This is a genomic window from Rhodopseudomonas pentothenatexigens (assembly GCF_900218015.1).
GTDB lineage: Bacteria > Pseudomonadota > Alphaproteobacteria > Rhizobiales > Xanthobacteraceae > Rhodopseudomonas > Rhodopseudomonas pentothenatexigens.
In genome coordinates, this window is sequence record NZ_UFQQ01000003.1 from 170,208 (window position 1) to 275,285 (window position 105,078).

Consider the following 105,078-nt stretch of genomic DNA (forward strand, 5'->3'; position numbering starts at 1 on the left):
GCCTGCACGCGCAGAAGGGCATCCTGGCCTGGTGCCTCGGCGCGGTGGCGTAGCTCGTTCTAGGCCCTGTTTGGCGAAGTGTGTGCGGTCTCCCTCCCCCTTGCGGGGAGGGTCGCAGAGGCGGCCTCTGGCCGCCGTTCTTCCGAGTGACGCCGATGCTCTGCATCGGCTATGGCGAAGCGGAGGCCGGGGTGGCGGTGCCGCGAGCACGGAGCTTGTGGCGCCCCCACCCGACCGGCCTGACGGCCGGCCACCCTCAAGGGGGAGGGAAACTAAAGCCTGCCCCGCGGCATCGCTGCCATTCATCCCCTTCCGCCCGTCAGCCCTTTCGATTTTCGCCCTTGGCCCCCAGATAAGCGCCCATGACCTCACAGAGCCCCGATCCTCGCATCACCGACCATCCCCCTGAGCGCGCGCCGTCGGCGGTGCCGATCGACGACAGCGTGCTGCCGTTCGAGGTCGGGCCGCTCGATCTGCGCGGCCGGCTGACCAAGCTCGGTCCTTCGCTCGACGAACTGCTCGCCAAGCACGACTATCCGGTGCCGGTCGCCAAGCTGCTCGGCGAAGCGATCGTGCTGGCGACGCTGCTCGGTTCGTCGCTGAAATTCGACGGCCGCTTCATCCTGCAGACCCAGACCGACGGCCCGGTGTCGTTCCTGATCGTCGATTTCCAGGCGCCCGACCGGCTGCGCGCCTATGCGCGCTACGACGAGTCCCGGCTGGAGCCCGGGCTGTCGTCCGGCGCCTTGCTGGGGAGCGGCCATCTGGCGATGACCATCGACCAGGGCCCCGACATGCGACGCTACCAAGGCCTGGTGGCGCTCGACGGCGGCGGACTGGAAGAGGCCGCGCACGAATACTTCCTGCGCTCGGAGCAGATCCCGACCCGCGTGCGGCTCGCGGTCGGCGAGGAATGGCGCGGCGGCGAGGGCGGCCGGCACCATTGGCGCGCCGGCGGCATGCTGCTGCAATTCCTGCCCAAGAGCCCAGAGCGCGCGCGGCAGGCCGACCTGCATCCGGGCGACGCGCCGGAGGGCACGGTCACCCATACGGTCGAGGAAGATGACGCCTGGGTCGAAGGCCAGTCGCTGATCGCCACCGTCGAGGACATCGAACTGATCGACCCGGACCTGTCCGGCGAGCGGCTGCTGTACCGGCTGTTCCACGAGCGCGGCGTGCGGGTGTTTTCGTCGCTGCCGATGAAGGCGGAATGCTCGTGCTCGCGCGCGGCCGTCGCCGGCATGCTGTCCCGGTTCGCTCCCGCCGACCGCGCCGACATGGTCAAGGACGGCAAGGTCGTGGTGACCTGCGAGTTCTGCAGCTCGGTCTACGAATTCACGCCGGAAGAGGCGGGGGTGGAGTGATCGCAGGATGGGTTGAGCCGAAGGCGAAGCGCTTCCTCCTCACAGCCATTCGGGTTTCGCTGCGCTCAACCCGGGCTACGGGCTTATGATTAGTTCAACGTCCGTTTCCCCTCCGGACTGTCCAGCGAAAACGGTGGAACGTCAATTTCGAAGGTCTCACCCGCCTCGGTTTCCATCTGGTAGCGACCGGCCATGAAGCCGGAGGCGGTCGGGAGCGGGACGCCGCTGGTGTATTCGAAGCGCTCGCCCGGGGCGAGCACCGGCTGTTCCCCGACCACGCCCTCGCCGCGGACCTCCTGGGTGCGGCCGGACGCGTCGGTGATCACCCAATGCCGGGTACGGAGCTGGACGGTTTCCTCGCCGGAATTGGTGATCACCACGGTGTAAGACCAGAAATACTGGCGGTTCTCCGCCGAGGAGCGCTCGGGTAGATAGTTCGGCTCGACGGTCACTTCGATGCGGCGGGTGACAGCGCGGTACATGGCTCGACTTCCAGCTCTTGGCCCGAATATAGCGAAAAAGCCCGTCAAAACCAGTCGTTCGGAATGATTTTCAGATTGCGGGGAGCAAAGCCTCCGCGGTTTGAACATAGTTCCCCGGTAGCGAGCCGGCGTCCCAGCGTCGCGGAAAATTGCGCGATGCCGTACCCTTCGCTGCCGACCGCGCGGCTGCTATAGCAGTGACACGCGCGCCACGCATCGCAACGGAGCCGCATGACTCCTCCCGCCACCATCGTCGCCGAGCCGGTCACCGGCGCCCCACCCGCGGGCGGACCGCCGCTGGAGCCGGCTGCGCCTCCGCGGTCGGTCACTCCCCCGCCGCGCAAGGCGGGGCCGAAGCGGGAATTGCGGCTCGATCTGTTCCGGGGACTGGCGCTGTGGCTGATCTTCATCGATCACCTGCCGGCGAGCGTGCTGACCTGGTTCACGCTGCGGAATTACGGCTTCTCCGACGCCACCGAGATCTTCATCTTCATTTCCGGCTACACCGCCGCTTTCGTGTACGGCAAGGCGATGACCGAGCTCGGTGTCGTCGTGGCGTCGGCGCGGATCATGAAGCGGGTCTGGCAGATCTACGTCGCGCACGTGTTCCTGTTCACGATCTTTCTGGCGGAGATCTCCTACGTCGCCACCAGCTTCCAGAACCCGCTGTACACCGAGGAAATGGGCATCCTCGACTTTCTGAAGCAGCCCGACGTCACCATCGTGCAGGCGCTGCTGCTGCGGTTCCGCCCCGTCAACATGGACGTGCTGCCGCTGTACATCGTGCTGATGTTCTTCCTGCCGCCGATCCTGTGGCTGATGCGGCGCTGGCCGGACACCACGCTGGCGCTGGCGACCCTGCTCTACGCGGCGACCTGGCAGTTCGACCTGCATTTGACCGCTTATCCGAGCGGGGTATGGGTTTTTAATCCGTATGCGTGGCAGCTGTTGTTCGTGTTCGGGGCGTGGTGCGCGATGGGCGGGGCGGAGCGGCTGTCGCGGGTGCTCTCCTCGAAAGTAACCATGTGGCTGGCAGCGGCCTACCTGCTGGCTGCGTTTTATGTCACGCTGACCTGGTACACCCCGCAATTGTTCCACACCCTGCCGAAATGGCTCGAGCAGTGGATGTATCCGATCGACAAGCCCAACCTCGACGTGCTGCGGTTCGCCCACTTCCTGGCGCTGGCGGCGCTGACGGTGCGGTTCATCCCGCGCGACTGGCCGGCGCTCAACTCGCGCTGGCTGCGGCCGCTGATCCTGTGCGGCCAGCACTCGCTGGAGATCTTCTGCATCGGTATTTTCCTCGCATTCGCGGGCTATTTCGTCCTGGCCGAGGTGTCCGGGGGCGCGTTGATGCATTTCGCCGTCAGCGTGACAGGTATCTTGATCATGTCTGCCGCCGCCTGGCTGTTCTCGTGGTACAAGAATGTGGCGAGCAAAGCCGGGTCGCGGCCACCGCCGGATGCCGATCTCGCGGGGGGCGATGCATGAAGGCCGTGGTGATGGCCGGCTTGGTTTGGACATTGGCGGCGGCGTGGTTCGCCGCCACCGGCTGGTGGTCGCCGGCAGCCGCCGCGGTGGAGGGCCAGGGCTGCGTCCCGCCGGCCTATATGCTGACCTCCGAGGCCAAGCTGAAAGGCGTCGCAGCGGCGCTGAAGACCACCCGTAAGCTCGACATCCTGGTGGTCGGCAGCCGCTCCTCCACCATCCTGTCGGCCGAAAACAGCGCCTATCCCGGCCGTTTGCAGACGCTGCTGCGGGACCGGCTGCCTGGCGTTGCCGTCAACGTGGCGGTCGAGATGCGACCGAAACGCACCGCCGCCGACATTGCCACCGGGCTCGCAGCTCTGGTCACCGAGCGCAAGCCGGTGCTGGTGATCTGGCAGACCGGGACCTTCGACGCGATCCGCTCGATCGACCCGGACGAGTTCCGCACCGCGCTCGGCCAGGGCATCGATGCCGTCAAACAGGCCGGCGCTGACATCGTATTGATGAATTTGCAGTATAGCCCACGCACCGAGACCATGATCAATCCGGCGCCGTATCTCGATGCGATGCGTGTGGTCGCACAGGAACACGACGTTCCGCTGTTCGACCGCTTCGCCTTGATGCGGCACTGGAACGAGACCGGCGAGTTCGATCTGTTCAGTCCCGCGCCAGGAATCGACCTGGCGTTGCGGGTGCACAACTGCTTGGCACGGGCGCTGATGGCGTTCGTGATGGAGGCGGCGCAGGTCGATCCGGCGGAGGTGAGGACCCAGCGTTAATGAGAGTATCCGACCGCATCCAATCGGCCGCCGCCGCGGCGTTCCTGGCGTCGGCATTGGTTCAGTTTTCCTGTTCGGCCGGCATGGCCCAGACCGCCCCCGAGCCGGCCGCTCGTGCTGCCCCGCTGGCGGCGCCCGGCGAGGGCGAACTCGACGTCGCCACCTTCGAGCGCAAGAAGAGCGTCGCCGGCGCCGCGCTCGACAAGATCAAGGGCGTTGCCAGACAGGCCGGCGACATCCTGGCCCGGGTGCCCTGCCTGCCGCCGAAGGGCGGCGCCAAATCGATCGGCGCGCTGCCGCGGGTGGCGCGCAAGCTGGCCGATCGCAGGCCGGTGGTGATCGTGGCGTTCGGCTCGTCGTCGACGCAGGGCTACGGCTCGAGCTCGCCTGCGTTCAACTATCCCAACCGGCTGGCGACGCAGCTGCGTCGCCACTATCCGAACTCGGACATCACGGTGATCAACAGCGGCAAGGGCGGCGAGGACGCGCCCGAGATGATGCTGCGGCTGAAGACCACGGTGCTCGACGCCAAGCCGGATCTGGTGATCTGGCAGGTCGGCACCAATGCGATCCTGCGCGATCTCGATCCCGCCGACACCGGCAAGCTGGTCGACGACGGCATCAAGGCGATCCAGTCCGCCGGCGCCGACATCGTGCTGGTCGATCCGCAATATGCGCCGCGGGTCAACGAACGCGGCGAGCACGCCGGCAAGATGATCAGGGCGCTCGGCCGGCTCGCCGAACTGCGCCGCGTCGGCATCTTCCCGCGGTTCGAAGTGATGAAGGAATGGCACGAGCAGCAGTCGATGCCGTTCGACAAATTCGTCATCGCCGACGGCTTGCACATGAACGATTGGGGCTACGCCTGCTTCGCTCAACTGCTCGGCGACGGCATCATCCGCTCGGTCGATCAGGTCCGGCTCGGCACCGCAGTTCCTGGCGACGTCACGGCGTTCCGGCCGATGTAGCGAATGCGGCAATGACCAAGGTCTTGGCGCGCATAACTTCGTCAAGCTCACGTAGCCGCTGGTTACGACGTAACTGAACAGTCACCGGCGAGGCTGGGCGTCGCCCGATGCTTTCGTGCTAGAGCACTTCTGTTTTTCATCGAATCAGAGCTGATCCGCACCGCCTGCCACACGCACAGCCTCATGGTGAGGAGGCGCGTAGCGCCGTCTCGAACCATGTGACGCAGGCAACGCGTTGCCCCATCCTTCGAGACGCCCGGCTTCGCCTGGCTCCTCAGGATGAGGACTCAGTGCCTTCGGAAGGGTCGGATCGTTTCAATCAAACGATGAACCGCTCTAAGACTGCACAGTTCGATTACTTACAATCGGCACGACCTCATGGTGAGGAGGCGCGAAGCGCCGTCTCGAACCATGCGCCGTAAGCGATGCGGCTCCTCATCCTTCGAGACGCCCGGCTTTGCCGGGCTCCTCAGGATGAGGGTGCAGTGCATGTGGAGCGGCGAAGTCCGCTTCGATCAATCGATAAACCGCTCCAAGGACGGAGGCTCGCTCACACCCTGTCGAGCGCCGCAACCAGATCCTCGATCAGGTCGTCCTTGTGCTCCAGCCCGGCCGACAGCCGGATGAAGCCGTCGGTGATGCCGAGCTCGGCTCGCGCCTCCGGCTTCAGCCGCTGATGCGTCGTCGTCGCCGGGTGGGTGACGAGGCTCTTGGCGTCGCCGAGATTGTTGCTGATCTTCACCAGGTTCAAGGCGTTGAGGAAGCGGAACGCCTCGGCCTTGCCGCCTTTCACCTCGAAGCCGACCAGCGTCGAGCCGGCGCCCATCTGCTTCTTCACCGTCTCGGCCTGCGGGTGGTCGGCGCGGCCCGGATACACCAGCCGCGGCACCTTCGGATGCTCGGCCAGCGCATCGGCGATCGCCGCGGCGTTGCTGGTCTGCTTCTCGACGCGGATCGCGAGCGTCTCCAGGCCCTTCAGCAGCACCCAGGCATTGAACGGCGACAGCGACGGTCCGGTCTGACGCAGATAGGTCTGAATGTGCTCCTCGATGAAGGCCTGAGACGACAGCACCACGCCGCCGAGGCAGCGGCCCTGGCCATCGATGTGCTTGGTGGCGGAATACACCACGACGTCGGCGCCGAGCTGCAGCGGGCTTTGCCAGATCGGGGTCGCGAACACGTTGTCGACCACGAGGCGCGCGCCGCCCGCATGGGCAATTTGCGCGATCGCGCCGATGTCGAGCACGTCGAGCGTCGGATTGGTCGGGCTTTCCAGGAAGCAGGTCCGGGTGTTCGGCCGCATCGCGCGCTGCCACTGGCCGAGATCGAGACCGTCGACCAGCGTCGACTCGATGCCGTAGCGCGGCAGCAGATCCTCGACGATGTAGCGACACGAGCCGAACATCGCTTTCGACGCGACGACATGGTCGCCGGCGCGTAGCGGCGCCAGGATCGCTGCGGTGACGGCGGCCATGCCGGTGGCGGTGGCGCGCGCCGCTTCGGCGCCCTCGAACTCCGCCATCCGCTGTTCGAAGCTGAACACGGTGGGGTTGGAGAACCGCGAATATTGGAAGCCGGCGTCGTCGCCGGTGAAGCGCGCCTCGCACTGTTCGGCGCTGTCGTAGACGAAGCCCTGGGTCAGGAACAACGCTTCGGAGGTCTCGCCGAATTGCGAGCGCAAGCTGCCGGAATGCACCAGGCGGGTCTCGCGGCGGAAATGAGAGGTGGCAGGGACGGGAATGGTCGGTTTGGTCTCGGACATGTGGTCTCCAGCGCGCCCACATCGGGCGATGCGGGCACAAAAAAACCGGCCTGGGGATCAACCCTCGGGCCGGGACCACAACGTCCCCGGCCTGTTTAGCGACTTGTTTAACGTGGCTGCAAGCCGGCCGGCTCAAATCACCACGGGATAAGTCGGGCTCTTAATCCTCCGTACTCTTCCCGTCAAGCCGGGCTTCGGCTAGCGGTGAGCGCTCGTATCTGAGTTTCCCGGAGGGCATGGCTGCGCTCCGAAGGACCGACATCGTGCCGTTCACCCTGCCGCCCGACGCCGACGGAATTCTGCCCGACCGCATGATCGCGGCGATGACGGAATCGGGCCTGATCCTGCCGGAATATCCGTTCGTCGAAAGCCAGATCCAGCCGGCCAGCCTCGATCTGCGGCTCGGGCCGATCGCCTACCGGGTGCGCGCCAGCTTCCTGCCGGGGCCGGACTGCACCGTGGCGGAGCGGATCGACGAGCTCAAGCTGCACGAGATCGACCTGTCGGACGGCGCGGTGCTGGAGACCAACTGCGTCTACATCGTGCCGCTGCTCGAGAGCCTGGCGCTGCCGCGCCACATCGTGGCGGCCGCCAATCCGAAAAGCTCGACCGGCCGGCTCGACGTGTTCACCCGGGTGATCGCCGACGGCACCCGCCGCTTCGACATGATCGGCGCCGGCTATCACGGCCCGCTCTATGCCGAGATCAGCCCGAAGACCTTCCCGGTGCTGCTGCGCGAAGGCTCCCGGCTCTCTCAAGTTCGCTTCCGCGTCGGCCAGGCCACGCTGGAGCAGGACGAGCTCGATGCGCTGCACGACGCCGAGCGGCTGGTCGATGCCGACGATGCCGATCTCACCGGCGGCGTCGCGCTCAGTGTCGATCTGTCGGGCGAGAACTCCGACGGCTTCGTCGGCTATCGCGCCAAGCGCCACACCGGCGTGGTCGATATCGATCGCCGCGGCGGCTATGCGGTCGGCGAGTTCTGGGAGCCGATCGCGGCCCGCCCCGACGGCACGCTGATCCTCGATCCCGGCGAGTTCTACATTCTGGCCTCGAAGGAGGCGGTCCAGGTGCCGCCGGACTACGCCGCCGAGATGGTGCCGTTCGATCCTTTGGTCGGCGAATTCCGCGTGCATTACGCCGGCTTTTTCGATCCCGGCTTCGGCTACGAAGGCGCCGGCGGCTCGGGCGCCCGTGCGGTGCTGGAAGTGCGCTCGCGCGAAGTGCCGTTCATTCTCGAGCACGGCCAGATCGTCGGCCGCCTGATCTACGAAAAGATGCTGTCGCGCCCCGACGCGCTCTACGGCCAGCGCATCGGCTCCAACTACCAGGCCCAGGGCCTGAAGCTGAGCAAGCATTTCAAGGCGTGAGTTCGATCACGACTGCTGACGGCCGAGGTCTCCACGCACGAGGGCGATGGCCGTTTCGGTCTGCTCCAGCTTTGCCGCTATCTCTTCCGCCGTCAGGTGCGCTTCCGTGGCAGGGTCATCGGAAGGATAGCGAAAAGCGGTCGCCCAGGGTGTGATCGACGACAGCTCTTCGAACAGCGGCCTCGCCCTGTCACCGGTCGGTACCAGATTGGTCAATGCAACGAGATCGTGCCCTCGGCCGCCGTGCCGCGGAAAAGCGATGCGAAGAGCAATCAGCCGTGCCTTGATCGCCTTCTCGGCGGCTTGTTGAGCCAGATAGGCCGCTTGCGGCAATGAAGCTGGAGGAGTGAGCAAGCGGCGTGCCGCAATCACGTCACTCGTAGCCAAATCGAGCCAGAGCCCGGATCGCTCGAGCTCATGGCGCCAATGAAAGCGCGGCTTTGTCGAAGACGACGCGGCCGTCTCGCTCGATCTGATGGCTGATGCTGCCGGGATCGGCCCGCGCCGCTTCGAAGCGGCTCCGACGCAGCGGCACGATTTGGATCGGAATGCCCGGATCCGAAACCTGCTGCCACAGAGAGATGGGCGTGAACGCTCCCGGCGCGACGTCGTCGCTCAGGATCACGCACAGGTCGTAATCACTATCGGGCGTGTGGTCTCCGCGAGCTCGGCTTCCGAACAGGATGATCGTCTCGACCGGCCCGATCATGGCCAGCCGGTTGACGGCCTCGCGCAAGCGAAGCGGTTCGTCGATGTCGAAAGCGACGCTCATCCTCGACTTATAGCACGAACGCCCCAAGAATCAGCACCAGCGATCCAGTTGCCGCAATGCTGCGCGCGGGCGAGGAACGTTCAACGGGATGCAGACTGGTCACCCGCCGGTGTCACCCGCCAGATCGTGTTGCCGACGTCGTCGGCGACCAGCAGGGCGCCGCGGTTGTCCAGGGCGACGCCGACCGGGCGACCCTGCGCCTGTTCGTCGGCGTTGAGGAAGCCTGTGAGGATGTCACGCGGTGGGCCGGACGGTTTGCCGCCTTCGAACGGCACGAAGATCACCTTGTAGCCGGAGCGCGGCTTTCTGTTCCACGAGCCGTGCTGGCCGACGAACGCGCCGCCTTTCATCTGGTCCGAAAACAGGTCGCTGGTGTTGAAGGCGAGCCCGAGCGAGGCGGTGTGGTTGCCCAGCGCGTAGTCCGGCACGATCGCTTTTTCCACCAGTTCCGGCCGCTGCGGCTGCACGCGCTCGTCGACGTGCTGGCCGTAATAGCTGTACGGCCAGCCGTAGAATCCGCCGTCCTTCACCGACGTCATGTAGTCGGGCACGAGGTCGCTGCCGATCTCGTCGCGCTCGTTGACGACCACCCACAATTCGCCGGTCTCGGGATGAAACGCCGGGCCGTTGGGGTTGCGCAGGCCGGACGCGAACAGCCGGGTCGCGCCGCTCTGCCGGTCGACTTCGATCACGGCGGCGCGGTTTTCCTCGACCGCCATGCCGTGTTCGGCGGCGTTGCTGTTGGAGCCGGAGGTCGCGTACAGCTTGCTGCCATCGGGGCTGGCGACCAGATCCTTGGTCCAATGATGATTGAGCGGGCCGGCCGGAAGGTCTGCGACCTTTTCGCCCGCAGCGGTAATCCGGGTATCACCGGGATTGTAGGGGAAGCGCATGATCCCGTCGGTATTGGCGACGTAGAACTCGTTGCCGACCAGGGCCATGCCGAACGGCGAATTGAGCCCTTCGAGGAAGGTGTTGCGCACCTCGGCGACGCCGTCGCCGTCGGCATCGCGCAGCAGGGTGATGCGGTTGGCGCTCGGCGTGCGGGCGCCGGCCTGCCCCATCACGTACTCGGCGATCCGGCGTTTCAGGCCCTTGCCCTCTTCGGGGCGCTCCGGCGCGTTGGTCTCGGCCACCAGCACGTCCCCGTTCGGCAGCACATGAATCGTCCGTGGGTGATCGAGTCCTTTTGCGAACGCCGTCACCGCCAATCCTTCCGCGGGCTTGGGTTTGGCGCCTTCCGGCCAACCGACCGCCTTGGCGATGTTGACCGTGGGCAGCAGCGTGTTCGCCGGCTCCGGCAGCTTCGGCGAGGCGCCGTAGTCTTCGCCCTTCGCGAGATTAGACTGATCGCCGCAGGCCGCGAGCGGCAGCACCAGGACGAGGCAGAGGGCGAGCCGGCTGGTCGGAAGCGATCGGCGCATCGACTATTCTCCGTTGGAGGAACTCAACAATGGCAATGTCGGAAGCGGGGTTGTGTTCAATTCCCAGCCGTGAAAATCAGTGAGACCGCTGGTCGCAGCCGCTCGCGGCGAAACCAAAAAGACCACGAAAAAGGGAGAGAGCTGATGGGAGGAACGCTCGAAGCGGCGGAGGCGTCGCCATTGCGCGCTTGGCGCGGCGTCGCCGATTTGTATCATTCGATGTTCACTGGCCTGATCCTCACGCTGGTCAGCCGGCGCGGCACGGCGGATGCTGCCGAGTTCGTGTTCCGGGTGTTTCGCCGTCAGCAGCAGGAGCGCTTCGTCGCCGGCCTCGCCAAGCTCGGACTCGATCATCTGCCGCCGGCGGTGGCGGCGGCGCAGTATCACTATCTGTCGAACTGGATCGGCGGCGTGCACGTCGAATACATCTACGAGACCGATCGCAAGGCGTGGATCCGCTATCCGCCGCCGCGCTGGATCTGGCGAGGCACCGCGATCTGCGGCGTCCCTGGCGAGGTGTCGAAAGCGATGCTGCGCGGCTGGCACGCCAATAACGGCGTCGCACTCGGCAATCTCCGGCTCGGCTTCGTCTGTACCAAGCAGAGCGTCGACGGTCAGGACGGATTGGAAGGCTATTACTACGAGGCCGACGACGTCCTTGAGCCGGATCAGCGGTTGCAATTCGCCCGCCACCTCGAAGCGCCGCTGTTCGATCCGGCGGCAGCGCCGGCGCTGCCGGTCGAGAGCTGGCCGAAGTCGCGACTGGAGAAGGCCCACCGCAACTACGCGATGGAATATGTCCGGACGGCGGCTCCGGTCGCGGTGCAGCTGTTCGGCCCGCTCGACGGCGGCTATCTACTGCATCTCACCGGAAAATTGATCGGGATGCAATGTTACGACGATCTGGCGCCGGCGCTCGGTACGACCGGCCGCGACGCTGCCGGCTTCGCCGCCCTGCTGCAGGCGCTGCTCGCCGCGCAGGGCGACGATGGCGAATTGTACGACATCGGCGGCGGTTACGAAGTCCGACAGTCCGGGTGGAGGCTGATGGGCGATGTGGCCGATGCTCACCCGGCGTGCGTTCGCGTGCTCGCGGGGCTGATCGAGGGGCTCGCGGCCGGCTGTGGCCGGCGTATCTCCGTCAGCCTCGCCAGCGGTCCCCCGGCTGCGCCGCTGCTATGGACGGTGCGCTGACCGCCCGCGTTTCGCGCTCCGACCTGCCTGCGGGCGGCCATGCGCGGCGTGGGCATCGCGCCCACCCGGAACGGTGATAGGAAGGCTGATGCCCGGCTCGAGTTCGGGCGCCGGGGGAAACGCATGTCCGATATCGCCGTGGCGGAACTGCCACCGGTTGCGCAAGGCGCACCGGCTCCGCCCGCGCCGACACCTCCACCTCCGAGGAATCCGCTGCTCGACGATGCCATCCTGCGCACGCTGCTGCGGCTGTCCTGGCCGAACGTGGTGGCGCTGACCGCCGGGACCTGCGTGGCCGTTGCCGAGACCTCCTATATCGGCCTGCTCGGCACCGAGGCGCTCGCCGCGATGGCGCTGGTGTTTCCGTTCGTAATCCTGACCATGACGATGTCCGGCGGCGCGATGGGGGGCGGCGTCGCCTCGGCGATCGCGCGGGCGCTCGGCTCCGGCGACGACGACCGCGCCGCCGCGCTGGCGATGCACGCGCTGCTGATCGGGCTGTGCTTCGGGCTGGTGTTCACGGTCGGAATGCTGGCATTCGGCGAGCGGGCGCTGGCGCTGCTCGGCGGCCGCGGTGCGGTGCTGACTCAGGCGGTCGGCTACACCCACATTTTCTTCGCCGGAGCGGTGGTGCCGTGGCTGATGAACACCTTCGCGGCGATCCTGCGCGGCACCGGCAACATGAAGCTGCCGTCGCTGATGATCCTCAGCGCGGCGCTGCTGCAGATCGTGCTCGGCGGCGTGCTCGGCCTCGGCTTCGGGCCCGTTCCGCGGTTCGGCATGCCCGGCGTCGCCGCCGGCACGCTGACGGCGTTCTCGATCGGCGCTTCGGTGATGGCCTGGGTGATCTTTTCGGGCCGCGCCGGCGTGAAGCCGCGATTTGCGGGGTTGCGGATCGAGCGCGCAATGTTCTTCGACATTCTCAAGGTGGGCGCGGTGTCGTGCTTCTCGCCGCTGCAGTCGGTGCTGACCATCACGATCTTCACCCACATGCTGGCGCATTTCGGCACCGCAGTGCTGGCCGGCTACGGTATCGGCGGCCGGCTCGAGTTCATGCTCACCTCGATCGCGTTCGCAGTCGGGATCGCCTCGGTGCCGATGATCGGCATGGCGATCGGTGCCGGGCGTGTGAAACGGGCCCGGCAGATCGCCTGGATTGCCGGCCTGGTGTCGTTCCTGTTCGTCGGCGTGGTTGGTACCGGGATCGCGGTTTTTCCCCATCTCTGGGTCGATCTGTTCACCGACGATCCCGCGGTGCGGCTCGCCGGCGAGCAATATCTGCGCGCGGCCGGTCCGATGTACGCGTTCATCGGGCTTGCGATCTCGATGTATTTCTCGGCGCAGGGTGCGGCGAGGGTGCTCGGTCCGGTGCTGGCGCAGACCGGACGGCTGCTGTTCGTCGGGATCGGCGGCTGGCTGCTGATCAAGCACCACGGCAGCGTCGGCAGCTTCTATCTGCTTGCCGCCGGATCGATGGTGGTGCTGGGCGTCACCTCGGCACTGAGCGTTCTGCTGACACGATGGGGCCCCAAGCCGCCGGTCGCACCGATCATCGTCTAACGGTCGGCTTGCCGCGGCGCGAACGGCAGCAGCACGTCGAACAGGGTCGGACCGCTGGTCGCCAAGGCGCCTTCGAGCGACAGCAGACGCCGCCGGGTGATCGCGCCGCCATTGGCGCAGATGCCGCTGGTGTCACCGGCGGCAGCCAGGACGCGGTGGCACGGCACGATCAGGGCGAACGGATTGCGCCGGATCGCCTGGCCGACGGCATGTGCCGCGCCCGAGGAACGGAGCTGTTTGGCAATGTCGGCGAAGGTCGCCGTCTCGCCGCGGGGAATTGCCCGGACGGCATCGTAGACCCGGCAGTCGAATGCCGGGATGCCGCCGAGATCGAGCGCGACCTCTGAAAAATCCCAAGGCTCTCCGGACAGGGTCGCGGCGATTCCGTCGATGACCGGCTCGACCCAGGCTGCGGGCCTGTTTTCCCGGGCGTCCGGACACAGCCGCAGCAGCCTGCGGCGGGTGTCGATCTCGCGGCTTTCAGCGAGCTGCACGGCCAGCACGCCGTCGCGGTCCCATGCGATTCCGCATCGGCCCAGCATGGTGTCGAAGATGGTGTAGGCAGCCCCCGCCATAGGCGAACTATAGCAAGCCGCTCGCAACGCGCATCCGGAAAGTTAACCGATCGTTAACGACAGGGCAGTGCGGTTCTTGCTGCAGCGCAACGCGCCCGGCTCTCGATGAGGTCGATCCGGGGTGGCGTTGATCTAAATGGAGTGGAGCGGGCGAAGGGAATCGAACCCTCGTATGCAGCTTGGGAAGCTGCCGTTCTACCATTGAACTACGCCCGCGCCGGGCCGGAGGAATCCGCCGGACAGCTCCTGATCTAGCCGAGACTGCCCGTTCCGCCAAGGGCTATCGGCGTCTTCCCAGGAACCAGTCATTCCTGGACGGATTGGTCTGGCGATGTTCGATGCAGTCCGCATCCATATGGCTGGAATCCGGCGCGCGGCCGGGCGCGGTCGCCTGGCGGTCGCCATGGTTGCGGCGGCGCTGGTGGCAGTGCCGGCCGCGGCCCAAACCCCGAACGATCTCGACCAGCTCCGGCAGCGCGCGCTCGAACTGGTCAATGCCGCCCGCCAGCAGCATGGACTGTCGCCGCTGCGGCTCGGCGACACGTTGAACGAGGCGGCGCAACGTCACGCCGACGACATGTTCAAACGCAACTACTACGCGCACGCCTCGCCCGAGGGGAACGATGTCCAGGACCGCTACATCGCCGCCGGCGGCAGCCGCTGGCGGCTGGTGGCGGAGAACATCGCTCGCTGCGCCGGTTGCCGGCCGCCGGCGACCACCGGCACCGTCGAGCAGCTTCAGCAGGGCTGGATGAACAGTCCGCATCATCGCGAGAACATCTTGCGCGAGGGGCTGGATCGTTTCGGCTACGGCCTGGTGCACGACCGCGAGCAGGGCCTGTACGGCGTCCAGACCTTCGCCGGCCCCGGCACGCCGCGCGGCTCGGCTCCGGACGAAACGCCGGAAGTGCTGGCCGAGGACGAGGTGTTGCCGCGCATGGCCGAACTGATCAACAGCGCGCGCAAGGCGAAAGGCGCGCCGCCGCTGCAGCCGAGCAGCGCACTGAGCGAAGCGGCCGTAGCCATGATGCCGCCGAAGAGCTCCGACGGCATCGACCTGACAGGCGGCGATGCGTTTGAAAACGTGCCGGCGGATCAGCGGCGCAGCTTCCGCTCGATCGGCGTCATCGCAGGAGCCTGCGGCGGGTGCGGCCGCGAACCGACGGTCGCGGACCTGCGGGCGTTCCGGCGGCAGTGGCTGGACAATCCACAGTATCAGCAGCGCCTGCTCGATCCGGATCGCACCGATCTGGGCTTCGCCCTGCAGGTCGACGGCCGCGGCCGCAAGGTCGCCTTGGCAGTGCTCGGCACGCGGCGCTGAATTCTCCGCTGCATCCGGCCACCTTGCGCCCGGCGCAATCCTGGTAGCACGCCGCCGCCGCGGTTGATCGGCGTCAACGCGCGCCTGCCGGATCGGCGCGAAGCTGTCTCGCTGCTTCATGCAGGGGGATACGATCATGACGAGCACCATGATGACCTTCGACATCCTGCTGTTGGCTATGGCCGCGGCGTCGACGGTGCTGATCCTGTTCGGCGTAGTCATCGCGAGCGGTCATCAGGGCGCGCATCAGCACGCCAAGGCCAATCTGATCCCGCGCCATCACGACTGAGCGCGCCGATCGACTTCGAATCAGGGTCTGCCAGCGGCGGCGTTCAGGTCGCGCTTGATCGTCTCGAGCAGTGACGCCAGCACGTCGTACTGATCGGCCTTGCGGGACGGCTCATGAGGTGGCTCGACCGCAGTTGAATCGAGCGGCGCTGGCCGCGACGCTGGTGGCGCGGTGAGGTTCGTCGGCGAGGCGAGCCCCGCGCCGACCAGGGCCGAAGCCGGTGCTGGTGTGGTCGGTGCCATCAGGGATGGCGGGCGACGCGTGCGGGGTAGCGGGGGAACTGGCGCTGGTTGCGACCGGGGCGACGGTTCGATAGCCGTCAACATTGCGGTGCCTTCGGAGCTGATGAAATCGCCGTACAGCACGTCGTCGTGCCGGCCCACCCACCACAGCGCCGTCCAGTAGATCGCTGCCAGTCCGATCACGGCGATCAGGCTGAGTTCGAGCATCATCCGCTCCCGAATTCAGCAAAGCACGCGACCTCAGCAGAGTACGCGACCCGAGAGGGGCTTGCCGGCACGGCGACGCCGTTCACGTGGCGCGCGCTCGTGATCCGCAATCTGCCAAGAATATCCGACCCCGCGGACACCAACCGCATCGCGACCTCCGGAATTCATCGATTGATTCCGGAAGCATCCTGCACCTTCAAGCCATTTCGGCGTACCGCCAGCGATTGTTGCAACGCAAAAGAGCGCCGGCAGAACCGGCGCTCTCGACGCGATCAACGTGGTGCAAAAGGAAAGTGACTCAGCGACCGGCCAGCACCGGCAGGCCGAGCATCGACGAGAACGGCGCCGGATTGTTGATCAACTGGGCCGAGGCCTTCTGATTGGCGGCCAGCGAGGACCAGGCATCCTGGTTCTTGGTCAGCGCCGACCACGGCTTCTGGCTGGCGGCCAGCGACGACCAAGGCTTCTGCGAGGCCGACAGCAGCGGGCCGAACATCGAGGACAGGAAGAAGTTCGGGCTGGTCAGCTCGGGGAAGATCCCGCCCAGGGTGGTGCGGGAGTCGGTCAGCCGCGGCGCGCCGGTCAGGCGGGTGGACGAATCCGTCAGCGAGGCGCTGCCGCCATGGCGGCTGGAAACGTCCCGGATCGCGCCGTGGCGGTTGAGGATGGCGTCGGCCTGACCGCCCTTGCCGAACGGCGGGTCGACCGTCACCACGGTACCGTCCTTGTCACTGGAGACAATCGCGGCGTTGCTAAACGAAGCCGCCTTCAACTCCGCGACAGCCGCCTGCGCCTTGGCGACGTCCTGATACACTTTGAAGATCTGCGTCATTACTACCTTCCTCTAGAGTGATGCGTTGGTTGGAATTTCAGTCTTTGACCGACAATTCGTTGGCAACCCACCCAGTTCCCAACTTGGCATAGTTTCGCGACGCGGCAAGCCTTGCAAACACTCGGCTACCGGCGGCATCGCGCCGCAGCAGAACCTGCTTGCTTGCAGTAAACAATCACTTGCGATCAAGTCGGTTCGACCATCTCCAGACGCGTCGACAATTCACGAATTCGTTGATCGGTAGTCTGGTATAGTTTTCGTCGAGTCGACGCCCTGTCGACGAACCTGTCACCGCCGCGATTCCTGCCGGGCCGGATCTTGCCGGCTGTCTCCGACAGTCGAATGACTCTGAAGCCACAGGCGCCGCCGGAGCCCTGGTTGAAGATTACCCCGGCGGCCATCGGTTCACGGCGCTGACGCACGACTGTGCAACCACGGCGGTTCGGATGCGGTGACGCTCGGAACAAAGCCGCGCCCTACCGCGTCAGAGACCGACATGGGGAGACAGGTGAATGGAAACTGTTGCGAGCGCGTCGTGGTGGGCGGCGGGGGTGCTGTATCAGATCTATCCGCGTTCGTTTCAGGACAGCAACAGCGACGGCATCGGCGATCTGCGCGGCATCATCGATCGGCTCGGCTATCTGTCCGATCTCGGCGTCGATGCGATCTGGCTGTCGCCGATCTTTCCGTCGCCGATGGCCGACTTCGGCTACGACGTCGCCGATTATGTCGGCATCGATCCGATCTTCGGCACCATGGACGATTTCGACGCGCTGGTGCTCACCGCGCACGCCCGCGGGCTCAAGGTCATCCTCGATCTGGTGCCGAACCATTCGTCCGACCAGCATCCTTGGTTCATCGAGAGCCGGTCGTCTCGCGACAATCCGAAGCGTGATTGGTACATCTGGCGCGATCCGGCGCCGGACGGAGGGCCGCCGACCAATTGGCTGTCCGAGTTCGGCGGCAGCGGCTGGGAATACGACGACGCCACCGGCCAATATTATTATCATGCCTTTCTGAAGCAGCAGCCCGACCTCAACTGGCGCAATCCGCAAGTGCGGGATGCGATCTACCAGGCGATGCGGTTCTGGCTGCGCAAGGGCGTCGACGGCTTCCGGGTCGATGTCATCTGGCATCTGATCAAGGACGATCAGTTCCGCGACAACCCGCCTAATCCGGACTTCCGCCCCGGCATGCCGCCGCATGCCGCGCTGATCCCGATCTACTCCGCCGATCGGCCGGAGACGCTGGATGTCGTGGCCGAACTGCGCAGCGTGATCGAGGAGTTCGATCATCGCCTCCTGATCGGCGAGATCTATCTGCCGATCGAACGGCTGGTGGCGTATTACGGCGCCGAGCTGAACGGCGCACAACTGCCGTTCAATTTCGCGCTGTTGTCGGCCCAGTGGCACGCCCGCGACATCGCGGCGCTGATCGATCGCTACGAGCAGGCGCTGCCCTCCGGCGCCTGGCCGAATTGGGTGCTGGGCAATCACGATCGGCCGCGGGTGGCGAGCCGGGTCGGACCGGCGCAGGCGCGTGTCGCCGCGATGCTGCTGCTGACGCTGCGCGGCACTCCGACGATGTATTACGGCGACGAGCTCGGCATGGAGCAGGTCGAGATCGCGCCGGAGGATGTGCAGGATCCGTTCGAAAAGAACGTGCCGGGCATCGGCGTCGGCCGCGACGGCTGCCGCACCCCGATGCAGTGGGACGCCTCGGCCAACGCCGGGTTCTCCGACGCCCGGCCGTGGCTGCCGTTGGCGCCGGACGCCGCGCAGGACAGTGTCGCCAATCTGCGGGCGGATGCGCAGTCCATCCTCAACCTGTATCGCGCGCTGCTGCGGCTGCGACGGCGACTGCCGCAGCTTTCGCTCGGCGACTATCAGCCGCTCGCCGCGGAAGGTGATCTGTTGCTGTATCGCCGGCACTATCAAGGGCAGTCGGTGCTCATCGCCCTCAATCTCGGTCCCGATCCGATCTCGGTCGCCTCAGATGCGATCGGGCTGGATGGCGAGGTGCTGCTTTCCACCATGCTCGACCGCTCCGGCGAACGCATCGGCGCCACGCTCGATCTGCGCGGCGACGAAGGCATCGTCGTCGGCCGCGCACCGGAAGAAGTGGTGTAGCCGGCTGAGCTGCGCCTAGCCTCGTCCAATAGCACTTCGTCATTGCGAGCCAAGCAATCCAGCTCAGTACATTGAGCTGGATTGCTTCGTCGGCTTAGCCTCCTCGCAATGCAGAAAGCCTCCTTTTGGCTCAGGCCTTTGAACGTCCGCCGCCATCGACTTCGGTCCGGCGCAGCAGATAGTCCAGGCCGCCGACCCGGAACCAGCGATAGCCATAGCCTTCGATCAGCAGCTTATGCCGGCCGCGCTCCGCATGGCTGTGATTGTGGCCGAGCAGGTCGATCAAGGTGTCGCCGGCGCCGTCCGGCAATCCGACCGCGAACGACACTTCGCGTGGCTGCTCGTCGAGATTATGCACGAACAACACCGAATTGTTGCGCCAGTCGTAACGCAGGATCAGCACCGCGGGATCGCGCACAGCGATCACCTTGAAGTCGCCCCAGCCGATTTCCGGCACTTCCTTGCGCATCCGGATGATGCGTTCGGTCCAGTTCAGCATCGAGTCCGGATCGCGGCGCTGCTGGGCGACGTTGACGTGCTCGAAGCCATAGGCGCCGTGTCGATCACCGGGACCTCCGGCTTGTCGCTCGTGGTAAAGCCGCCGTGCGGCTCGGTCGACCATTGCATCGGCGTGCGGGCGCAGCGCCGCTCCGGCAGCGACAGGTCGTCGCCCATCGCGATCTCGTCGCCATAGCGGACCACCGGAGTGCCCGGCAGCGTCATCATCAGGCTGTAGGCGAGTTCGAGTCGCCGCTGATCGCCGCCGAGCATCGGTGCCAGCCGCCGCCGGATGCCGCGATCGTACAGCTGCATGGTTTTGTCGGGGCCGAACTTTTCGAACACCGTCTGGCGCTGAGCCTTGGTCAGCCGGCCGAGATCGAGCTCGTCGTGGTTGCGCAGGAACAGGCCCCATTGCGCGGTCGCAGGTCGTGATTTGGTGTCGACCAGCGCCCTGGCCAGCGGACCGGTGTCGGCGGCGGCGAGAGCGTAGAACAGATGCTGGTTCACATGGAAGTTGAACATCATCTGCATGCGTTCGCCGTCGTCGCCGAAATAGTGCAGATCGTCTTCGGGCCGGACGTTGGCCTCCGCCAGGATGATCGAGTCGCCTTTGCGCCATTGCAGGAATTCACGGAAGGTGCGCAGCATGTCGAACTGCTCGACCGGCTTTTTGACCTTCGGGCCCTTGGTGGCGATCACGAACGGCACCGCGTCCATCCGGAAGCCGGAGACGCCGAGCTGGATCCAGAACCCCATGATCTTCAGGATCTCTTCCTGCACATAGGGATTGGCGGTGTTGAGATCGGGCTGGAATTCGTAGAAACGGTGGAAGTACCAAGCCATTGCCTGCTTGTCGTGAGTCCAGGTGCTTTTCTGCACGCCCGGAAACACCATGCCCTGGTCGGCATGGGCGGGCTTCCTGTCCGACCACACGTACCAGTCGCGATACGGCGAGTCCGGATCGGCGCGCGCCTGCTTGAACCAGGGGTGCTGGTCGGAGGTGTGATTGACCACGAGGTCGATGATCACCCGCATGCCGCGCTGCTTGCAGCCATGGGTGAATTCGACGAAGTCGCCGAGCGTGCCGTAGCGCGGATCGACGCCGTAATAGTCGGAGATATCGTAGCCGTCGTCGCGATAGGGCGAGGGTTGAAACGGCATCAGCCAGATCGCCGTGACCCCGAGACCGTTCAGATAATCCAGCCGCCGGGTCAGGCCCCTGAAGTCTCCGATGCCGTCGCCGTTGGCGTCCATATACGACGCGACCGACAGGCAATAGATCACCCCGTTCTTGTACCAAAGGTCGTCGATCATCGGCGCTCGGCAGCTTGAGGGAGAGAGTCGATGGCGTCAATGCGAGCAGCGAAAGCGGCGAAGCAATCCAGGCGGCTCCGTGCATAGAGCTTTTGGATTGCCTGCTCCACTGGCAACGACGCGGGTACCTGACGGTGTTGCGATCAGGTCAGCGCCACGCCGTAGTAATCATCGACCTCGCGGGCACCGCGCCCGTCCCATTCTGCGCCGCGGCCGTACTTCGGCGCGCGTTCGAGCTGGTCGGCGGTGACCATCACCTGATAGCCGCCGAGGTCGACGTTGTATTTCAGGGCGGGCCAGGGCAGCGGATAGTGGTCGTCGCCGATGCCGAGGAAGCCGCCGAACGACAGCACGGCGTAGGATACCCGGCCGCTGACCTTTTCGATCATGACCCGCTCGATCGAACCGATCTTCTCGCCGTCCGGCCCGTACACCGCGGTTCCCTGCACCTTGTCGCTGCCGATCAGTTTGAGGGTTTCGTTGGCTTCTGGGTTCATGTTGGTCTCCCTGTGAAGCGAAACCAACGAGTGGGACCGGCACCTGTTCCGTGCCCGGTCCAGCGTCATGACCTCTTCACAAACCGCAGAATCGTATCTATCCTCACTACATCGGAAACAACGAAAGGAGGTGGTCCAGTGTCTCACTCGAAACGCTGTCACCTCGCTGGGGACGCCCGCTGAGGTTGGCTGACTGAGCATTGTTTGCGGCGGCACGAGACCGCTGGTCGTGGATGATGCACAAGCAGTGAGCCGCTCGGCCGAGGCGTCTCGCAGCGCCTGGGAACCAGCGAGTTACGAGGCGCGCGTCGGCGTTCACACGCCGGCGCGCGTTTGTCGTTTGGACTCCCGGTCGTCCGGAGTGGACGAAGTCACATCCGGAACCGGATGATCACGCATCCCGCCCGCTGCATGCGTGATGACAAGGTCGTGTGATCAGAACGTCCCCGCCAGCGTCAGCCGAACCGCCAGCGGTTCCACCGGATGGACGTGGCGGTCGCTGGTGCCGCCCAGCGGCTCGCCCGGCAACCGGGACAGGTAGTAATATTCGATCTGATTGGTCTTGGCGTTGAACAGGTTCAGCACGTCGAGCTGCAGTCGCACGCCGTTGTCGAAGCGATAGCCGGCGCGGGCGTTGAAGATCAGCGACGACAGCGAGCGCACGCTGTCGTCCTCGATCAGCGGCCGCGGGCCGAAGTAGCGGCCTTTCAGCGCACCGAACCAGCCGCGCTGCTCGCCGAGCGTGATGCCGGCGCTCGCCACCCAGGCCGGTGCGCCCGGGATGAAGTCGCCGGCCGGGTCGAAATCCGTGAACCGCGCTTTGGTGTAGGCGACATCGAGATCGACGCCGAGCCAGGACAGCGGCCGATACTGGCTGGTCCATTCGATACCGACCCGGCGGCTCGGCCGGCTCGCTTCGGTGGTGCCGGCGTCGCCGACGAACAGCAGCTCCGAGTCGAAATCGAGCACGAACACCGCGAGCGACGTCGTCAGCTCCGGGATCGATTTGTTGCGGATGCCGAGTTCGGCGCCCTTGGAGCGCACCAGCAGCGGGACGCGGTTCACCGGATCGCCCGAGTTGGGGTCGACGGTGATGGTGGCGCCGCGGATATCGTTGCTGTGCAGACCGGTGCCGGCATTGCCGTAGAACTCGGTGCTGGCCCAGGGACCGAGCACGATGCCGACCTTCGGGCTGGTCATCGATGCCGAGGCGTTGCCGGAATTCGCCGGATTATCGCTGATCACCCGTCCGGTGAAGAAATCCTGCCGAACGCCGGCGGTGGTGCGCAGCCAGTCGGTCCAGCGCACCGTGGTGTCGGTCCAGAGCCCGAGCGACTGCTCCGAGACCTCGTCGGCCCGTACCGTCGACAGCCAGTCGCGCCGCAGCGTCTTGTCGAGGCCGAGATCGATGTTGTCGGCGCGGGTCTGAAGTCCAATCCGGGTTTCCACCGGCAGCCCGGCGAACCGATAGTCGAAGCGCTGCGTGCCGTTCAGGCCGAGCACCGTGCGGCGGTCGTACTGGTTGAACTGGTCGCCGTTCACCGGATCGTCGAGGAAGTAGGTGAAGTTGTTGTAGAGCTGCAGCGACGAGCGGATCACATAGGCGTTGAGGTCGGTCTGGCCGATGTCGCTCGATTTGGCGAACCTGCCGGACAGGCTGTAGCGGCTGGAGATGCCGCCATCGGTCGGATCGAGCGAGCCGTAGCGGCCGATCAGCCCGGAGTCGATCGCGCGCTGCGCGACCTGGTCGGTCGAGGTCCAGCGGTTGGAATAGGCCATTCCGGTCAGCGAGAAGCCGTCGGTCGCGGTGCCCTGGCTGTAGCGCAGCACGCCGTTGAGCTTGCGGACGTTGTCCGGCACGTCCCACGGGCCGTTGTAGGTGCTGGCTTCGAACGCGGCCAGCCAGGTGCCGTCACCGACGCGGGTCGAGCCGGCGCCGAGCAAGCGGCGATAGCCGAAACTGCCGACCGTGACCTCGGCGAGATTCTTGGGCATCGCCCGCAAGTACTCGATGCCGAGCGCGCCGGCCGAGCCGAAGTCGCCGACATCGGCGAAATACGGCCCCTTGCGCACCGTCATGGTGCCGATCAGCTCGGCGATCAGGAAGTTGACGTCGGCATAGCCCTGGCCGTGGCCGTGGGTCGGCATGTTCACCGGCATGCCGTCGATGGTGATGGCGAGATCGGTGCCGTGGTCGAGGTTGAAGCCGCGGAGAAAATACTGGTTGGCTTTGCCTTCGCCCGAATGCTGGGTGACCACCAGTCCGGGTGCCGCTTCCAGCGCTTCGCCAGGTCGCATGAACGGCAGCGCGTTGATCTCGGCGCCGGTGATGACGCGGCTGCTCGCGGCCTGGTCCTCCGGCGCGATCCGTGCGCCCGGGCCGGCGCTCGCGGTCAAGGCTGTCGACGAAGATGGGGCTGGGGCCGATGGCGCCGGGATCGCGCGACCTTCGCGCGCCGCGGTCGCGGGTGCACGCCGCGGCGGCGGTTTGGGCTTCGCGTCGGCCGGGGCATCGACCGTGACTTGCGGCAGTGCCTGCTCGGCCTGCGCCGTGCAACTCGTGGCAGCAAAACTCAATGCGATGCAGCCGGCCGCACAGCCGCGCATCAACTCTCGCCGGAGACTCGCCACGCACACCCCCTCGTGTCCTGCATCGCTGCAAGACGCGCCCGCCCCAAATCTGATATCGCAGGCGGTCCCGGCAGAGCGCCCACGGTCGCAGCGTGCCCGGCGAGTATGACAAAGTCAATCAAACTTCATACCGACAACGCAGTCACCACGAGAGGGGCCATCGATGCACCGCGTCACCATCACGCTCGACGACGACCTGATGGAGAAGCTCGACACGATCATCGCGGCGCGCGGCTACCAGAACCGCTCCGAGGCGATCCGCGATCTGGCGCGGATCGGCATCCAGCAGACCGCGGCGGAGACCACCAGCGGGCATTGCGTCGGCGCGATGGTCTATACCTACGATCACGCCAAGCGCGGCCTGCCGGGCAAGCTGACGCAGAGCTTCCACCATCACCACGAGCTGTCGCGGGCGACGATGCACGTGCATCTCGACCACGATCAGTGCCTGGAAGTGACGATCCTCGACGGCAATGCCAGCGAGCTGCAGCACTTCGCCGACCACATCTTCGCCGAGCGCGGCGTGCGCTACGGACGGCTGGTGACGATCCCGGCGGAGCCGGGGGAGGAGCCGCACGCCCCCGATCAGCACGAAGCGTCATCCTGACGGGCTGGCTTGGGCGTGTACTGATGCCCTTAGCTTCGTCCAATTGGCTTGGCTTTCGCTACGGCACCAGCCGCAGTCGGAGCTGACGAAATGGTTCCGGGAGCGCGGCGAGCGCGGTCGCAGGGGATCGATCGTCGCCTTGGCGCGCAAACCGAGCCTCCCGTCGCAAGCGGAATCCTGGCACGTCGCATCTACGGCGACCGAATGTGAGGTTGATCTGGCAGGCGAACCCAGATCCCCCGACAGGCTCGGACCCCGGTTTGCGCAAGCAGGGAGATGCCGTGGGGACAAAACCCCCTGTGAGCAATCCAGGGCCGCGTTACGACGCCCTCGATTGCTTCGCCTCGCTGGCAATGACCGGGATATTCGCCATGAAGCGATCGAGCTCGGCACGCAGACGTGCACTCTCGGCCGACAGGCTGCGGGCCGATTGCAGCACCTGCGCCGAGGCGGCGCCGGTCTCGGCCGCACCGCGATTGACCTCGGCGATGTTGCCCGCGACCCGCTGGGTGCCCTGGGCGACGCCCTGCACGCTGCCGGCGATCGCGCGCGTGGCGGCGTCCTGCTGGGTGACGGCACTGGCGATCGAGGCGGAGATCGTCGAGATCTCCGAGATCGTGCTGCCGATCTTCTGGATCGACGCCACCGAGTCGCGGGTCGCCTCCTGTATCTCGGCAACCTGAGACGAAATCTCGTCGGTCGCCTTTGCGGTCTGGGTCGCCAGCGACTTCACCTCGGCGGCGACCACCGCGAAGCCGCGGCCCGCCTCGCCGGCGCGTGCGGCCTCGATGGTGGCGTTGAGCGCCAGCAGGTTGGTCTGTTCGGCGATCGTGGTGATGAGCTGCATCACCTCGCCGATCTGCTGCGCCGCCTGGGTCAGCTTGCCGATCCGGGCGTCGGTCTCGTGGGCCTGCTCGACCGCGGCTTCGGCGATCTCGCTCGACTGCCCGACCCGGCGGCCGATCTCGCCGACCGAGGCGGACAGTTCCTCGGTGGCGGAGGCGACGGCCTGCATCCCGGACGACGCCTGCTGCGAATCCCCTGCGACCTGGCCGGACAGCGCCTGCGTGGTCTCCGCGGTACGGGTCAGCGTCGCGGCGGCGCTTTCGAGCTGTGTCGCGGCTTCGGAGACATGTGCCACGATGGCGCCGACCGCGGTCTCGAATTCGCTGGCGAAGCCGAACAGTTCGGCGCGCCTCGCCGCGCGTCCGGCTTCGGCCTCGCGCTCGCGGGCGATCGCGTCCTGTTCGGCCTTGCGGGTGGCCTGGATCTTGAATTCCTCGACGGCGGCGGCCATCTCGCCGATCTCGTCGCGGCGACCGAGCCCCGGCAGCACCACGTTGAAATCGCCGCCGGCCAGCCGCCGCATTGCAGCGCACATCGTCTGCATCGGGCGCGAGATGCCGCGGCCGAGCAGCACCGCCAGCACCGCGCCGAGCAGGAAGCCGCCGATCCCGAGTACCGCCACCATCTGCTCGGTGGCGGCGACCGTGGCGTCGGATTCGCGCTCCAGCCGCTGCTGATCGGCCAGCAGGTCCGCCTTGATCGCCTCGGAATCCTTGATGATCGCCGCCGCGGCGCCGACCATGGTGGCGACCTTGGCGTCGATCGCCTTGACGTTGTCCGAGAGCTTGATCAACGCCTGCCGGTAAGCCTCCAGCATGGTGAAGATTTCCTTCACCGCGCCCGAGATCTCGGCGTCGCCGGACTTGATGATGTTCAGCGAATTCTCGACGAATTTCAGCCGTGCCAAGGCGTTGTCGGCGACCGGGACGCTGGAATTGATCGCAAAGGTGTTGGCCAGCGTCATTGCGGCCGCGTATTGCTCCGAAGCCCGCTTGGCGCCGAGCTCGGCGCTCGAATCCTCGCGATCGCCCGCGGTGCTCACCAGATCGTCGAACTTGTAGCGCAGGTTGAGCCCGCCGCGCGTCAGCCCGTTCTGCACCACCCGGGCGCTGTCGGTCTTGAGCGCCACGATCTCCGCGAACAGCTTGGCGAAGGTGGAGAATTCGCCGGACAGCCGGGTCAGCGCCTCGCGCTGCGCCGGCTTGCTCGCCGCCTGCAGCGAGTGATCGATCGCGCCCTTGAGCTGATCCTGGGCCGCGAGCGCCGCCTTGGCGTCGTCGTCCTTGCCGGTGAGCACGTAGTGCCGCGCCCGGGCCTCGTAGCCGATCATCTCACGGTCGATATTGCGGGCGAGGTCGGACTGCCGGACGCCGTCGCGATAGGCGAGGACGCCGTCCGACACGCGCTCGAACCCGACAAAGGCCAGCCCCATGCTGATCGCGGTGATGCCAAGCACCACCGCAAAGCCGAGCGTCACCTTGCCACGAAACCTCAGGGCCAGCCCCGCGGATTTACCCTGCGGTCCGGCGACAGTCGTCACGCTCACTTGATCGTACCCCGTCCACGCGCCAACGCCCCGGAAACGAACCGGGTACTCCGAAGCTACGCGGCATTCTCTAAAAGCTGCGTAAACCGCTTAGTTCTGCGAACGACTCCCGGAAACGCTCGCTACGGTCACTGAACCGTCATCGATGCTCGCCGCTTCGCAGCATGCCGGCCAGCGACAAAATCCCAGTTGCAAAGTCCGGCTGCCGCGCTTCTAATTGGAACAATTAAAAATTCATCGGGAGGACTGACGCGTGTCCAAAGTCTCAATGACCGTCAACGGCAAGCTGGTGACGGCGGATGTCGAGGATCGAACGCTCCTCGTGCATCTGCTGCGCGATCATCTCGGCCTGACCGGAACCCATGTCGGCTGCGATACCAGCCAATGCGGCTGCTGCGTGGTGCATATCGACGGCCGTGCGGTGAAGTCGTGCACGACGCTGGTCGGCCAGGCCGACGGCGCCAACATCACCACGATCGAAGGCATCTCCAAGGGCGACGAACTGCATCCGATGCAGGCGGCGTTCCGCGACAATCACGGTTTGCAGTGCGGCTACTGCACGCCCGGCATGATCATGTCGGCGATCGACATCGTCAACCGCTACGGCGGCAATCTCGACGAAGAGACCGTGCGCCACGAGCTCGAAGGCAACATCTGCCGGTGCACCGGCTATCATAACATCGTCAAGTCGGTGCTCGACGCCGCCTCCCGCATGAATGTGGCGCAGGCCGCCGAATAGGCCGCCTGCCCGCCTGCCGTTTCGTCGCCGACCACACGTTCGAATGATGGCTGCGACCCGCGACGTTCCGAATCCGCGCGGCCAAAGCAGTCGAAGGGAGAGAATTGCACATGGGCATTGAGGGTATCGGCGCGCGCGTCGCGCGCAAGGAAGACCGCCGCTTCATCACCGGCCGCGGCCGCTATGTCGACGATATCAAGCTGCAGGGCATGACCTATGCGCATTTCGTGCGCAGCCCGCACGCGCACGCCAAGATCACCGGCATCGAAATCGACGCCGCCAAGGCGATGCCGGGCGTGATCGACGTGCTCACCGGCCAGCAGATCGTCGACGACAAGGTCGGCAACCTGATCTGCGGCTGGGCGATCCACTCCAAGGACGGCTCGGCAATGAAGATGGGCGCATGGCCGGCGATGGCGCCGGAAACGGTGCGCTTCGTCGGCCAGGCGGTCGCGGTGGTGATCGCCGAGAGCAAGAACCTCGCCCGCGACGCCGCCGAGGCCGTGGTGGTGCATTACGAGGAACTGCCCGCGGTCGCCAACATCAAGGCGGCGATTGCCGATGGTGCAGCGCAGCTCCACCCCGAAGCGCCCGGCAATATCGTCTACGACTGGGAGATCGGCGACCAGAAGGCGACCGACGAGGCGTTCAGCAAGGCCGCCAACGTCGTCTCGATCGAGCTCACCAACAACCGGTTGGTGCCGAACGCGATGGAGCCGCGCGCGGCGCTGGCCGAGTACAATCCAGCCGAAGAGCACTTCACGCTCTACACCACCTCGCAGAACCCGCATGTCGCGCGCCTGGTGCTGTCGGCGTTCTACAACATCGCCCCCGAGCACAAGCTGCGGGTGGTGGCGCCCGATGTCGGCGGCGGCTTCGGCTCCAAGATCTTCATCTATCCGGAAGAGATGGTGGCGCTGTGGGCCTCGAAGAAGACCGGCCGCCCGGTGAAGTGGACCGGTGACCGCAACGAAGCATTCGTCACCGACGCGCACGGCCGGGATCATCTGTCGAAAGCCGAGATGGCGTTCGACGCCGACAACAGGATGCTCGGGCTGCGGGTCAAGACCTACGCCAATTTCGGCGCCTATATGTCGCTGTTCTCGTCGTCGGTGCCGACCTATCTGTACGCGACGCTGCTGAGCGGCCAGTACAACATCCCGGCGATCTACACCGAGGTGGTGGGTGTCTATACCAACACCACGCCGGTCGACGCCTATCGCGGCGCCGGCCGCCCCGAGGCCTGCTATCTGCTGGAACGTCTGGTCGAGACCGCGGCGCGGCAGCTCAAGGTCGACCCGGCCGAGCTGCGGCGCAAGAACTTCATCACCCAGTTCCCGCATCAGACTCCGGTGATCATGGCGTACGACACCGGCGACTTCAACGCGTCGCTCGACGCTGCGCTGAAGGCGATCGATTATGCCGGCTTCGCAGGCCGCAAGGCCAAGGCCAAGAGCGAAGGCAAGCTGCGCGGCATCGGCCTGTCCTGCTACATCGAGGCCTGCGGCATCGCGCCGTCGAAGGCGGTCGGCTCGCTCGGCGCCGGCGTCGGGCTGTGGGAATCTGCTGAAGTCCGCGTCAACCCGGTCGGCACCATCGAGATCCTGACCGGCTCGCACAGCCACGGCCAGGGCCACGAGACCACCTTCGCCCAACTGGTCGCCGACCGGCTCGGCATTCCGATCGGCCAAGTGTCGATCGTGCACGGCGACACCGACAAGGTGCAGTTCGGCATGGGCACCTACGGGTCGCGCTCGGCCGCGGTCGGCATGTCGGCGATCTTCAAGGCGATGGAGAAGGTCGAAGCCAAGGCCAAGAAGATCGCGGCGCATCAGCTCGAAGCCTCCGAGAACGATATCGTCATCGAGAACGGCGAATTCAAAGTCACCGGCACCGACAAGGCGATCGCGCTGCCGATGGTCGCGCTCGCCGCCTACACGGCGCACAACCTGCCCGACGGCATGGAGCCCGGCCTGAAGGAAAGCGCGTTCTACGATCCGACCAACTTCACCTTCCCGGCCGGCTCCTACATCTGCGAAGTCGAGGTCGATCCGGGCACCGGCAAGACCTCGTTCGTCAACTTCGTCGCGGTCGACGATTTCGGGCGGCTGATCAACCCGATGATCGTCGAGGGCCAGGTCCATGGTGGCCTGGTCCAGGGCATCGGTCAGGCGATCCTGGAGAACGCGATCTACGACGACAGCGGCCAGCTCGTCACCGCGTCGTTCATGGACTACGCGATGCCGCGCGCCGACGACGTGCCGTCGTTCCATATCTCGCACACCACGACGCTGTGTCCGGGCAATCCGCTCGGCGTCAAGGGCTGCGGCGAGGCCGGCGCGATCGGCGCTTCCGCAGCGGTGATCAACGCCATCACCGACGCGATCGGCAACAACCGGCTGGAAATGCCGGCGACGCCCGACCGGGTCTGGCACGCGATGCAATTGCAACAGGCGGCCGAATAAGACCGTCATTGCGAGCACCCGGGTCCGCGCGTCGCGCGGTCCGGGCACAGGCTCCGCGAAGCGATCCAGAGGCTTCGCTCCTCGCAATGACGCAGAGCTTGTTGGACAGACAACAATCGATCTCTGACAGGAGATATTCATGTATTCCACCAACTATCACCGCGCCTCCTCGGTCGACGAAGCCGTGGCGCTGATCGCCAAGGGCAGCGACGCCAAATTCCTCGCCGGCGGCCACACGCTGCTGCCGGTGATGAAGCAGCGGCTCGCAGCGCCGGGCGATCTCGTCGACATCGCCAAGATCCCGGCGCTGATCGGGATCGAGGCCAGCGGCGACACGCTGACCATCAAGGCGGCGACCACCTATTACGACATCATGCACAATGCCGACGTGAAGCGGCTGATCCCGGCGATCGCGCATCTCACCTCGGTGCTGGGCGATCCGGCGGTGCGTTATCGCGGCACGATCGGCGGTTCGGTCGCGACCAACGATCCGGCCGCGGACTATCCGGCCGCGATCCTGGCGCTCAACGCCACGGTGAAGACCAACAAGCGCGAGATCCCGGCCGATCAGTTCTTCAAGGGGCTGTTCATGACGGCGCTGGAAGACAACGAGATGATTACCGCGATCTCGTTCCCGGTGCCGGAAAAGGCCGGCTACGCCAAGATGCGCAACCCGGCGTCGCGCTTCGCGCTGACCGGCGTGTTTGTCGCCAAGCTGAAGAGCGGCGAGATCCGCGCCGCCGCGACCGGCGCGTCGCAGGACGGCGTGATGCGGGTGCCGGTGATCGAAGACGCGCTGAAGGCGAACTGGTCGGCGTCGGCGCTCGACGGCATCAAGGTCTCCGACGATGGCCTGATCGAGGACATCCACGGCACCTCCGACTACCGCGCCAACCTGATCAAGGTGATGGCGCAGCGCGCGGTGCAGGCCGCCGGCTGACCAATTCCATGACACGGCAGGCGGCGCGCGGTTTCGCGCGCCGCTTTGTTTTTGTGCGGTGCCGCAGCATGGCGGCATGCGGCGCTGGGACGAAAAGTCACTTGCCCGGAGCACACCGGGCATGGTGATTGATCCCGACAACAACCGCTCCGCGCCGCGCGCGGACAACAACAATGGACACCCAAGGTGCAAGACACAGCGACCGCCTCCCCCAAGCCGACCACGAAAGCCAACGCCAGCGGCCCGCTCGCCGGCACCCGCATCGTCGAATTCGCCGGCATCGGGCCGGGCCCGTTCGGCTCGATGCTGCTCGCCGACATGGGCGCCGAGGTGATCACGCTGGTGCGCGCCGGCCAGAAGCCGCAGGGCGCCGCCGCGCGCGGCCGCACCGTCGTCACCGTCGATCTGAAGGACAAGGCCTCGGTGGCCGACGTGCTGAAGCTGCTCGATAGCGCCGACGCGCTGGTCGAAGGCTATCGCCCCGGCGTGATGGAACGTCTCGGCCTCGGACCCGACGTGGTGATGGCGCGCAATCCGAAGCTGGTCTACGCGCGGATGACCGGCTGGGGCCAGACCGGCCCGCTGGCGCAGGCCGCCGGCCACGACATCAACTACATCTCGATCACCGGCGCGCTCGCGGCGATCGGCCCGGCCGACAAGCCGGTGCCGCCGCTCAACCTGGTCGGCGATTTCGGCGGCGGCTCGCTGTATCTCGTCGTCGGCATCCTTGCCGCGTTGCTCGAAGCGTCGAAGTCCGGCAAGGGCCAGGTGGTCGATGCCGCGATGTGCGACGGCGCCGCCTCGCTGATCACGATGTTCTTCGACATGACCGCGGCGGGCCGCTGGAAGGAAGGGCGCGAGAGCAACATGCTCGACGGCGGCGCGCATTTCTACGGCACCTATGCATGCGCCGACGGCCAGTTCGTCTCGATCGGCTCGATCGAACCGCAATTCTACGCGCTGCTGCGCCAGATCGCCGGCCTGACCGACGCCGACTACGACGCCCAGATGGACCAGAAGCAGTGGCCGGCGCTGAAGCAGAAGCTCGCCGCGGTGTTCAAGACCAAGACCCGCGACGAATGGTGCAAGCTGATGGAAGGCACCGACGTCTGCTTCGCACCCGTCCTGACAATGTCGGAAGCCACCAAGCATCCGCACATGGTGGCGCGCGAGGTGTTCATCAATCACGAGGGCCACACCCAGCCGGCCCCGGCGCCGCGATTCTCCCGCACGCCGTCGTCCGCGCGACCGCCGGTGCATTCGCAGATCGGCGATGTGGTGAAGGCCTGGGGCGGGAAGTAACAAGTCGTCACGTCATTCCGGGGCGCTCACGAAAGTGAGCGTACCCGGAATCCAGAAGTTATGATCACCTCGAGATTCCGGGTTCGCGCCTGACGGCGCGCCCCGGAATGACGGTGCAGGGAATTACTCGCTCGCCGCCAGCACCGTGCCCTCGACCTCGCCGAAGCCGACGCGGTAGCCGTCGCCCTGGCACCAGCCGCGCATCACCAGGCTGTCGCCGTCTTCGAGGAAACTGCGGGTCTCGCCGCCCGGCAGCTGCACCGGCTCCGTGTCGTTCCAGCTCAATTCCAGCAGGCTGCCGAGCTGATCCTTCGTCGGGCCCGACACCGTGCCGGAGCCGAGCAGGTCGCCGACGCTCATCGCGCAGCCGCTGGAGGCGTGGTGGACGAGCTGCTGCACCGACGACCAGTACATGTATTTGAAATTGGTGGCGCTGATCCGCGCCGGCGCATTCATTGCCGGCGTCCGTAGGGCGACTTCCAGCGCCATGTCGTAATTGTTGGCGCCCTTCTGCTGCAGATAAGGCAGCGGCGCCGGGTCCTGCGCCGGCCCGGCAATGCGGAACGGCTCCAGCGCCTCGCGGGTGACGATCCACGGGCTGATCGAGGTCGCGAACGCTTTGGCCTGGAACGGCCCGAGCGGCACGTACTCCCATTGCTGGATGTCGCGGGCGCTCCAATCGTTGAGCAGCGTGAAGCCGAAGATCATCTCCTCGGCCTGCTGTTCGGTCAGCATCGTGCCCATCGCCGACGGCTGCCCGACCACGACGCCGATTTCGAGTTCGAAATCGAGCCGCTTGCACGGTCCGAAGCTCGGCAGTTCTGCCGACGGCGGCTTGAGCTGGCCGCGGGGGCGGTGGATCTTGGTGCCGCTGACCACGACGGTCGAGGCGCGACCGTTGTAGCCGATCGGGATGTGCAGCCAGTTCGGCAGCAGCGGGTTGGTCTTGTCGCGGAACATGGTGCCGACATTGGTGGCGTGTTCCTTCGACGAGTAGAAGTCGGTGAAGCCCTCGACGCGGAGCGGCAGATGCAGCTTCGCCTCCGCCATCGGAATCAGCGCTTGCTTGCGAAGCGCGGCGTCGTCGCGCAGCTCGGGATTGTCGTGCCGGAGCAGCGCGCTGATCCGCGCCCGCGTGCTGCGCCAGACGTTCGGCCCGAGCGCCATGAAGGCATTGATCGAGCCTTGCGCGAACACATCCGCCGGCAGGTCGAGCAGCTTCGCAGTCTGCAGTGCGGCGAGATCGAGCACGAACTCGCCGATCGCGACACCAACCCGGGGCGATGGACTGTTCGCGGTCGAGACCACGCCGTAAGGCAGGTTCTGGATCGGAAAGTCGCAGTCGGCCTTCACCTCAATGAAGGAGCGCAGACGAGGATCGTTGGGGTGCATGAAGGGTCCTGGAACGTTGAACGGCTCGACCGGATCGTGAAGCTCTCTTCACCCTCCCCTGGAGGGGGAGGGTCGGCACGCAGCCCGCGCAGCGGGATGCGGGACGGGGTGGGGTGTGCCGCGGGCACGGCGGATGAACTCTTCGCCACCCCACCCCGCTCGCTGACGCGAGCGACCCTCCCCCTCCAGGGGAGGGTATTCGTCACGTTCACTCCGCATCCGGCTGCCGGCCCGGCTCGGCGGCGACGAAGGCGTCGAGCTTCATCGCTTCGGCTTCGATCTGGCGGATGCGTTCGAACGGGGCGAGGTCGGCGTCGAAGCGGCGGGCGTTGAAGATCTGCGGCACGATGCAGATGTCGGCCAGCGTCGGCCGGTCGCCGTAGGCGAACGGCCCCGGCGTCTGCGTAAGCCGCGCCTCGATCGCGGCGAAACCCTGCTCGATCCATTGCTTCGACCAGATCGCCCGATCGGTCTCGTCGACGCCGAGTTCGCTCAGCCGCTTCAGAATCCGCAAATTGCCGATCGGATGAATGTCGCAAGCGACCGCATAGGCGATCTCGCGGACGATGGCGCGGGCCTTCGGATCTTTCGGCAGCAGCGGCGGCTCGGGATGAGTCTCGTCGAGATATTCGATGATCGCCAGCGATTGGCCGAGGTTGAACTCGCCCTCGCTCCAATACGGCACCAGGCCGGCCGGATTGATCCACCGATAGGCCTCGAGGTTCTGCTCGCCGTCGCGCAGATGCACGTAGCGCTGCGCCACGATGATGTTCTTGAGGTTCAGCGCGATTCTGACCCGATAGGCCGCGGAGGAACGGAAATAGCCGTACAGCACCGCAGCGTCGTGATCCTGAGCTTTGGTCATGGCCGGTTCGGATCGAAGCGCTTTTCGAGACCGTTCCAGCAGTCGGCGTAATCGTCCTGCAGCAGGCCCGAGTTCGCCGCATAGTCGGTGACGCGCTGCGGGTAGCGGGTCTCGAACATGAACGCCATCGTACCGGTCAGCTTCACCGGCTTCAGCTCGCCGTTGCTGGCATGATCGAACGCCTCGCGGTCAGGCCCGTGCGGCAGCATCATGTTGTGCAGCGATGCGCCGCCGGGCACGAAGCCCTGCGGCTTGGCGTCGTACACGCCGTAGATCAGCCCCATGAACTCCGACATGATGTTCATGTGATACCACGGCGGCCGGAACGTGTTCTCCGCCACCATCCAGCGCTCGGGGAAGATCACGAAGTCGATGTTGGCGGTGCCGGCAGTCTCAGACGGCGAGGTCAGCACGGTGAAGATCGACGGATCGGGATGGTCGAAGCCGATCGCGCCGACCGGCGAATAGGTCCGAAGATCGTATTTGTACGGCGCGTAGTTGCCGTGCCAGGCGACGACGTCGATCGGCGAGTGCGGCAGCTTGGTCATGAACATCTGCCCGCCCCACTTCACGTAGAGCTCGGTCGGGGTGTCCTTGTCCTCGTAGGCCGCAACCGGGGTGAGGAAGTCGCGCGAATTGGCGAGGCAGTTGGCGCCGATCGGGCCGCGCTCCGGCAGCGTGAAGGCGCCGCCGTAGTTCTCGCACAGATAGCCGCGCGCCGGACCGTCGACCAGTTCGACCCGGAACTTGACGCCGCGCGGGATCACCGCGATCTCGGCCGGCTCGATGCTGATGACGCCGAATTCGGTGACGAGGCGCAGGCTGCCCTGCTGCGGCACGAACATCATCTCGCCGTCGGCATTGTAGAAGTGCTGATCGACCATCGACTCGGTGATCAGATAGAGATGCGTTGCCATCCCGGCCTGGGTGTTGACGTCGCCGGCGGTGGTCATGGTGCGCACGCCCTGCAGGAAGGTCAACTTCTCCTGCGGCATCGGCGGCGGATCCCAGCGCAGCTGCGCGATCGGCAGGTCGTGCTCGAAGCACGGCGCCGAACGCCACAGTCCCATCTCGGCCTTGGCGAAGCGGCCGGAGTGCTTCACCGAGGGACGGATGCGATACAGCCAGCTGCGCTCGTTGGCGCCGCGCGGCGCGGTGAAAGGCGAGCCGGACAATTGCTCGGCATAGAGCCCATAGGCGGCACGCTGCGGCGAGTTGCGCCCGATCGGCAGCGCGCCGGGCAGCGCCTCGGTCTCGAACGAATTGCCGAAGCCCGACATGTAGCCGGGCGTGATGTCCTGCGACGAGCGGCCGATGATCTGCGGGGCGGCATTGATGTTCATGGTCGTGCTCCGATCGGTTGGCGCGAGGCGCGGCCGTAGCCGCGCTCGCGGTTCGGACTAGCCGCCCTGCAGGGCGGCCCACATTTCGCGGTCGCGCTCGGCGGTCCAGATCACCGGATCGTCGATGCCCGAGGCTTCGTCGAACGCGCGCGAGACGTTGAACGGCAGGCAGTGCTCGTAGATCGCGAAGGACGAGAACTTCGGGTCCATCGCCTCGCGGGTGGCGTCCCAGGTCTCCTTCAGGCTGCGGCCCTTGGCGACCGAAAGTTCGGCGGCGCCGTACAGCGTGCCGACGAAATCGCGGGTCATCGCGATCGCCTCGCGCGTCGTCTCCAGCCCCTTCAGCGCGTCGCCGCGGCCGGGCGCGATCGCCTTCGGATTGAATTCGCGGATCTCGTTCAGCGTCGCCGGCCACTCGCGCAAATACGCGTCGCCGCAATAGCAGGCCGAGTGATACTCGACGAGGTCGCCGGTGAACATCACCTGTGCGTCCGGCACCCAGGCGACGATATCGCCCGAGGTGTGGCCGGCGCCGAGCTGCATCAGCCGCACCTCACGCTTGCCGAGGAAGACCGACATCTCGCCGTCGAACGCCAGCGTCGGCCAGGTCAGGCCGGGGATGCTCTCGGCATCCTGGAACAGCCGCGGAAACCGGCCGTATTCCGAATCCCAGTCCTGCTGGCCGCGCTCCTCGATCAGCCGATAGGTCTCCTGCGACGCGATGATGCCTTGCGCCTGATACGCCGAAGCGCCGAGCACGCGCACTGCGTGATAATGCGACAGCACCACGTATTTGATCGGTTTGTCGGTGACGGCGCGGACGCGCTCGATCACCTTGCCGGCCATCGCCGGCGTCGCCTGGGCGTCGAACACCAGGCAGCCGTCCTCGCCGACGATCACCGCCGAATTCGGATCGCCCTCCGCCGTGAACGCATAGAGATCGGGACCGATCTCGGAGAACGTCACCTTCTTTTCAGTGAGGTCGGTGGTGGAGGCGAAGCCTTTGGCCATGTGCGGTCCTTGTTAGTTGTCGACTCGTTCACGCGCTTATGCGCTGATCGTTCCAGGTCGTCATTCCGGGGCGCTCGCGCAGCGAGCGAACCCGGAATCCCGAGTTGTTCTGCGACTGCCGCTTCGCACCATCACTTCGAGATTCCGGGTTCGCGCCTGGCGGCGTGCCCCGGAATGACGAACCTTGGGGCGACGAGCTTGCGCCGCGCGGTTTCGTTGACGCCGGTCACTCCCGTTGCCCCTCCACCACGCTCCGTTTCGCCAGCGCCGCCGCTTCGCGGAGCAGACCGAGGTCGCCGACGTGGTTGGCGAGGATCAGCACCAGCGCCGCATCGAGCGCCGCGCTCTGCTCGTCGCTCAGACCGCGATGCGTCTCGACGATCAGCCGATAGGCGGCATCGGGATCGGCAAAATTGCTCTTGGTCGACAGCACGGCAGTCAAAGCACAGCCCTCCCGCTCGCTCGCGCCAGCGCCGCATCGATTGCATCTGCCGTGGGGTGCCGGAACCGTGCGGCGACGTAGCCATCGGGGCGCAGCAGATAGGCCGAACCCGGCGCTGCATCGTAGCGCTGCGCGAAGGCGCCCTGCTGGTCGCGCAGCGGCGCGTCGTCGCCGATGCGCAGACTTGCGACTCCGGCGGGCAGCGGCGCGCGCATTGTGTTGGCGCTTTCGAGCAGCACGAAGTTACGGCCCGCCTGTGTGAACGCATCGGTGAGAAACAGCGGCTCGCCTTCGGCGGAACACAGCGGCGCATCGATCAGCGCGGCGCCAGGGCGTGGACCGGCGGCCCAGCCATCGACATCCGGCGTGGACAGGGGGCTGTCGTACACCGAGGGAGTCGACAGCCGGCCGGCATTGACCATCCGCTTGGCGAATTCGACGTCGTGGGCCAGCGCCAGCACCGCATCGCGCAGCCGGCGTTCCTGTTTCGAATGCGGCGCGATGAAATCGGTCGAGCGGGTGGAGTGGCGGATGTTGTCGTCGGCGGCCTGACTGCGCTCGATATCGTAGCTGTCGAGCAGGCTGGCGGGCGCCTGCCCGCGCAACACCAAATCGAGCTTCCAGGCGAGGTTCTCGCCGTCCTCCAGACCCGAATTGGCGCCGCGCGCGCCGAACGGCGACACCTGATGCGCCGAGTCGCCGGCGAAGATCACCCGCTCGTGCAGGAAGCGCTGCATCCGCCGACACTGGAACTTGTAGATCGAGATCCACTCGAAGCTGAAATCGCCGTGGCCGAGCATCCGCTCGATCCGCGGGCGCACCCGCTCCGGCTGGCGCTCGACTGCGGCATCGGCCTCGGCGCCGATCTGCAGATCGATCCGCCAGACGTCGTCGGGCTGGCGATGCAGCAATGCCGACTGGCCGGAGTGGAACGGCGGATCGAACCAGAACCAGCGCTCGGTGGGAAACTCCGCCGTCATCTTCACGTCGGCGATCAGGAACTGATCTTCGAACACTTCGCCGGCGAACTCGGCGCCAACCATGCCGCGCAGGCTGGAGCGGGCGCCGTCGCAGGCGATCACATAGTCGGCGGCGAGCCGATACGGCCCATCCGGCGTTTCGATCGTCAGCTCGGCATGATCGTTGTGCTGGGCGAGCGCCGTCACCTTGTTGCGCCAGCGCAGATCGATTCCCGGCAGCTGCTGCACCCGGCCGACCAGGAACGCCTCGGCGTAGTATTGCTGCAGATTGATGAAGGCCGGCATCTTGTGGCCGGTCTCCGGCAGCAGGTCGAAGCGGTACACCATCTCGTCACGGCGAAAGATCTTGCCGACCTGCCAGATCACGCCCTTTTCGACCATCTGGGCGCCGACGCCGAGCCGGTCCCAGACCTCGAGCGCGCGCTTGGAGAAACAGATCGCGCGCGAACCTTCGCCGATCCGGTCGGCATCGTCGAGCAGCACCACGTTCTGGCCGCGTTGTGCCAGATCGATCGCCAGCGACAGCCCGACCGGGCCGGCGCCGACCACCACCACCGGATGGCGTGCCGGGTCCCGTCGATCCTGATCCGGATGCCGGCGATAGCCGAACTGGAAATGCTCCTGATGGGCCATCGGCCTCAGCCCCGCCGACCCGTTCGCCGGTGCAAAGCGCTGGTCAAGGCGTCCTCCTGTGTGATAGTTTCATTTGCAACTATCTAAGCCGCGATCGTCGCGCCGCGCAACCCGGCCCGGGAGAAATTTTTGTCGAAGCTCGATCTGTTCTCGTTCGTGCCGTTCCAGCTCAACCGGCTGGCCGCGGAAGTCAGTGCCGCGTTGTCGGAGGAGTATCAGCAGCGCTATGGGCTGGACATTCCCGGCTGGCGCATTCTCGCCACGCTCGGTTTTAGGAATGACGCCTGCACGGCGCAGTTCATTGCGCAGTGCACACGCACGCACAAATCGACCATCAGCCGTGCGGTCACCGGCCTGCTCGAGCGTGAACTGATCGAACGCGTCGAGAACGAGGATGATCGCCGCGAGTTTCGGCTGCGCCTGACCAGGAAGGGCCGCGGCCTGTATCACGAGCTGGTGCCGCGGCTGAAACGCAAGGAACAGGAGATCCTGTCCTGCCTGACGGAGCGGGAGCGCGAGCAACTGGCCGCCGTCCTCGGCAAGATCGAGCGGCATCTGAACCTGATCCAGGCCAGCCACGACCATTCCGAGACGGCGCCGGCGAAGGCGCCGGCCTCGGTCGGATGATCGGCATCGGCGCCACCAAGTCGGCGACCGTCGATCGACCACGCTGATCAGCACGAGGCAGGTCCGGGCGGCGATGATTGACAGCCGCGACGACGGTGGGGTGAGATGCGGCGCACAAGCTTTCGAGTTCGCGGCCTCGTTCGAGGCGGCATGCACCACAGGACCGGCGTCGAATGAACATCCGTCTCGGCTTGGTCGTCGTCCTCCTCGCGGCTTTGTTTGCAACGCCCTACTCGTTCGCCGCCGACGGGCCGGCCCGTGTCGCGCTGGTGATCGGCAACGGCAAGTATCCGGACGCCGACAAGCCGCTGAAGCAGCCTACCAACGACGCCCGCCTGCTCGCCGAGGAGTTGAAGCGCGCCGGCTTCGATGTCGATCTCGGCGAGGATCTCAGCGGCGACGCCATGCGCCGCGCTTTCGACCGGCTGTATCAGCGGGTCAAGCCGGGGTCGGTGGCGTTGGTGTTCTTCAGCGGATTCGGAATCCAGTCCGGCCGACAGAGCTATCTGGTGCCGGTCGACGCTCAGATCTGGACCGAGCCCGACGTCCGCCGCGACGGAATCGCGCTCGAAACCGTGCTGGGTGAGCTGAACAGTCGCGGCGCGTCGGTCAAGATCGCGCTGATCGACGCCTCGCGGCGCAATCCGTTCGAACGGCGTTTCCGCAGTTTCTCCGCCGGGCTCGCCCCGATCATCGCCCCGGGCGGATCGCTGGTGATGTACGCCGCCGCGCTGAGCTCGGTCGTCACCGACCGTGGCGACGAGCACAGCCTGTTCGCCAGCGAGCTGCTCAAGGAAGTCCGCGCCCCGGGAATCTCCGCCGAAGAAGCGCTGAACCGCACCCGGCTCGGGGTGACCCGGGCGTCGCGCGGCGAACAGGTGCCTTGGATTTCGTCGTCGCTCGCCGAGGAATTCTCCTTCGTCCCGGGCGCAAAGGCGGCAGACAAGCCCGTAGAGGCCAAGCCCGCGGCCGCCGCCGTGGCTGCGCCGCAGGCGGCACCCGAACCGGAGAAGCCGGCCGAACAGCCCAAGCCGGCGCCGAAGGCCTCGGCCGCGCCGGCCCAGACCGCCGCCGACCAGCGCCCGACGCCGGCTCCCGGCGAGCGGCGCGACGACGACAAGCTGGTGCTCGCGCTGGCGAGCGATCCGACGGTGAAGTCGCTCAACGCGCGGATCGCCGAGCGGCCGTCCGACGGCAATTCCTATTACCGGCGCGGTCAGGTGTACGCCAGCAAGGGCGCATATCGATCGGCGATCAAGGACTTCGACGAAGCGATCCGGCTCAACCCCAAGGACGTCGAGGCCTACAACAACCGCTGCTGGGTCCGCACCGTGATCGGCGAACTGGAGCCTGCGCTCGCCGACTGCAATCAGGCGCTGCAGCTCAGGCCGAATTTCGTCGACGCGCTCGACAGCCGCGGGCTGCTGCACCTGAAGGGCGGCCGCGACAAGGCCGCGATCGCCGATTTCGATGCCGCGCTCAAGGTCAATCCGCGGCTGACCTCGTCGCTGTATGGCCGCGGGCTGGCGCGCAAGCGGACCGGGCTCACCTCCGAGGGCGACATCGACCTGACCACGGCGAAGAACCTGGATCCGAATATCGGCAAGGAGTTCGCCGGCTACGGCGTGCGCTGAGCAGATCCAACCCGATGCCGCGAGCGCCCGACGGGCGCGTTGAACCTGCCGCCGAGATGGCGCGACGATCAGGAACGAGGGTCATCAACAAACCGTCCGCCACCGGCCAACGGTGCGCGATCGTTTACGGAGGAAGTATCATGCCGCGGATGTCCGTATCCCGCCCCCGCATCGTTCTCGGAACCGCCGCTCTGGCGTTCAGCGCTGCCCTGTCGCTCGGGCCGGCGCTGGCCGGCGACGTCACATCGGACCAGATCGTCCGGGCGCTGACGCCGAACAAGCCGTTGACCCGCAGCCTGTCGGCCGCACAGCCGGCCGCCGCTGTCGACCCGACCCAGGTGCGGTTCGTCGACAGCCTGCGTAACCGGCCGACCCGGTCGCTGTCGTCGGGGGAACGCGCCCAGATCGCCGAGCTGACCAAGGACAAGCCGAACATCGATCTCGAAATCACCTTCGAGTACAACTCCGCGACCATCAGCCGCAACGCCGCTGCGGCGGTCGAGGCCCTGGGCAAGGCGCTGTCCAGCCCCGACCTCAAGGGCGCCACCTTCGTGGTGGCCGGTCACACCGACAGCGTCGGCGGTGACGCCTTCAATCAGGAGCTTTCGGAGCGGCGCGCCGACACCATCAAGCGGGTGCTGGTGGAGAAGTACGGCATCGCCGGCACCGATCTCGTCACCGTCGGATACGGTGAAAGCCGGTTGAAGGACCCGGAACGCCCTGCCGACGGACTCAATCGGCGCGTCCAGGTCGTCAACATGTCCGATCAGAGCGCTGCGGCCAAATGATCGCCGCTTTGGCCGATCACCACAGCTCTTCAAGGCGTCCCGCGATCCGGGACGCCTTCGCTGTTTTGTCACTATCGAGCGGTGTATAGAAGTTCCCCGCGCGCACCATAGTGGGGCCGGCTTGCGCCGAGGTTTCGAAGGTTTGCCGAGTACTCCGATGATCGACGCGTGGACCCGCTCCAACCTGTTGCCGGCACGCGCCGCGATCGCCGCCGGCATCCTCTGCGGCATCGTCACGATGCTGCCGGCGCGCGCGGATCAGCCGGCCGGGGACCATGCCGGCGTGCAGGTCGTCGTCGCCAAAGCGACCAGCGCCTGTTTTTCCGACAAAGTCCACGTGACCGGCTTCGTGGTGCCGCGTCGGGAAGCTGTGGTGATCGCCGACAGCGACGGCCGCGTCACCGACGTTCTGGTCCGCGAGGGCGGCGTTGTCACCGAGAACCAGGATGTCGTGCGCATCGTCGGTGCGGCGGGCAGCAGGACCCTGAAGGCGCCGGCGGCGGGACTGATCACCGAGGTGCGGACCATCGCCGGCGCGCCGGCTTCGCCGCTGGCCGGACCGATGCTGCGCATCGCGGTCGGCAACGAGCTCGAAGTCGAGGCCGAAGTGCCGAGCATCCACGCCCTCAAGGTGGGGCCCGGCGCCACCGCACGGATCAGCCGCGACGACGGCGTCGAGCTCAACGGCGCGGTGCGGCTCGGCGCACCGCAGATCGACCGCAAGACCCAATTCGGTCAGGTGCGGATTTCACTGGTGGCCTCGCCCACGCTGAAGGTCGGCATGTTCGTGCGCGTGACCATCGATGCGCGGCGGAGCTGCGGCGTGGCGATCCCCCGCTCGGCGATCGACCATTCCACCGTGCAGGTGGTGAAAGACAGCGTGGTCGAGACCCGACCGGTCAAGATCGGCCTGGTGTCCGACAATGCGATCGAGATTCTCGAGGGCGTGCGCGAAGGCGAGACGGTGGTCGCCGACGCCGGCACCTCGCTGCACGACGGCGATCGCATCAAGCCGATATTCCCCGACGATTCCGAGCGATCGAAAGCGCGCTGATGGGCCTCAACGTCTCCTCCTGGTCGATCCGGCACCCTCTGCCGTCGATCCTGTTTTCGATCATCCTGCTGGCGCTGGGCTGGATCAGCTTCACCAAGCTGGCGGTGACGCGGCTGCCGAGCGCCGACATCCCGGTGATCTCGGTGGCCGTCTCGCAGTTCGGAGCGGCCCCGGCCGAGCTGGAAGCGCAGGTCACCAAGACCATCGAGGACGGCGTCTCCGGCGTCGAAGGCGTGCGCCACATCGCCTCGTCGATCACCGACGGCTTGTCGGTGACGACGATCCAGTTCGCGCTGGAGACCAACACCGATCGCGCGCTCAACGACGTCAAGGACGCGGTGACCCGGGTCCGCGCCAACCTGCCGCAGAACATCAACGAGCCGCTGATCCAGCGCGTCGACGTGATCGGCCTGCCGATCGTCACCTACGCGGCGATCTCGCCCGGCAAGACCCCCGAGCAGTTGTCCTGGTTCGTCGACGACGTGGTCAAACGCGCGCTGCAGGGCGTGCGCGGTGTCGCCCAGGTCGAGCGCATCGGCGGCGTCGAGCGCGAGATCCTGGTGTCGCTCGATCCCGACCGGCTGAGAGCGGCGGGACTGACCGCGCTCGACGTGTCGCGGCGGCTGCGCGGCACCAATGTCGACCTCGCCGGCGGCCGCGCCGAAATCGGCAACAACGACCAGGCGATCCGCACCCTCGCCGGCGCCCGGACGCTGAACGATCTCGCCGGCACCATGATCAGCCTGAATTCCGGCGGCGAAGTGCGGCTCGACGATCTCGGCACCGTCACCGACACCATCGCGGCGCGCCACACTTTCGCGCGCTTCAACGGCGAGCCGGTGGTGGCGCTCGGCATCAAGCGTTCCAAGGGCGCCAGCGACGTGGTGGTCGCCGAGGCGGTGCAGAAGCGGATCGATGCGCTGGCCGCGCAATATCCCGATGTCGAGCTGAAGCTGATCGACACCTCGGTCGACTACACCAAAGGCAATTACGAGGCGGCGATCTCGACGCTGTTCGAGGGCGCCATCCTCGCCGTCATCGTGGTGTTCCTGTTCCTGCGCGATCTCCGCGCCACCGTGATCGCGGCGATCTCGCTGCCGCTGTCGATCTTCCCGGCGTTCTGGGCGATGGACATGCTGGGGTTCTCGCTGAACCTGGTCAGCTTCCTGGCGATCACGCTGTCGACCGGCATCCTGGTCGACGACGCCATCGTCGAGATCGAGAACATCGTCCGCCACATGCGAATGGGCAAATCGCCTTATCAGGCGGCGATCGAAGCCGCCGACGAGATCGGGCTGGCAGTGATCGCGATTTCGCTGACCATCATCGCGATCTTCGCACCCGCCAGCTTCATGTCGGGCATCGCCGGGCAGTTCTTCAAGCAATTCGGCATCACGGTGTCGGTGCAGGTGTTCTTCTCGCTGCTGGCGGCGCGGTTCGTCACGCCGGTGCTGGCGGCGTATTTCCTGAAAGACCATCCGCATGTCGAGAAACCGCCGGGTCGCGTGCTGCGGGGCTATACGCGGATCGTCACCTGGTCGGTGCAGCACTATTACATCACGGTGCTGATCGGGCTCGGCATCTTCGCCGCCTCGATCTGGAGCATCGTGCTGCTGCCGCAGGGCTTCCTGCCGGCGCAGGACACCGCCCGTTCGGTGCTGGCGATGCAACTGCCGCCCGGCACCCAGATCGGCACGACCGAAAAGACCACCGAGGCGATCGTCAAGCTGCTGCGCGAGCGGCCCGAAGTCAGAAGCGTGTTCGTCGATGGCGGCCGGGTGCCGCCCGGCATCCAGGAAGTCCGCCGCGCCTCGCTGATCATCAACTACACGCCGAAGAGTGACCGCTCGATCACCCAGCGCGAGCTCGAGCACGACATCAGCAAGCAGCTCGATCTGGTGCCCGACATCCGCTACTGGTTCCTCGACGAGAACGGGCTCCGTGCGATCTCGCTGGTGGTGACCGGCGACGACAGCACCGTGGTCAACAACGTCGCCCAGGAACTGGCGTCGCAGATGAAGCGGATTCCGCTGATATCGAACGTCGTTTCGGAGACGGCGCTGGATCGACCCGAACTGCGGATTCGCCCCCGCGCCGATCTCGCCGCGCGGCTCGGGGTCTCGACCGAGAGCCTGTCCGAGACCATCCGGGTCGCGACCATCGGCGATGTCGGCCCGGCGCTCGCCAAGTTCGACGCCGGCGACCGGCTGGTGCCGATCCGGGTGCAGCTCGAGGATTCGGCGCGCGGCGAGCTCGCCACCCTGGAGCAGCTTCAGGTGCCGATCTATGGCGGCCGCGGTGCGGTGCCGCTGTCGGTGGTCGCCGACGTCAGGTTCGACCAGGGGCCGACCAGCATCAACCGTTACGACCGGCTGCGCCAGGCGACGGTCGCGGCCGACCTCGTCGGCAATGCCGCGCTCGGCGATGCCACCAAGCAGATCAACGAGCTGCCGGTGATGAAGTCGCTGCCGAAGGGCGTCAAAATCAGTCCCTCGGGCGATGCCGAAAACCTCGCCGAACTGTCGGACGGCTTCGCCACCGCGATCAGCGGCGGCCTGATGATGGTGTATGCGGTGCTGGTGCTGCTGTTCGGCACCTTCCTGCAGCCGATCACCATCCTGTTCTCGCTGCCGCTGTCGATCGGCGGCGCGATCGGGGCGCTGCTGCTGACCGGCAAGCAGCTCACCACGCCGGTCTGGATCGGCATCCTGATGCTGATGGGCATCGTCACCAAGAACGCCATCATGCTGATCGAATTCGCCATGGAGGCGATGCGCGAAGGCAAGAGCCGCGACGCCGCGATCATCGACGCCGGCCAGAAGCGCGCCCGACCGATCGTGATGACGACGATCGCGATGGTCGCCGGCATGACGCCGAGCGCACTGGCGTTCGGCGCCGGCGGCGAATTCCGTTCGCCGATGGCGCTGGCGGTGATCGGCGGCCTGATCTTCTCCACGGTGCTGTCGCTGATTTTCGTGCCCGCGGTGTTCATGATGATGGACGACGTCGGCCGAGGCTTCTGGGCGGTCGGCAAGCGCCTGCTCAGCGGCAGCGGGCGGGAGGCAGCCGAGGCGGCGCCGGCGGCAGCGACGCCCTCTGCCCCCACCGAACCGCCGCCGTCCGCCAAGAAACCGTCGTTCTGGCGCGGCTAGGCGAATGCAATCGGGCGACGTCCGCCGCATGGGTGAGGAGCCAAGATGAAGCCGATCCGGATCGCGGGCGCCATTGCGGCTCTGCTTCTCGTCGCGGCCGCGCTGTTGATCGCGATCGGGATTCCGGCCGGGCCGCTGACCGCCGCGATGCAGAGCCGGATCGAACGCGACACCGGCTACCGCGTGAGGTTCGCCGGCTCCGGCACCGTCCGGCTGTTTCCGGCGGTGGCGCTGACCTTGCACGATGTCAACGCCGAGGTGCCGGGCGGTCGCCCAACCGATCCGCGGCTGAAGATCGCCACCATCCGCGCCGAACTGCCGCTGACCAGTCTGATGTCGGGAACGCCGCGGATCACCGAACTGACGCTGATCAAGCCCGAGCTGTCCCTGCCGCTGCTGCGCCGACGCGACCAGGCGGTCGTAACGCCTGCACCCGCGCGTCCAGGCGGGACGGGGCTTGCCGAGATCGAGCACGTCGTGATCCAGGACGGCGTGGTGGTGATGACCAGCGCGGCCGACGGCGTCGAACGGCGGATCGCCGGCATCCAGGCCGACGTGGAGCGCGACGACCCCAAGGGTCCGATCACCGCCAGCGGGTCTGCGACGCTCGGGCGTTCGCCGGTTTCTTTCGAGCTCACCGCCGCGCCGACAGCCGACGACCAGCAGCCGATGCTGGTCGGCCTCACCCTCGACGCGCCGGGACTGCTGACGTCGCGCCTCAGCGCGAAGGCGGAAACGCGGCTGCGCGGCACGACGCTGACGATCAACGGCGTCAGCGGCAAGCTCGGCGATGCGCCATTCAACGGTTGGGCGTCGGTGGACGTCGCCGGCAAGCCGCTGGTCAAGCTCGACCTCGACTTTCAACGGCTCGATCTCGTCGCCATCACGCGCTCGGCGCCGCCCGGCGCGCCGTGGAGCGAGACGCCGTTCGATCTCGTCGGCCTCAACTACGTCGATGCCGAGATCCGGCTGTCCGCGACCGAACTGAACATCGGTCCGGCGCGGATCGGCCCGGCCTTGGCCGACGCCAAGCTGGCCGCCGGGGTGCTGTCGGTGCAAGCGAGCCGTCTCGGCGCCTATGGCGGGCAAGCGACCGGGACGCTGGTGATCGACGCCTCCGGCGCCACGCCCGCTTTCGATCTGCGGTGCGACATCGACGGCGTTCACGCTCTGCCGCTGCTCGATGGCCTGGCCGATTTCGATCGGATCGACGGCAAACTGCAGGCGCAGCTGGCGCTGCGCAGTCAGGGCGGCAGCGCACGCGCCATCGCCCAAGGCCTCGGCGGCACCGCGGCTGTGGGCGTCCGGGACGGTGCGATCCGAGGCCTCGACCTCGCCCGGATGATCCGCAACCTGACCGCGCATATTCAGGACGGCTGGCAGTTCGCGCCGACCGAGGTCACCGATCTCAGCGCGTTGGCCGTATCGTTCAAGATCACGCAAGGCCAGGCCGAGACCTCCGACCTCAAGCTCGCAGGGCCGCTGGTGCGGATGACCGGTGCCGGCAGCATCGACCTGCCGGCCAAGATGCTGGCGCTGCGGGTCGAGCCGAAACTGGTGCCGACCACACAGGGGCAAAGCGCATTGGAGCGCGGCATCGCCGCGCCGGGCGAGCCGATCGGGTTCGGCATTCCGGTCAGGATCGAAGGCCCGTGGATCGCTCCGCGGATCTTTCCCGATATCGCCGGCGTGCTCGACGATCCGGATGCGGCGTACAAGCGCCTGCGCGAGATCGGCAGCGGCCTGTTCGGCCTGCTCGGGAGCAGCCGCCCCGGCAACGATCCAGGCGGCACGGACCGGCCCCGCGACGACGGCGGCGCCGCGGTGGATGCGGTCATCAAACAATTGTTCGGACGGTGAGGCGCGATGCCGCAGATCGACAACATCAGGACCGGCGCGGTGCGGGCTTCCGATCGCGATCGGTCACGACGAGGAACCAGGATGACGGCGAGGTTCGCTCTCCCCCGGCGCAGCCATCCTGGCTACCGGACCGCGGCGCTGCTGGCGCTGGCGATCGCCTGCGCGCAGATGCAGCCTGCCCGGGCTCAGCAAAGCGACGTCAACGGCCAGACCGTAACGGTGTTCGTCGCGGCCAGGGCCTGCTTCCCGGCGACCGTCGAAGTATCCGGCTTCCTGATCCCGCGCGACGAAGTCTCGGTTCGTCCGGAGCGGCCGACCGCCAAGGTCACCGACGTGCTGATCGACGCCGGCGAGACCGTCACCCAGGGTCAGGCCCTTGCCAGGCTCGAAGGCGGCGCGACGGTGCAGGCACCGGTCGCCGGCCTGGTGTCGGCCTCGACGGCGCTGATCGGCGCACCGGCCTCGCCCAAGGGGGAAGCATTGTTCACCATCGTCACAAGGGGTGAATTCGATCTGGTCGGCCAAGTGCCGACCCGCGACATGCCGCAGCTCTCGGTCGGGCAGACCGCGACCGTCAAGGTGGTCGGCGACAAGAACGAGGTGCAAGGCAAGGTCCGCCGCATCTCCGCGACGGTGGAGCCGAAGACCCAGCTCGGCAACGTGTTCGTCGGCCTCGGTACCGACAAGCGCCTGCTCGCCAACGCCTCCGGCCGCGCCACCATCAAGACCGGCGAAAGCTGCGGCATTTCGGTACCACTCACCGCGGTGATCTATAATCCGGTCGGCACCATCGTGCAGGTCGTCCGGCGCCAGATCGTGGAAACCCGCCGCGTCGAGACCGGCCTGATGAACGGCGGCAATATCGAAATCCGCGAGGGCTTGAAGGAAGGCGACATCGTGGTCGAACGCGCCGGCGCGCAGCTCCGCGAAGGCGACGCGGTGCGCCCGGTGCTGGCCGCCGGTGCCTCCGCCAAGTAATCACCGAGGCGCCTCGCCGATTTGAAACGGCGTGGCGATCGACCCGATGCAGGTCGGCCAGGCGCGATCCTACGCGCTGCGCGCCAGCGCGCCGTCGATCATCGACACTGCATTGCCGACGCCGTAGACGGCGACGAACGAGCCGAACCGCGGGCCTTTTTCCTGGCCGAGCAGCACCTGGTACAGCATGTTGAACCAGTCGAGCGACACGCCCGGCTTGCCGTCCTTGGCGGCCTTCTTGTGATCGAGGAACGGCTCGCGGCGGCCGATCTCGTAGACGACGTCCTGGATCGCTTCCGCGGTCGCGTCCGCCGGCAGCTGTGACAGTGCATCGCGCAGGTCCTGCAAAGCGGCGCGCTCCTGATCGGTCGGATCGCGGAACACTTTGGTCGGGGCGACGAAGTCGCGATAGTAATTGATCGCGTAGCCGACCATGGCGTCGAGCTTGGGATGCGTCTGCGGCGTCACGCCCGGCCGGTAGCGGCCGATGAAGCCCCACAGCGTCTCGGCGTTTTCGGCATTGGACGACGACACCAGCGTCAGCAGCAGCTGGAACGTCACCGGCATGTCGGCCTGCGGCGGATTGCCGGAATGGATGTGCCAGACCGGATTGGCGAGCCGCTGCTTGGTATCCTGACGCGCATAGCCGTCGAGGAACTGCTGATAGTCGTCGACATTGCGCGGGATCACGTCGAAATACAGCCGCTTCGCCGCCTTTGGCTCGCGATACATGAACAGCGACAGCGATTCCGGCGAGGCGTAGCGCAGCCACTCCTCGATCGTCAGGCCGTTGCCCTTCGACTTGGAGATCTTCTGGCCCTTCTCGTCGAGGAACAGTTCGTAGTTGAACCCTTCCGGCGGGGTGCCGCCGATCGCCTGGGCGATCTTGCCGGACAGCTTCACCGAATCGATCAGGTCCTTGCCGGCCATCTCGTAGTCGACGCCGAGCGCGGTCCAGCGCATCGCCCAGTCCGGCTTCCATTGCAGCTTGCAGTGGCCGCCGGTGACCGGCAGTGTCACCCGTTCCTTGGTTTCCGGATCGTCATAGGACACCGTGCCGGCCGCAACGTCGTGCGCGACGATCGGCACCTGCAGCACCACGCCGGTGCGCGGGCAGACGGGGAGGAACGGCGAGTAGCTGGCGGCGCGCTCCTCGCGCAAGCTCGGCAGCATGATCGCCATCACCTTGTCGAGCCGTTCCAGCACCTTCAATAGCGTCGCATCGAACCGCCCCGACTTGTAGTAATCGGTCGCCGAGGCGAATTCATAGTCGAACCCGAACGTATCGAGGAACTGACGAAGCCGGGCGTTGTTGTGGGCGCCGAACGAGTCGTGGGTGCCGAACGGATCCGGCACGCTGGTCAGCGACTTGCCGAGATTCTTCTCCAGCAGCTCCTTGTTCGGCACGTTGTCCGGCACCTTGCGCAGGCCGTCCATGTCGTCCGAGAACGCCAGCAGCTTGGTCTTGATCTTGTCGTCGGTCAGCACGCGAAAGGCATGGCGCACCATCGTGGTGCGCGCGACCTCGCCGAACGTGCCGATATGCGGCAGCCCGGACGGTCCGTAGCCGGTCTCGAACAGCACCTCGTCCTTCGGATGCTTCTTCAGCCGGTTCACCAGCGCGCGCGCCTGTTCGAACGGCCAGGCGTTGGATTGTTCGGCGAGGGTGCGCAGCTCGGAAGCGCTCGGAAGGTCGATCGTGGTCATTCAGGTCTCCGACCGCCAGTGAAGGCGGGTCTTTCAAAACGGGCTGACGGAAAAATACCGCAGCCAAAGATCAGTGTACTGGCCCTTGTCCCAAACCCGGAACAGCGCCCAATTCAGCGCTTGGCGCAACGTGTCGTTGCCCTTGCGCACGGCGATGCCGACACCCTCGCCGAAATAGCGACTCTCCAGGAACGGAGCGCCGGAAAACGCGCAGCAGTTCTCCGAGTCGGTGCCGTTGATCCAGAACGCCAGCGAGATTGCGTCGCCGAAGATGAAGTCGACGTCGCCGCGCTTCAACGCCGTACGCAGCGCCTCGGCATTCGGATAAGACTGTAACACGGCGTCGGTGAACATCGCCTTCAGATAGGCTTCGTGCGCCGAGCCGGCGACCGCACCGACCTTGCGGCCTTCGAGACGTTCCGGCCGCATCTCCGGCATCACCGCGTCCTTGCGGGCGACGAAGCGGCCAGGCGTGCGGTAGTACGGATCGGTGAAGTCGACCTTGGCGCGGGTTTGCGGCGTCACCGCGAGCGAGGCGATGATGGCATCGCCGCGGTTACTGCCGAGCGCATCCAGCAGGGTCTCGAACTTGCGCATCTGCACGGTGCAGGTGACCTTGATCTCCTCGCACAGCGCCCGCGCCAGATCGACGTTGAAGCCCGCCGGATTGCCGTCGGCGCCGGTGAAATTGAACGGCGGATAGTCGACCTCGGTCAGGAACCGGATCATCGTTAGCCGGGACAGGTCCGGCCGCTCCGGCCGGCGCCGCGGATCCCAGAACCCCGGCACCGCATGCGCGGTGGCTGCAGCAACCGCCTTGGTTTCCGGACTGGTCTCTGCGGCCCGCGCGGACATCGGCGCCAGCAGCGCGATCGCGACGGCATACGCCAGCGCCACTAGGCGCGCGCGCGATGCCGCGAGTCGTCTCTTGCCGAAAAAAACAATCTGTGGTTGCATCATCAGGGGTTCCGCACCGGCGGTCTTATAGACCATCCGGTGCGGGAGGCGAGTGCCGTTTGCGTTGGGGCGTGCCATGGTCGTGACCGACCGCGCCGGACTGCACGATACGATCACGGGGCAGCGCGGCGATGATGAGGCGATCGCCTCATGGGGCGGACGCTCAGGCTCTCCGGCCTGCCGGCCCGTCGCTCTCAAAAATCAGGATCTCGGCGGCGGAGGTGCCCACCGGCTTGGCTGGCTCAATGGCATCGGAACGCCCGAACTGGACTGCCTTCGCGGCGTGTTGACACCGGCGCTGCTGCAAGCGGCGGCCCAGCGCAGTCAGGACCTTCAGATCGGCGCCGATCGTGTCCTGATCCACTGGGAACTGATCGACGAAGCCTCCTATCTTCGATACCTCTCCCACGCACTTCAGCTTGCCTTCGAAGACTTCGAGGATGTCGGCCGATCCGATTGTCCGTTGAGCGACGAGCAGATCCCGCGCGCGGCGGCTACCGGCATCGTCCCGCTTCGCATGAACGGGGACCTGCTCTGGGTGATCGCGCCGCAGCGTCTGGCCTGCCGTGGGCTGTGCCGGCTGGTGCAGGAGTATCCGCAGATCCGGTCGCGGCTGCGGCTCAGCTCGCCTGCAATGCTGCAGACCTTCCTCGCACATCATGGCGCGTCGGCGCTCGCCGAAGCGGCCAGCACAGACCTGCATCGCAGGTTTCCGACCCTGTCGGCGGCGCCGCGTCGGGCCGAGCCGTTGTGGCGGCAACGGCTGCGGCGCGGTGCCTGCGTGGCAGCCCTGCTGATGTTGCCTTTCCTGCTGGACCGCGAAGTCACCACCACGGTGCTCGCGGCATGGTTCGTCGGCTTCGCAGGATTGCGGCTGCTCGCCAGCCTGTGGCCGTCGCACGCGCTCCCACCGACCCGGCGGAAGGCGGATGCGGAGTTGCCTGTCTACACCGTGGTGGCGGCGCTGTATCGCGAAGCCGAATCGGTCGGGCCGCTGGTCGATGCGCTCGAAGCTCTCGACTACCCGCGCGAGAAACTCGATATGATTCTGGTGATCGAGCCCGACGATCTCGCGACCCGCGCGGCGCTGGCACGACTGAAGCCGCGATCGCATCTAAGGGTGCTGATCGCGCCCGACGCGGCGCCGCAGACCAAGCCGAAAGCCCTCAACTACGCGCTGGCCTTCGCACGCGGCAGCTTCATTGCGATCTTCGACGCCGAGGATCGGCCGGCCCCGGATCAGCTCCGCGCCGCGCTCGCCGCGTTCGATGCGGCCGATCCTTCGACGGCCTGCGTGCAGGCCAGCCTGTGCATCGACAACCTGACCCATAACTGGCTGTCGCGCACCTTCCTGGCCGAATATGCCGGCCAGTTCGCGCTGTTTCTGCCCGGCCTTGCCGCGCTCGGCCTGCCGCTGCCGCTCGGCGGCTCGTCGAACCACTTCCGCACCGACGTGCTGCGGACGATCGGCGGCTGGGACCCGCACAACGTCACCGAAGATGCCGATCTAGGCTTCCGGTTGGCGCGGTTCGGCTTTCGCTGTGCCACCTTTGCGTCGAGCACGTTCGAGGAGGCCCCGCTCGCATTCGGCAACTGGCTGCGCCAGCGGACGCGCTGGATGAAGGGCTGGCTGCAAACCTGGCAGGTCCACATGCGGAACCCGTTGCGGCTGTTGCGCCAGACCGGTCCGCATGGATTTCTTGCCCTCAATCTGATGCTCGGCGGCAACGTGCTGTCGGCGCTGGCCTACCCGCTGCTCGTGATCGTCGCGGTGATGTCCGCCGCGGACTGGGCGGATCTGTCGCCGTCGCGGCCGGCGCAGGACATGCCTACCGCCTTGCATTGGCTCGCGATCTGGTCGGGCATCGCTTCGACGGTCGTCGTCGGCCTGCTCGGTCTGATTCGGCGGAGGCAATGGCAGCATGCCGGTGTGCTGGCGTTGACGCCGTTGTACTGGCTGTGCCTGTCGCTGGCGGCGTGGCGCGCGCTGGCGCATTTCGTCTGGTGTCCGTATCGCTGGGAAAAGACCCAGCACGGCGTCGCCCGGCGTCCGGATCCGCTCGAGCCTCTGTCTCCTGGACAGCGGCGGAGAGGTGCAGCGGCGTCTACAAGTACCGCTTCAGATCGGCAGCAGCCTCCTCGGGCTTGCGCTTGATGTTGAACGGCGCCACGAAATTCCCGGACTTGTCCATCAGGTAGATCAGCGCGGTGTGATCCATCGTGTAGTCGCCGTCCTTGAGCGGCACCTTCTTGGCATAGACCCGATAGCCCTTTTCGATCTTCTCGGTGGCCTCCGGCGTTCCGACCAGCCCCTTCAGATGCGGATCGAAACTCGACAGATACTCCTTCATCGACTGCGGCGTGTCGCGCTCCGGATCGACCGAGACGAAATAGGCGTTGAGCCGATCGGCGTCGGAGCCCAGCGCTGCGAGCACCTGGGACAATTCGAACAGCGAGGTCGGGCAGACGTCGGGGCAGCGGGTGAAGCCGAAGAAGATCAGCGTCGGCTTGCCCTTCATGCTCTGCTCGGTGACGATCTGGCCGGTGTGGTCGGTGAGCCGGAACGGGCCGCCGATCGTCGCCGGCGCCGAGATCTTCTGAAGGCCGCCGAGCAGCCACAGCACGACGACGAGGCCGACGACCAGACTGCCGGCGAAGGTGGCGACGATGACGAGCGGTCGGATGGATTTGGCTGGTGCTGACATCGACGGAATCCTCGCGAACCCGGATCGGCCGATGTGGCGTCATTTCCGCAGGGCCGGTGCGACGTGCGGATCGAGCCGCACCGCCCCCCAATAGAGCGCCCCGTGGCGGCCGGCAAGCCGGGACGCCGCTGCGCCGATCACGTGATGCGGAGAACGAGCCGCCGCCACTCCGGAGGCGTCAGCGTCCCGCCTGCGCTCGCGCGTCCATGTAGCAGGGGCGGTACATCGACATCAATTGCTTGCCACGCAGGAAGATCATGTGGCGCGTCAGGCCGCCGCGCTTGGCGATCCAGCGGCGGATGTTGGCCGGATACATCGTGTACAGCATCTGAGTCGCTTCGGCGTTGGTGATGGCCCGGCCGTTCGAGCCGAGATCCCATGCCGCGTGAAAGCCGAGATTGGCTCGCGAGGTCACGCAGATCTTGTGGTGCGGCACCGCTCCCAACACGATCGTGCAGGCCGAGGCGCACAGTCCGTCGATCATCACGGTCTCGCCGGAGCTGCGCAGCGACTGGTACTTGTCGACGTAAGTTCCGATCCGGCCGCCGCGATCCTCGGCGATTCGAACCATCGCCTGGCTCGATGCCACGCCGGCGAACAGCAGCACCGCCGCAAGCATCCCCGTGATCAGTCTCATGGCTCCCCCACCCATCCCCGTCGCGAACCCGTCCGTGACACGGATTCGAAACAGACCCAGCGTGATTTCCGATCGGCGCTTTGTCCAGATCGATGCGCAAGGTCCGGTGAATTTCAAATCGAGTGTTGCTCGCAGGATGCACCGCCGCGTCAGCGGTCCCAAACTGAAACAGACCTGCGACCAACGATCGCTCCCCCATGCAACGACCACGCGCCGTTTGGTTCCGGGCCAGGAACAGGAAGCTCTGCATCGACACCGGACGAGAGCGTTCCGGCTCGACGCGTCAGAAGTCTTTAAGGACTTCGTACCCGGCGTTTGAACGGCGACATCAGCCGGCTCCTCCGACTTCGGACCCGTTTCGCTCGGTCATCGCAACAGGTGTCCCGGACGGCCGGCGCCCCGATCGTCTTGCGAAGCTCTCGCGACAACTAACAGCCGCGTCCCGGGATTCTGCGGGGATTTCCCTGCAGCGGAATTGTTTAAGGCAAACTTAGCAAGAGCAGCCCAGTATCGGCCTCATTGACCTCGACCTGCTCGCCGCCCGACGTCGGTTTTGCATTATCGCGCGTGCTGCCCCGCCCGATGGCGCCTGGCGTCGGCAGCATTGCGGCAACGCTGCGGGCAAGGCCGAGACCACGCCTCAAAACGACCGAGACAGAACGACCTCAGGACCCTCGATGACCTTTCGCCTCAGCCTCTCCCACAAAATCAACTCCATCGCGGTGGTCGGTATCGTCGGCGTCTTGACGCTCGGCACGCTCTACATGGTCGGCGCGGCGTCCCAGGACGCCGCACGCGTCGTCGACGAAAAGGCCCGGACGCTCGGCGACAGCAACGCCGCCCTGCAGATCGCCCTGCTCGAACAACGTCGCGCCGAGAAGAACTTCCTGATGCGGAAAGACGAGCAGTATCTCGGCTTGTTTCAGCAGAACGGCAAGATCGCCGGGGACACGATTGCGGACATGATCCGCCAGACCGAAGCCAACGGCCAGATCGAACTGACCCGCACCTTGAACTCGGTTCGCACCGGTTTTCAGGACTACCAGCTCCAGTTCGGCAAGCTCGCCGCGGCCGCCGTGAAGCTCGGCCTGAAGGAGGACCTCGGACTCGAAGGCAGCCTGCGCACCTCGGTGCACGACATCGAGAAGGCGCTGAGCGGCTTCGATTCACCGAGGCTGATGGTCAAGATGCTGATGATGCGGCGGCATGAGAAGGATTTCATGCTCCGTCGCAATCCGAAATACGGCGAGGACATGAAGAAGCGCGCCGCCGAATTCTCGACGGAACTGGCCGCGTCCAATCTGCCCGATTCCGCCAAAACGATGCTGGGCGAGAAGCTCGCCGCTTATCAGCGAGATTTCTTCGTCTGGATGGACGGCGCGATCACATCCGAACGCGAAGAGAAGAATATGGTGGCGACCTACCGGTCTCTGCAGCCGGCGATCGACGAATTGTCCGCCGCGGTGAAGCAGCAGGTGGACCGCGCCAAAGCGATGGCCGCAACGGCGCGCCAGAGCACCGAAACCCGGATGCAGATCTCGATCGCCACCATCATCGCGGCGGTGGTGCTGCTGGGCATCTTGATCGGCCGCTCGATCACCAAACCGCTGGGCGGACTGAGCCATGGAGTTCGGCGGCTCGGCGACGGCGAACTCGATCTGGTGTTGCCCGGCCTGCAGCGCAGCGACGAGATCGGCGACATGGCCCGCGCGGTTGAGTCCTGCAAGCTGAAAGCGCAGGAGCGCGCTGCCGCCGAGGCCGCCGCTCAGGCCGAGCAGGAGCGGCTCGCGGCCGCGCAGCGCAAGCGCGACATGATCACGCTCGCCGACAAGTTCGAAGGAGCAGTGGGCGAGATCGTCCAGACGGTGTCGTCAGCCTCCACCGAACTCGAGGCTTCGGCCACGACGCTGACATCGACCGCCGAACGTGCGCAGCAGTTCACGACCCTGGTCGCCGCCGCGTCGGAGGAGGCGTCCACCAATGTGCAATCGGTGGCCTCGGCCACCGAGGAGATGGCTTCGTCCGTCAACGAGATCAGCCGTCAGGTGCAGGAATCGGCGAGGATCGCCAGCGAAGCGGTCACCCAGGCGCAGGTCACCAACGAGCGCGTCAGCCATCTTTCCGAGGCCGCGGCACGGATCGGTGACGTGGTCGAACTGATCAACACCATCGCGTCGCAGACCAACCTGCTCGCGCTCAACGCCACCATCGAGGCGGCGCGGGCAGGGGAGGCCGGCCGCGGCTTTGCGGTGGTCGCAGCCGAAGTGAAGCAACTCGCCGAGCAGACCGCCCGGGCCACCGAGCAGATCAGCCAGCAGGTCGGCGGCATCCAGAGCGCGACCGACCAGTCGGTGAGCGCGATCCGGGAGATCGGGAATACCATCGCCCGGATGTCCGAGATCTCCGCAACCATCGCCTCGGCGGTGGAAGAGCAAGGGGCCGCCACCCAGGAGATTTCCCGCAACGTCCATCATGCCGCGGAAGGCACGCACCAGGTCTCCGCCAACATCGTCGAGGTCCAGCGTGGCGCGACCGCGACCGGCTCCGCCTCCGTGCAGGTGTTGTCGTCGGCGCAATCGCTGGCCCAGGACAGCACCCGACTGAAGGACGAGGTGTCCCGCTTCCTCGGCACGGTGCGGGCGGCGTGATCGGGCCGTGCATCTCCACAGTGACCAAGTCCTTACCACGGCATGGCGTTAATGATCTTCGTAAAGGTTGATTCCGCTCGATCGTTGACGGACCTCATGATCACAACAATCATGCGGTGATAGTCATCTGGCGCTGAGGATCGTCCATGTCTCGCTTGTCCGCCGCTCTGCTCGCTTCCGCCGTCGTGGCCGGCACCGCCGTCGCGCTGCCGACCGCCGCCTCCGCCTGTTACGGCTGCGCCCCGCCGCCGTGCTACACTTGTTATCAGCAGCAATACGTGGCTCCGGAGTACCGCACCGTCGAGGAAACGGTGATGGTCAATCCGGGCCGTGTCGTCGCGCATCGCATTCCGCCGCAATATCGCACCGTGATGGTGCCGAAGACCGTGATGGTCTCGCCTGGTGGGGTCGAATACGAGCGCATTCCGCCCCAATACGCCACCCGCGAACGCGTCGAGATGGTTTCGCCGGGCTACAGCTATTACGCGCCGGTGCGCCCGCGCTGCGGCGGCTGCGGTTGGTAACGGCTCGCGGTGACGTCGGAGGATGGGTTGGGCTCTCGCGAAACCCATCTGGAGGCGTCGAACGGTTCGATGGGTTTCGCTTGCTCAACCCATCCCATCGGCTTCGCTCTTAGTTGGGTCGGCAGCAGCGTCGTCATGGCCGGGCTTCGTCCCGGCCATCTGCGTTTTCAGGCGGCGCGGCTGATCTCTCAGCTTCGCCGGAACGGCAGCTTCGGTCCGTCGAGCTTGCGCAGGCCCGACTCGCGGCGCTCCAGCCACCAGCCGTATTGCTTCGGCCAGTCGGCAAACACCTCGTCGCCCTCGGTCAGTTCAAGCTGCGCATGCAGCGCCCAGTTCGGATCGAACAGCGCCTCGCGGCCGATCGCGATCAGATCGGCCTGGCCTTGCTCGACGATCTTCTCCGCCTGATCAGGGTGCACGATCAGCCCGACCGCGATGGTCGGAATGTCGGCCTCGGTCCGGATCGTCCCGGCGAACGGCACCTGGAAGCCGTAGCCGCGCGGAATCCGGTTGGCGGTCGCCGAACCGAGCAGGCCGCCCGACGAGCAGTCGATGATGTCGGCGCCGCGCGCCTTGGCCTCGCGCGCGAACACCACCGTATCCGCCAGCTCGATGCCGCCCTCGACGCCATCGACCGACGACACCCGCACCGACAGCGGCAGCGTGTCCGGCCAAGCGGCGCGCACCGTCTCGATCACCTCCAGCGGAAACCGCATCCGCCCGGCGCGGTCGCCGCCATAGGCGTCGGTGCGCTTGTTCGACAGCGGCGACAGGAACGAGTGCAGCAGATAGCCGTGGGCACAGTGCACTTCGAGCATCTCGAACCCGGCCTCGACCGCCCGCAGGGTCGCACTGCGCCAAGCCTCAAGCAGACGATCGAGGTCGCTCTCGGTGAGTTCCTGCGGCGTCAGCCAGCCTTCGTCCATCGGAATTGCGCTCGGCGCGACGATCTCCCACGGCTGGTCGCCGCGGGCGATGTCCTCCTCGGTGAGCGCGGCGTTGCCATACCAGGGACGCTGCATGCTCGCCTTGCGGCCGGCATGGGCGAGCTGAATCGCCGGCACCGCGCCATTGTCGCGCAGGAAGGCGGCGATCCGCTCCAAGGGGCGGATCTGATCGTCGTTCCACAACCCGAGATCGCCATGGGTGATGCGGCCGTTGGCGGTGACCGCGGTCGCCTCGACCATCACGATGCCGGCGCCGCCTTGCGCGAATTTGCCGAGATGCACCAAGTGCCAATCGTTGGCCAGGCCGTCGACCGCGGAATACTGGCACATCGGGGAGATCAGAATGCGGTTCTTGGCGGTGATGCCACGCAGGGTGAGAGGGCGAAACAGCGGCGGCTGCGACATCGGGACTCCACAACGTTCCTCGGAAGACTTCTTCTTCAGTCGGGCGGACACCTCGCGCCTGCGACAGGCCCGTCCCGTTCGTTGCCCAGGATTCTGACGATCCGGCCGGATCAGGTCAACGCCAGTCGTCGCTGTGAAATCCGCCTCGTTTGGACTATCGTCACGCCATGAGCTTGATCCGTCGCATTGTTTTGTCACGCCGGGCGGTCTTGGCAACCGCCGTCGCCGCTCTGGCCGCCGCGTCGGCGGCGCCCCCCGCCGGATATGCCGAGGGACTGTATCCGAACCGCCCGGTCCGGATCGTGCTGCCGTTCGCGGCCGGTGGCGTCGCCGACCTCACCGCGCGGCTGATTGCCGATCAGCTCGGCGCCAAGCTCGGTCAGCGATTTTATGTCGAGAACCAGCCGGGCGCCGGTGGCATCGCCGCGGCCCGCACGGTGATCGCCGCTCAGCCGGACGGCTACACGCTGGCGCTGCTGTCGAACGGGACCGCGATCAGCGTGTCGCTGTTCAAGAAACTGCCGTTCGATCCGGTCAAGGATTTCGCGCCGATCTCGAGCCTCGGCACCTTCGACTTCCTGTTCGCGGTCCGCGCCGATTCGAAGTTCAAAACGCTCGAAGACTTCATCAAGGCGGCGAAGCAGAAGCCGGGCGCGCTCAATGTCGGCGCCATCAACAACGGCAGCACCCAGAATCTCGCCGCCGAGCTGTTCAAGACGGCGGCAGGGGTGGACTTCGTGATCGTTCCGTATCGCGGAACGCCGGAGGTGTTGGTCGCATTGCTTCAAGGCGGCGTCGACCTGACGATCGACAGCTACTCGGCGCTGAAAGGCAGTCTTGCGGATCGCAAGATCAGGGCGCTCGCGGCGACCGGTCCGCTCCGCTCGAAGATCACCCCCGACGTTCCGACGCTGCGCGAAAGCGGAATCGAAGCCAGCATCGAATCCTGGAACGGGCTGTTCGCGCCGGCCGGCACGCCGCCGGCGGTGATCAGTGCGCTGAACACGGCCCTGCAGGAGATCCTGGTCGATCCCGCTTTAAAGAAGAAAATGCTCGAACTCGGGATCGACGCCAAACCGTCGACGCCGGAACAACTGGCTACGCGGCTGCGCACCGATATCGAGAAGTGGCGCGCGGTGATCGAACAGGCCGGGATCGAGCGGCAATAGCGGCGGGCCCGCGATCCAGCGATGAACCTCAAGCAGCTCGAATATTTCATGCACGTCGCCGAGCTCGGCTCGTTCAGCAAGGCCGCGATGGTGCTGGACGTTGCGCAGCCGGCGCTGAGCCGGCAGGTGCGCGGGCTGGAGACCGAGCTGCGCCAGCAACTGTTTCTGCGCAACGGCCGCGGCGTGGCGCTGACCGAGGCCGGACGGCGGCTGTTCGACCATTCGGTCGCGATCATGCAGATGGTCGCGCATGCGCGCGAGGATCTCGGCGCCAGCCGCGACGCGCCGGTCGGCCGCGTCACCATCGGGTTGCCGCCGTCGATCGCCCGCCAGCTCACGCTGCCGCTGATCGATCATTTCAAGCGGGCGCTGCCGGCGGCACGGTTGGCGATCGTCGAAGGCCTGTCGTCGCACATCGTCGAATGGGTGACCACCGGCCGCGCCGATGTCGGCCTGGTCTACAATCCGGACGCGCAGTCGGGCATCGAGATCACGCCGCTGCTGCAGGAACCGCTCGGTCTGGTCAGCCACGCACCCACCGCCAAGCGCCGCGCCGCCGCGGCGCCGCTGCCGTTCAAGGACCTGTCCGACTATCCGCTGATTGTTCCCGAGCGCGTGCACGCGATGCGCCGGCTGCTCGAAAACGAGGCGGCGCTGGCCGGGGTCAAGCTCGATATCGCCTGGGAGGTGTCGAGCGTGCCGTCGATCATCGAGCTGGTGTGCGCCGGCTACGGCCATGCGGTGCTGACGCGCAGCGGTGTCGCCGCTTCGCCGCGCGCGACCGAGCTGGTGATGCGCCCGCTGGTCGACCCGGCGCCGGCCAGTGCGTTATGTCTGGTGGTGTCGGCGACGCGGCGGCCGACGCCGCTCGCACAGCACGCCATGCGATTGCTGACCGACCTGGTCAAACAACTGCCGACCTGAGCTCGGCACACAGTTTCGGCATCGATTTTCCGCACTTGCCATGCCGGAAGCCGATAGCTGTTATAGACCACCCGCCGTGGCGCCGGTCAGGCCGCACGGCCAAAATAGCAATAACGATGCGGAAGGAAACGAATGCAAACCGCAATTCCCTGCCTTTTCATGCGCGGCGGGACCTCACGCGGCCCCTTCTTCAACGCAGACGATCTGCCGGGTGACATCGCCACCCGGGACAAGGTGCTGCTCGCGGTGATGGGCTCGCCCGATCGCCGCCAGATCGACGGCCTCGGCGGCGCGCATCCGCTCACCAGCAAGGTCGGCATCGTTTCCAAGGGCAGCAAGCCTGGCGTCGATCTCGATTTTCTGTTCGCCCAGTTGCAGCCGGACAAGGACACGGTCGACACCACACCGAACTGCGGCAACATGCTGGCCGCCGTGGTCCCGTTCGCGCTCGAAACCGGTCTGGTGACGCCGCAGGGGTCGACCACCACGCTGCGGGTGCTGACGCTCAACACCGACATGCAGTGCGACATCACGGTGCAGACGCCGGAAGGCCATGTCGAATACGAGGGCGACGCGCGGATCGACGGCGCCCCGGGCACCTCGGCGCCGATCAAGATCAACTTCCTCGATACCGCCGGTTCGGTGGCGCCCGGCCTGCTGCCGACCGGCAACGTCCGTGATGTCATCGACGGCGTCGAGGTTACTTGCATCGACAACGGCATGCCGCTGGTGATGTTTCGGGCTGAAGCCGTCGGCCGCACCGGCTATGAGGGCGTCGCGCAGCTCAATGCCGATACCGAGCTGAAGGCGCGGCTGGAGCAACTGCGGATCGCCTGCGGCCACGCCATGCAACTCGGCGACGTCACCTCCAAGAACTATCCGAAGATGACGCTGATCGCGGCGCCGCGCGCCGGCGGCAGCATCTCGACCCGCAGCTTCATCCCGCACGTCTGCCACGACGCGATTGGCGTGCTCGCCGCCGTGACGGTGGCGACCGCCTGCGTGCTGAAGGGCAGCGTCACCGAAGGAATCGCGCAGGTGCCGCACGGCACGGTGAAGCAGATCTCGGTCGAGCATCCGACCGGCGAGTTCTCGGTCGAAATCGAAGTCCATCCGGCCAATCCGCAGACCGTCACCCGCGCCGCGCTGCTGCGCACCGCGCGCCTGATCATGCGCGGCGAAGCGATGGTGCCGGCGGCGGTGTGGGGCGGGAAGCAAGCCGACGCGGCGCTGCGGCGGGCGGGGTGAAACAACGACGAAACTGGAACGCGTATCGATGCTCGCTGAGTTAGCGAGCGGGGCATATACAACAGGCGTCATGCGCGGGCTTGACCCGCGCATCCATCTTCAGAAGAGCGATGGATTGCCGGGTCAAGCCCGGCAATGACGAAGAACAAGCAGTTAGGGACACCCGATGATCATCGACATTCACGGCCACTACACCACCGCGCCGAAGGCGCTGGAGGATTGGCGCAACCGGCAGATCGCGGGCATCAAGGATCCGTCTGTGATGCCGAAAGTGTCCGAGCTGAAGATCAGCGACGATGAGCTGCGCGCCTCGATCATCGACAACCAGCTCAAGAAAATGCAGGAGCGCGGCAGCGACCTGACGGTGTTCAGCCCACGCGCCTCGTTCATGGCGCACCACATCGGCGACTTCAACGTGTCGTCGACCTGGGCGGCGATTTGTAACGAGCTGTGCTACCGCGTGTCGCAGCTGTTCCCGGACAATTTCATCGGCGCCGCGATGCTGCCGCAGTCGCCGGGGGTGGACCCTGCGACCTGCATTCCCGAGCTTGAGAAGTGCGTCAAGGAGTACGGCTTCGTCGCCATCAACCTCAATCCCGATCCGTCGGGCGGCCATTGGACCTCGCCGCCGCTGACCGACCGGAACTGGTACCCGATCTACGAGAAGATGGTCGAGCTGCAGATCCCGGCGATGATCCATGTCTCTACGAGCTGCAACGCCTGCTTCCACACCACCGGTGCGCATTATCTCAACGCCGACACCACCGCCTTCATGCAGTGCGTCACCGGCGACCTGTTCAAAGATTTTCCGGAACTGAAATTCATCATCCCGCACGGCGGCGGCGCGGTGCCGTATCACTGGGGGCGGTTCCGCGGTCTGGCGCAGGAAATGAAGAAGCCGCTGCTCGAGGACCATGTCCTCAACAACATCTTCTTCGACACCTGCGTGTATCACCAGCCCGGCATCGACCTCTTGAACACCGTGATCCCGGTCGACAACGTGCTGTTCGCCTCGGAGATGATCGGCGCGGTGCGCGGCATCGACCCGCGGACAGGCTTCTACTATGACGACACCAAGCGCTACATCGAGGCGTCGACGATCCTGACGCCTGAAGAGAAGCAGCAGATCTACGAAGGCAACGCCCGCCGCGTCTATCCGCGGCTCGATGCGGCGCTCAAGGCGAAGGGCAAGTAACAATGACCGTGCGGATGAACGATCTCGGCATCGTCAAGCGCAACATCGACCGCGCCGACAAGGCGGCGGTCGAGAAGCTGTCGCGGTTCGGCGTCGCCACCGTGCACGAGGCGATGGGCCGCGTCGGACTGATGCATCCCTATATGCGGCCGATCTATCCGGGCGCGCATATCTGCGGCACCGCCGTCACCGTGCTGCTGCAGCCGGGCGACAACTGGATGATGCACGTCGCCGCCGAGCAATTGCAGCCGGGCGACGTCGTGGTGGCGGCGTGCACGGCGGATTCCACCGACGGCTTCTTCGGCGATCTGCTCGCCACCAGCTTCCGCGCCCGCGGCGCGCTCGGCCTGATCATCGACGCCGGCGTGCGCGACGTCCGCGATCTCACCGAGATGAAGTTTCCGGTATGGTCGAAGGCGATCCACGCCAAGGGCACCGTCAAGGCGACGCTCGGCTCGGTCAACATTCCGGTGGTCGCGGCCGGTGCTTATGTCACGCCCGGCGACGTGGTGATCGCCGATGACGACGGCGTCGTGATCGTGCCGGCCGCGGTGGCGCAGATGGCGGCCGATGCCGCCGAAGCCCGCGAAGCCAACGAGGCCGAGAAGCGCGCCAAGCTCGCTTCCGGTGTGCTCGGCCTCGACATGTACAAGATGCGCGAGCCGCTGGAACAAGCCGGACTGAAGTACACCGACTGATGAGCAGCGATCCGAAACAGTGGCGCATCGGGATCGTCGGCTACGGCGAGGTCGGCAAGATTCTCGCCGAGGAACTGCGCGCGCAGGGCGTCAAGGTCGCGGCCTACGATCTCAAGCTGGACGACGACCGCGGCGGGCCGCTGCGCGAACACGCCGGCCGCCACGGCGTGACACCGGCCTCGTCGCACGCCGATCTGGCAACGCGCAGCGACTTCATCGTGTCGGCGGTGACGGCCAGCCAGACCGTCGCGGTGGCGGAAGCCTGCGCCGGCGCCATCAACCAGGACACCTGGTTTCTCGACTTCAACTCGGCTTCGCCCGGCGCCAAGCAGCGAGCCGCGGCGCTGATCCATGGCGCGCAAGGGCGCTACGTCGAAGGCGCGGTGATGACCTCGGTGCCGCCCTATCGGATCAAGGTGCCGCTGCTGCTCGGCGGGCCGCATGCTGCCGAACTGGCCCCGCTGATCAATGCGCTTGGCTTCGCCGCCAAGCCGGCGAGCGACACGCTCGGCGTCGCCTCGGCCACCAAGATGTGCCGCAGCATCATGATCAAGGGGCTCGAGGCGATGGTGATCGAGAGCTTCACCACCGCCCGCGCCTACGGCGTCGAGGACGCGGTGATCGCCTCGCTTGCCGAGACGTTTCCGTCGATCGATTGGGAGAAGCAGGGCGCGTATTTCTTCCAGCGCGTCATCGAACACGGCCGCCGCCGCGCCGAGGAAGTCCGCGAAGTCGCCGAGACCGTGCGCGACGCCGGTCTGACGCCGTGGTCGGCGCAAGGCACCGCCGAGCGGCAGGCGTGGGTGGCGGATCTAGCGGAGGAGGGCTTGTTCGGGACGCGCGGCGACAAAGGTTTTGCGCGCAGCGCGGATTGGCGGAGCGAGGCGGATCGGATTCTGGCGAAGGTGAAGGGCGAGACGAAAGCGTAACGCCGCAGCGATTGGCGGCTGAGCGGCAGTCGTGGTTGGCCGCGGTGCTGATGGCACCCCTCCCCCTTGCGGGGAGGGTCGCATAGGCGGCCTTCGGCCGCCGTTAAGGAGAAACACGCCGATGCTCCGCATCGGCTATGGCGAAGCGGAGGCCGGGGTGGAGGTCCACGAGTCGCAGTGCCTGGGGCCCCCCACCCCCGACCCCTCCCCGCAAGGGGGAGGGGAGCGAGAGGCCGAGGCGTAACAACGACTGACTTAAACGAGCGCGCACTGTGACGCGCGCTGATTTGAGACGAGTACCTGAATGACCTTCGAAAAGACCTCCGGCTGGCTGGACTGGTACCAAGGGCCGTCGAGGCCGAAATTCAAAGTCCCGGCAGGCGCTGTCGACGCGCATTGTCATGTGTTTGGGCCGGGTGAAGAATTTCCGTTCGCGCCGGAGCGCAAATACACGCCGTGCGACGCTTCCAACGAACAACTTTATGCGCTGCGCGACCATCTCGGCTTTACCCGCAATGTCGTGGTGCAGGCGACCTGTCACGGCGCCGACAACCGCGCGATGATCGATGCGCTGGTGAATTCGGGCGGCAAGGCGCGCGGCGTCGCGACCGTCAAGCGCAGCGTCACCGATGCCGAGCTGCAGGCGATGCATGATGCCGGCGTCCGCGGTGTGCGCTTCAACTTCGTCAAGCGGCTTGTCGACTTCACCCCGAAGGACGAGCTGGTCGAGATCGCCGAGCGCATCAAGCAGCTCGGCTGGCACGTGGTGATCTATTTCGAGGCGGTGGACCTGCCGGAGCTGTGGGACTTCTTCACCGCGCTGCCGACCACCGTGGTGGTCGATCACATGGGCCGGCCGGATGTCACCAAGCCGGTCGACGGGCCGGAGTTCGAACTGTTCGTCCGTTTCATGCGCGAGCACGGCAATGTCTGGTCGAAGGTCAGCTGCCCGGAGCGGCTGTCGGTGTCCGGTCCGCCGGCGCTGAACGGCGAGCGATCCGCCTATCGCGACGTGGTGCCGTTCGCCCGCCGCATCGTCGAAACTTTCCCGGACCGCGTGCTGTGGGGCACCGACTGGCCGCACCCGAACCTGAAGGACCACATGCCCGACGACGGCCTGCTGGTCGACTTCATCCCGCACATCGCGACGACGCCGGAACTTCAACGCAAACTGCTGGTCGATAACCCGATGAGGCTGTATTGGCCGGAGGAGAAGTAACACCGTCATGCCCGGGCTTGTCCCGGGCATCCACGAAAGCGGACGCTCCGCAACAAGAACGTGGATGGCCGGGACAAGCCCGACCATGACGAGCTAATAACATGAAACACAGAGGAGACCCCACCATGCCCCTCGACAAACCCTACACCGACGTGCCCGGCACCACGATCTTCGACGCCGACATGTCACGCCAGGGCTATCATCTGAACCAGTTCTGCATGTCGCTGATGAAGGCCGAGAACCGCACCCGCTTCAAGGCGGACGAGCGCGCCTATCTCGACGAGTGGCCGATGACGGAAGAGCAGAAGCAGGCGGTGCTCGATCGCGACCTCAACCGCTGCATCGCGCTCGGCGGCAACATCTACTTCCTCGCCAAGATCGGCGCCACCGACGGCAAGAGCTTCCAGCAGATGGCCGGCTCGATGACCGGGATGACCGAAGAGGAATATCGCAACATGATGGTCGGCGGTGGCCGTCCGATCGACGGCAATCGCTACGTCGGGGAGAAGAAGTAATGGCCCGGATCACCGCCAGCGTTTATACCTCGCACGTTCCGGCGATCGGCGCCGCGATCGACATGCAAAAGACCGGCGAAGACTATTGGAAGCCGGTGTTCAAGGGTTACGAGTTCTCCAAGCAGTGGCTGAACGACCAGAAGCCCGACGTGATCTTCCTGGTGTTCAACGATCACGCAACCGCCTTCAGCCTCGACCTGATCCCGACCTTCGCGATCGGCACCGCGGCGGAATATCAGCCGGCCGACGAAGGCTGGGGGCCGCGCCCGGTGCCGAAGGTGATCGGCCATCCGCGGCTCGCCGCGCACATCGCCCAGTCGGTGATCCAGGACGATTTCGATCTCACCATCGTCAACAAGATGGATGTCGACCATGGCCTCACCGTGCCGCTCAGCCTGATGTGCGGCGAGCCGCAGGCCTGGCCGTGCCCGGTGATCCCGTTCGCCGTCAACGTGGTGCAATATCCGGTGCCGTCGGGCCGGCGCTGCTACATGCTCGGCCAGGCGATCGGCAAGGCGATCCGGTCCTACGACGAAGATCTCAACGTGCAGATCTGGGGCACCGGCGGCATGAGCCACCAGCTGCAGGGCCCGCGCGCCGGCCTGATCAACCGCGAATGGGACAACGCCTTCCTGGATCAGCTCATCAACGATCCGGAAGGGTTGTCGCAGAAGCCGCATATCGACTACGTCCGCGAGGCGGGCTCGGAAGGCATCGAGCTGGTGATGTGGCTGATCGCGCGTGGCGCGATGGCCGACGCCACCGGCGGACCCAAGCCCAAGGTCGCCCACCGTTTCTATCACGTCCCGGCCAGCAACACCGCGGTCGGCCACCTCATTCTGGAGAACGCCTGACATGGCACAGACGATCAAGGTCGCGCTCGCGGGAGCGGGCGCGTTCGGCATCAAGCATCTCGACGGCATCAAGAACATCGACGGCGTCGAGGTGGTGTCGCTGATCGGCCGCCGGCTGGAGCCGACCCAGGAGGTCGCCAAGAAGTACGGCATCGCGCACGTCTCGACCGACCTCGCCGACGCGCTGGCGATCAAGGAGGTCGATGCCGTCATCCTGTGCACCCCGACCCAGATGCACGCGCAGCAGGGCATCGACTGCCTGCGGGCCGGCAAGCACGTCCAGATCGAAATCCCGCTGGCGGACTCGCTGAAGGACGCGCAGGCGGTGGTCGATCTGCAGAAGCAGACCGGGCTGGTGGCGATGTGCGGCCACACCCGCCGCTTCAATCCGAGCCATCAGTACGTGCACAACAAGATCAAGGCCGGCGAGCTCAACATCCAGCAGATGGATGTGCAGACCTACTTCTTCCGCCGCACCAACATGAATGCGCTCGGCCAGCCGCGCAGCTGGACCGATCACCTGCTGTGGCACCACGCCGCCCACACCGTCGATCTGTTCGCCTATCAGGCCGGCTCGCCGATCGTGAAGGCTAATGCGGTGCAGGGCCCGATCCATCCGGATCTCGGCATCGCCATGGACATGTCGATCCAGCTCAAGGCGGCCAACGGCGCGATCTGCACGCTGTCGCTCTCGTTCAACAATGACGGCCCGCTCGGCACCTTCTTCCGCTACATCTGCGACAACGGCACCTACATCGCCCGCTACGACGATCTGGTGAACGGCAAGGAAGAGAAGATCGACGTCTCCAAGGTCGACGTCTCGATGAACGGCATCGAGCTGCAGGACCGCGAGTTCTTCGCCGCGATCCGCGACGGCCGCGAACCGAACGCCTCCGTCGCGCAGGTGCTGCCGTGCTACCAGGTGCTGCACGACCTCGACCAGCAGCTCGCCAAGGGCTGAGTCCTCAGCCGAGCTGCCAGCTTGACGCGACCGAATGGCCGGGCACGTCCCGGCCATTTTCTTGATCGCTCTCGGAACCAGGTCCCGCCGCAGCGCTCCTTGTGTTTCCAAAACGGAACCATAGCTGCTTGACAGCGGTTGTCTCTGCGGATCTCCCAGACACAACCGCGTCAGGCGGAGGATGCAGATGCAGAAGCGCAAATCCTTGTGGTCGGGCGGCCGGGCCGTCGCGATCGTCACCGCTGTGGCGCTGGCCGTGCCGGTGTTCGAACCCGCCGCGGCCTTCGCCGCCACTCCTGGCAAGGTGCAGAGCGCGGCCCCGGCGACGGAGGCCGCTCCGCTCACCGACGTCAGCGCCCGTAAGCGACGCCATGTCCGCCGTGGCGGCAACAACAATGCGGCCGCCGCCGCGGCGTTCGTCGGGATCATCGGAACGATCGGCGCGATCGCGGCCGCTCAAGCGCGACGCGACGCGTACGAAAGTCGCTACCGCTATTACTACGGACCCGGACCGGGCTATTACGGCCCTGGGCCGGCCTATTACGGCGGTCCGCGCTATTATGGCGTACCTTATGGACCACGACCGTACTACTACGGCTACTGAAAACGCGCATTTCAGTTCGGACGACGCGACGACCACCTCGAAAGGCGGACGTCGCGTCTGAGTTGCGTTTACACGACTGACATTGAAACCAGCTAAGCTATTGGAATGACTGATTCGCTCGACCGCCTCTATCAGGCCGTGCTGGCGGCGCGGGATCTCGATCCCGCGACCTCGCGGACGGCTCGGCTGTTTCAGCGCGGTTCCGGCAAGATGGCCAAGAAGCTTGCCGAGGAAGCGATCGAGGTGGTGATCGATGCCGTCGCCGGCAACCGCGAAGCGGTGGTCCGCGAGAGTGCCGATTTGCTGTACAATCTCACCGTGCTGTGGGCTTCGGCCGGCGTCCGCCCCGAGGACGTCTGGGCCGAGATGCGACGTCGGGAGAACCTGCTCGGCATCGCCGAAAAGCTGCCGAAATCGAGCGTCGACGTCGGCAAGCCGCCTCCGCCCCGCCCCGCCCGCCGTTCCGTGCCGCAGCAAGAGGCGCGCGTGGTGCGCAAGCGCCGCTGAAGCTGTTCTCCGGCATCTGTGCTTTTTGCGTCATGGACAAACCAGCGACGGAATGGTTGATCGCGGCCCATGTTGCGCAAAATCTACGACTGGTGCATCGACGCCGCCCACAAGCCCTACGCTCTCTGGATTCTCGGCCTGGTCTCGTTCGCGGAAAGCTCGTTCTTTCCGGTGCCGCCGGACGTGATGCTGATCCCGATGTCGCTGGCGCGGCCGCAGCGCGCCTGGTTCTATGCGGGGCTGTGCACGGTCACCTCGGTGGCCGGCGGGGTCGTCGGCTACGCGATCGGCGCATTGCTGTACGACTCGGTCGGGCACTGGCTGATCCAGCTTTACGGCTACGCCGACAAGGTCGAGGCATTCCGCGCCGGCTATGCAGAATGGGGCGCCTGGATCATCCTGCTCAAGGGCCTCACCCCGATTCCCTACAAGCTGGTCACCATCACGTCGGGCTTCGCGGGCTACGACATCTGGTCGTTCATCCTGTTTTCGATCATCGCCCGCGGCGGCCGGTTCTTCATCGTCGCGATCGTGCTGAACCGCTACGGCGTCGTGATCCGCGAGCAGATCGAGAAGCGGCTCGGGCTCTGGGTGACGATCGGGGCAGTGGTGCTGGTGCTTGGTTTCGTGATCGCCTTCAAGCTGGTGTAGAGCCAGGGCTGGACAACCGGCTTCTCTCCGCCGGCGCATCGGCGTAGGGTCAGGTCATGCCCACTCCGAACCGCATGTTGCGCCGATGTCTTCGGCCGCAGCGCATCGTCGTCGCCGCTGCCGTGATGCTGGCGTTGCTTTCTGCCGGCGCGCCGGCCGCGGCGCAGCCCGCGCCGCCACCCCCGCCGCCGGGAGATCGCCCGCCGCCACCGCCGCGCGACAATCCGGGCCTCGTCAACGAAATCCAGAAACTGCTGAGCAGCCCGTCGAAGCTGCTGCCATCGTTCGGTCGCGACGACGCCGGCGAACGATCTCTGCGGCCACCCGGCGAGCAGCCACTACCGCCTCCACCCGCGCCGGTCGCCGGCCCCGCACCATCACCGCTGCCGCCGTCCCCTTCGCCCGCACCATCCTCGCCGATGGTGCCGTCGGTGGTCACCGGGCACCAGGTCTGCCCCGTGGTGCCCGGCAGCGGGCCGAACTGCCAGGCAGCCGCCGACATCCTGTGCCGATCGAAGGGCTACACTCTCGGCAAGAGCCTCGGCGTCGACTCCACCGAGAAGTGCTCCGCCAAGGTGCTGATCCCCGGACGGCCGCGCGAACCGGGCGATTGCCGCACCGAAAATTTCGTCACACGGGCATGGTGCCAGTAATCGGCCCGTGATCTATGCGACGAAGCGCGCGCTTGCGTCGAAAGACTGCGAATTCGCCAAATCCCACCTTGCAGGTCGGTTCCTCGCTTGCTTTTGTGTCGCCGCGGTCGCGCCGCCAAACACAACAAACAAGGAGAAACTCGAATGCCCATGCCTGCATTGTTCAAGGGCCGCCTGTCGGTCCCGGTGATCGGCTCACCGCTGTTCATTATCTCGGGGCCCGAGCTGGTGATCGCGCAATGCAAGGCCGGCGTGGTCGGATCGTTTCCGGCGCTGAACGCGCGTCCCGCGGCGCTGCTCGACGAATGGCTGCACCAGATCAAGGAAGAGCTCGCGGCCTACGACAAGGCGCATCCCGAGCGTCCGTCGGCGCCGTTCGCCGTCAACCAGATCGTGCACAAATCCAACAACCGGCTCGATGCCGACCTCGCGCTGTGTGAGAAGCACAAGGTGCCGATGCTGATCACCTCGCTCGGCGCCCGTGAGGAGCTGAACCAGGCCGCGCACAACTGGGGCGGCATCGTGTTCCACGACGTCATCAACCAGAAGTTCGCCCACAAGGCGGTCGAGAAGGGCGCCGACGGACTGATCCTGGTGGCGGCCGGCGCCGGCGGCCACGCCGGAATGCAATCGCCGTTCGCCTTCGTCACCGAAACGCGCGCCTGGTACAACGGACCGATCGCCCTGTCCGGCGCGATCGCCAACGGCCGCGCGATCCGCGCCGCTCGCGTGCTCGGCGCCGACTTCGCCTATATCGGCTCGGCCTTCATCGCCACAAGGGAAGCCAACGCGGTCGAGCGCTACAAGGAGATGATCACCACCTCCGGCGCCGACGACATCGTGTACTCCAACCTGTTCACCGGCGTGCACGGCAACTACCTGAAGCCGTCGATCGTCGCGGCGGGGATGGACCCGGACAATCTCGAACAGTCCGATCCGTCGAAGATGAATTTCGGCACCGACGAATCCGGCGAGCGCGCCAAGCCGAAAGCCTGGAAGGAGATCTGGGGTGCGGGCCAGGGCATCGGCAGCATCGACGCGGTGCTGCCCGCCGGCGAACTGATCGCCCGCTTCAAGAAGGAATACGACGAGGCGATCGACCCGCCGCTGTGAGGCGATAACCGTCGTCTCCTCTGCTACTCCTGTCATTGCGAGGCGTGAAACGACGACGCAATCCAGCTCCGTGCACCGGGCCCTGGATTGCTTCGCTCCGTTCGCAGTGACGGGAGCTTCGATCTCGCCAGCTCAACTCGTGGAAGTCACCGCATGGACTCCATCTATCGCATCGACGGCATCAATATCGAAACCAGCCCGAATGCGGCCGGGCCGTGGGATCCGACGATGCAGCACGGCTCGCCGCCGTCGGCGCTCGTGACCCATCTGGCCGAGCAGATCCCGACGCCGTCGCCGATGCAGATCTCGCGTGTCACCGTCGACCTGTTGCGGCCGGTGCCGGTGGGGCCGCTGACCTATCAGACCGAGGTGCTGCGCGAGGGCCGCAAGATCCAGCTCTGCGCCGTGCGGCTGCTGTCGAAAGGCGTCGTCGTGGTCGGCGCCACGGTGCTGAAGATCCGCGTCGCTCCGCCTGATCTGCCGGACGACATCGAGCACCCGCCGCTCGACGTGCCGCACCCCGACGACTGCCCGCCGCTCGACCCGAACTTCACGCGCAATCCGTTCGTCGGCGGGATGTCGCTGCGCAAGGTCTATGGCGGCTTCGGCGAGATCGGGCCCGGCGCGACCTGGTATCGCGCCGACCGACCACTCGTGGAAGGGCGGCCGACCTCGCAGGCGATGCGCGCCGTGGTCGCCGCCGACTTCAGCAACGCGACTTCGTCGATCCTGGATTTCAAGCACTGGACCTTCATCAACGCCGACCTCAACGTGTTCTTCGGACGGCAGCCGGTCGGCGACTGGGTGTTGCTGAACTCGGAGATGTGGCTGGGGCCGGACGGCGCCGGGATCGCATCGTCGAAGCTGGCGGATGTCGACGGTTATTTCGGCCGCGCGATCCAGAACCTCGTGGTCGAGCAGCGCTGATACGCCAGGGATTTCGGCTGCAGGGATCGCTCCGCGTATTTCCACGAGGCCGCCGGGCCGCCGGGATCAATTTAAGACCCCATTAACCATCCCTAGCCCATCAATAGAGCCGCCGCGACGCGGGGCTCTCGGGACGATCGATCCTGCATCGCCGGCGTACACCACAGCCGAAGTGGACGTCGCCATGCTGTATGTCGAAAAGACTTCCGCGACTCTCGACGAACTCCGCATCCGGGTTGCTCACGCGCTGCACCGCCATCCGCTGTGCCGCGACGTCCGGTTCGACATCGTCGCCACGCCCCGCACCCGCAAAGGCGGCAACTGGACGATCAGCATCCAGTCGGTCGCGCCGGATGCGCTGTGGGAGGCCTCGGAAATCATCGCCGACATCCAGGAAGCTTACGAGCTCGCCGAAATGCCGATGTACGCGGCGGCCTGATCCTCGCAGCCGGCCGGAACCGCTGCGGCCGGCAGAACAGCCGCAAGTTGCCGGCAGCCATATTTCGTCTGCATTCTTGCGCAATACCGACAGTCATTCGTCGCCGCGACGGAGATCAGCTTGACCAAGGTCGTTACCCTTTCCGCGTTGGCCTGCGTGCTTCTGGCCAGTGTGTCCGCGGCCAGCATCCTTGCGCGTGCCAGCGTGCCCGCCGCAGGTTCTGCCGGCGTCGCCGCGATCGGGCAGCCTGTCGCCAATCGCGAACTGAAAGCCGACAAGCTCGAGGTCGCACGACTGCAGCCCGCAGCGGCCGAGCTCGAAGCCGCTCAGGAACGACCTGCTGAAGAACAGCCCGCTGAAGACCTGACCGCGGCGGCTGCTGCGGAGCCGAGTAACCCGACCAAGCCGGTCCGGCTTGCTTATGCCACCGACGAACTGCCGGTCGCGGTGATTCCCGAGGCGGCCTCGCCCGAGCCGAGCGCAGCTCCGAAAGCCACCAGCAAGCTGCCGCCGGTGATCGCCACCGCACCGGCTCACAGGCCGAAGCCGAAGCCGGCCGCAAAGGAAGCGCTGCTCAGCGACGGCCAGATCGCGAAGATCAAGACCCGTCTCAATCTGTCGTCGTCGCAGGAATATTATTGGCCCTCGGTCGAGCAGGCGCTGCGCGCGATCGGGCGGAAGCTGGATGCGAACTCGCACACCCGTGACGGCGGAACGCCGATGATCGATCCGGACAGCACCGAGGTCCAGCAGCTCAAATTCGCCGCGATGCCGCTGCTGTTCCAGTTGCGCGAGGATCAGAAGCAGGAAGTTCGCAAGCTGGCCCGCACCATGGGCCTCGAACAGGTCGCCCAGCAGATCTGACGGTGAAGACGGCGGTACCCGATGTGCCGCAGAACACCGCGTTCAACGCCACTGATCCTACGCAGCCGTTTCCCGACTGTCCCGCTCCGGCCAATCCGGCGGCCGGCCCGGTACCAACTTCAGCCCTTCGACGAGATGATCGACCCAGGTGCGATCGACGAACGGCAGCCAATCCAGAAAGCGTCTCGAGAAGGTCGGCTTGATGGCGAGCAATTCGTCGCAGGCGATCCGCGCTGCGTCGAGCTGGCCGATCCGCACCAGCGCGTTGATCTTGAGGACGTGCGCGTACCAATAGGCCGGCCGGCGCGCCAGAGACAAAGTGGCGTGTTCGATCGCCTCCGGCCACTGTCCCAGCATGGTGTGGGCCAGGGCCAGCTCGCCCAGCGAATAGAAGATGTTGGGATCGTTCGACGACAGCCGCATCGCGGTCTTGAGCTGGACAATGGCCCGGTCGGGCTCGCCGGCGAGGTTGAAGCAGCCGCCGAGCTGGGCATGCGCAAGCGCCAGGCTGGGCGTCAGCGTGATCGCCTGCTTCAGCAGGTTCTTCGCCTCGTTCGGGTGCCGCAGCCACATCTCGGCGATACCGGCAAGCATGAAGCCGCGCCCGTCGTCGGGATCGGCGAGCATCCCCTGCTGCGCCAGCTTGCGCATCCGCAGGATCTGCTCCTGAGGCTGGCGGCCGGCCCAGATCGACCACGCCAGCGCCGCCGTCGCCTGGATCAGCGCTTCGGGTGAGTTGGGATCGAGCGCCAGCGCTTCGGCAAACAGCTCCTGCGCCATTTCGGAATCCGCACGGGTCAGACGGTTGAGGTGCCAGCGACCGCGCCAGATTAGATCACTGACGCCGAGACGGTCCTGCCGTTTGCCGCGAATGCGGATCTGCTCGGCGTGATCGATCCGGCTCTCGAGCTGCGCCACTAATTCATTGACGAACGGTTCGAGTTCGTTGTGGGCCGTCGGCGACTTCAACGTGAACCGCCGCGACCACAACGAATAGCCGGTGATTGCCTCCGACAAGGACGCCGATACGCCATACGAATCGTGGGCGCGGTACAGGCGGCCGTCGACCAGATATTGGGCGCCGAGTCGCTGACCGATCAGCTTGCGATCGTCGCTTTCGCTGAACGAGAAGCTGGAATTGCGCGAGATCACCGGGAGCCAGCGGATCCGCGACAACCCGACGATCAGTTCCTCACCGATGCCTTCGGCCAGATAGTCCAGCGTCTCGTCGCCGGTGGCATTGGCGAACGGCAGCACCGCGATCGCCGGCCGGCCGGCAAACCCCACCGGCGGTTGTGAGATGTCCACGATGTGGGACGGCAGCAAGCCGGTACCGACGCCCCCGAGCGCTGGCAGCGCCTCGCCCGAGGGGAGCTTCAGCCCCGCGCGCTGCTCCCGCAGCCACTCGCCAAAGCCGCGCTCGCTGGGAATATCGAGGCCTTCGAGAAATTCGCCTGTCGAGGCGCCCGGTCGGGCGATGAAGATATCGATATCGATCAGATCGGTTCGCAGCCGAACCCTGTCGCGGTCCCCGACCAGCAAAGCCGCGTCTTGCGAGTTCACCAGCTTTCTCAGGTTCGACAGCTCCCGGCGCAAGCTACCTGCAGCCTCTGCCTTGCGGCGACTGCCCCACAGCCGATCCTGCAACCAGCCGCGGGTTCGCTCGCCATCGCGGGACATGGCCAGCATCGCGATGACGGCTGCCCCCTTCTTGCTGGTGATCTCGACCCGGCGCCCCCCCGGCGCCGTGAGTTCGAAAGGGCCGAGCAGCCGAAGCGCAAACCGCTGCGAATTTGCTGCCATCCTGCAGCTCCCTCCCACTTTCGGGGTCAAACTAACACTTTTCACGCGTCAATCACGCCATTTTCACGCTGAGGCCGCATCGATAAGGAGACGTTCCGCGACGCAATAAGGAATATGGAACATCTATCTTGATCGGTACGAAAATTGCGTAACAAATAGAAGCAAACTGGCGGTTGCAGGAGCGCAAGCAGGAGCGAGCTGCCTGCGCAGGTCGCAGTAGCATTCGGTGCGGGCGGGGTCATGATTGGCGTTTCTGGAAGCGAGCTCCACCAGGAGCTGCTGTTTGCGTTCGGCGGCGGCGATCGCGACATCGCTGTCGCGGTGCTGGACGGTCCTGTCGATCGGACTCATGACTGTTTCATCGGCGCGCCGCTGACGCCGCTCCACACCGTGGTGACGCAGCGCAGTGATGAGGATGCGCCATCGACCGCGCAGGGCACTCATCTGGCCAGCCTGATCTTCGGTCAGCCCTGCCGGTCGGTCGAGGGCATTGCACCGCTGTGCCGAGGCGTGATCGCGCCGATCTTCCGCGACAGTCGTCTGATGTGCGCACAAGCCGATCTCGCCTACGCGATGAATCGGGCCCTGGACTACGACGCGCAGATCATCCTGATCGGCGCCGGCTCGTTCGAACAACCATGGTACCCTGGCCCCTCGCTGGCGAGCGCAATCGCGCGGTGCAACGCCCGCAATACGCTGATTGTCGCCAGTGCCGACCGCCAGGGGTGCAGTACCCTTTTGCGCCGGTGCGGCACCTTGAACTTGCTGCCGGTCGCCGCCCTGGATGGTGCCGGGCAGCCGCTCGGCGGCCATGACGGCGATCTGAACGACATCGGGATCGCCGCCCCAGGATCGAGCGTATCCGGCGCAACCTTGGAGGGGCGGGTGGTGCGGCGGAGCCATCCAAACGTCGCGGCTGCCCTGGTCACGGGCGCGGCGGCGCTGCTGCTGGGCGTCCAGCGCAACGCGGGACTTGCTCCGAATCCCGCCGCCGTCGCCGAGGCTCTTCGGATGACGGCGACGCCGCAGACCTCGCCGGCCGGATCCGCGCTGCCTCCGGCCTGGACCGGCCGGAAGAGCCTCGAAGCGGCAGCGGCGTACCTGACGGGACGCTACGAGAGCGCCTACGCGTCCAGCCTGTTCGAGGCCTGGTATCGCGCCCGGGCGGGCGCGACCCGGTCCGATCACGCCGCGTTCCGCCCCAGGGCGTGATCGCGCCACCACGCTTCCAGCGCCTCCGCCTCCGGCGGCAGCGACACCGACAGCCCCTGGGCGAAATCGTTCCAGACGTCTTCGGCCTTCGGCGTCACCACGCAGGCGACCGGCACGCCGGCGGCGATCGCCGCCTGGAACGCCGACATCAGCCCGCCGCGTACCGCTTCCTGGCCGCCGAACCGGCTCAGCACCACCAGCGCCGGCTTGCGCGCCACCGCGCGCTCGACCGCCCCCGCAGCCAGCGCCAGCGACGACGAGTTGAGATTGCAGGCCTGTGATCCCGAGCCGAGATCCTGATGCATCGCGTAGCGATCGCCGGTGGCGATGTCGACCAGTTCGCTGCGGCATTCGCAGCCTTCGTGGCCGCCGCCATGACCTGCGCCATGGCCATGGCCGTGATGGCCGCGGCCGGTGTCCTCCGGCGGCACGATCACGCCGACGATGTCGACGCCTTCGGCCTTGCGGCGCAACGCGAATGCGGTCAGCACGTCGGCCGCCGGCGTTCCGGGCCCGCCGCGCAGCGCCGCGATCGGCATCGATTGATTGCTTTCGAACGACATTGTCGAGTCTCCTTCATGAGATACGAACGCGCGCCGTCGCTGACCCGACACGACTGGTAGTCGCGTAGTCACCGACGCCGCCGTTGCAGCGATCAGCAATGAGAATGCGAAGTTCGTGCCGGCCGCACGGGACTAACCATCCGGCCAACTACGCATGGCCGTCGCGGCCCGGCGCGAGCGCGACACCTTTGATCTGCGCATAGACGTCGACGCCCTCGGCGAGCCGCAGCAGATCCCACGACCGCCGGCTGAGCCGTGCCAGCAGCCGGCCGCCGTCGCCGTCTCGTCCGAGTGTCAGCACCACCAGCACTTCGTTGCCGCCGATCGGCGACACCGAGGCGATCCGCGCCGGCAGGGCGTTCAGGATCGAACTCGCATGCGGCGGCTCGCGCGCCAGGCTGACATCGCTGGCCGCGATCCGCACCCGTCGCAATTCGCCGCGCGCAGCCGGCGGCGACGGCACCAGCAGCCGCCCGCCGTCGATCCGCAGCGTCAGCAGGCCGTAGTCGGTGTCGTAGCTCTCGACGGTCGCGTCGAAATTCACCGCGGCATCACGCGCGATCGCCAGCGGCAGATTGGGGTCGCTCTGCAACTCGGCGAGCGGGCCGACCGCCAGCACCTTGCCGGAATGCATCAGCACCAGATGGTCGGCGAGCCGTTCGATCTCGGTGATGTCGTGACTGACATAGATCACCGGCAGCGACAGCCGCGCGTGCAGCCGCTCCAGGAACGGCAGGATCTCGTCCTTGGTCAGCCGGTCCAGCGCCGACAGCGGCTCGTCCATCAGCAGAAGTTTCGGCTGCGACAGCAGCGCCCGGCCGATCGCGACGCGCTGCCGCTCGCCGCCGGACAGGTTGCGCGGCGACCGCTCGAGCAGCCTCGAAAGACCGAGCAGCTCGATCACCTCGTCGAAGCCGACCGCGTCGGCGCGGGCCTCGCCGGAACTGCGCGGCGCGCCGTACAACAGATTGGCCTTGACCGACAGGTGCTGAAACAGGCTGGCTTCCTGGAACACATAGCCGATCGGCCGGTGATGCGGTTTCAGGAAGGTGGAGTCGTCCTGCCAGACTTCACCGCCGACCTCGCAGTTGCTCCCGGGCAGATGCTGCAGCCCGGCCAGACAGCGCAGCACGCTGGATTTGCCGCAGCCGGACGGTCCGAACAGCCCGGTGATGCCGGTGGCCGGCACCGTGAAGGCGGCATCCAGCGTGAAGCCGCCGAGCCGGCCCCGAAACGCTGCGCGAATGCTGGGAGGCGACAGCGCCCTCATGCCCTGATCCGTGCGGTTCGCTTTTCCAGCGTCATCATGGTGAGGATCACCACGAAGGCGAATGCCGCCATGCCGCCGGCCAGGATGTTGGCCTCGCGCCATTGCGCGGTCTCGACATAGTCGTAGATCGCGACCGACAGCACCTTGGTGCTGCCCGGAATGTTGCCGCCGATCATCAGCACGATGCCGAACTCGCCGACGGTGTGGGCGAAGCCGAGCACCGCGCCGGCGAGAAAGCCCGGCCGCGCCAGCGGCACCGCCACCGTCCAGAACGCCTTCAGCGGCGAGGCGCGCAGCGTCGCGGCGACTTCCAGCGGACGATCGCCGATCGCATCGAACGCATTGCGGATCGGCTGCACCACGAACGGCATCGAATAGATCACCGAGCCGAACACCAGGCCGCCGAAAGTGAACGCCAGGGTGCGGCCGCCCCACAGCGACGCCAGCGCGCCGCCGGGACCGTCGGGGCCCATCAGCACCAACAGATAGAAGCCGAGAACGGTCGGCGGCAGCACCAGTGGCAGCGCCACCACCGCGGCGACGCCTTCCTTCCACCACGCCTTGGAGCGCGCCAGCCACCACGCGATCGGCGTGCCGACGATCAGCAGGATCACCGTGGTAATCGCCGCCAGCTCGATGGTGAGCCACACCGGCTGCCAGATGTCGGGAGGGAGATTGGTCATCGGCTACCCGTGCTTTGTGCGAGGCGCGCCGGACTAACCTCTCCCCGCGTGCGGGGAGAGGTCGACCGTCGGAGCGAAGCGAGGACGGTCGGGTGAGGGGGCGCTTCCACGCGGCCGAGCGGCTCAGGCTCGAGGCGAAGCCCCCTCACCCCAGCCCTCTCCCCGCACGCGGGGAGAGGGAGCGAAGCGCCGTGCATTGGGCTGAAACGCTTCGCAATCAGGGAGAGATGCGCCCGCATAGACGTCCTCAGCTCGCCTTCGGCTTCGGGACTTCGTAGCCGAACTTCTCGATGATCGCGCTCGCCTCCGGGCCCTTGAGGAAGTCGAGGAACGCCTTGGCGGCGGCGCTGTTTTCGCCCTTCTTCAGCAGCACCGCGTCCTGGGTGATCGGCTTGTACAGATTCTGCGGCACCATCCAGCGCGAACCGTCCTTGTCATTGATCACCTGCGAGAGCGCCACGAAGCCGATCTCGGCGTTGCCGGTCTGCACGAACTGATAGGCCTGGGTGATGTTGGCGCCTTCGACCAGCTTCGGCTTCAGATCGTCGTACAGCTTCAGCGCCTGCATGGTCTCGACCGCGGCGGCGCCGTAGGGCGCGGCAGTGGGATTGCAGATCGACACCTTGGCGATCGAAGCCTGCTTCAGCGTTTCTTCGCCCTTCACGACGCCCGGCGACTTGCTCCACAGCACCAGCTTGCCGACCGCGTAGGTGAACACGGTGCCCTTCACGCCGAAGCCCTCGTCGGCGAGCTTCTTCGGCCGCGCCGAATCCGCCGACAGGAACACTTCGAACGGCGCATCCTGGGTGATCTGGGTGAAGAACTGGCCGCTGGCGCCGAACGACAGCACCAGCTCGTGGCCGGTCTTGGCCTTGAACGCAGCGGCGATCTCCTTCACCGGCTCGGTGAAGTTCGCAGCGACCGCCACCTTGGCGGAATCGGCGAGGGCCGGTGCGGAGGCGAGGCCGGCGGCGAAAGCTGCGCCGAGCAGCGCGAGTTTGAGGACGTGTTTCAAGGCATGGCTCCTAGGTGCTGACAATGAACTCTCATCCGTCATTGCGAGGAGGCACAGCCGACGAAGCAATCAAGCCAGTTGCACGGTACTTCTGGATTGCTTCGTCGCCTCGCTCCTCGCAATGCCGCGGATGCATGGGGATCAATCGATCGCGACGATGACGTGCGCGGCGTCGAACACCGCGCAGGCCGGGTCACCGGGGGCCAGCTTGAGGTCGCCGGCGCTGCGCGCGGTGACCGAGGCCGCGAGCGTCTTGTCGCCGCCGATGTCGAGCACGATCTCGGCATTGACGGCGGAAACGTCGGCGCGGCGGACGATGCCGCGCACGCAATTGCGCGCCGACACCAGCGGCGGCTGGTGACCGGGCGCGATCATCACGAACGGCGCCTTGATCAGCACGATCGCTTCGCGGCCGGCCACCAGGCCGAGGCTGCGCACGCTTTCGGTGGTGAGCAGCGCGTAGATCGTGGTGTCGGGCGACACCGCCACGGCGACTTCGGCGCTCAGCGTATCGGCCTTGATGTCCGTGATCACGCCGCGGAGGGCGTTGCGGGCGCTGGTCTTCATGAAAAATCCGGACACGAGGTTGATCGGGGTGATGCCGCTGCCGGCGAGTTCGGGCTCGAGGTTGCGAAACACCCGCGCCATCTCGGCCTCGAGCCGTCCGAACGCCTCGATCACCTTGATGCCGGTCGGGGTGAGTTGGGCGCCGCCTCCGGCCTTGCCGCCGGTGCGGGTTTCCAGCAGCGGGCGGCCGAACAGGTTGGTCATCGCGTCGAGCGCATCCCAGGCGGCCTTGTAGCTGAGGCCCGCCGCCTTCGCGCCGGCCGTGATACTGCCCTCGCGCGCCACCGCCTGGAGTAGCCTGATACGGTCGCGCCCGACTCCGGAAATCTCCTTCGTCTTCAGCGTGACGGTCGCCTCGATCGACATGCCAGACAGCCTCGTCATTTGGTCGAACTGGTCGTCATGAGTTTAAACTATATAACGGTAATTCCAATACGGCCAACAGTAACTGGAGAGCCAATATGAAAATCAGCGCGCGCAATCAGCTCAAGGGCACCATCGTCGACGTCGTCAAGGGCGCCACCACCTCGCATGTCCGCATCGACATCGGCGGCGGTGCGATCGTCACCGCTTCCATCACCAACGAATCCGCCGACGAGCTGAAGCTCGCCAAGGGTCAGCCGGCGATGGCCGTGATCAAGGCGTCCGACGTGCTGGTCGCCGTCGACTGACGGCTTCGCGGACGGTCCGATCAGCATCGCGACGCGCCCGCCTTTCATTTCAGCGCCTCGCAGACGCTGACATAAGGGCGGGCGGCACGGCTCGAGCCGCGACCGTGCAGCTTTCCCCACCATTGATCGAGCGCGCGCCGCTCGCAACTCAACCGCACGCTCATCCCCTCGGCAAACCTGATCCAGGCGTCGAAGCGGTGGCTCGGCACCGCGATCACCAGCGGAATGTCGGCACTCAGCGCTTCGACGATCAGGTGCAGCAGGCCCTTGCCCTCGCTCTCCTGCTGACCGAACCGATTGATGATCAGAAGGTCGGCGCCCTGCGCCAGAGCATCTGCGACCCGTGCGCCGGCATCGAGGAGGCGGCCCGGATCGAGCCGGCAGCCTTCGGCCATCGGCCCGAGATCCTGATACAGCGAAACCTGCTCTCCGGAATGCACCAGCCGAGCAGAGAGCCCGCGGGGGCCGTCGCCGCGAGCGCCGACCTGCACCAGGCCGACCGCGCGGTATCCCTGTGAGTTGAGCTCGGCCGCGAATTCGCCGAGCACCCGGTCCGGATCTTCACCGGGCTCATAGACCAGCGCCGCCAGATCGCATTGCGAGTCGAATGTCATCGATCCCTCGCCGCCGCGCGGCGCTCCGCTCGGAATTAGCCGTAGCGGCGGGCGGATACCCGCCAGCTCGGCCTTCGTCATATACATCACTATATAGCGATTTCGGCAGAGAGGAAATTCTGCTTTTGGACCAATGAATCAGCCGCGAGCAAGGTTCATCTGCAACAGCAACTGACGCCGCCCTCGAATTAGGCGCTGTGTAATTTTATTGCTCTCTGACGCATATTTTTTGCGCTTTGATGCGCGTCAAATCGGGGGTTCCCCCTGCGTGCTATCGCACCGCACACAACGCAACGTCTCTGCCAGCGAGGCCCTGATACCTCGCGAGTAGTCAATCTAAAGGCCACGAGGAGGTTCTGCCCGGCCGCTGCCTCAGCAGCCGCCCGGCATCGATACACCTTTCCCAAACGTGGCCGACGCAACACGGCGGGTTCGCTCCGCCGATTCAACGCAAGACACGCAAGAACGGACGGACCCCATGAACGCAAAATATCCCGGCATCCCCTCAGTGATCCACGGCAACGGCGCGGTCGCGCAGGTGATGGGGCATGTCTGCGGCGGCGTCATCGGCTACCCGATCACGCCTTCGACCGAGATCTCGGAAATCTATGAGGCGTTCCGCTCCTCCGGCGGCTGCAACGTCTGGGGCAAGCATCCGTTCTTCTTCGAGCCGGAAGGCGAGCACTCGGCGCAGTCCGGCGCGCTCGGCGCGGCGCTGACCGGCGGCAAGTTCGTGTCCAACGCCTCGTCGAGCCAGGGCATCCTGTACGGCCTGGAGTCGCACTATGTCACCGTCGGCAAGAAGGTCGGCGGTTTCGTGCTGCAGGTCGCAGCCCGCGTGGTGTCGAAGCACTCGCTCAACGTGATGGCCGGCCATGACGACGTCTATGCGCTGCTGTCGTCGGGCTACACCATCCTGTTCGGCTCCAATCCGCAGGAAGCCGCGGATCTCGCCGCGATCTCCTACAAGGTCGCCGCCACTTCGCTGATCCCGGTTGCCAATGCGATGGACGGCTTTGCCACCTCGCACATGCTGTCCGAAGCGCTGATGCCGGAGCCGGAGCTGCTCAAGGAATTCCTCGGCGACCCCGCCGGTCGCATCAAATGCCCGACCGTGGCGCAGGAGATGCTGTTCGGCGCCAAGGGCCGCGTGTTCCAGCTCAAGCAGTATCTGCTGCGGCACGAAGCCGACTTCATGCCGACCGAACTCGCCTCGCTCAAGACATTCCTCGACGACAACGCCGACACGATCGAGACCGATAACGCCGGCACCATCGTGGCCGAGACGCTCGCTTACGTGCCCGAAGAGCTGCGCGGGCAGTGGAAGCGGCAGTGGATCAACGCGCCCGAAAAGGGCACCCGGCAGCTCGTGCCGGCGCTGGTCGACATCGACAATCCGGGCCTGACCGGCGGCGTGCAGAACCAGCCCGACTTCCAGGCCGGCGCCGTCGATCACCGCACCCACTTCGCCAATGCGGTGCCGCGCTTCGTCAAGGAAGCGATGGCCGAATACGCCGCGCTCACCGGCCGCGAATACAAGCCGGTGATGACTTACATGTGCGACGACGCCGAGCACGTCGTGGTCGGCCTCGGCTCGGTCACCGACGACGCCGAAGCGGTCGCGGCGTACTTGCGCTCGCAGGGCAAGAAGGTCGGCGTGGTGTCGATCAAGATGCTGCAGCCGTTCCCGGAAGCGGAACTGGTCGAAGCGCTGGCCGGCAAGACCGCCGTCACCGTGCTGGAGCGCTCGGACGTCACCGCGCTGACCCAGCTCGTCACCCAGGCGCTGTGCAAGGCGCGCGAAAACGGCGACGCCGGCGTGCGTCATGCCGGCATCCCGGCGCTCGCCAAGCTGCCGAAGATCACCACCGCGATCTTCGGTCTTGGCGGCCATGACCTGCAGCCGCGCGACCTGATCGCCTGCTACGCCAACATGGAGAAGCAGGATTCGGCTCCGTTCGTGTATCTCGGCACCAAGTTCTTCACCGAGAATCCGTCGCCGCGGATGGAGGCGCTGCAGTCGAGGCTGAAGGCGGCCTATCCGGAAACCCAGTACATGGCGCTGGAGACCGGGCAGAACCCGAACCTGCTGCCGCCGCAGGCGTTCCGTATCCGCTTCCACTCGATCGGCGGCTACGGCACGATCGCGTCGGGCAAGCTGCTGACCGACATCCTGGCCGGCGCGCTCGACATGCATTCGAAGTCGGCGCCGAAATACGGCTCGGAGAAGAGCGGCGCCCCGACCAACTACTACATCACGCTGTCGCCGGAGCCGGTGAAGATCACCAATGCCGAGCTTGAAGACGTCGAGATCGTGATCTCGCCGGACCACAAGGTATTCGTGCACACCAACCCGCTGCGCGGCCTGGTGGCGGGCGGCACCTTCATCCTGCAGACCAACCTTACGCCAATCGAAGTGTGGCGTGACCTGCCGGCCAAGGCGCGGCAGACCATCCGCGACAAGAAGATCAAGTTCTACGTGATCGACGCGTTTGCGGTGGCCAAGCGCCACGCCCCGACCGCCGAACTCGAAACCCGCATGATGGGCATCGCCTTCATCGGCGCGGTGTGCGGCAACGTCGACCGCGTGGTGGCTGACGCCTCGCAGGAAGCGATGCTGAACAAGATCCGCCAGCAGATCTCGAAGAAGTTCGGCGCCAAGGGCGGCGACATCGTCGAAGGCAACATGTCGGTGATCCGCGAGGGCCTCGAAGCGACCCACAAGGTCGACTACGACGCCGCCGAGTTCAGCGAAGACGCCATCAAGGCCGCCCCGAAAGCCAAGCGCGACGCTTCGATCTCGGCCTCGATGTGCCGCGTCGCGGCGCCGGCCTCGGCGGCGGGCTTCCTCGATCCGCAGTACTACGACGACGTGCTGGCTGCGCCGTTCCGCGACGGCACCATTGCGGAGGCTCCGGTGCTGCCGGGCATCGGCATGTTCATGCCGGCCGGCTCCGCCGCCGCCAAGGACAAGGGCCTGTTCCGCCGCAACGTGCCGGAGTTCAAGGCCGACCTGTGCACCGGCTGCATGGAATGCGCGCTGGTCTGCCCCGACGCCGCGATCCCGAACGCGGTGCACGACATCCATGAACTGCTGCTGACCGCGATCAAGCAGCTCGACATCGCGCCGGCCCAGCAGGACAGCCTGCGCGAGAAGGTTCCGGCGCTGACCGAAGCGATCCGCGACGTGTATCGCCAGGCTAAGGACGACAAGCCGTTCCACGACATTGTGGCGCAGGCCGCCGAAGCGCTGAACGTCGACAACGCGACGCTGAACCGCAACTTCGGCAAGCTGTCGGCGGCGCTGTCGGTGTATCCGGTGGCCCGCACCCGGCCGTTCTTCGACGCGATGGAGAAGAGCCAGCCGGGCACCGGCGGGCTGTACTCGGTGAGCGTCGACCCGTGGAAGTGCTCGGGCTGCCTCGAATGTATCGACGTCTGCGGCCCCGGCGCGCTGGTCGATCGTGAGCAGGACGAACCGATGCTGGAGCAGCTCCAGGCGCGGTTCGAATTCCTCAGCCGCACCCCGAACACCCCGGCGCGGTTCACCGAAAGCGCCACCAGGCCGGAAGGTGAGACCAAGCGGCTGATGCTCGATCGCGCCAATTACTACGCGACCACCGGCGGCCACGGCGCCTGCCGCGGCTGCGGCGAAGTCACCGCAATCCGTCTCGTCACCTCGACCAACCACGCGATCCACGACAAGCGCCGCAAGGAGCACATCCGCGAGCTGGAGACCCTGATCGATCAGCTCAATGCCAAGCGGGCGCTGGTGGCCGGCGACGACGCCCGCGCAGCCCGGATCGACCAGACCCTGAAGACGCTGGAGAAGCGGCTGTATCTGTACGAGAGCGGCCCGACCGGCAACGGCCCGTCCGGCATGGTGATCGCCAACGCCACCGGCTGCTCGAGCGTCTATGCGTCGACCTTCCCGTTCAATCCCTATACCGATCCGTGGGTGAACAGCCTGTTCCAGGACACGCCGGCGGTCGCCAAGGGCATCTTCGAAGGTCTCACCGCCAAGGCGTCCGAGGACTTCCGGGCGCTGCGCATCGCCAAGCTCGAACTGGCCGACGCCTATGATGCGGCCAAGCACGACGGTTACTTCCGTTATTTCGGCTGGAGCGAGTTCACGCCGGAAGAGCGGGCGATGCTGCCGACCGTGCTGAGCATGGGCGGCGACGGCGCCACCTACGACATCGGCTTCGGCGCGCTGTCGCGTCTGCTCGCCACCAAGACCCCGATCAAGGTCGTGGTGCTGAACACCGGCGCCTATTCCAACACCGGCGGCCAGACCTCGACGGCGAGCCTCACCGGCCAGGACAGCGACCTGTCGCGGTTCGGCATCGCCCAGCACGGCAAGCAGGAATCCCGCAAGGAACTCGGCCTGATCGCCTCGTTCCATCCGAGCGTGTTCGTGGTGCAGACCGCGACCGCGCTGCAGGGCCACTTCCTGAAGAACGTGATGGAGTTCCTGAACCACACCTCGTCGCCGGCGGTGCTCGACGTCTACACGCCGTGCCAGGCCGAGCACGGCATCGGCGACGCCGCGGCAAGCCGCCAGGCGCGTCTCGCGGTCGAAAGCCGGATGAATCCGGTGTTCGTTCACGATCCGCGCAAGACCGGCAAGAACGAGCGCGCGTTCTCGCTCGACGGCAACCCCGAAGCCGATCAGGACTGGGCGACGAAGACGATCGAATATGTCGACGAGGGCGGCAAGCTGCAGCTTCTGAAAACCAAGCTGACGCCGGCCGACTTCGCTCACACCGAAGTCCGCTTCCGCAAGCAGTTCAAGCCGCTGAAGAAGGATGCGGACGCGCTGCCGATCGACGAATACGTCGCGCTCGATCCGGCCGCGCGTGCCGGCAAGACGCCGTTCATCACCGCCACCGACGCCGACAAGAAGCTGATCAAGCTGTCGGTCGGCGAGACCGTGGTGGCGTTGGTCGAGGAGCGGCGCAAGTACTGGCGCACCCTGCAGGTGCTGGCCGGATTCGACGTCCGTGCGCTCGACGAGAGCCACCGCGTCGAGCTGGAGGCGCTGCAGCAGCAGTACGAGGAACAGGTCAAGGCTCGCGAGTCGTCGCTCGATCAGATCGCGCGCGGCATGAGCGAGCTGGCGGCCTCGTCCAACGCGCCGGCGGCCGGCGGCTTCGGCGCGCTGATGAACGGCTTTGCGGCGGCTCCGGCGGCGGCAGCGCCGACCAACGGCGCCAAGGCGGCGGGCGGCAACGGCGCCGAGCCGATCCACATCGACGATGCGGATCTCGGCAAGTGCACCAACTGCAAGAGCTGCTACCAGGACGTGCCGGAAGTGTTCGAACTCACCAAGATCGTCGTCGACGGCGCCCCGAAGGACGTCGCCCACGTCATCCCGGGCGTGTTCAGCAAGCTCAAGGTGACGCCTGAACTGTCGGCCAAACTGAGCCGCGCAGCGGCCAACTGCGATGCGGAGATCATTCGATGAGCGAGGTCACCGGAACGGTCTCCAGCGACGTGCTGCGCTACCAGCAGGCGCGCAGCACGCTGGAAAGCTCCAAGAGCGAACTGGAAGAGCTGCAGAACAGCGAAGCTGTCGGCGTCTTCCAGAAGCAGCTCGCGCTGTTGCAGAAGCGCCTGGTCAACGACCCGGCGTCGCTGCGCAACATGTTCATCGCCGACGGCACCCAGGCGATCGTCTGGGAATTCCAGCAGCCGGAGCTGGGTGAAGCCTTCACCACCACGCTGTGGAATCTGCTCGCCCGCGGCGACGACATGTCGACGATCCTGCAGCGCTTCATCTGGGCGCTGCCGCTGAAGTTCAAGCGCAAGTTCATCAAGGCGATCGACGTGCATCTGCGCGGCCGCTACCCGATGTTCGAGAACCTGTCGGAAGGCTGGCCGGGCGAGGCGTTCATCCCGCCCTACATCCGTCCGGCGGAAGAGCGCGCGATCGACTTCGAACTCGTCAACCAGGGCTATCTCGGCTACCAGTCGATCGGCTACTCCTTGCGCGAGTGCGAGCTGTTCGTCTGGCTCGAAGTGATGCGCGACAAGCAGTGCGACGACAAGCCGTGCGAACTCGGCGTGCTGATCCAGGGCAAGAAGGAGCCGAAGGGCGGTTGCCCGGTGAAGATCCACATCCCCGAGATGCTGGACCTGCTCGGCAACGGCAAGCACCGCGAAGCCTTGGAGCTGATCGAGAGCTGCAACCCGCTGCCGAACGTCACCGGCCGCGTCTGCCCGCAGGAACTGCAGTGCCAGGGCGTCTGCACCCACACCAAGCGGCCGATCGAGATCGGCCAGATCGAATGGTATCTGCCCGAGCATCAGAAGCTCACCAACCCGAACGCCAATGAGCGCTTCGCCGGCCGGATCTCGCCGTGGGCCGCGGCGGTGAAGCCGCCGATCGCGGTGGTCGGCTCCGGCCCGTCCGGCCTGATCAACGCTTACTTGCTGGCGGTCGAAGGTTTTCCGGTCACGATCTTCGAGGCGTTCCACGATCTCGGCGGCGTGCTGCGCTACGGCATTCCTGAATTCCGGCTGCCCAATACGCTGATCGACGATGTGGTCGAGAAGATCATCCTGCTCGGCGGCCGCTTCGTGAAGAATTTTGTGGTCGGCAAGACGGCGACGCTCGAAGACCTGAAAGCCGAAGGCTTCTGGAAGATCTTCGTCGGCACCGGCGCCGGCCTGCCGACCTTCATGAACGTGCCCGGCGAGCATCTGCTCGGCGTGATGTCGGCCAACGAGTTCCTGACCCGCGTCAATCTGATGCGCGGCCTCGACGATCGCTACGAGACGCCGCTGCCGGAAGTCAAAGACAAGAACGTGTTCGTGATCGGCGGCGGCAACACCGCGATGGATGCGGCGCGCACCGCCAAGCGGCTCGGCGGCAACGTCACCATCGTGTATCGCCGCACCAAGAGCGAGATGCCGGCCCGCGTCGAGGAGCTGCATCACGCGCTGGAAGAGAACATCAACCTCGCGGTGCTGCGCGCGCCGCGCGAATTCATCGGCGACGACCACACCCATTTCGTCACCCACGCGCTGCTCGACGTCAACGAGCTCGGCGAGCCCGACAAGTCCGGTCGCCGCAGCCCGAAGCCGACCGGGCAGATCGAGCGGGTGCCGGTCGACCTCGTGATCATGGCGCTGGGCAACACCGCCAACCCGATCATGAAGGACGCCGAGCCGGGCCTGAAGACCAACAAATGGGGCACCATCGAGGTCGAAGAAGGCTCGCAGCGGACCTCGATCAAGGACGTCTACACCGGCGGCGACGCTGCCCGCGGCGGCTCCACCGCGATCCGCGCGGCCGGCGACGGCCAGGCGGCGGCGCGCGAGATCGTCGGCGAGATTCCGTTCACCCCGGCCGAGATCAAGGACAGGGTCGAACGCGCCGCGAAGTACACCGAGCTCGGCCAGGTGGCGCAGACGATCGTGAACAAGGTGCCGCTGGCCGGCGGCATCGTCGAGTTCACCGTGCGGGCCCCGATGGTGGCGCGCTCGGCCCAGGCCGGACAGTTCGTCCGCGTGCTGCCGTGGGAGAAGGGCGAACTGATCCCGCTGACCCTGGCCGATTGGGACGCCGAGAAAGGCACCATCGACCTCGTCGTGCAGGGCATGGGCACCTCGTCGCTGGAGATCAACCGGATGGCGATCGGCGACGCGTTCAGCGGCGTCGCCGGCCCGCTCGGCCGCGCCTCCGAGTTGCACCGCTACGAGGGCAACCAGACCGTGGTGTTCTGCGCCGGCGGCGTCGGCCTGCCGCCGGTCTATCCGATCATGCGCGAGCACCTGCGGCTCGGCAACCACGTGACGCTGATCTCCGGCTTCCGCGCCAAGGAGTTCCTGTTCTGGACCGGCGACGACGAGCGCGTCGGCAAGCTGAAGCAGGAGTTCGGCGACCAGCTGTCGCTGATCTACACCACCAATGACGGCTCCTACGGCGTCAAAGGCTTCGTCACCGGCCCGCTCGAGGAAATGATGAAGGCCAACCAGGAAGGCAAAGGCCGCACCATCGCCGAGGTGATCGCGATCGGCCCGCCGCTGATGATGCGGGCGGTCTCCGACCTCACCAAGCCGTATGGTGTGAAGACCGTGGCGAGCCTCAACTCGATCATGGTGGATGCGACGGGGATGTGCGGCGCCTGCATGGTGCCGGTGACGATCGACGGCAAGCTGGTGCGCAAGCACGCCTGCATCGACGGCCCGGAAATCGACGCCCACATCATCGACTGGGACAAGTTCCTGCCGCGCTTCAACGCCTTCAAGACGCAGGAACTGGAGAGCAAGAAGAAGCACGGGTTCGCGTAAGCGCGCGCCGTTCTACGCATCCCCACCCACGTCATGCCCGGGCTCGTCCCGGGCATCCACGTCTTGGGGCGTCACTACGCCGACGCGTGGATGGCCGGGACAAGCCCGGCCATGACGGTTTCCCATCGACGAGAAGGGGTGCCAAACGCCTCCGGACCGCCTAGATTGCGGCCATGCCGAAAACGCCCAAGTCCGCCGCCGCGACGCCCGCCGCTTCGTCCATCCCGTCCCCCGCCCCCGCCGGCATCAGGCCGCCCGGCAAGGGCGACCATGTGTTCCTGGTCGACGGCTCGTCCTACATTTTCCGCGCCTATCACGCGCTGCCGCCGCTGAACCGCAAATCTGACGGGCTGCAGGTCAATGCCGTGCTCGGCTTCTGCAACATGCTGTGGAAGCTGCTCCGCGACATGCCGCCGGACAACCGGCCGACGCATCTGGCGATCATCTTCGACAAGTCGGAAGTCACCTTCCGCAACGAGCTCTACCCCGAATACAAGGCGCACCGGCCGCCGGCGCCGGAGGATCTGATCCCGCAATTCGGCCTGATCCGCGAAGCGGTGCGGGCGTTCGATCTGCCGTGCCTGGAACAGTCCGGCTTCGAGGCCGACGATTTGATCGCCACTTACGTGCGCGAGGCCTGCGAGGCCGGGGCGACGGCGACGATCGTGTCGTCCGACAAGGACCTGATGCAGCTCGTGACCGACTGCGTGGTGATGTACGACACCATGAAGGACCGCCGCATCGGCGTGCCGGAGGTGATCGAGAAATTCGGCGTGCCGCCGGCCAAGGTCGTCGAGGTCCAGGCGCTGGCCGGCGACAGCGTCGACAACGTGCCGGGCGTGCCGGGCATCGGCATCAAGACCGCGGCGCAGCTGATCAACGAATATGGCGACCTCGACACGCTGCTGGCGCGCGCCGCCGAGATCAAGCAGCCGAAGCGGCGCGAGGCGCTGATCGAGAACGCCGAGAAGGCGCGGATCTCGCGCAAGCTGGTGCTGCTCGACGACCATGTAAAGTTAGAGGTGCCGCTCGCCGAGCTCGCAGTGCACGAGCCCGACGCGCGCAAACTGGTGGCGTTCCTCAAGGCGATGGAATTCACCACGCTGACGCGGCGCGTCGCTGAGTATGCGCAGATTGATCCGTCGGACGTGGAGGCGGAGACGGCGCTCAAGTCGGCGGTGCCGCCGCTTGGGAAGAGTGTCGCCGGTCCGAGCGACGATTTGTTTGCGGGGCAAGAGCCCTCACCCCAGCCCTCTCCCGCAAGCGGGAGAGGGGGCGCGCCGGCCTCGGGGCCGCTCAATGCGGGCCGCGGGCGCGACGGCAAGGCGGGCGTGGTGCTGTCGCCGGAGGCGCTGGTGGCGGCGCGGGCCGAGGCGGCGCGCAAGGTCCCGGTCGACCGCACCGCGTACAAGACGCTGCACAGCCTGGACGAGTTGCACGCTTTCATCGCCCGCATCCACGACAGCGGCGTGGTGGCGCTGGAAGCGGTCGCGACCTCGATCGATCCGATGCAGGCGGAGCTGACCGGCGTTGCACTGGCGCTCGGCCCGAACGATGCCTGCTACATCCCGCTCGCGCACAAGCAGGCCGGCGATGGCGACGGCCTGTTCGCCGCCGGCCTTGCGCCCGATCAGATCGGCACCCGCGACGCGCTCGATGCGCTGAAGCCGATCCTGGAATCCGCCGGCATCGCCAAGGTTGGGTTTGCGATCAAGTTCGCCGCGGTACTGCTGGCGCAGCACGGCCTGACCTTGCGCAACATCGACGATCCGCAACTGATGTCCTACGCGCTCGATGCCGGCCGCGGCAGCCATGGGCTCGACGCGCTCTCTGAGAGCAATCTCGGCCATACGCTGCACACGCTGACCGAGCTGACCGGCACCGGCAAAAACAAGATCGGCTTCGATCAGGTCGGAATCGATCGCGCCACCGCCTATGCGGCCGAGCGCGCCGACGTGGCGTTGCGGCTGGCGCGCGTGCTGAAGCCGCGGCTGGTCGCAGGCGGCATGACCGCGGTGTACGAGACGCTGGAACGGCCGCTGGTCGGCGTGCTGGCGCGGATGGAGCGGCGCGGCATCTCGATCGACCGGCAGGTGCTGTCGCGGCTGTCGTCCGACTTCGCCCAGACCGCGGCGCGGATCGAGGCCGAGATCCGCGAACTCGCCGGCGAGGACATCAACATCGGCAGCCCGAAGCAGCTCGGCGACATCCTGTTCGGCAAGATGGGGCTGCCCGGCGGCAGCAAGACCAAGACCGGCGCGTGGTCGACCTCGGCGCAGGTGCTGGATGAGCTCGCCGAGCAGGGCCATGAATTCCCGAAGAAGATTCTGGAGTGGCGGCAGGTCAGCAAGCTGCGCTCGACCTACACCGATGCGCTGCCGACTTACGTGCATCCGCAGACCCATCGCGTCCACACCACCTACGCGCTCGCCGCGACGACGACGGGCCGTCTGTCGTCGAACGAGCCGAACCTGCAGAACATCCCGGTACGCACCGAGGACGGCCGTAAGATCCGCCGCGCCTTCGTGGCGACGCCCGGCCATAAGCTGGTATCGGCGGACTATTCGCAGATCGAGCTGCGGCTCTTATCCGAAGTCGCCGACGTCCCGGCTTTGCGAAAAGCGTTTCAGGACGGCATCGACATTCACGCCATGACCGCATCCGAAATGTTCGGCGTCCCGGTCGAAGGCATGCCGTCGGAGATCCGCCGCCGGGCGAAAGCGATCAATTTCGGCATCATCTACGGCATCTCGGCGTTCGGCCTTGCCAATCAGCTCGGCATCCCACGCGAGGAAGCCGGCGCCTACATCAAGCGCTACTTCGAACGCTTTCCGGGCATCCGCGCCTATATGGACGAGACCCGCGATTTCTGCCGCACGCATGGTTACGTCACCACGCTGTTCGGCCGCAAATGCCACTACCCGGACATCAAGGCCTCGAACCCGTCGATCCGCGCCTTCAACGAACGCGCCGCGATCAATGCCCGGCTGCAGGGCTCCGCCGCCGACATCATCCGCCGCGCCATGGTGCGGATGGAGGACGCGCTGGCTGAGAAGAAGCTCAGCGCCCAGATGCTGCTGCAGGTCCACGACGAACTGATCTTCGAAGTGCCGGAAGCCGAGGTCGAGGCGACGCTGCCGGTCGTGCGCTCCGTGATGCAGGACGCGCCGTTCCCGGCGGTGATCCTCAACGTCCCGCTGCAGGTCGATGCACGGGCGGCGGATAATTGGGACGAGGCGCATTAGTACCAACGGTTCGGTGGGAAGTACTGATCCGCGGCGGGCATTGAGCAACCTCTCCCGCTTGCGGGAGAGGTCGACGCGCGAAGCGCGGCGGGTGAGGGCACTCCTCTCCGCGCAACGCCAACTCAGTGCTCGGGGCGCCCTCACCCCAGCCCTCTCCCGCAGGCGGGAGAGGGAGCGCGCTGTGCCAGGGGCGCTGCTGCGGACAAACGACGGGCGCTGTAGGCGTTTGCCCCGTTGATACCTTCCTCGCGCCGCTGGCATCGGCGCGGTCTCGGGGATAGATTGCGGCGTTTTCCGTAAAGCTGAAGCTGAAGCCAGAGAGTCCGCCCGTGTCCAAATCCGCGTCCCGCGCCCGCCTTGCCGACATCATCCGCACCCGTTCGTTCGGTCGGGGGGAGATCACGCTCGCGTCGGGGCGGAAGAGCGACTTCTATTTCAACCTGAAGCCGACGATGCTCGATCCGGAGGGGGCGGCGCTGCTCGCCGAATTGACCTACGAGGCGCTGCGCGACGAGAAGGTCGATTACGTCGGCGGGCTGGAGATGGGCGCGGTGCCGCTGGCCGGCGCGATCGCGCAGCTGTCGTGGCTGAAGAACCACCCGATCGCGGCGTTCTTCGTGCGCAAGAAGCCGAAGGAACACGGCGCGCGGCTGTCGGTCGAAGGGCTGGCCAAGGGCGAGAGCCTGGCCGGCAAGCGCTGCGTGATCGTCGAAGACGTCACCACCACCGGCGGCTCGGCCATCAAGGCGGTCGAAGCGGTGAAGGAATCCGGCGCCGAGATCGTGCTGGTGCTGACGATGGTCGACCGCGAGGAGGGCGCTGCCGAAGCCTTCGCCGCAGCCGGGCTGCCGTTCCGGTCGCTGTACAAGGCCAGCGAGTTCCTCAACGCCTGAGTCTCACTGAGGCCGCCGGAAACCCGGCGTTTACCATCCCATTCTAAAGTCGCAACCGACAGCGGCCTCGCCGCGGGGTGGTTGCGTCGGTGGAGTGGGCGTTTGCGTCAATTGCTTACCAGTTCGCGTCTGCGGCGCCGCATCCTCGCTCTGGGCGCGGTGCTCGCGCTGCCGCTGATCGCCGCTCCTGAGATCGCCTCGGCCCAGAACCTGCTGGAGTTCCTGTTCGGCGGCGCCGGCCCGCAACGGCCGCAGCAGCGCGGCGCCCCGGCGCAGGCCAGCTTCTTCGCCGACCCGTTCGGCCTCAATCAGCAAAGCCAGCCGCCGCAACCGCAGCGCCAGGCGTCGGCCGGGGGCGGCCCGGCGTTCTGCGTGCGCAGCTGCGACGGCAAGTACTTCCCGCTGCAGCTTCGCGCCGGTGCCAGCCCGGCGCAGATGTGCCAGGCGTTCTGCCCGGCCGGCAACGCCAAGGTGTATTACGGCAGCCAGATCGACGGCGCCCGTGCCGCCAGCGGCGAGCGCTATGCCGACTCGCCGAATGCGTTCGCCTATCGCAAGGCGCTGAAGCCGGACTGCACCTGCAACGGCCGCGACCCGGCGGGCCTCGCGCAGATCGACCTGTCGCAGGACACCTCGCTGCGCGCCGGCGACATCGTCGCCACCGCCGACGGCCTCGCCGCCTATACGGGCGTGCGACTGGGTGCCGAGCAGACGCCGGACTTCACCGCGGTCGCCGACTATCCGGGGTTGACCGCCAGCCTGCGCGCCCGGCTCGGCGAGATGAAGGTCGCGCCGGTCCACGACCAGATCGCCGAACAGGCGCCCCCGGCACTGGCCCGCGACGTCTCGCTGCCGGTCGAGACCCCAAAGCCGATCCCCCGCGGCCGCCGCGCCGCGGTCGACTGAGTCTCACTCAAGCACCCACGTCATTCCGGGACGCTCGCGCCAGCGAGCGGACCCGGAATCTGGAGATTCAGAGCACCTCGGCGGCGCAGCTCGGGGAGACGTCTCGGCCAAGCAACTGCGGGATTCCGGGTTCGCTCACTTCGTGAGCGCCCCGGAATGACACCCGTAAAGGCTTCGCTCGCCCCGGAATGACGCCTGGGGCTTGAGGGCTTCGCGCGCCCGGAAAGACTCGGACGACTAGAAGCCTAGAAGCCTAGAGGCCTCGACGCCTACCGCCCGACGATCACGCCGATCACGTTCGGGGCGGCGCGGTAGGATTCTTCGAGGTGGGCGCGGGCGGCGGCGCGGTTTTCCGCAGTCAGCAGGCCGCGGGCTTCGGCGAGGATCATCCAGCAATAGCCCCACCAGTCGGTGAGCATGCCGGTGTCGTCGACCAGATCGTAGCCGTGCTCGGCGGCGAAGATCCGTGCGGTCGCTTCGTCCAGCGTATCCAGCCAAGCCAGATCGGCAGGATCGAACATCTCGTCGACCAGATCGTCCGGGCAGTAACCCCAGATCGACACGCACACTGCGTTGAACTCGCGGTCGAGCTGATCGTCATCGACCCATTGCCGGCGGGCGAGCTGATGCAGCCGCGACAGGGAGCGGGCGAAATCGGCGATCCGGGTGAGCGCCGTCTGATCGAAGGCGATGGTGGACATGTAGTCCTCGCAAGCTGGGCAAGACCATAGATATTGTGGCGGCGACGCACCGAATCACAATGATATATCAATGACTTGCAAAGGTGTTCTAAATTTGTTCTGGTTCTTTTTGAATCGCGCTGGACTTTCGCAGCGGTTAATTATGCGAGCATGAAAGAATCAGTTGAATGGATTTTGGGCGAGTGGCGAACCATCTCCGGAGCGCCCGCGACTATCGTGATCTTGGTTGTTATTGTCGCCGCCGGCATCTGGCTCGCGCTGGACTGGAAGTACAACGCGATCATCAACAACCTGAAGGAGGAGCGGGATCATCTGAAGGAGAAATTGAATAGGCTGGCGTCTTCCGGTTCATCCGTCGCCGGAGCAGTATCTGGATCTGAAATTCCCATAGGGGAAAATTTCAAATACCTTTATGATTCCAATGTCATAAAGCTCGGAAAGCCACGTACTCCTGTCCAGCAATGCCGGCGCTCATATCAATCCGTGCATGAAAACGCGATCGTCATCTGGCTCGAATGTCGCTCGGCTCATTTTGCATTGCCCACGGACGGCAAGCGCAAAGTCATCGAAGCAAAAGACACGGATTGGGAGGCAAAATCGTACACCGAAGGCTATGTTCGTAAAATTCTGAACCCGCCCGAAGGAAAGAGCCCACCAACGGGTGGTCTCGCGCGCCTCTGGGAGAGGAACCCGGAAACCTGGGCATGGATAGGTTGGCGAGATTGGCACTGCCCAATCAACACCTCGATCGACTATCAAGATTTTGAGAATGGATTTCTCGTTGGCCCGCTTCCCATTGGTCCCAATCGTACAGAAGGCCGAGTGTTTATGGTCACGAGGGATGGGGATTGGGACACAAGAAAGACCGAAAAACCCGCGCCCCCTTGTTCAGCAATCTAGCTTGAAACCGCCTGATTGGAACGATCGCATCTAGATCGCCTCGGCAATGCCATCGCCGGGTACCCGATTTTTGCACAAAACCCAGGCATGCCGCCGCAACGATGCCCTCGTCATGGGTTTCGATCCGGGACTATTGTTTGTATGGTTGCGGTCTCATCCGCTTGGAATGGTCACTTGCCCGTGCAGTCGTTGCCAGAAAAAAACTCCTCCCAGCCGGCACATCTGGATGAGCTGGCGCTCGCCGAGATCAAGAGCGCGATCCTCGCCAAGCTGACGCTGGCGATCGGCAAGGAGGCGGCGCACGCCACCAAGCACGACTGGTACAAGGCGTCGGCGCTGGCGCTGCGCGACCGCATCGTGCACCGCTGGCTGGTGTCCGAGAAGGAGAGCTACGACGCCGGCCGCAAGCGGGTGTATTACCTGTCGCTGGAATTCCTGATCGGCCGGCTGTTCACCGACTCGCTGAACAATATGGGCCTGCTGGCGCAGTTCGCCGCCGCGCTCGGCGATCTCGGCGTCGGCCTCAACGACCTGCGCAAATGCGAGCCCGACGCGGCGCTCGGCAATGGCGGCCTCGGCCGGCTCGCCGCCTGCTTCATGGAAAGCATGGCGACGCTGGAGATCCCGGCCTTCGGCTACGGCATCCGTTACGATTACGGCCTGTTCCGCCAGATCATCAATCACGGCTGGCAGCAGGAATTCCCCGACGAGTGGCTGAGCTTCGGCAACCCGTGGGAATTGCAGCGGCCGGAAGTGGTCTATCAGGTCAAGTTCGGCGGCCATGTCGATCAGGTCACCGATGGCAAAGGCTACACCCGCGCGGTGTGGACACCGGGCGAGACCGTGCAGGCGATCGCCTACGACACCCCGATCGTCGGCTGGCGCGGCCAGCACGTCAACGCGCTGCGGCTGTGGTCGGCGCGCGCCCCGGACCCGCTGCTGATCGACGTGTTCAACACCGGCGACTATCTCGGCGCCACCGCGCACGAGGCCCGCGCCGAAGCGATCTGCAAGTTCCTGTACCCGAACGACGAGAGCCCGGCGGGCCGCGAGCTGCGGCTGCGCCAGGAATATTTCTTCGTCTCCGCCTCGCTGCAGGACCTGATCAAGCGGCACCTGGATTCCGACGGCCAGATCCGCAACCTCGCCAAGAAGGCGGCGATCCAGCTCAACGACACCCACCCTTCGCTGGCGGTCGCCGAGCTGATGCGGCTCCTGGTCGACGTCCACGGCCTGCGCTGGGACGACGCCTGGCAGATCACCGTGGCGACGCTGAGCTACACCAATCACACGCTGCTGCCCGAAGCGCTGGAGACCTGGCCGCTCGACCTGTTTCAGCGCACGCTGCCGCGCCACCTCGAAATCATCTACCGGATCAACGAGGCGCATCTCGGCCTCGCCGAGGCGCGCAGCCCCGGCGACATCGAGTTCCGCGCCTCGGTGTCGCTGATCGACGAGAAGGCCGGCCGCCGGGTGCGGATGGGGCACCTCGCCTTCATCGGCTCGCACCGCATCAACGGCGTCTCGGCGATGCATTCCGACCTGATGAAGGAGACCGTGTTCCACGATCTCAACTTCCTCTACCCCGGCCGCATCACCAACAAGACCAACGGCATCACTTTCCGGCGCTGGCTGACGCTGGCCAATCCGGGCCTGACCGATCTGATCCGCTCGGTCGCGGGCGACGAGGTGCTGGACGATCCGACCCGGCTGGAGCGGCTCGAAGCCTTCGCCGGCGACAGTGCGTTCCAGCAGCAGTTTCGCAGCGTCAAGCACCGCAACAAGGTGGCGCTGGCGCGGCTGATCGGCGAGCGCAACAACATCCGGATCGATCCGAGCGCGCTGTTCGACGTCCAGATCAAGCGCATCCACGAATACAAGCGGCAGCTACTCAACGTGCTGGAGACCATCGCGCTGTACCAGGCGATGAAGGACGAGCCGAACCGCGACTGGGTGCCGCGCGTCAAGATCTTCGCCGGCAAGGCGGCGGCGAGCTATCGCTACGCCAAGCTGATCATCAAGCTGATCAACGACGTCGCCGAAGTCGTGAACAACGACGCCTCGATCGGCGGCAAGCTGAAGGTGGTGTTCCTCGCCGACTATAATGTCAGCCTCGCCGAGGTGATCATTCCGGCCGCCGACCTGTCGGAGCAGATCTCGACCGCCGGCATGGAAGCCTCCGGCACCGGCAACATGAAGCTGGCGCTGAACGGCGCGCTGACGATCGGCACGCTCGACGGCGCCAATATCGAGATCCGCGATCTGGTGGGTGCGGAGAACATCGCGATCTTCGGCCTCGAAGCGCTCGAAGTGGTGGCGCGCCGCGCCCAGGGGCTCGACGCCACCGACGCCATCAACCGGTCGCCGCAGCTCGCCAACGCGATCCGCGCGATCGACTCCGGCGTATTCTCGCCCGACGACCGCGCCCGCTTCGCTTCGGTGGCGCACGCGCTGCGCCACCTCGACCACTACATGGTCAGCGCCGACTTCGACAGCTACTACCAGGCCCAGCGCGGCATCGACGCACGCTGGCGCGCCGGCTCGGCCTGGACTCGCGCCGGCATCCTCAACGTCGCCCGGATGGCGTGGTTCTCCTCCGACCGCACCATCCGCGAATACGCCGAAGAGATCTGGAACGTGCCGACCAAGCCGGCGACCCAGTCCTCTCCGGCGCGGCAGGCGGGATAGTTCCAGTCCCGTCATTCCGGGGCGCTCGCGCCAGCGAGCGAACCCGGAATCTCGAGATTCAGGGCACTCTTTTCCAACACCTGCGAGATTCCGGGCTCGCGCGTTTCACGCGCGCCCCGGAATGACGGGCGTGTGGCCCGCGCGCCGGCGCAGCTCATCCCCCATCACATGATGACCGACAGCCATTGCGCCCGGCTGCGCCGCGGTGCAAGGTGGCGCTGCACAACAAGAGCAACACGGGAAGCGCACCATGGACGCCAAGGTCGAACAAGCTCCGCATCCGTTCGACGCCGCAACGCAGGTGGAACATGACGGCGGCCGCTGGCAGGGCGCGACCAGCGACGATTATCACGCCTTCGTCGGCCAGTTCGGCGGCGCCACCGCGGCGACGCTGCTGCGCGCCCTGATGCAGCAGCCGGAGCGCGCCGGCGATCCGCTGGCTTTCACGGTCAATTTCTGCGCACCGATCAGCGCCGGCCGGTTCGAGCTGACGCCGCGGCTGATCAGGGCGACGCGCTCGACCCAGCATTGGGGCATCGAACTCAGCCAGGGCGACGCCGGCGTCGAAGTATTCGCCACCGCGGTGTTCGCGCAGCGCCGCGAAACCTGGACGCATCGGCCGGCCGAGATGCCGAAGACCGCCGCCTACGATGAGGCTCCGGTGTATGCGCGCGCTGGCGTTGCGGCGTCCTGGATCCAGCAGTTCGAGTTTCGCTTCGTCGAGAACGAGCCGAACTTCGGCGACGGCCCGCTGCCCGAGCCGGCGAGCCCGCACACCAAGGCGTGGATCGGCCACGCGGTGCCGCGCACGCTCGATTTGTTGTCGCTGTCGGCGATCGCGGACGCGTTCTTCGCGCGGATCTTTCATGTCCGCGGCGAATTGCTGCCGATCGGCACGGTGTCGATGACGACGTATTTCCACGTCGACGCCGCCGATCTCGCCGCCGAGCCGATCACCGCGGTGCTCGGCGTCGCCGACGCCAACGTGTTTCACAAGAGCTTCTCCGATCAGACCGGCGAATTGTGGTCGCCGAGCGGGCGGCTGCTGGCGACCACGCATCAGATCACCTATTTCAAGGCCTGAGTTGGCGCAGCGCTCCGGCGCGCGTCGCGCGCGCATTTGAAGGGGCGTCACCGTCATGTCGCAGACCGAAGTCGCTCGCAGCGACCCCGCGCGCCGCGTCGCGCTGCTCGGCGTGCCGATCGAGATCGGCGCCGGCCTGCGCGGCACGCTGATGGGACCGGCCGCGCTGCGCACCGCCGGCATCGGCCGCGTGCTCGATCAGCTCGGTTTTGCGGTCGAGGATCACGGCGACATGACGCGGCCTGCACTCGATGGCGGTAACGATCCGGTGCCGGCCAACGCCAATTACTACGGCGAGGTGAAAAGCTGGGTCGGGGCGATCTCGGCGCGCGCCTACGAGCTGGCGAAGTCGGGTGCGGTGCCGCTGTTCATGGGCGGCGATCACAGCCTGTCGATGGGCTCGGTCAACGGCGTCGCGCGCTATTGGCAGAGCCGCGGCAAGCCGCTGTTCGTGCTGTGGTTCGACGCCCATGCCGACTACAACACGCCGGCCACGACGCTGACCGCCAACATGCACGGCATGTCGGCGGCGTTCCTGTGCGGCGAGCCGGGGCTCGATCAACTGCTCGGCGACGAGCCGCGGGTCTCGATCCCGCCGAGCCGGCTCGACCTGTTCGGCATCCGCTCGATCGATCCGCTGGAGAAAGAGCTGGTGCGCCAACGCGCGATCCCGGTGGTCGACATGCGGGCGATCGACGAATTCGGCGTCGGCGTGCTGATCCGCCGCGTCATCGACCGCGTCCGTGCCGCGGGCGGCGTGCTGCATCTGTCGTTCGACGTCGATGTGCTCGATCCCGCGGTCGCGCCCGGCGTCGGCACCACCGTGCCGGGCGGCGCCACCTACCGCGAGGCGCATCTGGTGATGGAGCTGCTGCACGACTCCGGCTTGGTCCGCTCGGTCGATATCGTCGAGCTCAACCCGTTCCTCGACGAGCGCGGCCGCACCGCCCGCGTCGCGGTCGAACTGCTCGGCAGCCTGTTCGGCATGCAGATCACCGACCGGGTGACACCGAGCAACGCGGTGCTGCCGGAGGGGTGAGGGCCCTCCCCGCGCTCGTCATTCCGGGGCGCTTGCGCAGCAAGCGAACCCGGAATCTCGCAGTTTTGGAAAAGACGGAGTCGCAGAACTCCTCGGGATTCCGGGCTCGCGAGCTGCGCTCGCGCCCCGGAATGACGCCGCGTTGGGCCGTCGAACTGGCATCGCTCGGCCATATCGGCTAAACGCGCCGCAGCATTTCTCCCCCCGCGTGAGCCCATGATCCGTCTCGACAACATCTCCAAGCAGAACGGCCACCAGATCCTCTACATCGAAGCCTCCGCGACGCTGCTGCGGGGCGAGAAGATCGGGCTGGTCGGGCCGAACGGCTCCGGCAAGACCACGCTGTTCCGGATGATCACCGGGCAGGAGCAGCCGGACGAAGGCCAGGTCTCGGTCGATCGCGGCCTGACCATCGGCTATTTCAGCCAGGACGTCGGCGAGATGAGCGGCCGCAGCGCGGTCGCCGAGACCATGGAGGGCGCCGGCCCGGTCAGCGCAGTCGCGGCCGAGCTGAAGGAGCTGGAGCACGCGCTGGCCGATCCCGACCGCGCCGACGAGATGGAGCAGATCCTCGAGCGCTACGGTGAGGTCCAGCACCGCTTCGAGGAGCTCGACGGCTATGCGCTCGAAGGCCGCGCCCGCGAGGTGCTGGCCGGGCTGTCGTTCAGCCAGGAAATGATGGACGGCGACGTCGGCAACCTGTCGGGCGGCTGGAAGATGCGCGTGGCGCTGGCCCGCATCCTGTTGATGCGGCCGGACGTGATGCTGCTCGACGAACCATCGAACCATCTCGACATCGAAAGCCTGATCTGGCTCGAGCAGTTCCTCAAGGGCTTTGAAGGTGCGCTCTTGATGACCTCGCACGACCGCGCCTTCATGAACCGGATCGTCAACAAGATCGTCGAGATCGATGCCGGCACGCTGACCAGCTACACCGGCGACTACGAATTCTACGAGGGCCAGCGCGCGCTCGCCGACAAGCAGCAGCAGGCGCAGTTCGAGCGCCAGCAGGCGATGCTGGCGAAGGAAGTGGCGTTCATCGAGCGCTTCAAGGCGCGCGCCTCGCACGCCGCCCAGGTGCAGAGCCGGGTCAAGAAGCTGGAGAAGATCGAGAAGGTCGAGCCGCCGCGCCGCCGCCAGATCATCGCGTTCGACTTCCTGCCGGCGCCGCGCTCCGGCGAAGACGTCGCCAGCCTCAGCCATGTCCGCAAGGCCTACGGCAATCACGTCATCTACGAGGATCTGGATTTCGCGATCCGCCGCCGCGAGCGCTGGTGCGTGATGGGGATCAACGGCGCCGGCAAGTCGACGCTGCTCAAGCTGGTCGCCGGCGCCACCGCGCCGGACGACGGCAGCGTCACGATCGGCGGCAGCGTCAAGATGGGGTATTTCGCCCAGCACGCGATGGATCTGATCGACGGTGAACTCACCGTGTTCCAGTCACTGGAAGAGTGGTTCCCGCAAGCCGGCCAGGGTTCATTGCGCGCGCTCGCCGGCTGCTTCGGTTTCTCCGGCGACGACGTCGAGAAGCGCTGCCGCGTGCTGTCCGGCGGCGAGAAGGCGCGGCTGGTGATGGCCCGAATGCTGTACGACCCGCCGAACTTCCTGGTGCTGGACGAGCCGACCAACCACCTCGACATCGCCACCAAGGAAATGCTGATCAAGGCGCTCGCCGACTTCGAAGGCACCATGCTGTTCGTCTCGCACGACCGCCACTTCCTGGCCGCGCTGTCGAACCGGGTGCTGGAGCTGACCCCCGAGGGCGTCCACAAATACGGCGGCGGCTACACCGAATACGTCGCCCGCACCGGCCACGAGGCACCGGGGCTGCATTAAGGGATCACAGTCATTCCGGGGCGCTTGCGCAGCAAGCGCACCCGGCGACTGTCTCATGTGTCAAGGGTCTTACCTTGATATGGCGTGTCTGCTTTGACGAGTGCGTTGGCTGTGACGAGCAGTTTTCGGGCGATTGCGATGAGCGCGACCTTTCCGGGTTTTCCTTGCAGGCGAAGGGCGTTGTA

86 protein-coding genes, 1 tRNA gene, 2 pseudogenes and 1 riboswitch (1 of these 90 cut by a window edge) are annotated in these 105,078 nt (G+C 66.2%); of the genes and pseudogenes, 56 read left to right on the top strand and 33 right to left on the bottom strand.

The window, feature by feature from the left end; genetic code table 11:
- Together argF and DWA33_RS03710 are read left to right on the top strand one after the other, a co-directional pair.
- A protein-coding gene (gene argF, locus DWA33_RS03705) for an ornithine carbamoyltransferase (protein WP_114356743.1) crosses the window boundary here: on the top strand, positions 1-53 show its 3' portion. The gene continues 883 nt to the left of window position 1, outside the view; the window shows 53 of its 936 coding nt (coding positions 884-936); its start codon lies beyond the left edge, outside the window; it ends in the stop codon at positions 51-53.
- 309 nt (positions 54-362) lie between these two features.
- On the top strand, positions 363-1,364 hold the full coding sequence (locus DWA33_RS03710; protein ID WP_114356744.1) for an Hsp33 family molecular chaperone: 1,002 nt from the start codon (positions 363-365) through the stop codon (positions 1,362-1,364).
- A gap of 89 nt (positions 1,365-1,453) precedes the next feature.
- On the opposite strand, the gene apaG is transcribed toward DWA33_RS03710, so the two are convergent.
- Complete coding sequence (apaG, locus tag DWA33_RS03715) at positions 1,454-1,846, bottom strand: Co2+/Mg2+ efflux protein ApaG (RefSeq protein ID WP_114356745.1); 393 nt, start codon at positions 1,844-1,846, stop codon at positions 1,454-1,456.
- 231 nt (positions 1,847-2,077) lie between these two features.
- Here apaG and DWA33_RS03720 point away from each other — a divergent pair, with 231 nt between their 5' ends.
- Genes DWA33_RS03720 through DWA33_RS03730 form a run of 3 tightly spaced genes read left to right on the top strand, consistent with a single transcriptional unit; the run spans position 2,078 to position 5,081 of the window.
- Positions 2,078-3,337: an OpgC domain-containing protein gene (locus DWA33_RS03720; RefSeq protein WP_114356746.1), complete on the top strand. Its 1,260-nt coding sequence runs from the start codon at positions 2,078-2,080 to the stop codon at positions 3,335-3,337.
- A complete protein-coding gene (locus DWA33_RS03725; protein WP_114356747.1) occupies positions 3,334-4,113 on the top strand; it encodes an SGNH/GDSL hydrolase family protein in 780 nt (259 codons plus the stop codon). The genes DWA33_RS03720 and DWA33_RS03725 overlap by 4 nt, the downstream gene beginning before the upstream one ends.
- Positions 4,113-5,081 (top strand): SGNH/GDSL hydrolase family protein, encoded by a 969-nt coding sequence (locus DWA33_RS03730; protein WP_114356748.1) that lies wholly within the window; start codon positions 4,113-4,115, stop codon positions 5,079-5,081. Before DWA33_RS03725 ends, DWA33_RS03730 begins: the two co-directional genes overlap by 1 nt.
- A 550-nt stretch (positions 5,082-5,631) precedes the next feature.
- On the opposite strand, the gene DWA33_RS03735 is transcribed toward DWA33_RS03730, so the two are convergent.
- Positions 5,632-6,843: an O-succinylhomoserine sulfhydrylase gene (locus DWA33_RS03735; protein WP_114356749.1), complete on the bottom strand. Its 1,212-nt coding sequence runs from the start codon at positions 6,841-6,843 to the stop codon at positions 5,632-5,634.
- A 74-nt stretch (positions 6,844-6,917) separates the two neighbouring features.
- A riboswitch (SAM riboswitch) is annotated at positions 6,918-6,997 on the bottom strand.
- Positions 6,998-7,106: 109 nt separating this feature from the next.
- Here DWA33_RS03735 and DWA33_RS03740 point away from each other — a divergent pair.
- Positions 7,107-8,213, top strand: coding sequence for a 2'-deoxycytidine 5'-triphosphate deaminase (locus DWA33_RS03740; RefSeq protein WP_114356837.1), 1,107 nt, complete (start codon positions 7,107-7,109; stop codon positions 8,211-8,213).
- Positions 8,214-8,219: 6 nt separating this feature from the next.
- Here the strand turns inward: DWA33_RS03740 and DWA33_RS03745 are convergent, their stop codons facing one another.
- From DWA33_RS03745 to DWA33_RS03755, 3 genes are all read right to left on the bottom strand, one after another.
- Positions 8,220-8,600, bottom strand: coding sequence for a HEPN domain-containing protein (locus DWA33_RS03745; protein ID WP_283808598.1), 381 nt, complete (start codon positions 8,598-8,600; stop codon positions 8,220-8,222).
- 28 nt (positions 8,601-8,628) lie between these two features.
- Positions 8,629-8,985 carry a nucleotidyltransferase domain-containing protein gene (locus DWA33_RS03750; protein ID WP_114356751.1) on the bottom strand — a complete coding sequence of 119 codons (357 nt, stop codon included), beginning with the start codon at positions 8,983-8,985 and terminating at the stop codon, positions 8,629-8,631.
- Between the two features lie 80 nt (positions 8,986-9,065).
- Positions 9,066-10,409, bottom strand: coding sequence for a PQQ-dependent sugar dehydrogenase (locus DWA33_RS03755; protein WP_114356752.1), 1,344 nt, complete (start codon positions 10,407-10,409; stop codon positions 9,066-9,068).
- A 144-nt stretch (positions 10,410-10,553) separates the two neighbouring features.
- Between DWA33_RS03755 and DWA33_RS03760 the strand changes: the two genes are divergently transcribed.
- Positions 10,554-11,603 (top strand): hypothetical protein, encoded by a 1,050-nt coding sequence (locus DWA33_RS03760; protein ID WP_114356753.1) that lies wholly within the window; start codon positions 10,554-10,556, stop codon positions 11,601-11,603.
- Positions 11,604-11,726: 123 nt separating this feature from the next.
- A complete protein-coding gene (locus DWA33_RS03765) occupies positions 11,727-13,163 on the top strand; it encodes an MATE family efflux transporter (protein WP_114356754.1) in 1,437 nt (478 codons plus the stop codon).
- Here the strand turns inward: DWA33_RS03765 and DWA33_RS03770 are convergent.
- Positions 13,160-13,738: a methylated-DNA--[protein]-cysteine S-methyltransferase gene (locus DWA33_RS03770; protein WP_114356755.1), complete on the bottom strand. Its 579-nt coding sequence runs from the start codon at positions 13,736-13,738 to the stop codon at positions 13,160-13,162. The genes DWA33_RS03765 and DWA33_RS03770 overlap by 4 nt on opposite strands.
- A 142-nt stretch (positions 13,739-13,880) precedes the next feature.
- Positions 13,881-13,954, bottom strand: a tRNA-Gly gene (locus DWA33_RS03775).
- Positions 13,955-14,069: 115 nt separating this feature from the next.
- Between DWA33_RS03775 and DWA33_RS03780 the strand changes: the two genes are divergently transcribed.
- Together DWA33_RS03780 and DWA33_RS25085 are read left to right on the top strand one after the other, a co-directional pair.
- A complete protein-coding gene (locus tag DWA33_RS03780; RefSeq protein WP_114356756.1) occupies positions 14,070-15,059 on the top strand; it encodes a CAP domain-containing protein in 990 nt (329 codons plus the stop codon).
- Between the two features lie 136 nt (positions 15,060-15,195).
- Positions 15,196-15,348, top strand: coding sequence for a hypothetical protein (locus tag DWA33_RS25085; protein ID WP_167443111.1), 153 nt, complete (start codon positions 15,196-15,198; stop codon positions 15,346-15,348).
- Positions 15,349-15,368: 20 nt separating this feature from the next.
- Here the strand turns inward: DWA33_RS25085 and DWA33_RS03785 are convergent, their stop codons facing one another.
- On the bottom strand, positions 15,369-15,797 hold the full coding sequence (locus tag DWA33_RS03785) for a hypothetical protein (RefSeq protein ID WP_114356838.1): 429 nt from the start codon (positions 15,795-15,797) through the stop codon (positions 15,369-15,371).
- A 298-nt stretch (positions 15,798-16,095) separates the two neighbouring features.
- Positions 16,096-16,629 carry a hypothetical protein gene (locus DWA33_RS03790; RefSeq protein WP_114356757.1) on the bottom strand — a complete coding sequence of 178 codons (534 nt, stop codon included), beginning with the start codon at positions 16,627-16,629 and terminating at the stop codon, positions 16,096-16,098.
- 512 nt (positions 16,630-17,141) lie between these two features.
- Between DWA33_RS03790 and DWA33_RS03795 the strand changes: the two genes are divergently transcribed.
- Positions 17,142-18,758, top strand: a complete 1,617-nt coding sequence (locus DWA33_RS03795) for an alpha-amylase family glycosyl hydrolase (RefSeq protein ID WP_114356758.1) — start codon at positions 17,142-17,144, stop codon at positions 18,756-18,758.
- Positions 18,759-18,888: 130 nt separating this feature from the next.
- Here the strand turns inward: DWA33_RS03795 and DWA33_RS03800 are convergent.
- From DWA33_RS03800 to DWA33_RS03810, 3 genes and pseudogenes are all read right to left on the bottom strand, one after another.
- Positions 18,889-20,573: pseudogene (locus DWA33_RS03800) on the bottom strand (alpha-amylase family protein).
- A 143-nt stretch (positions 20,574-20,716) separates the two neighbouring features.
- Positions 20,717-21,070: a PRC-barrel domain-containing protein gene (locus DWA33_RS03805; RefSeq protein WP_114356759.1), complete on the bottom strand. Its 354-nt coding sequence runs from the start codon at positions 21,068-21,070 to the stop codon at positions 20,717-20,719.
- A gap of 435 nt (positions 21,071-21,505) precedes the next feature.
- A complete protein-coding gene (locus tag DWA33_RS03810) occupies positions 21,506-23,677 on the bottom strand; it encodes a TonB-dependent receptor (protein WP_114356760.1) in 2,172 nt (723 codons plus the stop codon).
- Between the two features lie 187 nt (positions 23,678-23,864).
- Between DWA33_RS03810 and nikR the strand changes: the two genes are divergently transcribed.
- The gene (gene nikR, locus DWA33_RS03815; protein WP_114356761.1) at positions 23,865-24,308 is read left to right on the top strand and encodes a nickel-responsive transcriptional regulator NikR; all 444 of its coding nucleotides are present in this window, start codon (positions 23,865-23,867) and stop codon (positions 24,306-24,308) included.
- Between the two features lie 319 nt (positions 24,309-24,627).
- Here the strand turns inward: nikR and DWA33_RS03820 are convergent, their stop codons facing one another.
- Positions 24,628-26,700: a methyl-accepting chemotaxis protein gene (locus tag DWA33_RS03820; RefSeq protein ID WP_114356762.1), complete on the bottom strand. Its 2,073-nt coding sequence runs from the start codon at positions 26,698-26,700 to the stop codon at positions 24,628-24,630.
- A 253-nt stretch (positions 26,701-26,953) separates the two neighbouring features.
- Here DWA33_RS03820 and DWA33_RS03825 point away from each other — a divergent pair, with 253 nt between their 5' ends.
- From DWA33_RS03825 to DWA33_RS03840, 4 genes are all read left to right on the top strand, one after another.
- Complete coding sequence (locus DWA33_RS03825; RefSeq protein WP_114356763.1) at positions 26,954-27,439, top strand: (2Fe-2S)-binding protein; 486 nt, start codon at positions 26,954-26,956, stop codon at positions 27,437-27,439.
- Between the two features lie 110 nt (positions 27,440-27,549).
- The gene (locus DWA33_RS03830; protein WP_114356764.1) at positions 27,550-29,904 is read left to right on the top strand and encodes a xanthine dehydrogenase family protein molybdopterin-binding subunit; all 2,355 of its coding nucleotides are present in this window, start codon (positions 27,550-27,552) and stop codon (positions 29,902-29,904) included.
- A 139-nt stretch (positions 29,905-30,043) separates the two neighbouring features.
- Positions 30,044-30,844: an FAD binding domain-containing protein gene (locus DWA33_RS03835; protein ID WP_114356765.1), complete on the top strand. Its 801-nt coding sequence runs from the start codon at positions 30,044-30,046 to the stop codon at positions 30,842-30,844.
- 186 nt (positions 30,845-31,030) lie between these two features.
- The gene (locus DWA33_RS03840; RefSeq protein WP_114356766.1) at positions 31,031-32,146 is read left to right on the top strand and encodes a CaiB/BaiF CoA transferase family protein; all 1,116 of its coding nucleotides are present in this window, start codon (positions 31,031-31,033) and stop codon (positions 32,144-32,146) included.
- Between the two features lie 123 nt (positions 32,147-32,269).
- On the opposite strand, the gene fahA is transcribed toward DWA33_RS03840, so the two are convergent.
- The 6 genes from fahA to DWA33_RS03870 form a co-directional block, all read right to left on the bottom strand.
- Positions 32,270-33,538, bottom strand: coding sequence for a fumarylacetoacetase (fahA, locus tag DWA33_RS03845; protein ID WP_114356767.1), 1,269 nt, complete (start codon positions 33,536-33,538; stop codon positions 32,270-32,272).
- Positions 33,539-33,746: 208 nt separating this feature from the next.
- Entirely contained in the window at positions 33,747-34,403 is a 657-nt protein-coding gene (gene maiA, locus DWA33_RS03850) for a maleylacetoacetate isomerase (protein ID WP_114356768.1), read from the bottom strand.
- Positions 34,400-35,746, bottom strand: a complete 1,347-nt coding sequence (hmgA, locus tag DWA33_RS03855) for a homogentisate 1,2-dioxygenase (protein WP_114356769.1) — start codon at positions 35,744-35,746, stop codon at positions 34,400-34,402. Before hmgA ends, maiA begins: the two co-directional genes overlap by 4 nt.
- A gap of 57 nt (positions 35,747-35,803) precedes the next feature.
- Positions 35,804-36,757 (bottom strand): MBL fold metallo-hydrolase, encoded by a 954-nt coding sequence (locus DWA33_RS03860; protein ID WP_114356770.1) that lies wholly within the window; start codon positions 36,755-36,757, stop codon positions 35,804-35,806.
- A gap of 226 nt (positions 36,758-36,983) precedes the next feature.
- A complete protein-coding gene (locus DWA33_RS03865) occupies positions 36,984-37,199 on the bottom strand; it encodes a DUF2783 domain-containing protein (protein ID WP_114356771.1) in 216 nt (71 codons plus the stop codon).
- Positions 37,196-38,812 (bottom strand): FAD-dependent oxidoreductase, encoded by a 1,617-nt coding sequence (locus DWA33_RS03870; RefSeq protein ID WP_114356772.1) that lies wholly within the window; start codon positions 38,810-38,812, stop codon positions 37,196-37,198. The genes DWA33_RS03865 and DWA33_RS03870 overlap by 4 nt, the downstream gene beginning before the upstream one ends.
- A gap of 129 nt (positions 38,813-38,941) precedes the next feature.
- Here DWA33_RS03870 and DWA33_RS03875 point away from each other — a divergent pair, with 129 nt between their 5' ends.
- The 7 genes from DWA33_RS03875 (at position 38,942) to DWA33_RS03905 (ending at position 48,905) form a co-directional block, all read left to right on the top strand.
- Positions 38,942-39,439 (top strand): MarR family winged helix-turn-helix transcriptional regulator, encoded by a 498-nt coding sequence (locus tag DWA33_RS03875; RefSeq protein WP_114356773.1) that lies wholly within the window; start codon positions 38,942-38,944, stop codon positions 39,437-39,439.
- A 173-nt stretch (positions 39,440-39,612) separates the two neighbouring features.
- Entirely contained in the window at positions 39,613-41,073 is a 1,461-nt protein-coding gene (locus DWA33_RS03880) for a caspase family protein (RefSeq protein WP_114356774.1), read from the top strand.
- A gap of 140 nt (positions 41,074-41,213) precedes the next feature.
- A complete protein-coding gene (locus DWA33_RS03885) occupies positions 41,214-41,861 on the top strand; it encodes an OmpA family protein (protein ID WP_114356775.1) in 648 nt (215 codons plus the stop codon).
- A 157-nt stretch (positions 41,862-42,018) separates the two neighbouring features.
- Positions 42,019-42,915, top strand: coding sequence for an efflux RND transporter periplasmic adaptor subunit (locus DWA33_RS03890; RefSeq protein WP_114356776.1), 897 nt, complete (start codon positions 42,019-42,021; stop codon positions 42,913-42,915).
- Positions 42,915-46,067: an efflux RND transporter permease subunit gene (locus DWA33_RS03895; RefSeq protein WP_114356777.1), complete on the top strand. Its 3,153-nt coding sequence runs from the start codon at positions 42,915-42,917 to the stop codon at positions 46,065-46,067. The genes DWA33_RS03890 and DWA33_RS03895 overlap by 1 nt, the downstream gene beginning before the upstream one ends.
- A 45-nt stretch (positions 46,068-46,112) precedes the next feature.
- On the top strand, positions 46,113-47,927 hold the full coding sequence (locus tag DWA33_RS03900; protein ID WP_114356778.1) for an AsmA family protein: 1,815 nt from the start codon (positions 46,113-46,115) through the stop codon (positions 47,925-47,927).
- A gap of 81 nt (positions 47,928-48,008) precedes the next feature.
- Positions 48,009-48,905, top strand: a complete 897-nt coding sequence (locus tag DWA33_RS03905) for an efflux RND transporter periplasmic adaptor subunit (protein WP_114356839.1) — start codon at positions 48,009-48,011, stop codon at positions 48,903-48,905.
- 69 nt (positions 48,906-48,974) lie between these two features.
- Here the strand turns inward: DWA33_RS03905 and DWA33_RS03910 are convergent, their stop codons facing one another.
- The gene (locus DWA33_RS03910; protein WP_114356779.1) at positions 48,975-50,612 is read right to left on the bottom strand and encodes a lysine--tRNA ligase; all 1,638 of its coding nucleotides are present in this window, start codon (positions 50,610-50,612) and stop codon (positions 48,975-48,977) included.
- A gap of 33 nt (positions 50,613-50,645) precedes the next feature.
- Positions 50,646-51,467, bottom strand: a complete 822-nt coding sequence (locus DWA33_RS03915) for an ABC transporter substrate-binding protein (protein ID WP_430707859.1) — start codon at positions 51,465-51,467, stop codon at positions 50,646-50,648.
- A gap of 178 nt (positions 51,468-51,645) precedes the next feature.
- On the opposite strand from DWA33_RS03915, the gene DWA33_RS03920 reads away from it, so the two are divergent.
- A complete protein-coding gene (locus DWA33_RS03920; protein ID WP_114356781.1) occupies positions 51,646-53,724 on the top strand; it encodes a glycosyltransferase family 2 protein in 2,079 nt (692 codons plus the stop codon).
- On the opposite strand, the gene DWA33_RS03925 is transcribed toward DWA33_RS03920, so the two are convergent.
- Both DWA33_RS03925 and DWA33_RS03930 read right to left on the bottom strand, forming a co-directional pair.
- Positions 53,675-54,274, bottom strand: a complete 600-nt coding sequence (locus DWA33_RS03925; RefSeq protein ID WP_114356782.1) for an SCO family protein — start codon at positions 54,272-54,274, stop codon at positions 53,675-53,677. The two genes, DWA33_RS03920 and DWA33_RS03925, sit on opposite strands and share 50 nt — an antisense overlap.
- Positions 54,275-54,452: 178 nt before the next feature.
- Positions 54,453-54,911 (bottom strand): hypothetical protein, encoded by a 459-nt coding sequence (locus DWA33_RS03930; protein WP_114356783.1) that lies wholly within the window; start codon positions 54,909-54,911, stop codon positions 54,453-54,455.
- Positions 54,912-55,588: 677 nt separating this feature from the next.
- On the opposite strand from DWA33_RS03930, the gene DWA33_RS03935 reads away from it, so the two are divergent.
- Positions 55,589-57,559 (top strand): methyl-accepting chemotaxis protein, encoded by a 1,971-nt coding sequence (locus DWA33_RS03935; RefSeq protein ID WP_114356784.1) that lies wholly within the window; start codon positions 55,589-55,591, stop codon positions 57,557-57,559.
- 146 nt (positions 57,560-57,705) lie between these two features.
- Positions 57,706-58,083: a hypothetical protein gene (locus tag DWA33_RS03940; RefSeq protein WP_114356785.1), complete on the top strand. Its 378-nt coding sequence runs from the start codon at positions 57,706-57,708 to the stop codon at positions 58,081-58,083.
- A gap of 188 nt (positions 58,084-58,271) precedes the next feature.
- Here DWA33_RS03940 and DWA33_RS03945 read toward each other — a convergent pair whose 3' ends face one another.
- Positions 58,272-59,435: an NADH:flavin oxidoreductase/NADH oxidase gene (locus DWA33_RS03945; protein WP_114356786.1), complete on the bottom strand. Its 1,164-nt coding sequence runs from the start codon at positions 59,433-59,435 to the stop codon at positions 58,272-58,274.
- Positions 59,436-59,644: 209 nt separating this feature from the next.
- On the opposite strand from DWA33_RS03945, the gene DWA33_RS03950 reads away from it, so the two are divergent.
- From DWA33_RS03950 to DWA33_RS04035, 18 genes are all read left to right on the top strand, one after another.
- Positions 59,645-60,604 (top strand): tripartite tricarboxylate transporter substrate binding protein, encoded by a 960-nt coding sequence (locus DWA33_RS03950; RefSeq protein WP_244601190.1) that lies wholly within the window; start codon positions 59,645-59,647, stop codon positions 60,602-60,604.
- 21 nt (positions 60,605-60,625) lie between these two features.
- Entirely contained in the window at positions 60,626-61,528 is a 903-nt protein-coding gene (locus tag DWA33_RS03955) for a LysR family transcriptional regulator (protein WP_114356788.1), read from the top strand.
- Positions 61,529-61,660: 132 nt separating this feature from the next.
- On the top strand, positions 61,661-62,776 hold the full coding sequence (locus DWA33_RS03960; protein WP_114356789.1) for a 4-oxalomesaconate tautomerase: 1,116 nt from the start codon (positions 61,661-61,663) through the stop codon (positions 62,774-62,776).
- A gap of 166 nt (positions 62,777-62,942) precedes the next feature.
- On the top strand, positions 62,943-63,971 hold the full coding sequence (locus DWA33_RS03965; RefSeq protein ID WP_114356790.1) for an amidohydrolase family protein: 1,029 nt from the start codon (positions 62,943-62,945) through the stop codon (positions 63,969-63,971).
- Positions 63,972-63,973: 2 nt separating this feature from the next.
- Positions 63,974-64,669 (top strand): 4-carboxy-4-hydroxy-2-oxoadipate aldolase/oxaloacetate decarboxylase, encoded by a 696-nt coding sequence (gene ligK / locus DWA33_RS03970; protein ID WP_114356791.1) that lies wholly within the window; start codon positions 63,974-63,976, stop codon positions 64,667-64,669.
- On the top strand, positions 64,669-65,598 hold the full coding sequence (locus tag DWA33_RS03975) for an NAD(P)-dependent oxidoreductase (protein ID WP_114356792.1): 930 nt from the start codon (positions 64,669-64,671) through the stop codon (positions 65,596-65,598). Before ligK ends, DWA33_RS03975 begins: the two co-directional genes overlap by 1 nt.
- A 304-nt stretch (positions 65,599-65,902) precedes the next feature.
- The gene (locus tag DWA33_RS03980) at positions 65,903-66,817 is read left to right on the top strand and encodes an amidohydrolase family protein (RefSeq protein WP_114356793.1); all 915 of its coding nucleotides are present in this window, start codon (positions 65,903-65,905) and stop codon (positions 66,815-66,817) included.
- Positions 66,818-66,942: 125 nt separating this feature from the next.
- Positions 66,943-67,332 carry a protocatechuate 4,5-dioxygenase subunit alpha gene (gene ligA / locus DWA33_RS03985; protein WP_114356794.1) on the top strand — a complete coding sequence of 130 codons (390 nt, stop codon included), beginning with the start codon at positions 66,943-66,945 and terminating at the stop codon, positions 67,330-67,332.
- Positions 67,332-68,186, top strand: a complete 855-nt coding sequence (locus tag DWA33_RS03990; protein WP_114356795.1) for a class III extradiol dioxygenase subunit beta — start codon at positions 67,332-67,334, stop codon at positions 68,184-68,186. The genes ligA and DWA33_RS03990 overlap by 1 nt, the downstream gene beginning before the upstream one ends.
- Before the next feature lies 1 nt (position 68,187).
- The gene (locus DWA33_RS03995; RefSeq protein WP_114356796.1) at positions 68,188-69,147 is read left to right on the top strand and encodes a Gfo/Idh/MocA family oxidoreductase; all 960 of its coding nucleotides are present in this window, start codon (positions 68,188-68,190) and stop codon (positions 69,145-69,147) included.
- A 187-nt stretch (positions 69,148-69,334) separates the two neighbouring features.
- Positions 69,335-69,751 (top strand): hypothetical protein, encoded by a 417-nt coding sequence (locus tag DWA33_RS04000; RefSeq protein WP_114356840.1) that lies wholly within the window; start codon positions 69,335-69,337, stop codon positions 69,749-69,751.
- Positions 69,752-69,856: 105 nt separating this feature from the next.
- Positions 69,857-70,258, top strand: coding sequence for a phosphoribosyl-ATP diphosphatase (hisE, locus tag DWA33_RS04005; RefSeq protein WP_114356797.1), 402 nt, complete (start codon positions 69,857-69,859; stop codon positions 70,256-70,258).
- Positions 70,259-70,327: 69 nt separating this feature from the next.
- Positions 70,328-70,909, top strand: a complete 582-nt coding sequence (locus DWA33_RS04010; protein ID WP_114356798.1) for a YqaA family protein — start codon at positions 70,328-70,330, stop codon at positions 70,907-70,909.
- Positions 70,910-70,965: 56 nt separating this feature from the next.
- Positions 70,966-71,562 (top strand): hypothetical protein, encoded by a 597-nt coding sequence (locus DWA33_RS04015; protein WP_114356799.1) that lies wholly within the window; start codon positions 70,966-70,968, stop codon positions 71,560-71,562.
- 144 nt (positions 71,563-71,706) lie between these two features.
- On the top strand, positions 71,707-72,675 hold the full coding sequence (locus DWA33_RS04020; protein ID WP_114356800.1) for an NAD(P)H-dependent flavin oxidoreductase: 969 nt from the start codon (positions 71,707-71,709) through the stop codon (positions 72,673-72,675).
- A gap of 153 nt (positions 72,676-72,828) precedes the next feature.
- Complete coding sequence (locus DWA33_RS04025; protein ID WP_114356801.1) at positions 72,829-73,602, top strand: thioesterase family protein; 774 nt, start codon at positions 72,829-72,831, stop codon at positions 73,600-73,602.
- Between the two features lie 184 nt (positions 73,603-73,786).
- Positions 73,787-74,041: a hypothetical protein gene (locus DWA33_RS04030; protein WP_114356841.1), complete on the top strand. Its 255-nt coding sequence runs from the start codon at positions 73,787-73,789 to the stop codon at positions 74,039-74,041.
- Between the two features lie 120 nt (positions 74,042-74,161).
- On the top strand, positions 74,162-74,905 hold the full coding sequence (locus DWA33_RS04035) for a hypothetical protein (RefSeq protein ID WP_114356802.1): 744 nt from the start codon (positions 74,162-74,164) through the stop codon (positions 74,903-74,905).
- 57 nt (positions 74,906-74,962) lie between these two features.
- Here DWA33_RS04035 and DWA33_RS04040 read toward each other — a convergent pair whose 3' ends face one another.
- Positions 74,963-76,708, bottom strand: a complete 1,746-nt coding sequence (locus tag DWA33_RS04040; RefSeq protein ID WP_114356803.1) for a hypothetical protein — start codon at positions 76,706-76,708, stop codon at positions 74,963-74,965.
- 240 nt (positions 76,709-76,948) lie between these two features.
- Between DWA33_RS04040 and DWA33_RS04045 the strand changes: the two genes are divergently transcribed.
- Positions 76,949-77,920 carry a S8 family serine peptidase gene (locus DWA33_RS04045; RefSeq protein WP_114356804.1) on the top strand — a complete coding sequence of 324 codons (972 nt, stop codon included), beginning with the start codon at positions 76,949-76,951 and terminating at the stop codon, positions 77,918-77,920.
- Here DWA33_RS04045 and DWA33_RS04050 read toward each other — a convergent pair.
- The 5 genes from DWA33_RS04050 to DWA33_RS04070 form a co-directional block, all read right to left on the bottom strand.
- Positions 77,893-78,483 (bottom strand): DUF2478 domain-containing protein, encoded by a 591-nt coding sequence (locus DWA33_RS04050; protein WP_114356805.1) that lies wholly within the window; start codon positions 78,481-78,483, stop codon positions 77,893-77,895. The genes DWA33_RS04045 and DWA33_RS04050 overlap by 28 nt on opposite strands.
- 148 nt (positions 78,484-78,631) lie before the next feature.
- A complete protein-coding gene (gene modC / locus DWA33_RS04055; RefSeq protein ID WP_114356806.1) occupies positions 78,632-79,753 on the bottom strand; it encodes a molybdenum ABC transporter ATP-binding protein in 1,122 nt (373 codons plus the stop codon).
- On the bottom strand, positions 79,750-80,436 hold the full coding sequence (gene modB / locus DWA33_RS04060; RefSeq protein ID WP_114356807.1) for a molybdate ABC transporter permease subunit: 687 nt from the start codon (positions 80,434-80,436) through the stop codon (positions 79,750-79,752). The genes modC and modB overlap by 4 nt, the downstream gene beginning before the upstream one ends.
- 247 nt (positions 80,437-80,683) lie before the next feature.
- Positions 80,684-81,493 carry a molybdate ABC transporter substrate-binding protein gene (gene modA / locus DWA33_RS04065; protein ID WP_430707856.1) on the bottom strand — a complete coding sequence of 270 codons (810 nt, stop codon included), beginning with the start codon at positions 81,491-81,493 and terminating at the stop codon, positions 80,684-80,686.
- 99 nt (positions 81,494-81,592) lie between these two features.
- Positions 81,593-82,384 carry a TOBE domain-containing protein gene (locus DWA33_RS04070; protein WP_114356809.1) on the bottom strand — a complete coding sequence of 264 codons (792 nt, stop codon included), beginning with the start codon at positions 82,382-82,384 and terminating at the stop codon, positions 81,593-81,595.
- 95 nt (positions 82,385-82,479) lie between these two features.
- Here DWA33_RS04070 and DWA33_RS04075 point away from each other — a divergent pair, with 95 nt between their 5' ends.
- Entirely contained in the window at positions 82,480-82,689 is a 210-nt protein-coding gene (locus DWA33_RS04075) for a TOBE domain-containing protein (protein WP_114356810.1), read from the top strand.
- A gap of 44 nt (positions 82,690-82,733) precedes the next feature.
- On the opposite strand, the gene DWA33_RS04080 is transcribed toward DWA33_RS04075, so the two are convergent.
- A complete protein-coding gene (locus tag DWA33_RS04080; protein ID WP_114356842.1) occupies positions 82,734-83,303 on the bottom strand; it encodes a DUF2478 domain-containing protein in 570 nt (189 codons plus the stop codon).
- Positions 83,304-83,781: 478 nt separating this feature from the next.
- Here DWA33_RS04080 and DWA33_RS04085 point away from each other — a divergent pair, with 478 nt between their 5' ends.
- The 5 genes from DWA33_RS04085 to DWA33_RS04105 all read left to right on the top strand — a co-directional run bounded on the left by DWA33_RS04085 (position 83,782) and on the right by DWA33_RS04105 (position 96,645).
- The gene (locus DWA33_RS04085) at positions 83,782-88,770 is read left to right on the top strand and encodes a 2-oxoacid:acceptor oxidoreductase family protein (RefSeq protein WP_114356811.1); all 4,989 of its coding nucleotides are present in this window, start codon (positions 83,782-83,784) and stop codon (positions 88,768-88,770) included.
- Positions 88,767-91,601 carry a sulfide/dihydroorotate dehydrogenase-like FAD/NAD-binding protein gene (locus DWA33_RS04090; RefSeq protein WP_114356812.1) on the top strand — a complete coding sequence of 945 codons (2,835 nt, stop codon included), beginning with the start codon at positions 88,767-88,769 and terminating at the stop codon, positions 91,599-91,601. Before DWA33_RS04085 ends, DWA33_RS04090 begins: the two co-directional genes overlap by 4 nt.
- A gap of 173 nt (positions 91,602-91,774) precedes the next feature.
- On the top strand, positions 91,775-94,846 hold the full coding sequence (gene polA / locus DWA33_RS04095) for a DNA polymerase I (RefSeq protein ID WP_114356813.1): 3,072 nt from the start codon (positions 91,775-91,777) through the stop codon (positions 94,844-94,846).
- Between the two features lie 329 nt (positions 94,847-95,175).
- Positions 95,176-95,739 (top strand): orotate phosphoribosyltransferase, encoded by a 564-nt coding sequence (pyrE, locus tag DWA33_RS04100; protein ID WP_114356814.1) that lies wholly within the window; start codon positions 95,176-95,178, stop codon positions 95,737-95,739.
- Between the two features lie 102 nt (positions 95,740-95,841).
- Entirely contained in the window at positions 95,842-96,645 is an 804-nt protein-coding gene (locus tag DWA33_RS04105) for a DUF2865 domain-containing protein (RefSeq protein WP_430707857.1), read from the top strand.
- A gap of 269 nt (positions 96,646-96,914) precedes the next feature.
- Here DWA33_RS04105 and DWA33_RS04110 read toward each other — a convergent pair whose 3' ends face one another.
- Complete coding sequence (locus DWA33_RS04110; RefSeq protein ID WP_114356816.1) at positions 96,915-97,346, bottom strand: hypothetical protein; 432 nt, start codon at positions 97,344-97,346, stop codon at positions 96,915-96,917.
- A gap of 150 nt (positions 97,347-97,496) precedes the next feature.
- Between DWA33_RS04110 and DWA33_RS24875 the strand changes: the two genes are divergently transcribed.
- The 5 genes from DWA33_RS24875 (at position 97,497) to DWA33_RS04130 (ending at position 104,893) form a co-directional block, all read left to right on the top strand.
- Complete coding sequence (locus DWA33_RS24875; RefSeq protein ID WP_147270218.1) at positions 97,497-98,246, top strand: hypothetical protein; 750 nt, start codon at positions 97,497-97,499, stop codon at positions 98,244-98,246.
- A gap of 141 nt (positions 98,247-98,387) precedes the next feature.
- Positions 98,388-100,934 (top strand): glycogen/starch/alpha-glucan phosphorylase, encoded by a 2,547-nt coding sequence (locus DWA33_RS04115; protein ID WP_167443118.1) that lies wholly within the window; start codon positions 98,388-98,390, stop codon positions 100,932-100,934.
- 250 nt (positions 100,935-101,184) lie between these two features.
- A complete protein-coding gene (locus DWA33_RS04120; RefSeq protein ID WP_114356818.1) occupies positions 101,185-102,018 on the top strand; it encodes an acyl-CoA thioesterase in 834 nt (277 codons plus the stop codon).
- A gap of 55 nt (positions 102,019-102,073) precedes the next feature.
- Positions 102,074-103,057, top strand: coding sequence for an arginase (rocF, locus tag DWA33_RS04125; protein WP_114356819.1), 984 nt, complete (start codon positions 102,074-102,076; stop codon positions 103,055-103,057).
- Positions 103,058-103,273: 216 nt separating this feature from the next.
- On the top strand, positions 103,274-104,893 hold the full coding sequence (locus DWA33_RS04130; RefSeq protein WP_114356820.1) for an ABC-F family ATP-binding cassette domain-containing protein: 1,620 nt from the start codon (positions 103,274-103,276) through the stop codon (positions 104,891-104,893).
- Positions 104,894-104,946: 53 nt separating this feature from the next.
- Here DWA33_RS04130 and DWA33_RS25670 read toward each other — a convergent pair.
- Positions 104,947-105,078 (bottom strand): annotated as a pseudogene (locus DWA33_RS25670) (IS110 family transposase); the annotation flags it as partial.

Coding starts and splice junctions, on each gene's coding strand:
- DWA33_RS03710 (WP_114356744.1), top strand. CDS start 363: ATGACCTCACAGAGCCCCGATCCTCGCATCACCGACCATCCCCCTGAG.
- apaG (WP_114356745.1), bottom strand. CDS start 1,846: ATGTACCGCGCTGTCACCCGCCGCATCGAAGTGACCGTCGAGCCGAAC.
- DWA33_RS03720 (WP_114356746.1), top strand. CDS start 2,078: ATGACTCCTCCCGCCACCATCGTCGCCGAGCCGGTCACCGGCGCCCCA.
- DWA33_RS03725 (WP_114356747.1), top strand. CDS start 3,334: ATGAAGGCCGTGGTGATGGCCGGCTTGGTTTGGACATTGGCGGCGGCG.
- DWA33_RS03730 (WP_114356748.1), top strand. CDS start 4,113: ATGAGAGTATCCGACCGCATCCAATCGGCCGCCGCCGCGGCGTTCCTG.
- DWA33_RS03735 (WP_114356749.1), bottom strand. CDS start 6,843: ATGTCCGAGACCAAACCGACCATTCCCGTCCCTGCCACCTCTCATTTC.
- DWA33_RS03750 (WP_114356751.1), bottom strand. CDS start 8,985: ATGAGCGTCGCTTTCGACATCGACGAACCGCTTCGCTTGCGCGAGGCC.
- DWA33_RS03755 (WP_114356752.1), bottom strand. CDS start 10,409: ATGCGCCGATCGCTTCCGACCAGCCGGCTCGCCCTCTGCCTCGTCCTG.
- DWA33_RS03760 (WP_114356753.1), top strand. CDS start 10,554: ATGGGAGGAACGCTCGAAGCGGCGGAGGCGTCGCCATTGCGCGCTTGG.
- DWA33_RS03765 (WP_114356754.1), top strand. CDS start 11,727: ATGTCCGATATCGCCGTGGCGGAACTGCCACCGGTTGCGCAAGGCGCA.
- DWA33_RS03770 (WP_114356755.1), bottom strand. CDS start 13,738: ATGGCGGGGGCTGCCTACACCATCTTCGACACCATGCTGGGCCGATGC.
- DWA33_RS03780 (WP_114356756.1), top strand. CDS start 14,070: ATGTTCGATGCAGTCCGCATCCATATGGCTGGAATCCGGCGCGCGGCC.
- DWA33_RS25085 (WP_167443111.1), top strand. CDS start 15,196: ATGACGAGCACCATGATGACCTTCGACATCCTGCTGTTGGCTATGGCC.
- DWA33_RS03785 (WP_114356838.1), bottom strand. CDS start 15,797: ATGCTCGAACTCAGCCTGATCGCCGTGATCGGACTGGCAGCGATCTAC.
- DWA33_RS03790 (WP_114356757.1), bottom strand. CDS start 16,629: ATGACGCAGATCTTCAAAGTGTATCAGGACGTCGCCAAGGCGCAGGCG.
- DWA33_RS03795 (WP_114356758.1), top strand. CDS start 17,142: ATGGAAACTGTTGCGAGCGCGTCGTGGTGGGCGGCGGGGGTGCTGTAT.
- DWA33_RS03805 (WP_114356759.1), bottom strand. CDS start 21,070: ATGAACCCAGAAGCCAACGAAACCCTCAAACTGATCGGCAGCGACAAG.
- DWA33_RS03810 (WP_114356760.1), bottom strand. CDS start 23,677: ATGCGCGGCTGTGCGGCCGGCTGCATCGCATTGAGTTTTGCTGCCACG.
- nikR (WP_114356761.1), top strand. CDS start 23,865: ATGCACCGCGTCACCATCACGCTCGACGACGACCTGATGGAGAAGCTC.
- DWA33_RS03830 (WP_114356764.1), top strand. CDS start 27,550: ATGGGCATTGAGGGTATCGGCGCGCGCGTCGCGCGCAAGGAAGACCGC.
- DWA33_RS03835 (WP_114356765.1), top strand. CDS start 30,044: ATGTATTCCACCAACTATCACCGCGCCTCCTCGGTCGACGAAGCCGTG.
- fahA (WP_114356767.1), bottom strand. CDS start 33,538: ATGCACCCCAACGATCCTCGTCTGCGCTCCTTCATTGAGGTGAAGGCC.
- maiA (WP_114356768.1), bottom strand. CDS start 34,403: ATGACCAAAGCTCAGGATCACGACGCTGCGGTGCTGTACGGCTATTTC.
- hmgA (WP_114356769.1), bottom strand. CDS start 35,746: ATGAACATCAATGCCGCCCCGCAGATCATCGGCCGCTCGTCGCAGGAC.
- DWA33_RS03860 (WP_114356770.1), bottom strand. CDS start 36,757: ATGGCCAAAGGCTTCGCCTCCACCACCGACCTCACTGAAAAGAAGGTG.
- DWA33_RS03870 (WP_114356772.1), bottom strand. CDS start 38,812: ATGGCCCATCAGGAGCATTTCCAGTTCGGCTATCGCCGGCATCCGGAT.
- DWA33_RS03880 (WP_114356774.1), top strand. CDS start 39,613: ATGAACATCCGTCTCGGCTTGGTCGTCGTCCTCCTCGCGGCTTTGTTT.
- DWA33_RS03885 (WP_114356775.1), top strand. CDS start 41,214: ATGCCGCGGATGTCCGTATCCCGCCCCCGCATCGTTCTCGGAACCGCC.
- DWA33_RS03890 (WP_114356776.1), top strand. CDS start 42,019: ATGATCGACGCGTGGACCCGCTCCAACCTGTTGCCGGCACGCGCCGCG.
- DWA33_RS03895 (WP_114356777.1), top strand. CDS start 42,915: ATGGGCCTCAACGTCTCCTCCTGGTCGATCCGGCACCCTCTGCCGTCG.
- DWA33_RS03900 (WP_114356778.1), top strand. CDS start 46,113: ATGAAGCCGATCCGGATCGCGGGCGCCATTGCGGCTCTGCTTCTCGTC.
- DWA33_RS03905 (WP_114356839.1), top strand. CDS start 48,009: ATGACGGCGAGGTTCGCTCTCCCCCGGCGCAGCCATCCTGGCTACCGG.
- DWA33_RS03910 (WP_114356779.1), bottom strand. CDS start 50,612: ATGACCACGATCGACCTTCCGAGCGCTTCCGAGCTGCGCACCCTCGCC.
- DWA33_RS03915 (WP_430707859.1), bottom strand. CDS start 51,467: ATGTCCGCGCGGGCCGCAGAGACCAGTCCGGAAACCAAGGCGGTTGCT.
- DWA33_RS03920 (WP_114356781.1), top strand. CDS start 51,646: ATGGTCGTGACCGACCGCGCCGGACTGCACGATACGATCACGGGGCAG.
- DWA33_RS03925 (WP_114356782.1), bottom strand. CDS start 54,274: ATGTCAGCACCAGCCAAATCCATCCGACCGCTCGTCATCGTCGCCACC.
- DWA33_RS03930 (WP_114356783.1), bottom strand. CDS start 54,911: ATGAGACTGATCACGGGGATGCTTGCGGCGGTGCTGCTGTTCGCCGGC.
- DWA33_RS03935 (WP_114356784.1), top strand. CDS start 55,589: ATGACCTTTCGCCTCAGCCTCTCCCACAAAATCAACTCCATCGCGGTG.
- DWA33_RS03940 (WP_114356785.1), top strand. CDS start 57,706: ATGTCTCGCTTGTCCGCCGCTCTGCTCGCTTCCGCCGTCGTGGCCGGC.
- DWA33_RS03945 (WP_114356786.1), bottom strand. CDS start 59,435: ATGTCGCAGCCGCCGCTGTTTCGCCCTCTCACCCTGCGTGGCATCACC.
- DWA33_RS03955 (WP_114356788.1), top strand. CDS start 60,626: ATGAACCTCAAGCAGCTCGAATATTTCATGCACGTCGCCGAGCTCGGC.
- DWA33_RS03960 (WP_114356789.1), top strand. CDS start 61,661: ATGCAAACCGCAATTCCCTGCCTTTTCATGCGCGGCGGGACCTCACGC.
- DWA33_RS03965 (WP_114356790.1), top strand. CDS start 62,943: ATGATCATCGACATTCACGGCCACTACACCACCGCGCCGAAGGCGCTG.
- ligK (WP_114356791.1), top strand. CDS start 63,974: ATGACCGTGCGGATGAACGATCTCGGCATCGTCAAGCGCAACATCGAC.
- DWA33_RS03975 (WP_114356792.1), top strand. CDS start 64,669: ATGAGCAGCGATCCGAAACAGTGGCGCATCGGGATCGTCGGCTACGGC.
- DWA33_RS03980 (WP_114356793.1), top strand. CDS start 65,903: ATGACCTTCGAAAAGACCTCCGGCTGGCTGGACTGGTACCAAGGGCCG.
- ligA (WP_114356794.1), top strand. CDS start 66,943: ATGCCCCTCGACAAACCCTACACCGACGTGCCCGGCACCACGATCTTC.
- DWA33_RS03990 (WP_114356795.1), top strand. CDS start 67,332: ATGGCCCGGATCACCGCCAGCGTTTATACCTCGCACGTTCCGGCGATC.
- DWA33_RS03995 (WP_114356796.1), top strand. CDS start 68,188: ATGGCACAGACGATCAAGGTCGCGCTCGCGGGAGCGGGCGCGTTCGGC.
- DWA33_RS04000 (WP_114356840.1), top strand. CDS start 69,335: ATGCAGAAGCGCAAATCCTTGTGGTCGGGCGGCCGGGCCGTCGCGATC.
- hisE (WP_114356797.1), top strand. CDS start 69,857: ATGACTGATTCGCTCGACCGCCTCTATCAGGCCGTGCTGGCGGCGCGG.
- DWA33_RS04010 (WP_114356798.1), top strand. CDS start 70,328: ATGTTGCGCAAAATCTACGACTGGTGCATCGACGCCGCCCACAAGCCC.
- DWA33_RS04015 (WP_114356799.1), top strand. CDS start 70,966: ATGCCCACTCCGAACCGCATGTTGCGCCGATGTCTTCGGCCGCAGCGC.
- DWA33_RS04020 (WP_114356800.1), top strand. CDS start 71,707: ATGCCCATGCCTGCATTGTTCAAGGGCCGCCTGTCGGTCCCGGTGATC.
- DWA33_RS04025 (WP_114356801.1), top strand. CDS start 72,829: ATGGACTCCATCTATCGCATCGACGGCATCAATATCGAAACCAGCCCG.
- DWA33_RS04030 (WP_114356841.1), top strand. CDS start 73,787: ATGCTGTATGTCGAAAAGACTTCCGCGACTCTCGACGAACTCCGCATC.
- DWA33_RS04040 (WP_114356803.1), bottom strand. CDS start 76,708: ATGGCAGCAAATTCGCAGCGGTTTGCGCTTCGGCTGCTCGGCCCTTTC.
- DWA33_RS04045 (WP_114356804.1), top strand. CDS start 76,949: ATGATTGGCGTTTCTGGAAGCGAGCTCCACCAGGAGCTGCTGTTTGCG.
- DWA33_RS04050 (WP_114356805.1), bottom strand. CDS start 78,483: ATGTCGTTCGAAAGCAATCAATCGATGCCGATCGCGGCGCTGCGCGGC.
- modC (WP_114356806.1), bottom strand. CDS start 79,753: ATGAGGGCGCTGTCGCCTCCCAGCATTCGCGCAGCGTTTCGGGGCCGG.
- modB (WP_114356807.1), bottom strand. CDS start 80,436: ATGACCAATCTCCCTCCCGACATCTGGCAGCCGGTGTGGCTCACCATC.
- modA (WP_430707856.1), bottom strand. CDS start 81,493: ATGACGGATGAGAGTTCATTGTCAGCACCTAGGAGCCATGCCTTGAAA.
- DWA33_RS04070 (WP_114356809.1), bottom strand. CDS start 82,384: ATGTCGATCGAGGCGACCGTCACGCTGAAGACGAAGGAGATTTCCGGA.
- DWA33_RS04075 (WP_114356810.1), top strand. CDS start 82,480: ATGAAAATCAGCGCGCGCAATCAGCTCAAGGGCACCATCGTCGACGTC.
- DWA33_RS04080 (WP_114356842.1), bottom strand. CDS start 83,303: ATGACATTCGACTCGCAATGCGATCTGGCGGCGCTGGTCTATGAGCCC.
- DWA33_RS04085 (WP_114356811.1), top strand. CDS start 83,782: ATGAACGCAAAATATCCCGGCATCCCCTCAGTGATCCACGGCAACGGC.
- DWA33_RS04090 (WP_114356812.1), top strand. CDS start 88,767: ATGAGCGAGGTCACCGGAACGGTCTCCAGCGACGTGCTGCGCTACCAG.
- polA (WP_114356813.1), top strand. CDS start 91,775: ATGCCGAAAACGCCCAAGTCCGCCGCCGCGACGCCCGCCGCTTCGTCC.
- DWA33_RS04110 (WP_114356816.1), bottom strand. CDS start 97,346: ATGTCCACCATCGCCTTCGATCAGACGGCGCTCACCCGGATCGCCGAT.
- DWA33_RS24875 (WP_147270218.1), top strand. CDS start 97,497: ATGAAAGAATCAGTTGAATGGATTTTGGGCGAGTGGCGAACCATCTCC.
- DWA33_RS04115 (WP_167443118.1), top strand. CDS start 98,388: ATGGTTGCGGTCTCATCCGCTTGGAATGGTCACTTGCCCGTGCAGTCG.
- DWA33_RS04120 (WP_114356818.1), top strand. CDS start 101,185: ATGGACGCCAAGGTCGAACAAGCTCCGCATCCGTTCGACGCCGCAACG.
- rocF (WP_114356819.1), top strand. CDS start 102,074: ATGTCGCAGACCGAAGTCGCTCGCAGCGACCCCGCGCGCCGCGTCGCG.
- DWA33_RS04130 (WP_114356820.1), top strand. CDS start 103,274: ATGATCCGTCTCGACAACATCTCCAAGCAGAACGGCCACCAGATCCTC.